Origin of the sequence: Marinobacterium aestuarii (assembly GCF_001651805.1) — a bacterium.
GTDB classification, from domain to species: domain Bacteria; phylum Pseudomonadota; class Gammaproteobacteria; order Pseudomonadales; family Balneatricaceae; genus Marinobacterium_A; species Marinobacterium_A aestuarii.
In genome coordinates this window covers 3,397,611-3,510,261 of record NZ_CP015839.1, presented here as the reverse complement: position 1 = coordinate 3,510,261, position 112,651 = coordinate 3,397,611, and the positions used below count along the sequence as shown (strand labels likewise).

Genomic DNA, 112,651 nt, shown 5'->3' with positions numbered 1-112,651 from the left:
GAACCTCGGCCCGCACCTGGGGGTTGTCCTGGTTGCCAACGCGAATCCACTGACCATCGGGCAGCACCAGATCCAGATGGCCGAACTCCATGCGTGCCAGCCAGCGTGCCAGAATGCGCACGCACAGCCGATTGAACCAGCCGGTCTTGACGGAATCGGCCAGGTGGGGCAGTTCAGTCGCAAGGCGAAACTCAGTGGGTTTCATGGGCGTTTTCTCCCTCATTACGCTTTTTTAAGCTTAAGGCTGTGGTCTGTGCCGCGGCGCTGTCCGGCACCCAGGCCCGCGTCAGGCTATGGGTGGGGGGCGCCGGTTTGGGCTGAATGCGCAGGCCCTTGCACCACAGGCGTAGGGCTTCCCAGTGGATGCCTGCTACAACTTTCAGCGTCATCAGCGGATAGCGCAGGCAGGCCTGCAGCAGGGTGCGGTCGCTCAGGGGACGGCGTGCACCGCTGAAGCTGGCGCGAAACGTCAGTGCATCGGCATGACGTTGTTCGATATGTACACCGATGCGCGTGTCGGGCGGCTGCATCCTGAAGCGGTAGCGACAGTCCTGCGGCATGAACGGCGATACATAGAAGCACTTGTCGACCTCGTGCATAAGCTGGGCGCTGTTGCTGACTGGCAGCAGATAGCTGTGGCGTTCGCCAAAGGTATTGCTGACCTCGTACAGAATGGCCTTGAGCTTGGCCTGGGCGTCGTAGCAGTAATAGACACTCAGCGGGTTGAACACGAAGCCCAGAATGCGGGGGTAGCACAGCAGCAGGATTTTACCGCCGCCCAGATGAATGTCCTGGTGTGCGAGCAGCTGCTGTATCTGCGTTTTCAGGCCCGTGGCTGTGCCGTCGCCGTGATCGCGGTCGTAAAAGGCGTAGAGGTTAAAACGGTTGTGGGAGAACAGGCGCAAACGCAGGTGCAGTACGTCAAGCTGGTCCAGATCCAGCAGCAGCGCCATCACGCCATAGCGAAACCGGTGCACACGCGGCAGCAGGCGGTGATGCAAGACATGGCCGAAATAGAGTGCCGACAGGCTCATGCAGGCATGCCCTGACGGGCTTTTCGGTTCACGTGGATACGGTGATTGGGCGTATCCAGTGTCCAGGGGCGCGGACGCCCGCCCAGCTCTTCCGCCACGGCAAGACCGGCCTGCAGGCCGTCTTCATGGAAGCCGTAACCAAAGTAGGCGCCGCAAAACCAGGTGTTTTGCTGGCCCTGCAGATCCCACAGCTGTTTTTGTGCGTCCAGGGCGGCCAGCGAGAAGGTGGGATGATCGTACAGGAAGCTGCGGTGCACGGTGCCGGGCTCGGGTTCGCGCAGCGGATTCAGCGTCACGTACAGCGGCAAGGTATCCGGCAGATGCTGCAGCCGGTTCATCCAGTAGCTTACGGAGACTTCCCGCTGGCCGCTGTGCTGCTGTGCCGCCAGGTAATTCCAGCTGGCCCAGGCGGCCTTGCTGCGGGGCATCAGGCTGGAGTCTGAATGCAGCACGGCGCGGTTGCGCTGATAGCTGAATGCACCCAGCAGTTTCTGCTCCAGGGTGCTGGGGGCGTGCAGTAGTTGCAGTGCCTGATTGGCATGGCAGGCCAGGACGACATGGTCGAAGGTTTCCCGTTCACCGTGCAGGAATTCCAGTACGATTTTACCTTCACTGCGCACAATACGGCGGATATGGCTGTTGAGGCGCACCTCGCCGCGTCGGCGCAGGCCGGCTTCGATCTTGCTTACATAGCTGCGGCTGCCGCCCTTGACGGTGCGCCACTGGGGGCGGTCGTTGAGCTGAACCAGGCCATGGTTCTGACAAAAGCGCAGGAAGGCCAGTGCCGGGTATTGCAGCATCAGGTCCACCGGCGTTGACCAGATAGCGGCACCCATGGGCAGCAAGTGATCCTGGATAAAGGCAGTGCCATAGCGCTCGCGTTGCAGCAGTTCGCCCAGGGTCAGGCTGGCGGTGTCCGGGTCGTCGCAGTAGTGGGGCGCTTCGCGGTAAAAGCGTGACAGGTCCAGCAGCATGGACCAGAAACGGGGGCGCGCCAGGTTGCGTTTTTGCGCCAGCAACCCAGGCAGACCGGTGCCGCTGTATTCGAGCCGGCCTTCATCCAGCGAGACTCCGAAGGACATTTCGGTTTCGCGGCTTTGAACACCCAGGGTGTCGAAAAAACGCACCAGGTTGGGGTAGTTGACCGGGTTGTAGACGATAAAGCCGGTATCCACGGCAACACTGCTGCTACCCTGGGTCACATCGATTGTATTGGAGTGACCGCCCAGGCGGTCATCCTTTTCGAACAGCGTGACCTGGTGTTGCTGGCTGAGCAGCCAGGCGCTGGACAGCCCCGAAATGCCCGAGCCTATGACTGCGATCCTGAGTGGGCGTATCGCCTGAATGTTCATGGCCTGTTCCTTTGCATCTTTGAGCTCCCTGTACGAAGATGGCCAGACATTCAGATCAGCGGCGGTTGGTTTTATCTGTCCTTTTTTGCACTGATCCATCCACACCGCATCTACGTATAGCAGGACAATGAACAATCAAAAACGTCCGGAGGCGATGTGGCTGCAGTCATCTCTTTATTCAAACAGGCTCCCCCTGTGAAAGAGGAGTGGAGTGCCTGCCTGGCGGCGCTCGGCCAGTCGCGGGACAAGGCCGAGTATGGCCGGCTGTTCGAGCACTTTGCTCCGCGGGTAAAAGCCTACATCATCCGTTTGGGCATGACGCCTGCGAATGCCGAGGAGCTGGCGCAGGAAGCCCTGCTGTCGGTGTGGCGCAAGGCCCACATGTTCGATCCGGCCAAGGCGAATGCCAGTACCTGGATTTTCAGGCTTGCGCGCAACCTGTGCATTGATCGCCTGCGCCGCGAGAAGATTCAGTTTTATGAGCTGGATGTGGACGAGCCCGACCCGGATGAGCAGCATGCCGGCGAGCATGCGGTGCTGGCAACGCGCATGGCCGAATCCATTCGCACCCTGCCGGAGGCCCAGGCCCAGGTGTTGTATCTGTCTTACTACGAGGGGCGCAGCCATTCGGAAATTGCCCAGGCCATAGGGATACCGCTGGGCAGCGTCAAGAGTCGGCTGCGCCTGGGATTCGAGAAACTCAAACAGGTATGGGGGGAGTCATCATGAACATTCGTCACCATCTCGATGATGCGACCCTGCTGGTGTATGCGGCGGGCTCGCTGTCTGAAGGCATGTCGCTGCTGGTTGCCAGTCATATTGATCGCTGTGCTCATTGCCAGGTGCGGGTACGCCAGGCGGAAGCGGTGGGCGGCGCCCTGCTTGAGGAGCTGACACCGGTTGCACTGGCGCCGGATGCGCTGGATCAGGTGCTGGCATTGCTGGAAACCGATGCCGGTGTACCGCAAGCGCGGACGCCGCGGCCCGCTGTGCTGGACGCAGACATACCGGCGCCGCTGGCGCAGTACCTGAAAAAACCGCTGGATGAACTGGACTGGCGTACCCTGGTACCGGGTGTGCGCCAGCTGGATTTGCGCCTCGGCGGCCCCGGTGCCACGCGCCTGCTGCGCATCGCGCCCGGCCTGTCGGTGCCGCACCATAGCCACCGTGGCAATGAACTGACCTTGATACTGCGCGGTTCTTACAGTGACGAACTGGGGCGCTTTCAGGCCGGCGATGTGGCCGATCTGGATGAGCAGATCTCACATCAGCCGATCAGTGACAGTGGCGAGGACTGCATCTGTCTGATCGCCACGGATGCGCCCCTGCGCTTCAGTGGGTTAATGGGCCGGCTGGTACAGCCGTTTATCGGGCTTTAAGAGTTTAAGAGGGATCAGGCATGAGTGACGTGGCAGTCGATACACAAGCGCAGCGCATTCCCATTGGCATTAGCGCCTGCCTGATGGGCGAGAAGGTGCGCTATAACGGCGGCCACAAGCGCTCGCTGTACTGCCTGGATGTGCTGTCTGATTGTTTCAGCTTCAAGCCCTTTTGCCCGGAGCTTGCCGTCGGCCTTGGGGTGCCCCGAGAACCCATTCGCCTGGTGGGCGATGCTGCGCGTCCACAAGCCCTGGGCACGAAGGATCCGTCGCTGGATGTAACAGCGGCGCTGGCCGAGCAAGGCCGCTCGGTCGCCGCGGCATTGCCGGACATGTGCGGTTATATCGTTATCAAGGGGTCGCCCAGCTGTGGCATGGAAAGGGTCAAGGTGTATCACCCCAACGGCATGCCCAATGGTGCCGGGCGCGGTATTTTTATCGATGCGCTGATGCGGGCCAACCCCTTGCTGCCGGTCGAGGAAGAGGGACGCCTGAATGACCCTGTGCTGCGGGAGAATTTCATTGCCCGGGTGTTCGCGCTGCACCGCTGGAAACAGCAGGTGGAAACAGAGCAAAGCTACCATGCGCTGCTGCAATTCCACAGCCAGAGCAAGTACCTGCTGATGGCGCACAGCTATGAAGGCTACCGCATTCTGGGGCGTTACCTGGCGCAAGCCCATAGCGAGCCCATCGAGGTCGCCATGAAGACCTATATCAACGGCTTTATGGAGCACATGAGTCACTGCGCCACACGCAACAGTCAGGTTAATGTGCTGATGCACGTGTTTGGCTACCTGAAAAAGGCCATAGACGCTGAGTGCAAGCAGGAGATCCTCGACAGCGTGGCCGAGTATCACCGTGGCGAGGTGCATCTGGTGGTGCCACTCACGCTGCTGCGCCATTATCTCAAGCGCTACGGCTCTGATTACATCAAGCAGCAATCCTACCTGGATCCCCACCCCTACAAGCTGGGGCTGCGTAACTACATATGAACCTGATCTGGTTTCGCAATGATCTGCGCCTGACGGACAATCAGGCGCTGCATGGGGCGGCGGCTCTGGGTCAGCCCCTGCTGGCGGTGGTGGTATTGACACCGGTGCAGTGGCAGCGCCACGGCGATGCGCCGCGCAAGATCGCTTTCTGGCGCGATGCGCTGCAATCCCTGGCCGATGATCTGGCGGCACGCAATATTGCGCTGCGGGTACTCAAGGTCGATGACTACGGCGACTGCCCCCAGGCCCTGCTCAAGCTGTGCCGCGAGGTACAGGCACAGGGGCTTTATTTCAATTACGAGTATCCGCTCAATGAGCGCCGCCGTGATCGCGAGGTCAAGCGTGTGCTGCGTGGTGCCGGGCTGCGCTGTGAAGGCTGCCATGGCGATCTGCTGCTGGAACCAGGCTCGGTGCAGAGCGCCAAGGCTGAGCCTTTCAAGGTGTTTACGCCCTTTAGCCGTGTCTGGCGCAGGGAGATGCTGCGGCGTGATCTGGCGTGCCTGCCGGCGCCTTTGCGCCAGCTGCCGCTGGATATTGTCAGTGATCCGATTCCGTTGCTGGGCGAACCTTATGACCGGCAACTCTGGCCCACGGGCGAGGAGCAGGCTGCGGCGCGCCTGTACCGGTTCGCTGAGACAGATCTGGGTCTCTATGGCGAGCAGCGTGATTTTCCGGCGCTGGCGGCGACCTCGTCACTGTCGGCCTATCTGAATACCGGTCAGCTGTCGGTGCGCCAGTGTCTGAACGTGGCGCAGCGGCGCCTGGGTGAAAGCTGGCTCGAAAGCCAGTGGGTGACTGAGCTGATCTGGCGCGAGTTTTATCGGCATCTGCTGGTGGCTTTCACCGACCTTAACCGTCTGGCGCCTTTCAGGCCCGAGGTGGAGGCGCGGATTCAGTGGCAGGCGCGGCCCGAACGCTTTGCCGCCTGGTGCCGCGGCGAGACCGGCTTTCCTATCGTCGATGCCGCCATGCGCCAGCTGCTGACCACCGGCTGGATGCATAATCGCCTGCGCATGGTGACAGCCTCCTTTCTCACCAAGTTGCTGGGGGTGGACTGGCGTCTGGGGGCTGAGTTTTTCATGCAGCAGCTGATTGACGGTGACTTTGCCTCTAACCTTGGCGGCTGGCAGTGGAGCGCGTCTGTGGGGGCGGATGCGGCGCCTTATTTTCGTATTTTCAGCCCGCTGCGCCAGGCGCAGCGTTTCGACCCGCAGGACGAGTTCGTCTGCCACTGGCTGCCGGAGCTTTCACCGCTGCCGGCGCGTCAGCGCCAGGATCCGGTGAGCAGCAGTGCCGCGCGGGGCTTAAAACCGATCATCGATTATCCGCAGGCACGCGCAGCCGCGCTTGCCAGTTACAAGGCGGCGGGTTGATCTTACGGGTTGAGGGAATCACCCGCCGTGGTGATATCCGGCGGCAGTGCGAAGTGGGTGATCCAGCGGCGGGAGATCAGCGTGCTCAGGTGCTGATTGATGTCCGGCACGGCGCGCCCTAACTGGTACAGGGTGTCACCACGCAGGATGCCGTTCAGCAGGCATGCCTGTGTATCGCTCAGAGGCTCCGCTCGAGGGCTGTCTAGCTGTCGATACACGCACAGCCATTGCGGATGATGATTCAAGTGCAGCTCGGTGCTGTTGCCGTGCTGATAGCTGTGCCAGATTTCCAGCACCGGCCAGCTGCAGCGTAGCAGCCGCAGTGCCTGGCTGGGTACCAGGCGCAGCCGGTACTGCTCGGACTCAGGTACATACACCAGGGAATCGAAATTCAGCGGCGGGTCATCGCCGGCGCACCAGGCAAGGTGCAGTGTCCATTCCAGTGTGGCGAGCTCCGGCAGAAACTGCAGATGTTGCAGGTTGTCCTGCCGTTGTGTGTACTGCTCCAGGCGCTGTGCAAAGCCGCTGCCGAAGTCCTCGTTGTTGTCACTGTTGGCCAGATGCTGGCCATATTGCTGGCTCAGGACAGCAAAGAGGTGCGGCCCCAGCAGGCGTGCGGTGACCGGGTAAAGTTGCTGCAGAGCCTGAGCACGAGCACGGGCCAGCAAGTCCCGATAGAGCTGCAGGCACTGCTCGGGCGCAAGGCTTGAACTGGTAACGAGCTGGCGCAATTCGGTATTGGGTGTGCCATCCATTTCAGCCCTCAGCGCCGCCTGCAGGTCGGCGAGCCGCATCAGTATTGCCTTCGAGCATGGATGCATTGCTGCATGATCTGCTGGGCGCGACTGACATCAGCCAGAATGACGGGCAACGATGGGATATCGTGCTCCCATTCAATCAGGGTCGGGGTGGCGGTAAAAAGCTGCTGGGCCTGTTCATACAGCGCCCAGACCGGCTCATGCACCGGGCTGTTGTGGCCATCCAGCAGATAGGTATCCCGGTCATCGAAGCCTGCCAGATGAATTTCACGTACCCGGCTGGCCGGCAGCCGCGCCAGGGTTTGCTGCGCATCAATCCCCAGGTTGTACTGGGTCACATAGCAGTTATTAATATCCAGCAGCAGGTAGCAGTCGGCCCGTTGCGCCATTTCGGCCAGAAACTCGCCTTCGCTGATGGTGGAATGGCTAAAGCTCAGGTAGCCGGCGGGATTTTCCAGCAGGATGCGCCGGCCGAGGAATTCCTGCACCTGACGGATGCGCGTGCAGATATGATCCAGTGCTTCCTCGGTGTAGGGCAGGGGCAGAAGTTCATGGCTGAAGCAGTGCCCCAGGGGGCCGAAGGAGACATGGTCGGATATCCAGCTGGCATCCAGGTGATTGGCCATCTGCTTGATGCGGCTGAGGTAGTGCATGTCCAGCGGCGCACAGGAGCCCAGGGCGAGGCCGGCGCCGTGCAGGGTTAGCGGGTAGTTGCAGCGCAGGCGTTCGAGGCTGTGCAGTGCCGCGCCACCCTTGACGAGGTGGTGGTCCAGCAGGATTTCAAGCCAGCGAATATCCTCGCCTGCGTTGATGATGTCATCAAGATGGCAGCTTTTCAGGCCTACTCCCGTGCCGGCAAGACTCCAGTGGATAGTCTCACGCATAGTGGTGTTGTCCCTGCGCTGTGGTGCCCGTCCCTGAGGAAGTAGCGGCTCCTGCTGACTGCTTTAGCGGGCTGCATTCGAACGCCGATCCTGAGCCGCGCGGCCCGCAAACCCGGTCTGTAACGGCCGTTATTCGTCCGGGGGACGGGTGAACGCCTGATTTATCTCAGGTTCAGCTGTTGGAAACTGCTGTTTGAATTAAGTTCCGTGCAAGGCTTTCGAATGTGTCGGCGGGCCACGCAGGACGCGCAGGCCTGGGCGCCGGGGTATACTCGATAGATGTGCCGCCGGCCGCGCTTGTATCCAGGCTTGGGGCCGCGGCGCTATCGGGGGAAGAAAGGAGCGGGGAACAGCGAACCATGGAATCTTTGGAGGCGTGCGTAATGACAATGCAATGGGACCGACTCTTGACCGCGCAGCGTTATGGTCATGAGCAGGTAAGCCCAGAGGAGATCGGGCGCAGTCACTTTCACAAGGACAATGACCGCATTGTTTTCTGCAGTGCCTTTCGTCGTCTGGGCCGCAAGACACAGGTGCATCCGCTGGCGCTGAACGACCATATTCATACTCGCCTGACGCACTCCATTGAAGTCGGCAGCGTGGGGCGCACTCTGGGAATTCGTGTTGGCGAGCTGATCGCGGATCAACTGCCGGCCTGGATCAGTCCCCATGATCTGGGCACCATAGTGCAGTCTGCCTGTCTGGCCCACGATATCGGTAATCCCCCCTTCGGGCACGCTGGCGAATATGCCATCCGGGACTGGTTCCGCAGTCAGACCAGCCGTGATCTGACCCAGTCGCTGGCCCCGGCCGAACGCGCCGATCTGGAAACCTTCGAGGGCAATGCCCAGGGCTTTCGAGTGGTTACGCGGATCGAGAATCACCTGCTGGATGGTGGCCTGCGCTTGACCTACCCGACCCTGGGGACACTGCTGAAATATCCCTGGACGGTGGAACGTGCCACGGCCAAGGGCAAGTTCAGCAGCTTTCAGAGCGAGCGGGTGATCCTCGACAAACTGGGGCAGTCGCTGGGGCTTATACCTCTGGGGGAACACTGGTGGAGTCGCCACCCGCTGACCTGGCTGATGGAGGCGGCGGATGATATCTGCTACGCCATTCTCGATCTGGAGGATGCTATCGAGCTGAACATTCTCAGTTTTGACGAGGTCAAGCCGATTCTGCTGCAACTGTGCGGGGAGCTTGAATACGACGATAGCCTGTTTGCGACCCAGGCATCGGCGCGGCGCAAGATCTCGGCGCTGCGCGGTACGGCGATGGAAAACATGATCGACTCGGCGTTGAGCGCCTTTAGTCGCAACTATGCCGCCATCATGGCCGGAGACTACCGCGGCGAGTTGCTGGCCGATGGCGATGCCGGCGTGCGCGAGGGTCTGCAGCGCGCCAAGCAGCTGGCGAAAACCCGGGTCTTTCCCGACACCCGCAAGACGGAACTTGAGGTGGGTGCCTACGGCAGCCTGGGTGTGCTGCTCGAAGCCTTCTGCCGGGCGGTGCATGATCAGCACTTAAAGGGTGCCAGTGGACTGGGCTATCGTAGCGAGAAGATCATCAGCCTGATGGGGATTCATGCGCCCTTGCCGCAGTTGCCGCTCTACGATGCCTACCGCCGTGCGCTCGATTTCATCGGCGGGATGACGGACAATTACGCCACTTATCTCGCCCGTCAGGTGGGCGGCCTGAATCCATAAAGGGGATCTGTTCATGGCTTCACTGCGCGACCAGCTTAGCGGACTGGTATATTCAACCGAACATGGCGATAGCTGCCCTGGCTGCCGCAAAGCGGTCGCTGACTGTATCTGCGCAGAGCTGGAAGACGCCCAGCGTCTGGCCGCCCTGGATGGCGTAGTGCGCATTCGCCGGGAAACCTCGGGCCGCAAGGGCAAGGGTGTGACCACGGTAACAGGCGTGCCGCTGGCCGAGGCTGAACTCCGGCAGCTGGGCAAAAAGCTGAAAAAGCTCTGCGGCACGGGCGGCGCCTGCAAGGACGGTGTTATCGAAATTCAGGGCGATCATCGCGAACGCCTCAAGCTGGCGCTGGAACAGGATGGCTTTAAGGTCAAGCTGGCCGGCGGCTAGGCGGCGGAGCCAACACCTAACGCCTGGAGGGTGAACTATGCAGGTTTACAGTAAAAGGCAGGCGGAGGTTAGGGCTGGTCTTATAGGCATGGCGCTGATGCTTGGGGCCCTGCTGTCGGCTGCGGTGCAGGCCGAAATCTACAAGTATGTGGATGAGCGCGGGCGCCAGGTCTTTGTCGACAGCCTTTCCAGGGTGCCGCAACAGTTTCGTGATCAGGTGGAAACACGTCGCCAGGCGGTGCCGAGTCCTGAGGAGGCGCCAGAGCAGTCCGCAGCCCGGGCCGAGCGGCAACGGGATGCGGATATTGGCCGTCAGCGCAGCACGCTGGAGAAGTTGCTGCGCGAGAGTGAAACACCGGTCAAGGTCGGCAGCAACCGTGTGGTGGTGCCGGTGACGGTGGTCTATGGCGGGCGCAAGGCCAAAACCGAGATGGTGCTGGATACCGGCGCTACCAATACGGTGTTTCACAAGAGTGCGCTGGCGGGGCTGAACTATGCCACCCAGCCCGGCGGTCAGGCGCGAGTGGCGGGCGGTGGCAGTATCAATACGGAACTGGTGAGCTTTGACCGCATTGAGATCGGCCCCTATAGGCCGACCAATGTGCGCGCCATGGTGATTGAGCACCAGGGCCCGGCGGTTGGGTCGGATGGCTTGCTGGGCATGGATTTTCTGATGAGTGTGCGCTATCGCATCGACTATGAGCGCCAGCTCATCCTGTGGGAACCTGAACGTTATCAGGAACTGCAGACGCTGCTGCAGCGGCTCGACAGCGAGGCCGCCGCCAGTAGCGCGACCCCGACGCCGCAGCAGTAACTTCTCAGAGCTGCTGTTCGGCCAGTTTCAGGTCCAGCGTGGCCTTCAGCAGCTTGAACAGACGGATGGACGCATCGATCTCGTCCTTGCGGTTGGTCAGGCTTTCGATGTTCAGCCCCAGCGGAATGCCAAGGTCCGCCACGGAGTCCAGAATCTGGTCCAGGTTACTGCGACACACCCGGATGGACTCGGCCAGGGGGTTGGTGGCATCCAGAATGCGCCAGCGGGTTGCATCGGGCACCGAAATGCCCAGCCATTGCATAAACTCCAGCGTCTTGGCGCTGCCGCAGGGCGTGAAGGTCAGGATAATGCGTTGCGGAGCCACACCGCGGCTGCGGCATTCGCGGGCATAGCTGCTGAGCAGGTCGATCGTCGCCTGGGCGTTGTAAACCGCCTGGGAGATAAAGAACTGGCAGCCCTGTTCAGTCTTGGCCAGCAGTCGCAGGTGTTCGTTGCCCTTGCTGGCGTGGCGCTCGGCGATGGTGACGCCGCCCAGGTGAAAGTCCAGCGGATGCTGTTGCAGCGCTTCATAGGCCTTGGGCAGGGACAGCTGAATGTCACCGTCCGATGAGGGGCTGCCAACCAGTACCATGTCCTGCACGTCGTACTGGTTGCGGGACTCTTCGAGCCAGCGCTCGAAATCGGCGCGATCGCGCTGGGCGACGCTCTTGTAGGTGATGATGGCGTGGTTGGAGCGCGTGCGCAGCAGGCTTGAGTATTCGCGCGGGTCCAGGGTCTGCATATAGGGGAACGGGCGCGGCTTGCTGGTGCGGCTGCTTTCATCCTGAATGTCATAGACAATCAGGCCGTCGTAATCGATCTGGCGCAGACGGGCGAGCAGCTTGTCGGCGATATCCGTCACTTTCTCAGGCTCCGTATTGTCCCGTGGCGGCGTGGTTCCGACGAAATAGACGCCTCGGCTGGGATCGGAGAACTTCTGTTGTAAGGATATGCTCATAGCGCGTTGGGCCGTATGTTCTGTCAATTAAGTGCGGATAAGTCTAACAGTGAGTGAATTTCATGTAATTAGGTTATAAGGTGAAATCTTTTACACTGATGTTGAATGATATTAATCTGCAGTCCTATTAGCCCTTTTTGTAGGCACTTTAAAACGCCGGGAGCCCCTGCCATGACTGGATTTGACCTCAATGAAGCCCATCGGGCGCTGCAGCAACAGGGTGACGGTATCGGTCCGCTGGAACGCTGGAATCCTGACTTCTGCGGCGACATCGACATGCGTATCGGCCGCGATGGCACCTGGTATTACATGGGTACCCCCATTGGTCGGGCGCCTATGGTGCGGCTGTTTTCCCGCGTACTCTGGCAGGAAGAAGGGCGTTATTTCCTGAAAACGCCAGTCGAAAAAGTGGGCATTCAGGTGGATGACCTGCCGTTCCAGTTCGTGAGTCTTGAGCAGGTTCATACCGACGCAGGCCCTGAACTTCACTTCACTAGCAAAACGGGAGATCAGATTGTGGCGGGCCCCGCTCACCCGTTGCGTGTGCTGTCGTGGCCCGGCAGCGATGAACCGGCGCCAGAGCTGGAAGTACGTTTTGGTATGTGGGGCCGCGTCGGACGTAATCTGTTTTATCAGCTGGTCGAGATGGCGGCGACAGAGTCCGCCGCCGATGGGGGTGAAGAGTTGGTGGTGTACAGCTGTGGTGAGCGTTTTTCCCTGGGCCGGCTGTAGCAGGAGGCTGCCAACCATCAAGCGCTGTCCAGTTCGCGTCTCAGTTGTTGCTCGAACGCCGGGATGGCTAGCAGCCAGTGGCGCACATGATGGGTTTCACAAAGAGCAATGAGGCCACGCTGATGCAGGGCTTCAATGGCCTCTTCGCTGTCGTCTTCGTCTCCGCCGAGCAGCATCACCAAATCGTCCTGATACAGTTTGCCGCCACAGAGCGCCGCCAGAGCACGAATTTCAAGGGTGCTGGCGGCAAAGGGGAGGTTAAAGCGGATGCGCTCAGCCATGCGATCGGAGATCAACGGCAGGCTGGAATGGGTGTTGTTGAACGGGCAGCGATAGGGAATGTTTACCCATTCGGCGCCGGGATGGGTATCCAGGGTGCGCAGAATAGTGGTGGCGGTGAGTCCGGAAGTTTTGCAGTCCATGTAAAGGCCCTGTCAACGAATTGAGTAAGTCGGAATACCCGGCGGTCTAGGGACGCGCGCAGTCCCGGTCGTGTTCGCATCGAACATCCTGTGTTTTTGATGTAACACTTTGAGAACGCTGTCGGCGCAAGTGCACCGGGCTAGAAGCAGCCGGGAAACTGCATTGGATAATCAGTTGCGTACTGGAGCGAAATGTCCCTGCCTAGCTGAGCAAAGTATAGACAATATCGGCACTGCTGCTTGGTGCGAAAAACGCCATGCAAAGGGCTGCAGGAAGAGCGCAATCCGTGGCTCAAAAGGATTATACTGGTGGCAACTTTACATGGGCCTGATCGGGAGCCTCGGACAGTATGCGCGCGAAGAAGTTTGAGACCTTGACGGCCATGGGCGTTGAAGACTTTCAGGATATCGAGCGTTACAGCACCCGCATAGAGGGTGATGTGGATATTCTGAAACTCTACTTCCACCGCCATCAGGGTGAGTGGTTTGCCAAGAGCAAGAAATTCAAATTCAAGCGTCTGCACAAGAACGTAAAGGTCAGCGACGGCCTGGTACCTTACCGTGCTACAACCGAATCCTCGCCCTACTACCTGCGCGCCGTTGCCGAGCTGGATCAGCTGGTGGCCCAGGAAAAGAGTTCACTGGACCGCAAGGAATTGCTGCTCGAAGAGCTGGATCACCTTGAAAAGGTTGTTGCCCGCAAGATTGAAGACCTGAAACGCCAGATCGACGAACTCTGATTTTTCGCGTTGCCCAGCAGGCCGTTGCCCGCCATCCGCCACTTGGGCGCGTGACGTCCTGCTGCTATCGGGCGAGGTGATCGAGTGAATAGGCCGTACGATCCACGGGCTGGCGCAGCACGAAATTCGAAATGATCGACCGCACACCGGCAATCGCAGTCAGTTCATTCAGCAGCAATTGCTGATAGTGATCCAGGTCCGGTACCACCACCTTGAGAACATAGTCCGCCGTGCTGCCGGTAATTAGGTAGCACTCCATCACTTCCGCCAGTTCGCTGACGGTGGCTTCAAAACTGCGCAGTTTTTCCTGTGTCTGGGCTTCCAGCGATATATGCACCAGCACCGTCATGGGCAGGCCAATTTTGGCCGGGTCCAGAATAACGACCTGACGCGCCACATAGCCGCTGTCTTCCAGGCGCTTGATGCGTCGGCTGCAGGGCGTCGCCGACAGGCCGACCTGCTCGGCAATGTCGGCCACCGACAGACGTGCATCCTGCTGCAGCAGTTCGAGAATTCTGCGATCGGTGCGATCCAACTTGTGTACTGACATGCTGTCTCCGGGGGCAGCGGTGCTGGGTCTCGCTGTCGTTGCTGACGCAAGGCGCGCTCGGTATTGAGTGTTGTGTGTCATTATAGAGTTGCGTGAGGGCAAAAGAGTGCAGCTTTTTCTAATTTAATGCACGTATTTATTATTAATATGCTTTTAATTGGTTTTTATTTGTTCTGGTCGCCAGCATCCGCACGCCGCAAGTGGGTGTAATAGGGTTCGAACAGCCTGGCCGCCTCAGGGCTGTGCAGCGGATGTTCGGTATAGAGGGTTAGTTGCTGCGCGGTGCAGGGGCCTGGCTGTTTTTCCAGCTGCAGTATCACCCGGTGCGGGCTGTCTCCCGTGCAGGAACTGACCCAGAGCCTGTGTCTTGGGTGGAGCTGCGTTGCAGGCAGTGCCGCTATCAGCAGCTCGCATTCGGGCAGGGGCAGCAGGAGCCAGGCGCGGCCATCCTTGCTCAGCAAGCCGTCGATGGCCTGTATCAGGTCGGCCAGTGGCAGAGCGTCATTGTGGCGAGCCTGGGCCAGGCGCTCACAACTGTTGCGGGTGGAGTCGCTGAAAAAGGGCGGATTGCAGAGGATGGCATCGTAGTCCTGGCTCGCGGGCAGGCTGCGGATGTCCGCTTCCCTCAGGTGCAGCCGATCGGACCAGGGGGAGGCTGCGAAGTTAACGCGTGCCTCCTGCGCGGCCGCGGGGTCCAGTTCGATGGCATGGATCTGTGCCTGGCAACGCTGGGCGGCGAAGAGGGCAAGCAGGCCGGTCCCTGTGCCAATATCCAGCAGCCGCCGCGCCCGTTCCAGCGGTGCCCAGGCGCCCAGCAGGCTGGCGTCTGTCGTGACCTTCATGGCGCAGTTGGCCTGTTCAATACGAAATTCACGGCACTGAAAATAGCTGTTGCGACGGCGGGCCATGGGTGTCCTGTGGGGGTTCTGCCGGGGGAGCGGGCATGATAATTCATTCGCGGGCTGCTGGGCAGGCGCTGGCTTGAATAGTGCCGACGATTTCACAACAATGGCAGCTGCCAATGAAAGGGGATGCTGTCTTGAGCGAGTCGTGCTGGTTTGTCTATATTCTGGCCTGTGCCGATGGCAGCCTCTATACAGGTGTAACCACGGATCCGCAGCGTCGTCTGCGTGAGCACAATGGCGATAATCGCCTCGGGGCGCGCTACACCCGTGCCCGTCGCCCGGTAGAACTGCTCTGGCATGAACAGCTTGAAGGGCGTGCCGAAGCGCAGCGCCGGGAGTGGCAGATCAAGCGCATGGCCCGCAAGCGCAAGCTGGAGCTGATTGCCGGCTGAGGTCGCCGGCTTTTATCCAAAGCGACGAGCGCTATCGCTGTGCGATGGTTGTCGGAATGTGCAGGCTCATTCCAGCCTACCCGGCCAAGCCCGACAGCCTCTTAGCTGCCTTTCGTGCCCGTAAAGCGTTGCTTTAGTCGCTCGATCAATGGGCGCAGCAGAGTGCGCAGACCCGGTTGCTGGTCCGGGGCAAAGGGCAATGGGCGCAGCGCTCGCATGGCGGCCAGCCCCAGTCTCGCCGAGAGTATGCCCGCGCCAAGGCCCTGACCTGCCCGGGCGCTGACAACGCCGGTCAGAGCGGCACCGCCCAGATCCCCCGATAGCTGATCAATGGTGATTTCGCTGGCGCCGACAAAACTGAGCTGCTGCAGCACCTGGCGCAGCAGTTTGAGTCGAGTGGGCAGGGAAGGCGCCACGCCGTATACCTGGGCGATGGCGTCAATCATGCTGATACTGCGCCACAGTGCCAGCAGCATATCGAGCGCAGCCCAGGGGCTGATCGCAACGGCGGCGCCGGTCTGGGCGCTGTAGCGCGAGACTATCTGCATGGCGCTCTGGTCGAGCTTTTGCACAAAGTGCTGATCCAGGTGCCTCAGGGCTTCGACGTCATCGCTGTAATCCGGCAGTGTTGTCAGAGCCTTGTCGAGCAGGGCGGCCTGGGGCTTGTTGCTGTAGAAGCCTTGCATCGACTGCAACAGCGCCTTGCTGCGGCCGTTACTGCGTCGCCCCGACAGCCGATCAGCCAGCTGGCGCAGGCCGTTGAGTCGATCCAGGCTCCTGCGTGCGCCCAGGAAGGAGAACAGCGAACGCAGTGCCAGCAGTCCCACGCCAGCCATCAGTGCGCCCAGTGCGGTGGCGATGAGCCAGTGGGCCTCACGCGCAGCACTGAACAGCTGTATCAGTTCGGCGCCGGCGATGACCAGTACCAGTGCCAGCAGGCCGAGCCCCAGGGCACGCAGGCCGCGTACCGGTATGCGCTCGAGCTGCAGTTGCGCAAAATCAGGCGCGCCGTCGCGGGTTTCGGTTGCGGTAATGGCGCTGGGAACGGCGTCGAGCTGGGCCTCTGCCTCGGGGACGAACTGCCGCGCGCGGCGCGGCGGCGCTTCGGGCTCAGCTGAGGGGTTCTCTGGCTGAAACTGTCGGGCCGCGCGGGCCTCTGGGCTATCGGAGTTGCGGTTCACAGGCATTTGTCTCCCAATAACAGATTAAGCACGGTATCCAGGCGTATATGGGGAATGGCATCGCCGTTACGTGCAGACAGGCCGACCGGGGGCTGCAGTGCAGGAATGCGCCAGTCCATCAGTTGCTGCCAGTGCTCGGGCTCAGGCAGGCGGCTCGGAAAGCGCGGATGTACATAGCCGATGGGCTGGCCCTGCGCATTCAGACCCGAAATGGCGCGATCGCCGCCGGCATCCACTTCACGGGAACAGCGCACCGCCGAGGTGGCCTCGCAGGATGGCGCTATGCCGTCGTATTCGGCGTGGCGATAGGCGTCGCTGACCAGACTTGCCAGAAAGCTGCGCACCGCCTCGTGATCATCCGAGATGACCTGGTCAATCTTGGTCGCGGCATAGAGTACGCGGTCGATGCGGGGGCGAAAGAGTTGCAGCAGGCGGCTCTGCTGGCCGTAATGAAAGCTGTCGGTGATGCGGGTCAGGGCGGCGCGCATGTCATCGATGTGGGCCGGCCCGCCATTGAGCGCCTGCACCACGTCGACCAGCACCAGCTGGCGGTCGATGCGGCTGAAAAAGTGCTTGTAGAAGGGCTCGACCAGTTCACTGACATAGCGTTGATAGCCTTTTCGCAGCATGGCGTACCAGCTCGTTTTGCTCGCGCCTTTGAGTTGCTCGTCACTCAGGTCTGTCAGGTTGAGCGCGGGCACAAATGCCAGCAGCTGCGGGTCATCATCGCGCCCTGGCAACAGAAAACGCCCCGGTTGCAGCTGGCTTAGCCCCTGTTCCTTGCAGGCGCCGAGAAAGGCGCAAAAATCCCGTTGCAACTTTTCCAGCTGTGCCGGGATCATATCGGCCAGCGGATCCAGTTTTGCCAGTGCGGCGAGCAGCTGTGGCGCCAGAGACGCACGGGGTTCCTGTGCATATAAGTGGGCGCATTCCAGGCTCCAGTCGCGAAAGCTGAGTTCGCGCAGGGGCAGGTCCAGCAGCCACTCGCCGGGATAGTCGCGTATTTCGAGCCAGAGGGAAAAATGATCCCGGGCGAAGGGATTCAGGCGTCCGGCCTTTTGTTTCAGGCGCAGTTCCAGCAGGCAGCCACTGGTGTCGCGGGTGGGCTCGGGCCAGGCCGGGGGCTGGCTGCAGAGCCGATCCCAGCCGCCCTGATACGGGAAGGTGGCCAGGCCTTCTGTTTCGAGCGGATGCAGGCGCACATCTATCAGCTGGCCGCTCAGTACCGGTGAAAACCCCGGTAAACTGGCGTTTTTGTGCTGCAGCAGCTGATTGGCCAGGCTGGTGATAAAGGTGGACTTGCCACTGCGACTCAGGCCGGTAACGCCAATACACAGGCGCCGATCGCGCAGGCGGTCCAGCTGGATGCCGGCCTGGCGGCTGAGCTGCTCGCTGCGCGCGCGAGTGCGGCGGATAAAGGCGTTCGACATGGTGGCGGAAGCTTCCTGCAAGGCGCGGTTGGAGTGGAGTCTGTCAGGGCCTAATACTGCCACCGGCGGCGTCTGGGGTACAGGCGTATGCCGGCTAGATTATTGTTTTGTTATATCGTAACATTTGTCGAAATTTAACACCGGTTTGCCGTGGCGACCGGAGACGGGCTGGAATCGGATATACAGATGAACAGGAAAAACGGGATACGGACAAGGCTGGGGTTTGTCATGGCGGCGGCTGTTGCGGGACTTGTGCCGAGCATGGCTGTGAGCGCGGCAGACGGCACGAGTGTGAGTCATGCGGCGGGGTTTGAACAGCAGTACGACGGTCATGCCCATGGCGCTGCGCAGCTGGACCTGGTGCTGGATGGGGCCGCGCTTATGTTGCAATTGTACTCACCGGCCATGAACCTGGTGGGCTTTGAGCACCGCGCCCGCAGCGCTCCTGAGCGTCTGGCGGTGGAAACAGCGCTCGAAGGTCTGCACCAGGCAGAGCAGATGATCAAGCTTGACGCGGCAGCGGGTTGCACGCTCAGACATGCCGAGGTAAAGCAGGCGCTACTGGATATAGGAGGGCGGTCCGAAGCTGCGGAGCATGATCACGCAGAGGAACATGTCCGCGAAGATGAGCACGGCCACGACGACACACACGCACATGAGCCCGAAGGGCAGGGTGAAGCTGGGCGAGCGCACACCGATTTTGAGGTCAGCTACGCGTTTCACTGCACGGCGCCGGAAAAACTGACGAGCATCAGCCTCGCATTTTTTGCCCGCTTTCCCGGCCTTGAAACCCTGGATGTCCGCATGATTACAGCGGATGGCCAGCGGGCGCTGACACTGGATTCCCACAATACCGACATCGGACTGCGCTAGTGCAATCACCCGCGATTGAAATTGACCGCCTTGGCTTTGCCTGGCGCCAGGGCACGGATGTGCTCGATATTGCCGAGCTTACCGTGCAGCGCGGCGAGAGGCTGTTCGTGCAGGGGCGCTCCGGCAGTGGCAAGAGTACGCTGCTGAGCCTGATGGGGGGCATTGTGGTGCCAAACCGGGGGCAGATCCGGCTGCTGGGCCAGTCGATGCAGGAGCTGGGGGCTGCGGCCCGTGATCGCTTTCGCGCCGATCATCTGGGCGTGATCTTTCAGCTGTTTAATCTGCTGCCCTATCTGTCGGTGCTGGAAAATGTGCTGCTGCCCTGTCATTTCTCCAGCGTGCGCCGGCAGCGGGTACTGGCGCGGGCGCCATCGCTGGAGGACGAAGCGGTGCGGCTGCTGCAGCGCCTGCAACTGACGCAACCGGAGCTCTGGGGCCGCCAGGTATCGCAGTTGTCTATCGGGCAGCAACAGCGGGTGGCTGCGGCGCGGGCGCTCATGGGTGGGCCTGAAATCATCATCGCCGATGAGCCGACCTCGGCACTGGATGCCCACAGCCGGGATGCCTTTGTCGACCTGCTGTTGCAGGAGTGCGCCGGGCAGGGCACCACGCTGCTCTTTGTCAGTCACGATGCGGCCCTGGCGCCGCGTTTTGATCGCACCCTGGTGCTGGAAACAGTGCACCCGCGGGAGGCCCTCTGATGGCGATGTTGTCCCTGGCGCTGAAAAGCCTCAGAAACCGTGCTGGCAGTGCGGCCCTGACGGTGCTGACGATCGCCATCAGCGTGATGTTGCTGATCGGCGTAGAGCAGATTCGCACCGAGACGCGCACCAGTTTTGCCAATACCCTGTCCGGAACCGACCTGATTGTGGGGGCGCGCACCGGGCAGACGCAGCTGCTGCTCTATTCGGTGTTTCATATCGGCAATGCCAGCAACAATGTCGGCTGGGACAGCTACCGCAGCATAGCGGCACATCCGCAGGTGGAATGGACCATTCCGCTGCTGCTGGGCGATTCGCACCGCGGCTTTCGCGTACTCGGGACCAACGGCGATTACTTTCGTCATTACCGCTACGCCCGTGACCGTAGCCTTGCCTTCAGTGCCGGTCAGTCGTTTGACGACCTGTTCGAGGTCGTGCTCGGGGCCCAGGTGGCGCGTGAACTGGGCTATCAGCTGGGCCAGGAAGTCGTGATCGCCCATGGCATGGGCAATACCAGCTTCGTGAAACATGACGACAAGCCGTTTCGCGTTGTCGGTATTCTGGCGCCCACCGCAACCCCCATAGACCGTACCCTGATGGTCAGCCCGCAGGCGATCCAGGCGATTCATCTGGACTGGCAGGCGGGTGTCAAACTGCCGGGGCAGACGGTGTCCGCCGAGGACGCCCGTGAGCAGGACCTGACACCCACCGAGCTCACGGCCTTTATGGTGGGGCTCAAGTCCAGAATGTCGACCTTCGCGCTGCAGCGCTCGATCAATAATTACCGCAAGGAGCCGCTGCAGGCGATCCTGCCCGGGGTGGCGCTGGCCGAACTCTGGAGTCTGATGGGTGTGGCCGAGCAGGCGCTGTTGGTGATTTCCGTGGCCGTGGTGTTCAGCGGCCTGGCCGGCCTGCTGACGGTACTGCTGGGGAGCCTGAATGAGCGTCGGCGCGAGATCGCCATTTTGCGATCCCTGGGGGCGCGCCCCTGGCAGCTGTTGTCGCTGCTGACCTTCGAGGCGACCTTGCTGACGCTGCTGGGATCGGTGCTGGGCATGGCGCTGCTGTATCTGGGTATTGCGCTGAGCCAGCCGCTGTTTGCCCAGTGGCTCGGGCTGCAGCTGGACCTGTCGCTGCCCAGCGCCCGGCAATGGATTTTCCTCGCACTGGTGCAGGCAGCCGGTATACTCACGGGCCTGATTCCGGGCTGGCGGGCATACCGCTATTCGCTGGCCGATGGCATGACTATTCGTATATGAAAGGCGTTCTATGAAAATCGTTGTTACGGCGTTTGTGGCGTTGTTGCTGACCCTGAGCCCGCCGCTCTGGGCGCTGGAAACCCTCAATGGCCAGGAGGTCGAGGCGCTGGAGTGGGACGCGCTTATGCCGCCGGATTTCACCTTCGAGCAGGTGTACGGCAATCAGGACTTTGGTGATCTGGAAGATTTCGATCCCCGGGCGCAGCAGAAGCTCGACGACATGATGCAGGCATTGCAGTCGGCACCGGTGGTGCCGGAACTCGATGGCAAAATGGTGCGCATTCCTGGCTTTGTGGTTCCGCTGGACGGGGTAGGGCAGAAGGTCACCGAGTTTTTCCTGGTGCCCTATTTTGGTGCCTGTATCCACACCCCGCCACCGCCTTCCAATCAGATCATCCTGACCCGCTTTGAACCCGGTACCAATGTGAGAAACCTGTTCGATGCGGTCTGGATTACCGGCACCCTCAAGGTGGAGAGCTTCGCCCACGAGGTCGCAGCGTCGGGCTACAGCATAGAGGCTTATCGCATAGAGCCGTACACCGAGTAAACCACCAGTGGCGTTGGTCCCGCGAGCGGGCAGCATGATCAGGGGCTAAGCATGGATTCAATAGTCAGCGTCATTATGCAGGCCGGTCGTACCGGTATCGAGCTTGCACTCTATGTTCTGCTGCCCATCATGGTGGTGATGCTGGCGCTGATGAAACTGCTGGAAGCCCGCGGCGTACTGGCCTGGGTGGCCAATGCGTTGGCGCCGGTGCTGCGTATTTTCGGTCTGCCGGGGCTGGGCATCTTTGCCATGGTCAAATTGCTGCTGGTGAGCTTTTCGGCCCCGGTGGCGACACTGGCGTTGATGGACCGCAATGGCACCTCGTCGCGCCATATCGCGGCCACCCTGGCCATGGTGCTGACCATGTCCCAGGCCAATGTGGTGTTTCCGATGCTGTCGGTCGGGCTGAACCTGCCGGTGATCATGGCGACCTCAGTGATTGGCGGTCTTTTCGCCGCCAGTGTGACCTACTATCTGCTGGCGCGGGCCTCAGCTTCTGAGCCTGCGGTGGAAGTACCGGTGATAGTGCCCGGTGAGCGGCGCGGCACCATTGAAATTCTGGCCGAAGGTGGCCAGGAGGGCATGAAGATTGCGCTGGCCTCACTGCCGATACTGATTCTGGCACTGTGCTTTGTGTATACACTCCAGGCCAGTGGCGCCATTACGCTGATCAGCGCGGTGCTGGCGCCGCTGCTGGCCTTGCTGGGGTTGCCGGAGGCCGCGGTTCTGCCCATCGTCACCAAGTTCATCGCCGGCGGCACGGCCTTTATGGGGGTCGTGCTGGATCTGATGAATCAGGGCCTGATCAGTGCTGCCGACCTTAACCGCATGGCGGGCTTTGTCACCAACCCGCTGGATCTGGCCGGCGTGGCTATCATGACGGCGGCGGGAAAGCGTGTCGGGCGCGTGGCACGGGCGGCGGTCTGGGGTGCGCTGGCGGGTATGCTGTTGCGCGGCATGCTGCATCTGCTGATTTTCTGATGTGCTGATTGATTGAGTAGCGACGCAGGCTGAAGGTTGGTCTTGTCGGTGACGCTGGTCGCTGTCGGGGCGGCTAAGGTACACTTCGCTGCAATTTCCGTCGCCACAAGAGCCTGAACAATGCGGTATCCCGAGACCAAACTGCCGAAGGTCGGAACAACCATCTTCACCGAGATGTCCCAGCTGGCCAATGCCACCGGCGCCATCAATCTGTCCCAGGGCTTTCCCGATTTTGATGCCCCCGCTGCCCTGCGTGAACGGGTCACCCACCATATCAACAGCGGCGCCAATCAGTATGCGCCCATGACCGGCGTGCCGGCGTTACGCGAGGCCATCGCCCTCAAGTGCGAACGCCTCTACGGTCACAGGCCCTGCATGGACACCGAAGTGACCGTGACCTCCGGCGCCACCGAGGCCCTGTTCGCGGCCATCAGCGCCGTGGTGCGGCGCGACGATGAAGTCATCCTGTTCGATCCCTGTTACGACAGCTATGAACCTGCCATCGAACTCAATGGTGGCAAGGCGGTGCATCTGCCACTGGATGAGCAGGATTTCAGTATCGACTGGAACCGCCTGGCGGATGCGATCAACCCCCGTACCCGCATGATCGTGATCAATACGCCGCACAACCCCACCGGCAGTGTGTTCGGTAGCGAAGACCTTGAGCGCCTTGCCGCGCTGGTGCGCGATACCGATATTCTGCTGATTGGCGATGAGGTCTACGAGCACATTGTATTTGACGGTGCTGCCCATCAAAGTCTGCTGTGTCATCGGGAGCTGGCGCAGCGCAGTTTTGTGGTGTCCTCGTTCGGCAAGACTTACCATGCCACCGGCTGGAAACTGGGCTACTGCATTGCGCCTGCGCCCCTGAGTGCGGAGTTTCGCAAGGTGCACCAGTACCTGACGTTCAGCACCATGACGCCGGCGCAACTTGGGCTGGCGGATTTTATGCTGGATGCGCCCGAGCATTATCTTGAGCTGCCGGCCTTCTACCAGGCCAAGCGCGACCTGTTCAGCGAATTGATGGCACCGAGTCGTTTCGGCTTGAGCCTGGCACTAGGCACCTATTTTCAGCTGGCGGATTACAGCGCCATCAGCGATCTGCCCGATACCGAATTTGCCAAATGGCTGACGCGCGAAGCCGGTGTCGCGAGCATTCCGGTCTCGGTTTTCTGCCAGCAGCCGATGCAGCGCAGGCTGGTACGCTTCTGTTTTGCCAAGGGCGAGGACACTCTGCGGGAGGCGGCGACGCGGCTATGCAAAATCTAAGCACTACGCACGGTGTGAACCCAGTGCAGGACCTTCGGATCAGCCTGGTGCAAACCGAACTGCACTGGCAGGACCCCGCCGCTAACTGGCAGCTGTTCGAGACGCTGCTGGCGCCCCTGGCCGGCACGACCGACCTGGTGGTGCTGCCGGAAATGTTTACCACCGGTTTTACCATGGCACCCGAAGGCCTGGCCGAACCCGAGCAGGGGCCGACTCTGAACTGGATGCGCCAGCAGGCGGCGTTGCTGGGTGCGGCTCTGTGCGGCTCTGTGGTGACGCAAAGGGCCCAGGGGTATGTGAATCGGCTGCTGTTTGTCACCCCCGAAGGCCAGGTGCATCAGTACGACAAGCGGCACCTGTTTCGCATGGCCAACGAGCATCAGCACTATGAAGCCGGTGCCTGCCGGGCACTGATCGAATACCGCGGCTGGCGGATTCTGCCCTCGGTCTGCTATGACCTGCGCTTCCCGGTGTTTCTGCGCAACCGCAATGACTATGACCTGTTGCTCTGCGTGGCCAACTGGCCGGCGGCACGACGCCATCCCTGGCGCGTGCTGCTGCAGGCGCGTGCCATCGAAAACCTCTGTTACGTGGCCGGCGTCAACCGGGTGGGTCAGGATGGCAAGGGTTATGACTACAGCGGCGACTCCATGCTGGTGGACTTCAAGGGCCAGGCGGTGCTGGATAAGCCCGCCGGTGAGTCTTTCGTTGCCACTACAACGCTGAGTGCTGCGGCGCTAACGGCATTTCGCGAGGCCTTTCCGGCCTGGGAAGACGCCGATGCTTTCGAGCTTGCGGACCTGTAGCGAAAAAAGGCTGACGGTGTGGGGTTTGAGGTACTTGGCGGAGTGCTGTGGGGCGATTAAAACGCCTGCTTGAAAAGGTTTCACGAACGGCGCTGAGGGTGGCGCTATACTGGAACCATGTCTGTGGCGCCTGTACGAATTTTGATCGTTAATAGGGCGACTTCACAAGGCAGGTGTACCAAACACCAATTGCCCTTTTATGGGCCTTTTGCCGGCATTGTTCCGGCTTGAAGGGGTAGGCCGAGCGCCTGCCCCTTTCCTTGCCTGCTGCCGAAAAGCGATCTGCGTTGCTCTGCGCAGACGTCTTGTGATCTGTTCCTCCGCCGATTTATATCCTTGCTGAGGCGGTGCCTTATTCAGGCTTCGTTCCATCGTTCAAATCCCTTACACTAGCGGGCCTGTCAGGCGGGGCGCTGCAGCCTGTGCGCTGGTGCGTGCTATCCCGCTGTGTTCAATCCCTAATCACAGGCCCGCAATGAGCAATAGTCACCCCCAGAGTATCATTGATGCCGGTCGCTGGATCGACGCCCAGGGCTGGTGCCCGGCCACCGGCGGCAACTTTTCACTGCGCGATGGCGCCGGCGAGGTGCTGATCACCGCCTCGGGGCGGCACAAGGGACATCTGTGCGAGGCCGATCTGCTGCGTGTAGATCTGGCCGGTGCCGCACTGGATTCGACCCTCAAGCCTTCTGCCGAAACCCTGCTGCATACCCAGCTGTATCAGCTCGACTCGAAGATAGGTGCCGTGCTGCACACCCATTCGGTCAGCGCGACTGTACTGTCGCTGACAAGCCCTGGCGACTGGCTGGGTATTGAACAGCTTGAAATGCAGAAGTCCCTCAGCGGCAATCAGACCCATGATGCCGCCATTCGTATCGCCATCTTCGATAACACCCAGGACATGCAGGCACTGGCGCAGACAGTGGCGCAGCGCTGGCAGCAGGGCGCGCTGTCCTGGGGGCTGCTGGTGCGGGGTCACGGGCTCTATGCCTGGGGACGTGATATGGCGGAGGCGCGGCGTCACCTGGAAGGGCTTGAATTTCTGTTTGCCTGCCAGCTTGAACTGAAGCGTCTGGGAGTCGCACCATGACCATCAAAGCCATACTGACCGACATTGAAGGCACCACCACCGATATCGCCTTCGTGCATCGGGTACTGTTTCCCTACGCCTATGAACGTCTGGCGGATTACCTGCGTGCCCACGCCGATGAGAGCGCGGTACAGGCCATTCTGGAGCAGGCGCGCGGCGAACTGAAAGATCCTGCAGCCGATCTGGAAAGCCTGATCGGCGCCTTTCGTCACTGGATTGAGCAGGACCTCAAGGTGACGCCGCTCAAGGCATTGCAGGGGCTGATCTGGGTGCAGGGCTATCAGCAGGGGGATTTCCGGGGCCACCTGTATGAGGATGCTCACCGCCTGTTGCAGCAGTGGCACGGCCAGGGAATCGAGCTCTATGTATTCTCCTCTGGCTCGATCAAGGCCCAGCAGCTGATTTTCGGCTACAGCGACTACGGCGATCTGACACCACTGTTCAGTGGCTACTTCGATACCACCACGGGCCCCAAGCGCGAAGCCCAGTCCTACAGTGCCATCGTTTCCCGTATTGGCTGTGCTGCGGATGAAATCCTGTTTCTGTCCGATATCGAACAGGAGCTGGATGCCGCGCGCGCGGCCGGCATGCACACACGGCTGGTGGCCCGCGCCGAGCGACCTGTGGCACCGGGCCACGAGTGGGTCTCCAATTTCGACGATATTTCCCTGTAAACTTTATCTGCAAACCTCTCTCTGCAAACAGCGGTAAGGAAAACACCATGAGTGCCATAACGGTCTATGCCGACGACAATCCGCAGCAGGTGCTGTTGCACAGTGTTCAGGGCGAGCGCATCAGCGAGATACTGGCGGGTATTGGCGTCAATTTCGAGCGCTGGCAGGCGGCCTGCGAAGTCACTCCGCAGATGAGCGGTGACGAGATTATCGCTGCCTATAGTCGCCAGATCGATGACCTCAAGCGCAGTGGCGGCTATGTCACCGTGGATGTGGTCAATATGTCAGCCGATCATCCGCAAAAGGATGAGTTCCGCCAGAAATTCCTGGCCGAACATACGCACAGCGAAGACGAAGTACGCTTCTTCGTCGCCGGTGAGGGCATGTTCTATCTGCATGTCGATGCCAAGGTCTACCAGGTGCTGTGCTGCAAGGATGATTTGATTTCAGTGCCGGCCAATAGCACCCACTGGTTCGATATGGGGCCTGAACCACGCTTTTCCGCCATTCGCCTGTTCAATGATCCGGCCGGCTGGGTGGCGAACTTTACCGGTTCGAGCATCGCCGAACAGTTCCCCAAGTTTGACTGAGCATCTGGCTGTCTGAATAGCCGGCAGCCACCGGTAGCATCTGCGGATGCCGCCGGTGGCTTTGCCCGGCGCTGTGCGTCTTCCCCTGGCTGAAAATATCCCTGGCGTTGCCGCTTGTGCAGCCCTGTGACTACACTGTGGGCTGTCCGTGAATGCGGACCCGCAGAACAGTAGTCATTCAAGGATGTTCATATGCACCTCCCCATCAGATTAAGAAATTCAATGTCCGTCATTCAGGGCCGTGTCGCCCTGGCTTCATTGCTGCTCGGAGCCTCGGTGTGCCTGTTGCCGACCGCCGCCGTTCAGGCCGCAGCCATTCTGGAGGGCGATCGCAGTGTGCCGGTCGATGCCCGCAACGGCATGGTGGTGACGAGCCATTACCTGGCCACAGACGAAGCCCTGAAAGTACTCGAAAACGGCGGCAACGCCATTGATGCCGCCGTTACGGCGGCCTTTGCGCTGGCGGTCACACAGCCGCGCTCGGGCAATATCGGCGGTGGCGGCTTTATGCTGGTGTCCTCTGAAACGGCTGGCGAGGTTGTGGCGATCGATTACCGCGAAAAGGCGCCCGCGGGCGCCACGCGCGACATGTTTCTGGACAAGGACGGCAATGCCGACAGTGAGCTGAGCCGTTACTCCCACAAGGCGGCCGGTGTGCCGGGCACAGTGGCGGGTCTGGCGCTGGCGCTGGAAAAATACGGCACTTTGTCACTGGCTGATGCGTTGGCACCGGCGATCCGGCTGGCCGAGGACGGCTTTATAATACCGTCGCGATTCAGCGACGGTATCGGCGAGCGGGCCGACAAGCTGCGTCAGTTCGAGTCCAGCGCCAAGGTGTTCTTCAAGTCGGATGGCAGCTTGTATAAAGCCGGTGAGCGGTTTGTGCAGAAGGATCTGGCGGCCACGCTCAAGCGCATTGCGGCCCAGGGTGTAAAAGGTTTTTATGAAGGTGAAACCGCCGATCTTATAGTGGCGCAGATGCAAGCTGGCGGTGGTCTGATCAGCCTTGATGATCTGAAAAACTATGCCCCGGCGATTCGCAAGCCAGTGCACGGTAACTACCGTGGCTATGATGTCTACTCCATGAGCCCGCCGAGCTCCGGCGGTACCCATGTGGTGCAGATTCTTAACATGCTGGAAGCCTACCCCATCGCAGAAACGGGGCATAACTCGGCGGCGACTATTCATCTGATGGCCGAATCCATGAAGCGCGCCTACGCCGATCGCTCCGAATACCTGGGCGATACGGACTTCGTCAAGGTGCCGGTGGCGGGACTGACGTCTAAGGATTATGCCGCCGAGCTGCGGGCCACCATTGACCCGCAAAAAGCCACTGACAGCGCCAGCCTCAAGCCCGGCAATCCGGTGCCCTACGAGAGCAACGAGACCACGCATTTTTCGGTGGTCGACAAATTTGGCAATGCGGTGTCCAACACCTACACCATCAACTTCAGCTACGGCTCGCACATAGTGGTGGATGGCGCCGGCTTTTTGCTGAACAACGAGATGGATGACTTCAGTGCCAAGCCCGGTGTACCCAATGCCTATGGGCTGCTGGGGGGTGAGGCAAACAAGGTTGAACCTGGCAAGCGCATGCTCAGCTCCATGTCACCTACCATAGTGCAAAAGGATGGCAAGAACTTCTTGGTGACCGGCAGCCCCGGCGGGTCGCGCATCATTACCACCACGCTGCAGGTGCTGATGAATGTGATCGACCACAACCTCAATATTCAGGCGGCGGTGAACGCGCCGCGGGTGCACCACCAGTGGCTGCCGGATGAAATCCGGGTGGAGGAGGGCATCAGTCCCGATACGGTGAAGCTGCTCGAGGGTATGGGGCACAAAGTGTCGCAACAGGCCGCCATGGGGGCAATTCAGAGCATTATGGTAGCTGAGGATGGCACCTTCTATGGTGGTGCTGACCCCAGGCGCAGTACCTCGTCGGCGCGGGGATTCTAATCTTTCGCGCAGGCTGTGCTGATAAATATTAGGGTTTTACGCGGCGCCCGTGACGCCGCTAGCTCCTGGCTGGTCTATGCTTGAGACAGACTTTTTTACAGGGGGATACGGTGATGTCCCGCGGACAGGAGAGGTATCATGAGCGGCAGCACGGGCTGTCGGTCTTTGGCAAGGATCTGGTGCGACGCTGTGGCGCTCATTGCGAGTTGTGTGACCGCCAGGGCGTCAGGCTCAAGGTATTCGAAGTGCCTCCGATGGAGGCGCAGGCCAATTTCGAACACTGCGTCATGCTGTGTGAAGCTTGCATGCACCAGATTATTCACCCCAAAAAACGCGACCCGCATCACTGGCGCTGTCTCACCACGGCCGTGTGGAGTCAGACGCCGGCGGCCCGTGTGCTGGCCATTGCGCTGCTGGATACCTTTATCGGCCGCGAAGACTGGGCCATGAAGCTGTATGAACAGTTGTATCTGGATCCCGAAGAGCAACTCTGGGTGGATTCAATCGACTTTTAGCGGGCCATCGCATCAAGTTCATCCCCCGATTCTGTTCAGCTTCAAGCGCATAATCGCCGCCTGTCACACAGGCGTGTCGGGGCTCTGGCGCCTTGCCGGGGCGGCTGCGATTTTGCTAGCAGGCTAGCTTTGGGCCCGGGGCGTAACGCCAAACTCGAAGGGCGACAGATAGCCGTCCTGATTGGCGTCAAGGGAGCTGAAATAGGTTTTCAGATCCGCATAGGTGATGGATTCCTGCCAGCTGAGCTTGCCATCCTTGTCCGCATCCAGATCATTAAACAGCTCTTGCACCGGGTCTGCATGGATAGTGCTGGATGCTGCAATCAGGACCGCTGTGAAGGTCATGGCTAGGCTGTGTGTGGCCAGACGGTGCATGGACATCTCCTTTCCTTTTGATAAGTCTCCCATGTCTTTGGCGATATCCGTGCCAGAAAAATAAATACTTTATATAACAGTGGTTTAAGTAAAGCCTCTAGCTGCGGTGGCCCTGGTTGTTAGCGTATTGCGAGGAATGCTTCAGTTAACTGTTGCCGATTGGAGACGGGTAGCTCGTCTGGTTTCGTTAAACTTATATAATTCAGTGACTTGCGGTGTTTGCTATTGGCGACAGGCGAGCTGGGGCGCGATAGAGGCTCAACACGCGGGGGAGACTGACCGGCAGGGACTAGACAGTAGGGGAGCAGCTAGTTGGGGGATACGCAGTGGGAGACGAAGCCGGTATGTTCGAGCGAATAATCAGCTGCAAGTCTGACCGGCCGCAGGGGCGGTCAGACTTGGGGTATAGGTATCTGTCTAGAGGCGGCTGAGGGCGCCGGCCTCAACCTGCTGTGGCGACAGTACCTCTGTATCCAGAATCCAGCCGGTGACCAGTTTGGCCGGCGTCACATCAAAGGCCGGGTTGTATACCTGGGCGTCTTGCGGGCTCCAGCGCACCTTGCCAAAGCTGCCGCTGACGCCCTGAACTTCCGCTGCAGGGCGCTGCTCAATGGGAATCTGGCTGCCGTCCGGGCACTGCGGGTCAACAGTGGTATAGGGCGCGACCACGTAAAACGGCACCCGGTGATACTGGGCATTGACCGCCAGCGAGTAGGTGCCCACCTTGTTGGCAAAGTCGCCGTTGGCGGCAATACGGTCGGAGCCCACCAGAATGCAGTCAATCTTGCCCTGTGCCATGAGCATGGCGGCCATGCTGTCGCAGATCAGCGTATAGGGCACCTGTAGCTGACGCATTTCCCAGCAGGTCAGCCGGCCACCCTGCAGCAGCGGCCGGGTTTCATCCACGTAGACATGAATGCCCTTGCCCTGGCGGTGAGCTTCACCGATGACGCCAATGGCAGTCCCGACGCCGGCGGTGGCCAGGCTGCCGGTGTTGCAGTGGGTCAGGATGCGGGCGCCCGGTGCAATCAGGGCGGCGCCATTGCGGGCCATGTTCAGGCACAGCTGTATATCTTCCTCGAAGATGCCCTCGGCGCAGCCGGTCAGTGCGCTAACGCCGTGCTGTGCCAGCGCAGCCAGCATGCGGTCCATGCAGTTCATCAGGTTTACCGCCGTGGGGCGGGCGTCGCGCAGGGTGGCTGCGGCCTGCTCAAGCGCGGGTGTATCGCAGCCTTGTTCGGCCAGATGAGCCAGCAGCAGGCTGGCGCCAATACCGATCAGGGGGGCGCCGCGAATCTGCAGCTTGCGGATCATGTCCACCATGGCCTCCACCGAGGTGCATTCCAGCCAGTTTTCCTGGTCCGGCAGCTGGTGCTGATCCAGTACCCAGAGCTGCCCCTGCTGGTATTTCAAACTGGTGGAAATAAGGTCTTTCATGGCGAGTCACAACTGGCTGTCTTGAGGAGTGCGATACGATAGCAAAGTGGCTGCGATGAAAATAGATGAAATTGCTGTAAGCAAATCGCCGGCGTTTTTGCCAGAATAGGCGCTTTTACACTGTATTTGACGGGCAGAGACCATGACCGACTGCAAGTTTTCCAGCGACGCCGAAGTAATTGCCTTTGCGCGGGACAATTCCGGCGTGTTTCAGGCCGGAGCTACGCTGGGCGTCGAAGAGATCGGCGACGGCAATATCAATTTTGTGTACCGCGTTTATTCCGACGACGGTACCAGTGTGATCATCAAGCAGGCACTGCATTATATCCGCATCATCGGCGAGGGCTGGCCGCTGTCCCAGGACCGTATCCGCATCGAAGCCGAAGCACTGCAGCAGGAAGCCGCGTTCTGTCCCGACCTGGTACCCCGGCTGTATCATTTCGATGCCGAGCGTTTTGCCATAGTGATGGAAGACATAGGCGCCCATGAAAACCTGCGCCATGCGCTGATCGCTCGAACCCGCTTGCCGCTGCTGGCCGAACAGCTGGGACGCTTTACGGCGGATACCCTGTTCCACACCTCGGATCTGTACCTGGATGCGCACCGCAAGAAAGAGTTGGTGGGGCGCTTTATCAATCCGGATTTGTGCAAGATTACCGAAGATCTGTTCTTCTGGGATCCGTACTGCGATCACGAGCGCAACAATATCAACCCGTTGCTGTGGGACGAGGCCGAAGCCCTGTGGCAGGATACGCCCCTGAAGCTGGAAGTGGCGCGGCTTAAATACCGCTTTTTGACCTGCGCCGAAGCCCTGCTGCACGGCGACCTGCATTCCGGATCCGTGTTTGCCTGTGCCGAGGGCACCAAGGTGATAGATCCGGAGTTTGCCTACTTTGGCCCTGTCGGCTTTGATGTCGGTAGCCTGCTGGGCAACCTGTTGCTGAATTATGCCGGTCAGGCACAGCTGCCGGGTTCAGCTGCCGAGCGCAGCGCCTATCAGGACTGGCTGCTGGAGACCATTGCCGGCTTCTGGAATACCTTTTCCGGTCGTTTTGACTCCCTGATGACAGAGAAGACACAGGATCCGTCGCTCAATCTGCCACTCTATCGCGAGTCCTACCTGGCGGATCTGCTGGCCGACAGTATTGGCTATGCGGGTACCGAGATGATTCGTCGTACTCTGGGGCTGGCCCATGTGGCCGATCTGGAGTCCATTGAGGATCCGCAGCAGCGCGCCCTGGCCGAGAGTCAGGTGCTCAAACTCGGCCGCGCCATGATCATGCAGCGGGGCCAGTTTGGCACCATTGATGCGTTGATTGCGTTTGTGCGCGCCAACTGAGACTTAGCGGCGGGAACAGCGGTGGTCCAAGGGCTGCCGCTGTCACAATACGGCTGTGATGCGGATAGTTTCGAGGAACTCCTTAGCGGCCCTCAGACATGAAATGATGATAGATCTGCACCAGCTCGTCTTCGGTGAAGGTCACCACCACCAGTTGCTGGCCCGGATGTATCAGGTCGGGATTCAGCCCGACTAAACCCTGCTCATAGTTGTAGATATAGGTTTCGCGGACCTTGTTATCCAGCACCTTGCCCAGAAAGGAGCTGCGCCTGTCCTGCAGCCGTTCGTCGGCATCCTGGGGAATGGCGACCTGGATTGAGCCGCCCGCCCGGGGCAGTTCCAACCCTTGCGCAAAGGAATTGATCAGGCCGCTGTTAAGGATTCCCCAGAGTCCTTCCTTGTCGAATTCGTTCACTGAGTGGATGTAAAAAATCTTGCCATTGGCCAGTTCCGGATTGCTGAGCAACTCCTGCAGCGTCACCTGTCCTGCGAGCTGGGGCAGGGTGCCGCTGGAAAGTGCCTGCTGCTGGCTACCGGCATCATCGCGCTTGATGGACGGACGCACGTCTACGGCATAGGCCGTCGCTGCGGCGGCATCAATCAGGTCTGCATTGAGTTCCATTTCCAGTTCTATGTTGTCCGACAGCACCTGGTTTTCAGGTAGCAGCAATAGCTGGTTGGCGCTGACAAAGCTGCTGGCGCGGCCTATCTCTATCGGCTGGTCGGCATTGGCGGTGAGCTGCTCTATATGGGATTGGGCCTGCTGGCGCTCCTGATCGCTGATAACGACCTCGGTGGGCTCGGTGGATTCCTGGGGTGCAAGAAACAGCCAGGCGGCGGTAATGGCCAGCGCTACAGTCACAATCAGTAGCAGTCGTTGCATCGGTGGGGTTCCCCTCTTTGCTGACAGACAGGGTTACTGGCAGACAAGGTTACTGAACAAATAAGGGCGCAGTACGCCGCGACCACTGTAGAACAGATCAGGGTGGGGGGAAAGTATCGCAGCAAGGCTGATAATCCGGCTGCGCTCGCAGCCTGTCGGACTTGGCCGGTCGTAGCGAGGGAAAGACCGATTTGTTCAGCACATCCCTGTGCTTCACCCCTTCGGGGTTTGCACGTTCAATCGCTCCCGGCGATTGAATGAGACAGTTTTGGAGTTCTTTTGAGGCGACAAATCGGCAGGGTAGCCGATTTGCACAGCGTTAGCTGCCCGCAGGGCAAGCTACAGGGATGTAGATTGTGCATAGTGGTTCTATTTAACACTTGGAACACAGATTACAGAACCGCTTTAGCGGGGTCGCAGACCGAGGAACCTGCGACGAGTCAAAAAGAGCTCGAAAAATGCCCCCTCTTTAACGGAAATAATCGGCTTTTCCGCACGACTGCATGGATGCAGGAGGTAGAGCGAAGCAGGATGCCCGAGCCGAGTAGATCAGTGGTAAGTCCGACAGGCTGCTTGCCCCGGGCCCCGCTATACTTTTGAGTCCAGAGACTGGCTGTGGCAATAAGGTGGAGTAAGTCATGACGGAGAAGATCGAGGAGGTGCTGTTGTTCTGGTTCGGGCCGCTGCAAAACGGTGTTGCCTGTGAATCAAAACAGCGGCTCTGGTGGGAAGGGCGTGAAGAGGATGATCGCCAGCTGGATGAGCTCTTTGGTGCTCTGGTGCGCCGCGCCATGCGGGGCGAACTTGACGCCTGGAGCAGCAGCCCGCGGGGGCGACTGGGGCTGATACTGCTGCTCGATCAGTTCAGTCGCAGCATCTACCGGGGTACGCCCGATGCCTTTGGCGGTGATGCCCGGGCGCTGCAGAACTGTCGCCAGGGCATTACTCTGGGTCACGACCTTGCGCTGGAAACCGCTGAAAGGCTGTTTTTCTATATGCCGCTGGAGCATGCCGAGTCGCTGGAAGCGCAGGACCTGCATGTGGCTCAGCTGGAGTCCCTGCGCCAGAGTCTCAATGGCGCGCACCGCAGCCTGATTGATAATGCGCTGGATTTTGCCCATCAGCACCGTGACCTGATTCTGCGGTTTGGCCGCTTTCCCCACCGCAATATTGCCCTTGAACGGGTCTCGACGGAGCAGGAACTGGCCTATCTCAATCAGTCGCACCGGCGTTGGGGTCAGTAGAACGCTGCCGGGGGAGTGGCTCTGTACATTTCAATATGAATTTTATTCAATAAAATCAAAAAATACATCAATTTAACTAATTGTCATGCTTCGTCATAATGGCTGCCACTTCAACGGCTGCATTAAGGGATGAATTCAATGGCAACCACTCATACACTCGGTTTTCCCCGTATTGGCGCTCAGCGCGAGCTCAAGTTCGCCCTCGAATCCTACTGGAATGGCAGCAGCACGCGGGAGCAGTTGCTGCAGGTGGGCAGTCGCATTCGCCAGCAGAACTGGTCGCAGCAGCAGCAGGCGGGTCAGGCGCGGGTGACCGTGAATGACTTCTCACTCTATGACCAGGTGCTGGACCATTCCTGCCTGCTGGGTGTGATTCCGGCGCGTTTTCAGGATGGATCAAGCGATGGCTTTGATACGGCCTTTCGCATGGCCCGCGGCCGGGCGCCGTCGGGTACGGCGGTACGTGCCTGTGAAATGACCAAGTGGTTCGATACCAACTATCACTACCTGGTGCCGGAGCTCGAGGCGCAGCAGCGTTTTACTTTGTCGCCTGACACCTTGCTGGCGGAAATTGCCGAAGCCAGAGCCGGTGGCTTTGACGTCAAGCCGGTGCTGATCGGGCCTGTGACCTACCTCTGGCTGGCCAAATCCGCAGGCGAGAGCTTTGATCGTCTGCAGCTGCTGCCCGCATTGCTGCAGGCCTACGGCGAGCTGTTCACTATCCTGGCCCGCGAGGGCGTGGAGTGGCTGCAGATTGATGAACCCATCCTGGTGCAGGAGCTGGAGCCGGCCTGGCAGCAGGCGCTGGAAACGGCTTACCAGGCGCTGTCTGGGGCCGGGCCTAAACTGCTGCTGACCACCTATTTCGGCAACTTGGGGGATAACCTCAGCCTGGCGCTGTCACTGCCGGTGCAGGGGTTTCATCTGGACGCGGTGCGCGGCGGGCTTGAGTATCGCCGTGTGCTGGCCGAACTGGGTGATGACCAGGTGCTGTCGCTGGGTGTGGTGGATGGGCGCAATATCTGGAAAACCGATCTGTCGGCGCGGTTGAACGAGTTGCAGTCTGTATCAGAACAGCTGGGTGATCGTCTCTGGCTGGCGAGCTCCTGTTCGTTGCAGCATGTGCCTGTGGATCTGGCCCAGGAGACGGCCTTTGATGCACAGCTGCGCAACTGGATGGCCTATGCGGTGCAAAAGCTCGAAGAGCTGCAGCTGCTGGAAGCGTCACTCAATGGCGGCAATGTTGCGGCGGCGCTGGCGGACAATGCCCTGGCCCTGGCGGGGCGGCGCAGCTCTGACCGGGTACACCGCGAGAGTGTCAAACAGCGCTGTCAGCGTCTGTCGCTCAAGGATGGCGAGCGGGGTCTTGCATATGCGCAGCGGGCGCCACGCCAGCGCGAACGCCTGCAGCTGCCAGCCTTTCCCACCACGACCATAGGTTCTTTCCCGCAAACCCCGGCCATTCGCCAGACCCGGGCGGGCTTTCGCCGCGGCGAGCTGAGCGAGGCGGACTATGTTGCCCGCATGCAGGCTGAAATTGCCGACTGCATTCTGCGTCAGGAAACGTGCGGGCTGGACATGCTGGTGCACGGTGAAGCCGAGCGCAACGACATGGTCGAGTACTTCGGTGAATTGCTGCAGGGCTACGCCGTCAGCCAGAACGGCTGGGTGCAGTCCTACGGCTCACGCTGCGTCAAGCCGCCGGTCATCTACGGTGATGTCTACCGCGATGCCGCCATGACGGTGCAGTGGAGCCGCTATGCTCAGTCGCTGACTTCCAAACCGGTCAAGGGCATGCTGACCGGGCCTGTGACCATGCTGCAGTGGGCTTTTGTACGGGACGACCAGCCGCGGCAGCAAACCTGCCTGCAGGTGGCGCTGGCACTGCGAGACGAAGTCTGCGAGCTTGAATCCGCCGGTATCGCCGCCATTCAGATCGACGAGCCCGCCATTCGCGAGGGTCTGCCCCTCAAGCGCAGCGAGTGGGATCACTACCTCGACTGGGCGGTCTATGCGTTTCGTGTTTCGGCCTGTGGTGTGGCGCCTGAAACCCAGATCCACACCCATATGTGCTATTCGGAGTTCAACGGCATTATCGAGGCGATTGCGGCCATGGATGCGGACGTGATTACCATCGAAACCAGTCGCTCGAACATGACGCTGCTGGATGCCTTTATCGACTTCGAATACCCCAGCGAGATCGGGCCTGGTGTCTACGACATTCACAGCCCCAATGTGCCTGAGGTGGCGCAGATGGAAGCGCTGATGAAAAAGGCCGCCGAACGCATTCCAGCCGAGCGTTTGTGGGTCAACCCCGACTGCGGCCTCAAGACCCGTGGCTGGGAAGAGGTCGGGCCTAGCCTGGAGAACATGGTGGCGGCGGCAAAGCGTCTGCGCGCCGGTCTCTGAAGCCGATTTCTGACCACTGGCTGGCAGCGATGCGGGGGTAAAATCGGTACACTAGGGGACCCGCGCCAGGCGGCCAAAGACAGCCGGCGCTTCAGTCCCCTGTTTGCCGGAGCCCTTGATGTCCGAATTGCTGCAATCCCCGCCAGATGTCAGTGCCCGCGCGTGCTGGCGCCAACTGGTATGGCTGCAGGGTGAGGTACTCTGGGCGCAGCAACAGGTCGCTGCACTGCTGGCGGCCACAGAGGCGCAGCAGGTGCTGTGGATTGGCCAGGCGGCGCCCGCGCCATTCGAGGCAACAGCGCCACCCCAAGTGCAGCGCTGGCTCGGGCGCGAAACCGATGCCGTGGTGCTTGATGCTTACGCGGGCTTCAATCCCAATGCCTTTGGTCAGAGTGTCGGTACCCTGCGAGCAGGTGGAGTGCTGTTTTTGCTGACGCCTGCGGCCGCACACTGGTGCCGGTTTGATGACCCTGAACACCAGAATCTGGTGACCTTGCCCTATGAGTCCACTGACGTAGGGAACCGCTTTGTAACGCATCTGATTCGGGTGCTGCAGGCAGACGGCCAGGTCCTGTCTCTGCTACAAGATGCCCCCCAGGAACTGCCTGGGGGGCATTTTTCGTCTGTACATAGCCTGTCTGCCAGGCTGCTTGCCCTGCAGGCGAGCGCGTCCTCTGAAATGTCTTCTTTGAAGTACTCTGTAGCGCCTTTTCGCAGTCAGGATCAGCAACAGGCTGTGACCGAGATCCTGCAGGCGCTGAACGATGCCGTACCCCTGGTGCTGACAGCGGATCGCGGGCGTGGCAAGAGTGCGGCCCTGGGGCTGGCGGCAGCACACTGGCTGCAGCAACACGGCGGTGACATTCTGGTAACGGCCCCATCCTTGGCTGCGCTGGATGCACTTTTTGAACGCGTGCAGGCGCAATTGCCGGGGGGGGAGGTCAAGGCGGGCTGTTACAGTCATGTACGGGGTTCGGTGCGCTACCTGGCACCCGAGCGCCTGCTGCAGGCGGATGCCACGCTGTGCGCCCAGGCTGAGCTGCTGCTGGTGGATGAAGCCGCTGCTATTCCGGCGCCGGTGCTCAGCGGCTTGCTGGCGCGTTTTCGCCGCATTCTGTTCGCTTCCACGGTGCATGGATATGAAGGCACCGGGCGCGGCTTTGCGGTGCGCTTTAGGCGTGAACTTGAGCGTCGGGCGCCGGGCTGGCGGGCGCTGAGCATGACAGAACCCGTGCGCTGGGGGGCCAATGATCCGCTGGAGGCGCTGTCATTTCGCATGCTGCTGCTGGATGCGGAACCCGCCGAGGCTTCAGCGGTGCGCCATTTGACGACGGCACAGCTGGAATATCGGCGCCTGGATCGGGATCAGCTGCTGCAAAAACCAGCCTTGCTTGAGCAGCTGTTTGGCTTGCTGGTGCTGGCGCATTATCGTACCACGCCCGGCGACCTGCGCATCCTGCTGGACAGTCCGAACCTGTCGGTCTGGGTTGCCTGCGGGGAAGGGCAACTGGTGGGGGCCCTGCTGGTGGTTGAGGAAGGCGGCTTGCCGGCAGACCTTGCCGCAGCGATTCACGACGGCTACCGGCGCCCGGCAGGACATCTGATCCCCCAGGCACTGATCGGCCAGGAAGGCCTGCTGGCGGCGGCGCCGCTGCGTTGCTTAAGGGTGATGCGCATCGCGACCCATCCGGCGCTGGAGCGCCGCGGCATTGCCAGTGCCCTGCTGGGTGAGCTGGCGGCCTGGGCGCAGGTGCAAGGTGAAGATAGCGGGAGTGCCGTCGATTATCTGGGTACCTGCTTTGGCATCAGCCCGGATCTGCTGGGCTTCTGGCGTCACAATGGCTACGAGGCCATCCGTCTGGGTATCACCAGGGATTCGGTGGGCGGCACCTTCGCCGGCATTCTGGCGCAGCCGGTCAGCGAGGTTGGGGCTGCGCTGATTCGTACGGCACGTCAGCGTCTGCGTACCCGCCTGCTGCATCAATTGCCGGCACAGTTGAGGCAGCTGGAGGCGGATCTTGTGGTGGCTTTGTTGCCCGGTGTCGACGTTGAGCTGGCAGACTTCGAGCGTGCCGAGCTCAATGCTTTCGCTGTGCACAAGCGCGCCTTTGAAAGCTGTGAGCCTGCCCTGTGGACGCTGTGCAGTGCAGGTCCCGAGCACTGGCAGCGCGCGGGCCTAAGCCCGCAGGCGCAGCGCTTGCTGGTGCGCAAGCTGCTGCAGCGTCACAGCTGGGAGGCCATCGCCGCAGACAGTGGTGGCGGGCGCCGCCTGCTGGTACGGCAGCTGCGGGAGGTGACGGGGCTGTTGCTCTGTGCGCCACCGATGGGCATGATGAGGTAACTTGAATCCGGGCCTGTGCATTGCGGTGGCAGTCACGGGTATAACGGGAATCGGCAGGGCGGGCAATGCTTGCCTGTCAGGAGAGGTGGATGCGGCCAGGCGTGGTGCGGGGATTCTATCTGGTGGCCGGGATGCTGGCGTTGCTGCTCGGTGCCATCGGTGTTGTGTTGCCGCTGCTGCCGACCACGCCTTTTGTCATTCTGGCGGCATTCTGCTTTTCACGCAGTTCCGAGCGGCTGCACCAGTGGCTGCTGAATCAGCGCCTGTTCGGGCCGCTGATTCGTGACTGGGAAACCCATGGCGTTATTCCGTTGCGCATCAAGTGCCTGTCCACGACCATGATGCTGGTGCTGGTCAGCTATCCCATGCTGTTTCGTGATTTTGACTGGCGCCTCAAGGCACTGGCCGGCCTGTCTATTCTGGGTGCGCTCTTGTACATCTGGAGCCGCCCGTCGGTGCCGGCCCCGAATGCGTCCCGTCAGAGTGCCTGATCAGGCGTCCACAGTTCCAATATTTCAACCTCCATGCCGACCTCCAGTACGGCTTCGTTCTGCGGTACCAGATTCTGCCCGAACAAGACCTGGCCCTTTTCGCCACGGCGGTATCTGGCCAGGGTACGCAGCGGTTGCTGCTGCGGGTTGGCAAGCGCGGTTTGGGTATCCAGGTTGACCATCACGCAACGGGAGCAGGGCTTGATGAACTCCAGCTCCAGGCTGCCAATGCGAATGCGCTTCCAGTGATCTTCGGCATAGGGCTCGCTGTCGGCGATGACCAGGTTGGGGCGAAACTGGCCCATGCTGAGGGGTGTCTCGCAGCGCCCGGCAAGATCCTGCAGTGAGCCCTGGCCAATCAGCAGCAGCGGATAACCGTCGGCAAAGGCAACAGGGGCGTCGGGCTTGAGTGCGGTCACCCGCCTGGATGCTGCGCCGAAGTAGAGCAGCTGGCACGGCAGACCGAGGTAGTCGCTGAACCAGCGATCCGCCGCCTCGCTGCACTGCTGGCCCTGCACCTCGTCGTCCCAGACCTGAACCGGCTGGTAGCGGGTCGGGAACTGCTTGTAGCTCAAGCGCAGATCCGGGCAGTCTGCGGCGCTCAGTATCAGGCCGTCGACCCAGGGAGTGGCGCGTACACGCAGCAGGGCGGGGTGCTTGCGGGCGGTGAGAAAGCGGCCGCCGGTGTCGGCCAGTACAAAGCGCCGATCGAAGGCGAGCCCTGCGCGTTCCACGAAAGCGCGCTCAAGGCGCAGACCTGCGGTCGATTTAATGGGATAGATATGCAGGTCGGACAGATAAGGCATCGGGCTTCCTTGGGCTGGCTTCAGTAGGGTAGCTTGCTGATGATGTGATCAAGACGGATACGCAGCGGCTCGCCGTGACTGGATCTAGCGATAAGATATTCCTCGCCCCTGGGGGATTCAAGGTCGACAAATTCGATGCGATCCTGCATGAGAGTGCCATCGGCATGGCGCCAGTGCACCTCGTAGCGCAGCCGGCGCATGCAGGCGAGCTCAAAACCGTCGTGCACTTCACAGTTGATGGGCTTATAGCTATGCATGGGGTGACCCTCCTGTGCCGACAGTATAGGCTGGCGCTGCCAGAACCAATATTGCCAGCACTGTTGCAGTACCGCTATCGTCAGCGCCGCTGATCCGGATGGCCCGTCACAGGCGTAAGACAGTATATGATCGCTCTGGTTGCGGGCTTTAAGGTACTGTCGACAGCAGATTTTGCCGTACGGCTATAATTGACTCTGATTTGCAGAGTCACAGGAATACTATGAATCTTGATCCGCAACAGTTGGTAAAGATTGCCAATATGAAGATGCCGTTTGGCAAATACAAGGGGCGGGTTCTGCTGGATCTGCCAGAACCCTATATGGTGTGGTTCGCCCGTCAGGGCTTTCCCGGCGGTGAGCTCGGCAATCTGCTGCGCATGCTGTACGAAATCAAACTCAATGGGCTGGAGGCGGTGGTCGAACCACTGCGCCGACAGCACCGAGGAGAAAAATCATGAAACTTCACTACCTGTTTATGCCGTTGCTGTGGCTGATGCTGGCGCTGCCGGCCCAGGCCGCATCGAGCCAGGAAATCGATGCCAAAGTGGCCGAAGCCATGCAGCGTTTCTATCAGCACAGCAGCGCCGGGCGTGAGCTGGCCGGGCGTGCCGCAGGGGTACTGATGTTCCCCGAGGTGTACAAGGCCGGGGTGGGTATCGGCGGTGAGTATGGTGAAGGTGCTCTCCTGGTGTCCGGCGCTACGGTCGATTATTACAGTACCGCCGCGGCCTCCATCGGTTTTCAGCTGGGTGCCCAGATCAAGAGTCAGGTGATTCTGTTTATGACGCAGGATGCGCTGAATCGTTTTCGCCAGGGTGAGGGTTGGGAGGCCGGCGTTGATGGCAGTGTTGCCATTGCGGATATCGGTGCCGGTGGCACTATCGATTCCAATACGCTGCAGTCGCCCATTATCGGATTTATCTTTTCCAACAAGGGGTTGATGTACAACCTTACGCTGGAAGGCTCAAAATTCACACGGATGAACAAATAATGCGAATCAAGTCAGTCGTGCCTGTCGCTCTTTTATTGACTGCGCTTTCCGTATCCTTCTCGGGCGCGGCACTGGCGCAAAAGCCGGAGTCGGAAGACGGCAAGCAATACGATAAAAAGCACGACAAAAAATACGACAACCAGGGTGATAAAAAATCGGATAAAGCGGCGGGTAACAAACACGGGCGCGCGGATGAAAAAAGGCTCGACGTACAGGGGGTCGGTGAAAGTGCTCACGACGGCGAGCGCCTGCATCTGTTGGCGCCTTTGGTGCGTGAGGATCGGGACCATATTCGCCAGTATCTGCGTACCGGCGATGCCGGCTTTTCGGGCCAGCCTGGGCAGGGCAAGCACAAGCCGCTGCCGCCTGGCTTGCAGCAAAAGCTTGATCGCGGTGGTGACTTGCCTCCCGGCTGGCAAAAGAAGGTCGCCCGGGGTGAGGTGCTGGAGCCCGATCTGCGTCGCCGTGCACAGCGGCTGCCCGCCGATCTGAATCGGGGCCTGCAGGGCTATGGTGCCGACACCGAGCTGCTGTTGCTCGAGGATCGCGTTCTGAGGGTGGCTACGGGGCAGGGTACGGTGCTGGATGTGATTGATATTGCTGATATATTGGTGCGCTAGCCACCTGTCCACCTGTAACGGAACGCGTCATGACACCGGCGATCAATGCGGCGAAAAAGGCCAAAGTCAGTTTTCAGATTCACGAGTATACTCACGACCCGGCGGCGCCGTCCTATGGGCTGGAGGCGGCGGATGCGCTGGGTCAGTCGCCCCTGCGAGTGTTCAAGACCTTACTGGTGGCGCTCAATGGTGACGGTCGTCGCCTGGCGGTTGCTGTCGTACCTGTATCCGGTCTGCTGGATCTAAAAGCGCTAGCCACGGCGCTGGGCTGTAAAAAAGTTACCATGGCCGAGGCACCGGATGCGGAGCGCACCACCGGTTACGTCGTGGGGGGAATAAGCCCGCTCGGGCAGAAAAAACGCTTGCCAACGGTGCTGGACGGCAGCGCCCTGGCATTTTCCAGTATCTACATGAGCGCAGGCCGACGCGGACTGGAAATCGAAATGGCGGCCACAGATCTGATTGCGCTGACCGGCGCGGTCACGGCGCCTATTGGCCGGGATTGATAGAGGCTGTGCGGTTTTTGCTGCACGCTTTCTCTGTTTTAAGGTTCAGTATTCTGAACCTGCTCCGCACACCAAAATTTATAATGTACTAGAGCACTTTCATCTTGCCTCGACCCACAGTCGGCCGCCTCGAAGTAAGGAAGTACTCAAAGCAACCTCGACAGATAAGTGTTTCGTGAAAATTCTTTAGCTGATTTTGCGAGTTGAAACCCGGGCGCTGTCGCGGCTCTCTGCCCGGTTGCTCATATCGCCAGGCTTGAAGTCACTGGCTTCCAGACTGTGGCGGTTAAGCAGCTTGTAAAAGTCGGTACGGTTGCGCTGTGCTATGCGTGCCGCGTGGGTCACATTGCCTTCAGTGATACGCAGAACTTTGATGAGGTAACGGCGTTCGAAATCGGCCCGGGCCTCGTTGAATGAGGGTACCACGCGCTCCTGGTTGGCCAGTGCCTGGGAGACCAGGCCTTCGGACACAATGGGGCTGTTGCTCAGTGCGACGACCTGTTCGAGCACGTTTTCCAGCTGCCGCACATTGCCGGGCCAGGCGGCCTGGGCCAGCAGATGAATGGCACCGGGTGAAATGCCGCGTACCTTGGGATTGTGGCGATCCGATGCCTTGCTTAGAAAGTGTCGTGCCAGCAGCGGAATATCTTCCGGGCGCTCGCGCAGCGCCGGCAAATCCAGATTGACCACGTTCAGGCGGTAATAGAGGTCTTCCCTGAACTCCTGCGCCTCTATGGCCTGCTCCAGATTGCGGTGCGTGGCCGAAATGATGCGCACATCAATAGGCACGCTTTCGGTCGAGCCCACGGCGCGAACGGTGCGCTCCTGCAGTGCCCGCAGCAGTTTTACCTGCAGCGGCTGGGGCATGTCGCCAATTTCATCCAGGAACAGGGTGCCGCCGTGGGCGGCCTGAAACAGGCCCCGGTGCTGGGTAATGGCGCCGGTAAAGGCGCCCTTGTTATGACCAAAGAGCTCGGATTCCAGCAGTTGTTCTGGCAGAGCGCCGCAGTTGATGGCGACGAAGGCTTTGTTGGCGCGGCGGCTGGCCTTGTGGATGGCCTTGGCAAAGCACTCTTTGCCACTGCCGCTGGCACCGGTAATCAGCAGGCTGACATCGGATTCGGCGACACGCTGGGCCTGCAGTAACAGGGATTCGATGGCCGGGCTGGCGCCAATGATGCCGGCACGCCATTCCTGATCCTGACGCCGTGCGCTGGACTTGAGCGCGGCGCGGACAGTGTCCAGCAGCTGGTCACGGTCAATGGGTTTGGTCAGAAACGCATAAACGCCACGCTGAGTCGCCGATACGGCTTCGGGAATCGAACCGTGGGCCGTCATGATGATGACTGGCAGATCCGGCCGTCGGCGCTGCACCTGCTCAAACAGTGCCATGCCGTCCATATGATCCATGCGCAGATCGGTGATGATCAAATCCACAGTATCACCGGACAACAGTTGCAGGGCTTCCTGACCGCTTTCGGCGGTGCTTATGCGGTAGTCCTGTGCCTGCAGGCGCATCTTGAGCAGCTTGAGCAATGCGCTGTCATCATCGACGAGCAGGAGGTGTGGGGTTCTGTTCATGATCATAAATCCTTGCGTTGTCGCGTGATCTCTTGTTCCAGATCCGTGAGCGCTTCTATCTTGCGTTTTAATTCCGAAATTTGGGCATTTTGCTGCTGTATCCGGGCACTCTGCTGCTGTATCAGGGTGAGCTGCTGCTGGCGTGGTTCCAGCTGGCTTTTCTGAATATCCAGGTAGCGGTCTGCGGTGCAGTCGGCACTGGGGTACAGCGGCAGGCTGGTCAACAGGCTGCGGCCCTGGTCGAACTGTTCGGCACTGGCCATGGGGCTGGTGAGCAGCAGTGCCTCAAGCGCCTTGTCGTTGCTCTTAATGACCTGTGCCAGTTGCTGCCTGCGGGCCTGGTCGCTCTGGTTCAGGTAGCGTTGCTGCTGCAGCAGCAGGCCGGCCAGGGCGTCATTGCTGACGTAGCAGGCAGGGCCCCGGTTGCTGGCTATTGGCTGCAGGGCGTCGGGTATCTGGCAGCCGAGCAGACTCAGCAGCAGGGGGGCGGCCAGCAGATTACGTGGCATGGCTGTCATTCACCGCGGGTAACATGATTCGGAACACCACTTTATGATCGGCATTATGGGCAAGGGAGAGTGTGGCACCCAGGGCGACGGCGGCGTCATGCGCGACGCTCAGGCCAATGCCAGAGCCCTTGAGGGGGCCCCGGCGCCGATTTTTGCCCTGGAAAAAGGGTTTGAAGATCTGATCGATTTCGGCAGCGGGAATCGTCGGACCTATATTGCCTATATCAATGTGCATCTGGCTGTCCTGTATCTGATAGCAGACACTGAGTTTGCCCTGTTCATCACCGTAGTAAATCGCATTTGAGATCAGATTGCTGAGAATTCGATGCAACATAGCCCGATCGGTGGACCATTTGGCGTCTTTTAGCGGTCGTTCCAGCCGAATCTGTTTTTGTTCCAGCAACAGCTTGTGCGGGTGCAGGGCTGCATTGAGGCAGCTGTCCAGACTGGTGCTGCGCACATCCAGTGGTCCGGGTTGCTGCAAACGGTTGTAGTCCAGCAACTGCTCAATCAGGGTTTGCAACTCAAAGCTGTTGCGTTGAATCAGTTCAACGATCTCGCGCTGGTTGTCGGTGAGCGGACCTGCGACTTCTTCCGCCATCAGGTCTGATCCTTCGCGCAGCGTGGACAATGGCGTTTTCAGTTCATGTGAAATATGGCGCAGAAAGCGCTGCTTTTCCTCTTCGAGCTCGTTCAGATGATCACCCAGCCAGTCGAGCTGGGCGTTCAGGTCAACCAGTTCGCGCGGCCCGCGCAGCGGTTTAGTGTTCTGTGGCTGGCCGTGACCGAGGGCGCGGATGCGGCCAATCAGCTGGCTGACCGGGCGACTGATGCGCAGGCTGAAGAACAGCATCAACAGCGCCGAGACTGCAATCAGAATCGCCGCCAGCAGCCAGAGTGCCTGCTGTGTGGCGCGGGCCTGGCGATCCAGTTCGGTGAGTCGCTGCTCCAGCTGGCGGTTGCTTTCGCTAATCAGCTCGCCGGTCAGCAACGCCAGCTGTTCCAGCAGTGGCAGGCCGATTTCACCGTTCTGCGCCTGTTCGATCAGGCTCAGCGTATCCTGCAGTGAAGGTATGACTGGATTGCCTCTGAGCAGGAAGCTCTGAATATCCAGCTGATTGCGGTAATGACCTATCTGCTCCTGCTGGCGCGTGCGGATGTCGCTGCGCTGCAAAATGGCGTATTGGCGCGCCGAGCGCAGTATGTCCTCCGCCAGCACGTCGAGCTGCAGGTTGCGTTGACTGATCTCCAGCGACAGACGCGCTTGCTCGCGGCCCTGGCGAGCCTGTTCGACAAGCTCGTTGCTGGCTTGCAGCAGGAGTACGCCCAGGGGCGTGACGACCAGCAAAAACGCTAGCAAGATCAATTGCCTCAGGGAACCGGCGCGCCAGCGATGTGTTGGGGTCATAAGGCGGTTCCCAAGACTGAACGAGAAGGCAGTATTATCTATCAAATGAAATCTGTCGTTAAGCGCAGACGCTGCTGCCAGAGCTATTGGCGACCCATCGCTAGAGGCGTACCTAGACGCGGACCGAGTCCAGCTCCTGCGGGCTCAGATAGCCATCCAGGTCCAGGTCCATGCGATAAAACGCCAGCCCGAGGGTTTTGTCCTGGCGGGCCTCGATAAAGCTGAGCTTGCCATCGGCATTGCGATCAAGCTGGTAGAACACCGGCATGGAAATACGCGGCAGACCCGCGGGCATCCTTTCGGTGGCTGCGGCGGGGTTTAGTGGTAGCCAGAGTGTCAGCAGTGTCAGGGCTCCGGCCCCAAGGGTGGTGGTGATTTTCATTCAGGCTTTCCCTGTCGGTGGCATGAGTCGGTGCGGCAATACAATATACATGCCGAAGATCAATAAATATAATAAAAACAATAAGTTGTGATTTCTCTTCGGATTTTTATCGCCATCCGGGGGCGATGCTGTCGATAGTTGCCTGGATTGATGTCTCCATATGCAGACCATTGCCTGCAGTAGAGGTTTAATTTATTAAATATCAATTACTTATGGTGTATCCTTGTGGCGACAGTGGGTGTCGATTGGCTCATGCCGGGCACTGTCGAACAGCGCTGAGCCGCCAGGGATAGGCGCTGCCACCTCAGGCAAGGTTGTGCGGAATCGGACTGGCTTCGCCGCGCTCGTCGATGGGAAAGGTACCCGGCGGCGGCAGAAGGATATGTGCCGTATCGTCGCCCAGGCGGAAAGGGGCGTCGCCCAGATAAGAAGGGGCTGACAGAGATTCGGCAGGCTGGTCGGGTAGCGGCGAGGCGGGAATTCGGGATTCAATATCCACCGGCTGAACCGGGCCCGGTTTCAGGGCCTCATTGGCGGCGCCCAGAGTCGCGGCGGCCACAATAATACCGCACAGCAGCAGGACAGATTTTTTCACGGTTGAACTCCTTGTCAGATAGGTCGGGGCTGGTGTTGCCCGCGTTTAACTATCTCCTATCAAGAGTCATGCCATCTTATTTTTTATGTTTAAAAACATAATCTTATGATTGTTTGTCGCGTGTTTTTCAGTGTGTCTGTATCGTTTGGGTTACTGTGGCGAACGAAACTGTCACTTTTTGGTGACGGTTTCGTTTTTAAATCCTAAAAATACAATAAAAACAGTAGATTAGTGGTCGCTTGGCGGCGACGGCAGGGGCTGGCGTTGAGCGCGGCAGGCAGGTGGAAATAGTGCCGCGCCGGGGATACCGGCACGGCTGTGTTACTGCGGTTGTTACGACAGGGGGGCGGGCAGTATCAGTCGAGTCGAAAACCGATTTTGACGACAACCTGGTAGTGCGCGACCTTGCCATCCTGGATGTGGCCGCGCATTTCCTTGACTTCGAACCAGTCCAGATTCTCCAGCGATGCAGCGGCCTTGGTGACCGCTTTCTGAATGGCATCGTCATAACCGACGGTGGATGAGCCCGCGACTTCTATCAGCTTGTAGACATGTTCCGACATGGGGGTTCCCTCGCTATTGGCGGCCGCACCAACCGGCGGCTGTCCTTAATTAATAGCAGCGGGTGTCCGGTTCTTCGATGATGGGGTTGCACAATTCGCCAATTCCTTCAATTTCTACCCGCACCCGGTCACCCGGCTTCATATAGCCCCGCGGCTTCATGGCGACGCCCACACCGGAGCTGGTGCCGGTGGCGATGATATCGCCTGGCTCCAGCGTGCAGACGGTGGAAAGGGTTGCGATGAGCTGATAACAGTTAAAAATCAGGTGGCGGGTATTGCTGTGCTGGCGTAGCTCGTCATTGACCCAGGTACGCAGCTCAAGGTTGTGCGGGTCAATCGAGTCGCTGGTTTCAATCCAGGGGCCAATGGGACCGTGGGTATCGAAGGATTTTCCCAGCGTCCAGGTGGGGGATTTGACCTGCCAGTCCCGCACAGAAACATCATTGGCAATGGTATAGCCGGCAATTACGCTGGCGGCCTTGTCCAGTGGTACGTGGCGGCAGCGCCGGCCGATGACGATGGCCAGTTCGCCTTCATAGTCGAGCTTGTCGGAGATGCGGGGCTTGTGAATCGCCTCGCCCGGCCCTATAACGCAGCTGGTTTGCTTGTTGAATATGGTGGGGAATTCCGGTGTGGCCAGGCCCGTCTCGCGAATGTGGTCGGCATAATTGAGGCCCACGCCGAGAAATTTGCCGGGGCGGGGCACCGGGGCCAGCAAGCGCACCTGATCCAGCGCGATGGCGGCGCGGGGATCTGTAGCAAGTTGTTGCAGGCGCTGCAGGGCGGGTGCTCCCGCCGTTAGCAGTGCAATCATGTTGCCGGGTAACTCTGGGTCCGCGGCGGCGTCGATAATGCGGTCATCAATAAGGGCGCCGACGGACTGACGGCCCTGGTGTTCAAAGGTGATCAAGCGCATGAGTGGGCTCCAAGCTGGACGGGTGACTTTGGCTAAATGGCTGTCGCCGGTACTTCGCTGTTCTCCACACCGGGCCTGGGTGATAAGAAAGCAAGCCGTAGAGGTCAGGCGTGGAGGGCGTCAGTGTGCGCAGTGGAGGCTGTAGATGCAATACTGGCGGGAGTACGGGCGGGGTTCAGTACCAGCAGCAGCTGATGGATAATGCCATCGTATACCCTGGGCTGAGGGCGTTTTTTGCTCATGACGCGCAGTCCCCAAATGCCGCTCATCAGAAACTGACTTAGAGTCGAGGCGCTGGTATCGGTACGCACCTCGCCGCTGTCGATGGCGCGCTGAAGGGTTGTTGCAAAGTGCTGTTCGATGCGGTTCAGGTGCGCACTGATGCGTTCGCGAATCTCGTCATCCTGGGAACCCATTTCCAGCAGGGTATTGACCATCAGGCAGCCGCGGCCGTCCCTGTCCTCGATCAGCTCCTGGCGCAGGCGGCTGAACAGGGCTTCAATGGCGGCCAGGGGCGAGGCTGCGGCCATGAGTTCTGCCTCAACCCGTGCCAGGCGATTGCCGGCGTAGGTATCGATAATTTCGAGAAAAAAATCGCGCTTGCTGTGAAAGGCGCCGTACAGAGAGCCGGGCTTGAGTTTGGTCGCCTGGACCAGGGTATGGATGGAGGTCGCGCCATAACCGGAGTGCCAGAATACGTTCATCGCGGATGAGATGACATCGGCGCGAACAAACTCAACCGGTCTGGCCATGGGTGTATTCTCCACATCAAATGCAGCTATTATCGGTAACCTCGTGGAACATTCAACCTAAAAGTAACATTTAATATGCGTATTTTACATGCAGGCGCGGTCTGCCTGCTGCCGGTGGTCGTTTTCGTTACAGGCTGTGCCTTGAAGCCGGAGCCCGCAGATAACGTCGAGCTGCAATTCTACCGCGGAGAGGTGTCTCCCAAGGGTGACACTTGGGTGATGAAGCCCTGTTATTCCCGTCGCAGCCGTATATTGAGCGACCCCCAGGGTGCGCTGGCGGCACGCTACGCTGAGCTGGCGGTATTACCGGGGCTGCCGCTCTATATGGAGCTCAGGGCCCGTGCAAACGGTGAGGTTAAGCAGCTGCTGCTGGTCGGTGGCGATAGCCGCGCCTGTGCCGCGGAGCTTGATGGCATTTCGCTGCGCGCGGCGGGAGTGGCGCCGGACTGGGCGGCGGACCTGTCGGGTGATCGGCTGGAAGTGCGGGATCAGAGCCGGCGCGTGCGCTTTCGCTTCACTGTGGAACAGGGCACAAGCTGGCGTGGTGATCGACTCTGGAGTGGCAGCCTCAAAACTCCGGATGGCAAGAGTCGCGATCTGGAACTGCGCCTGACGGAATTCCACGGCAATGATTCCGGCTGTCGGGATGAATCCGGTGTCTGGTATGGCCTGAGTGTGGACATGCGGCTGGACGGGCGGCGTTATCGGGGCTGTGGTCGCTACGGTGACCTGACCCGCGCGGCCCTGGCTGGGCGCTATTCCCAGGTGCTGGTGTCCGGTGGCGGGCTGCAGCGCAGCACCGCCCTTGAACTGAGCGCAGAGGGGGACGCCAGCCTGACGGAGGACATGCACGATGGCACGCCCGCTGTGCGTCGTGATGGCAGCTGGCGCTGGCTGTCTACGGGCAAGCTGATGCTGCATTTTATTCAGCGCGATAGCCTGGATGAGCAGCTGGTACGGCTGTTCAGTCGCCAGCCTGATGGCACCCTGGTGCTGGAAGGCCGAGTGCCCGAATATGGTCCTGTCGGGCTGCGGCTTTCGCCTGATTACGCATTGCCGGGCTCGCCTGAATCCACAGCTGAGGGCGCTACTGAATAGTCACCAGCGCCGTCGCCTGCATGGTGGCCTGTGTCTCACCTGATAAGCTTCGCCGCTCGCGGCGGATTGCTGCCACTCGAACGGAGGCTCCATGCAATTGACTGAAATCCTGCTCGATGCGGTTGAACAGATCGCCCGTGACGCCGCCTGCGCCATCCTTGAGGTCTATCAGCGCGACTTTGAGGTAGAGCACAAGACGGATAGCTCACCGCTGACCGAGGCTGACAGGGCGGCCCACGCGCTCATCGTCGCGCGGCTGGCGAATCTGACCCCCGCGCTGCCGATTCTGTCGGAGGAGGACACAGCGAGTTTTGCCGGCGCAGATGCGGCCGGGCGTTACTGGCTGGTGGACCCGCTGGACGGCACCCGTGAGTTCATCAAGCGTAATGGCGAGTTCACCGTCAATATTGCCCTGATCGAGCGGGGTCAGGCGGTGCTTGGCGTGGTGTGCATCCCGGTACAGAACCAGCTGTATCGGGCGGCCCGCGGGCTAGGTGCATTCAAGGTGGACGCCAGGGGCGCGTGTCGACGTATCAGAGTGGCGGAACATGCCCCGGGCGCGCCCTGGAAGGTGGTGGGAAGCCGCTCCCATTCAAATGCCGCCACCGAGCGCTGGATGGCGAGGCTTGGGCCCTGCGAGATTGAGGCCATTGGCAGTTCGCTCAAGCTGTGCCTGGTGGCGGAGGGGCGCGCCGATGTCTATCCGCGTCTGGGCCCTACCTGTCTGTGGGATACCGCTGCCGCCCAGGCCGTGGTAGAGCAGGCCGGCGGCGCGGTTATTCAGCTTGACGGTACACCGCTCAGCTATGCTGACACCTCTCATCTGCTCAATCCTTTCTTTGTCGTCCATGGCCGCAGCCAGATGCACTGGCCTGCATTGGCTGAATAGGCCCACCGCATTCTCAAAGAGCGGTTTGCGCTGTAGCAATCGACGGGTATCATTGGCGGCGCTGTTGCGGGCGCCAGCGATACAGTTGCGAATTGGCAGTTGAGGCCCGTGATAGTGAATCAGTGGTGATATAACAGGGAGCAGGCAAAGGTCTGTCTTGTCGCGTGCCGGGGGTGGCTTTTTCAGGCCCGCAGCCCTGGCGGCAACGGTTTATTAAATTACGGGTGCGCAGGCGTACCCCTGAGGAGTCATTGTTGAACAGTGATACTGCCTGGCAGGCGCTGGAAGCCCACGCCGCCGAACTGCAATCTCGTCATCTGAAAGACTTGCTGGCGGATTCCGGTCGTTTTGAATCCCTTAATTATGCCCACGAAGGCCTGTTGCTGGATCTGTCCCGTCAACGGTTGTTGCCACAAACGGTCGACCAGCTGATGGAGCTGGCCCACGCCTGTGATCTGCCGGGCTGGATCGAAGCGCTGTTCCAGGGCGAGGCGGTGAACAATACCGAGCAGCGTCCGGCGCTGCATACGGCATTGCGCCTGCCGGCCAGCGCGACTCTGCAGGTCGCCGGTGAAGATGTGGTGCCCAAGGTACATGCCAATCTTGCGCGCATGGCGCAGATGGTCGATCTGCTGCACAGCGGTCAGTGGCGCGGCTATACCGGTGAAGCCATCGATACGGTGGTGAATATCGGTGTGGGCGGCTCGGATCTGGGCCCGATGATGGCGTGCCGGGCACTGGATGAATTTGAGCCCGAGCAGGCCAAGAGCATCGAGGTGCATTTTGTATCCTCCATGGACGGCAGTCAGCTGGCGGCACTGCTTGAGCAATTGAACCCTGCCACGACTCTCTTTATCGTTTCGTCCAAGTCCTTCACGACCATGGATACGCTGGCTAATGCGGCCACGGCAAGGCGCTGGTTGCAGGAAGCCAGCGATCTGCGCGACGAGGTGCTGGTCAGCCGGCACTTTATCGCCGTCACAGCGTCGCCTGACAAGGCTCGCCAGTGGGGCATTCCGCTGGCCAGTCAGCTGCACTTCTGGGACTGGACCGGCGGGCGCTATTCCATGTGGTCAACGATTGGCCTGCCGATTGCATTAAAAATTGGTATCGAAAACTTTCAGCAGCTGCTGGCCGGCGCCCACTCCCTGGATGAGCATTTCCGCCATGCGCCGCTGCAGCAGAATTTGCCGGTATTGCTGGCGATGATAGGGATCTGGAATATCAACTTTCTGGATATTCATGCCCACGCGATTCTGCCCTATGACGGTCGTCTGGCACATTTGCCGGCCTATCTGGAACAGCTGGAAATGGAGAGCAACGGCAAAAGCGTGTGCCGTGACGGCTCCGCCAGTACGCACCGCACCTGTCCGGTGCTCTGGGGCGAAGTCGGCCCCAACGCGCAGCATGCGTTTTATCAGTTGCTGCATCAGGGTACAGAGCCTGTGATGTGTGACTTTGTGGTATCGGCGCGGCGTTATACCGGCCAGCGCGAAACCCTGCAGCGCCAGCATCAGCTGGCCCTGGCCAACTGTCTGGCCCAGGCGCGGGTACTGGCGCTGGGGGATGCGGCGCTGGGTGCTGACCAGGGCAGCTCCCAGCCCTGGCAACGCTATCGCGGCAATCAGCCGAGCACGGTGATCTTGCTGGACGAGCTGACACCGCGGGCGCTGGGGTCACTGATCGCACTGTATGAGCACAAGGTGTTTGTGCAGTCCGTCATCTGGGGGATCAATCCGTTTGACCAGTGGGGGGTGGAGCTGGGCAAGACCATGGCGACCCAGTTACTGCAGGTGCTGGATAGCGGCGATCATCCGCGGGCATCCTTTGATCAGGCTACGAACGGCTTGCTGGCCGCCATCGGTGCGCGCAGGAAGGATGCGGGTGCATCATCATGAGGCAGGCCAGCGTCATGCAGCAGAATCGACAGCTATGGAGCAGGGCAGTACAACGGATGGAAATGTATAAATGAAAATTGCAGTCTGGGGAGACGAACTCGCCGCCTGGGTTGCCGGGGCACAGCTGGCCGCTTTCGGCAATGATGTCTGTGTATCGTTGCCGCATACTGATGCGGCCGCTACCGATATTCGGCCCGGCCAGAGCAGCGTGCGGGCGGAGCCTGGCCTGATGGCGCTGCTTGATACTGCGATGGTACAGGGGAGTCTGAGTGCAGCGCCGGCATTGCAGAGTCTGGAGGCCAGCGTGTACTGGCTGGCCATGGCGCCGGATGAAGAAGACCAGGCCATAGCGCTGGTAACGCGTCTGGCGCAGCGCACCGATGCGCCGCTGCTGCTGATCAATCAGAGCAATTTTGGCATAGGTGCCAGCGACAGGCTCCAGGCGCTGCTGAATCACGGGGCAGGCCAAAACGTAATCTGCCTGCCCGACACCCTGCAACAGGGCAGCGCCCTGAGTCAGTTTGGTCGCCCGCAGAGCCTGCTGGTGGGGTGTGAAGACGAGGCGGCACTGGCGCTGCTAAAGGCATTATTGCGGCCGTTTTCCGGCGGCGTGCAGAGTCTGCAGCTGATGACCCGGCGCGAGGCTGAATTTACCAAATTCGCCATTACCGGCATGCTCGCGCTGCGACTGGGCTATATCAACGAGCTGGCCAACCTGGCCGACCTGCTGAGTGTCGATATCGAAGTCGTGCGTCAGGGCATGGGGTCGGATGAGCGTATCGGGCGGCATTATCTGGCGCCGGGCTGCGGCTTTGGTGGCCAGCATTTTACCCAGTATATCGAGGGGCTGGCCGGGCTCTTTAGCGAGAAGCGCCGCTCGACCCTGCTGGACACAGTGCTGACCGAAAACCAGCGCCAGATGGAACTGCCGTTTCGCAAGCTCTGGCAGCACTACGAATGTGACCTGCAGGGCAAGACGGTGGCGCTCTGGGGGCTGGCCTTCAAGCCGGGGGTGGCGAGTATCGACAATGCACCGGCGCTGCGCATCATAGATGCGCTGCTGGCCCAGGGCGCCCGGGTGCGGCTGCATGACCCAGAAGCGTTGCCCGAGGTGCGTGAGCGCTACGGTGATAACGCAAGGCTGCAGTATTGCGCCGACAAGTACGACGCGGCGCAAGGGGCCGATGCCTTGCTGCTGCTGACCGAGTGGCCGGAATACTGGTCGCCGGACTTTGCCCGTCTGGCGCAGACGCTCAGCGCCCGGGTGATTGTGGATGGGCGCAATATCTATGATCCGGCGCTACTGCGGGCCCAGGGATTCGACTACTACGGTATTGGTCGTCTCTGATGCCGTTTTTGTCTGCCAGGCCCTGCGGGGGCGGCGGCGCTGATTTTTAAATTTTTGGACAATTGGCTGGGGTTTTAACGTGACAAAACTGACCTGTTTCAAGGCGTATGATATCCGCGGTCGCCTTGGCGATGAACTGAACGACGATGTGGTGTACCGCATCGGACGTGCCTTTGCGCAGCAGTTTGCGCCGCGCTCGGTGGTGGTGGGCGGCGATATCCGGGAAACCTCGGACGCGTTGAAAATGGCGCTGTCGCGCGGGTTGCAGGATGGCGGTGTCGATGTGGTTGATATCGGCATGGTGGGGACCGAGGAAATCTATTTTGCCACCGTGCATCTGGGGCTGGATGGGGGCGTGGAGGTTACCGCCTCGCACAACCCGATCGACTACAACGGTCTCAAACTGGTGCGCGAGGGCAGCCGGCCGATTTCCGGTGATACCGGTCTCAAGGAAATGCAGCTGATCGCAGAAGCGCAGCAGTGGCCGGCAGCGCCTGCAAAACGCGGCAGCTACAGCCAGCTGGATCTCAAGGATGCCTATGCGGCCAAGATGCTGTCCTACATAGACGTTAAGACACTGAAACCGCTGAAGCTGGTGGTCAATGCCGGTAACGGTGCGGCCGGTCCTGCGCTGGATGCCATCGAGCGTCAGTTGCAGGCACTGGGTGCACCGATCGAGTTCATCAAGGTGCACCATACACCCGATGCCAGCTTCCCCAATGGCATTCCCAACCCGATTCTGCAGGAAAACCGCGCCCAGACCGCCGATGTCGTCATCGCCGAGGGTGCCGACATGGGTATCGCCTGGGATGGCGATTTCGATCGCTGTTTCCTGTTCGATGAAAACGGTCAGTTTATCGAAGGTTATTACATCGTTGGCCTGCTGGCCGAAGCCTTTTTGCACAAGCAGTCCGGCGCCCGTGTGATCCATGATCCGCGCCTGACCTGGAATACCATCGATCTGGTAGAAGCTGCCGGTGGCGTACCTGTGCTGTCCAAGACAGGCCATGCCTTTATCAAGGAGCGCATGCGGCTGGAAGATGCGGTCTACGGCGGTGAAATGAGCGCCCATCACTATTTCCGTGACTTCGCTTACTGTGACAGTGGCATGATTCCCTGGCTGCTGGTGGCCGAACTGCTGAGCAACAAGGGACAGTCATTGTCGTCCCTGGTGGCGGAGCGCATTGCCGCCTTCCCAAGCTCCGGCGAGATCAACAGCAAGCTGACGGATCCGGCGGGCGCCATCGCCCGGGTGCGGGCGGCCTACGAGCCGAAAGCCCTGTCGGTGGACGAAACCGATGGTATTAGCATCGAGTTCGCACAGTGGCGCTTTAATCTGCGCAGCTCCAATACGGAGCCGGTGGTACGGCTGAATGTCGAAAGCCGGGCTGATCAGGCGCTGATGCAGGAAAAAACCGCAGAAATCCTGGCGCTACTGCTGCGCTGAGGAGGTATTAAGGCGCCTGCGCGAGCGGGGCCGCCTGTTCAGGCGGAAATATCAGCTGAGCAGGCGGTCCTTGGCTTCGTTGATGCGTGCGGCCAGATAGTTACTGCCACCCCGGTCGGGGTGCAGCTTTTGAATCAGGCGGCGGTGGGCACTGATAATGTCGCTTTCGCTGGCGCCGGGTTCGAGACCGAGAATATCGAAGGCTTCATTCTCACTCAGGGGCCCTGCCTGATTGGTGTGGCTGTCTTTGCCGGCGCCGGGGTCATCTTGGCGCCAGCTGTCACCAAAGCGCTTGTCGAGATAGGCTTCCAGCAGCTGGGTCGATTCCTGATCATGATCGCGGCAGTACTGCAACAGTTCAATAAACTGCTTTTCACTCAGGCCACCCAGCGTTTGTCCGGTTAGGGGGCCCTGCAGTACGGTGCCATGCATGGCGCCAGTATCGTGATCAAGGCTCATTTCCAGAATGGCGCTCTGCACGCGCGAGCGGTTATTGCTGCTGCCCGGTGTCTGTTGGCGGCGCTTGTAGAGCTGGTGCAGGAAAGGCAGATAACGCAACAGCGGGATAAGCCTGCGGCTGAAGGGCAGCATCACCGCCACCAGAGCTCCGAGCCAGTGCAGGCGCCCGGTGACGCTCAAGTAAAGCAGGAACAGGGCGCACAGGATGATGATGAGCTGCCACTTGGCGCGCTCGCGCAACTGCGGCGGCCGCGACTGGATCCACAATATGCCCGCCAGGGCAACCGCACTCAAAATGATCAGGCCAAAAGGATTCAACGCTTACCTCGTTCGTGTCTGGTTTGATTTCAGCTTCGCAGCTGCCGGGTGAGGCGCAACAGTGCCGCACTTTTGCCCTGGCTGAAGTGCTCCAGCGCCCTGTGGCCCCCGGATGCATAGACCGCGACGGCCCCCAGCAGTTCGCGCATCAACTGTGGACTCTGTTGATCGAACTGGCAACAGGCACCACCTGATAGCTGGCTGATCTGCTTGAAGGCCCGTGCAGCGGTGCTTTCCTGGCCTTCGTGGAAGATGAACACGGGGACCTGCAACAGGCCCAGTTCACCGGCCAGTGCGCAGAGATCATCCACGGATTCTTCGACGCAGTCGCCGATAAAGATGACCGCCTGGACCTTCTTGAGCCGGGTTTCCTGGCGGACATGGGTCAGCAGCCTGGCAATCTGGGTGTGGCCGCCGAGACAGCGCACGGCGTTCATCTGTTGCATCAGACGATCGGTATTGCACAGCCAGTCGGTGGCGTGGAACTCGCGGTAGCCGCGGTAGTAGCACAGCTGGACGGAGAGTCCGCCGAGGTTGCGGGTCTGCTCGAACATTTCGCTCTGCAGCTGGCAGGCATGATCCCAGGTGGGCTCCCGGCTGGCAGTGGCATCCAGCGCGAACACCAGCCGACCGCCGCCGCTGGCCGGTGTTTTCGCCAGCTGCTGCAGGAACTGGTCAATTTCCCGATGGCTGGAGCGTTGGCTGAGAGATTTGTGTTCGTCACCCATGGTGCACTCCTTTTCCGCTCAGTATAGGAGAATACAGCGTTGGAGTGCGCGGGCCAGAAAAAGTTGACGCCGGCGTGCCTGATTGCTTCAGGCGGCGCCGGGTTGGGGCAGGGTTGGCACCTGGGATGGGGCGGCTGACAGGCCCAGATAACGTTCGCGCTTGCGCGGCTTGAGGTAGTCCAGATCCACCAGAACCAGGCCGTCAACACAGTAGTTGAAGGCGGCATCGACGCCAAAGTCGAGAAAGCGCACGCCACCGTCTTCACAGACGTCGCTGTACTGTTTGTACAGCGTTGGCACGGATACGCCGATGAATTCCAGCTGCTCCTTCAGGATGCGAAAGTCGCTGCTATAGTCGCTGCCACTGAATAATTGGCTCAGGTGCTCCTTGCTCGCGGCATCAATGGTGAAGGGGCTCAGGGAGCGGCCCAGGTTGTCATTGTCCGGGAAATAGTGGCTGTAGAACCAGACGATGAGGTCTCGGGCAGCCTTGGGGTAGCTGTTGCTCAGGCTGACCGGGCCAAACAGGTAGCGGATCTCGGGGTGGCGGCGCAGGTATGCACCTATGCCGTACCAGAGGTAGTCCAGGCTTCGCCGTCCCCAGTAGCGTGGCTGCACAAAGCTGCGGCCCAGCTCGATGCCGCGGGCAAACACCGGCGCCATGGCATCGTTGTAGCGAAACAGACTGGCGCTGTAGAGCGCATTGTCGCCCATGCCGCCCAGAGCAAGACCCGCGGTTTCGGCCAGCCGGTAGGCGCCGGCAATTTCCAGATCCTCCTCGTCCCACAGAATCAGGTGGCGGTAGCTGCGGTCATAGCGATCCAGATCGCGCTTTTCACCGGTACCCTCGCCAACGCTGCGAAAGGCAATTTCGCGCAGACGCCCGACTTCGCGCATGACGGCGGAGTCAGGGCGGTAGTCGAACAGATAGATTTTCTTGCCATCGCCGGTTTCGCCCAGCAGTTCGGAGGCCTTGAGTTCCTTTTTCAGGCTGCCGCGGTCCTGCGGGTGATCGATGGTCTTCTCGGTAATGAACAGTGGCGACTTGTTGCGGGCGATGCGGTACAGGTGCTTTTTCAGAATGCGGGCTTTTTCGCGGGTCGACAGTGGTAGCGCGTCTATCTGGCTGAAGGCAATGGGCTCGCCCACCCGCACCTCAATGGTGACCGAGCGCTTGTTGAACATCTCCCGTGCCAGTAGCAGGGTCGACAGCGAACGGTTCAGTGCGGACACGCTGTAAAACAGTGACGAGTTCTTGCCACCCACAAAGACCGGCAGTATGGGGGCGTTGGCCTTGCGGGCAAAGTGCAGAAAACCGCTGTTCCATTTGCCGTCGCGGATGCCGGTGAGTCCTGCGCGGGACACTTCGCCGGCGGGGAAAACAATGACCGCCTGGTCATCCTGCAGGGCCTGGGTAATGCGGGCTATATCCTGCTTGCGGGTGGCCTTGCCGAGATTGTCCACGGGCAGAAGCAGAGGCTCTAGCGGGTCAAAGCTGGAGAGCACATCATTGGCGACGATACGCACATCACGCCTTATTTCCCCCACCAGCTTCAGCAGCGCAAGGCCATCCAGCGCTCCCAGCGGATGATTGGCGACGATCAGCACACGTCCGGTGGCCGGGATGTTCATGCGATGCTGATGGCTCAGGGCATAGCTGAAGTTGAAGTAGTCCAGTACCCGGTCAATAAATTCGAAGCCGGTGCTGGCACTGTGTTCGGCCAGGAAATGGTTGATTTCCCGCTCCCTCACCAGATGGCGCAGGCAGAACAGGGTTGAGCGTTTTACCGGCGCGGGTTTGGCAATAAAGGCGGGGAATTTCTGGGTGACGACCTGTTCGACATTCAGCTGCATCAGGGGTGTCCTCTATCGGAGGACTCACACTTTATGGCTGCAGTGTGACCGGGGCTTGAATGCAGCGTGACAACAGTGTGACAGTCAGGCGCAGGACAACCAGGCCAGGAGCTGCGAAGGACTGAGGCGGTATTTATTCGGGCGGGGAGCCTGAAGAAGCTCCCGGGAAGGTTTTCAGGCGGGTTCAGACGTTGCCTTTGCTCCAGGGATCCTGATCCGGCTCGCGGCGGCCGCGGTTCTTGCGCCGGTCCGGCTTGCCAGGTTCGAACCTCACTTCGTCACGGCGGTCGTTTTTCTTGCGTCTATCGGTACCTGAGCGCTGTTCATTTCCATTCCAGTTGTTTTTATCTTCATCCGTCATTGTAGGCTCCGTGACCGGGATGCTTTATGAGTATTCGGGTTAAGATTAGCAGTCAGACGCGATATTGCATTGGGCTTTGTCTCAAGGCGTTTCCTCGGGGTATTTCCTTTGGGGAGGGCATCAGGGCAATAACGACAGGCCTTCGCAGCGAACTATGCGCACAGCGCTATGGACAGAGAATTCAACGTGGATCGAAAAATCATTCATTGCGACTGTGACTGTTTCTATGCCGCGGTCGAAATGCGCGACAATCCGGCCTTGCGCGGTATTCCGCTGGCCGTGGGTGGTCGGGCCGACCAGCGTGGCGTGGTGGCCACCTGTAACTATGAGGCGCGGGCTTTTGGTGTGCATTCGGCCATGTCCACGGCCAGAGCCCTGGCGCTCTGCCCAGACCTTGTAGTGGTGTCTGGCAGTATGGAGAAATACCGTGAGGTGTCGGCCCGTATCATGGCGATCTATGCCGACTACACCCGGGTAATAGAACCCCTGTCGCTGGATGAGGCTTATCTGGATGTGACCGGTACAGAACGCTGTCAGGGCAGTGCCACGCGCATGGCCGAGGAAATCCGCCGGCGAGTGTTCGACGAGGTGGGCATCCGGGTGTCGGCCGGTGTTGCGCCCAACAAGTTTCTGGCCAAGATCGCCAGTGACTGGAACAAACCCGATGGTCTTTTTGTGCTGCGACCGGAGCAGGTGGAAGCCTTTGTACAGGCGCTGGCGGTGAAAAAGCTGCATGGCGTGGGGGCCAAAACGGCCGAGAAACTGGAACACATGGGGGTGCACAACTGTGCGGATCTGCGGGAGCAGGGGGCTGCTGTGCTGATCAGTCGCTTTGGGCGCTTCGGTCAGCGTCTGTGGGAGCTGGCCTGGGGGCAGGATGATCGCCCGGTACGCACCAGCCGGGAACGCAAATCGGTCAGCGTTGAGCACACCTATTCCCAGGATTTGCCCGACCTTGAGGCCTGCCTCGAGCAGTTGCCGTCACTGCTTGAGTCCCTGGCGGGGCGCTATGGCAGACTGTCGCGCCCGGCGGATATCGCGGGGGCTGTGGTCAAACTCAAGTTCCACGATTTCAGCCAGACAACGGTGGAACAGGCGACCCGGGTTCAGGCTGCGCTGGCACCGGATATAGTGCTGTACGAACGGCTGGTGCGCGAAGCCTTCGGGCGAGGCTGCCGGCCGGTGCGGCTGCTGGGTGTTGGCTATCGCCTGAACGAGCACAGCGACAGTGCACAGCCTGATCAGCTGGCACTGTTCTGAGTCGCGTTATTTGGCCTGGTGGCGCCCGAGTCGGTGCCGCATCAGCCCTTGGGCGTCAGCTTTTTCGAGTCAGGGCCTCGGCATCGAAGACCACGCCGTCCCAGCCGGTCGCCATAAATGCACGAATGTTGCCGTGGTCGGTGCCCTGGGGTGCATTCAGCACATCGCGGTAAAAACTTCCGAAACAGGCCAGTGCCTGGGCTTCGCTCAGACCATTGAGTTTGGCGAAGGCGAAAATCTTGCAGCTGCCTTCATTCTGGCCGGCTTCGTTACGCACCTTGCCATTGGTGAAGCCGCTGGGCTGATAATCATAGTGGGCCTGAATCACCTCCATGCTGTGTTTGAAATCCAGGCTGTCGTCCTGTCCGATAGCGGCGATAAAAGAATCCAGATCCATTGTTGTAACTCCAAAGATAGGCAAACAGGCTTTCTAACATCTGTCATGCCGGGGGTAAAGCCTAGCAGCCTGCGGGCTTGCGGGAATCAAGTGTGGGAAAGGGAGCGGTTAAGAGAAACCGGTGAGCTGAGCGCCCGTTAAATGCGCTGTGATCCAGGCATGTAACGGGCGGGCTTGTGCGGCTTAGTGTTGCGTATCTGACTCAGGAGCAGCTGGGAGCCTTCGTCATGTTGAAGGTTATCGACTCTAGGCTCCCAAGAGTTAAATTCTTAACTCAGTGTTGCAGGATCTGGCTCAGGAGCAGCTGGGTGTGTTCGTCCTGTTGGAGGTTATCGAGTCTAGGCTCCCAAGAGTTAAATTCTTAACTCAGTGCTGCAGGATCTGGCTCAGGAGCAGCTGGGTGTGTTCGTCCTGTTGGAGGTTATCGACTCTAGGCTCCCAAGAGTTAAATTCTTAACTCAGTGCTGCAGGATCTGGCTCAGGAACAACTGAGTGCGCTCATGCTGCGGGTTATCGAAGAACTCATGAGGATTGTTCTCCTCGATAATCTGCCCGGCATCCATGAAGATGACGCGGTTGGCCACGGTTTTGGCAAAGCCCATTTCGTGGGTTACGCACAGCATGGTCATGCCTTCCTGGGCCAGCTCGATCATGACATCGAGTACTTCCTTGATCATCTCCGGGTCCAGTGCCGAGGTGGGTTCATCGAACAGCATCACATCGGGGTTCATGCACAGGCTGCGGGCAATGGCCACGCGCTGCTGCTGGCCACCTGAAAGCTGCCCGGGGAATTTCTTCGCCTGCTCGGGGATGCGTACGCGCTCCAGGTATTTCATGGCGTTGGCTTCGGCCTCCTTGCGCGATTCCTTGTTGACCCAGATGGGGGCCAGGGCGCAGTTTTCCAGTACCGTCAGGTGCGGGAACAGATTGAAGTGCTGAAATACCATGCCGACATTGCGGCGGATATTCTCGATCTTTTTCAGATCCTCGGTCAGCTGTATGCCGTTGACAATGATGTCACCCTGCTGATGCTCCTCGAGCCGGTTAATGCAGCGGATCATGGTGGACTTGCCGGAGCCGGACGGACCGCAAATAACGATACGCTCGCCCTTTTGCACCTCCAGGTTGATATTTTTCAGGACATGGAAATCGCCGTACCATTTATTCAGGTTACGCAGTTCGACGGCCAGGCCGGCTTGCTTGATTTGTGGTTCAGTCATGGTATTTCGTCTCCAAGCGCATTAGTTGCGGCCGCCGTGACCGGTATGCAGCAGATTTTCGAGGTGCTGGCTGTAGCGGGACATGCCAAAGCAGAAAATCCAGAACATCAGGGCGATAAAGATATAGCCTTCGGTGGCGTAGCCTATCCAGTCCGGGTCGTTGCTCGCCGCCTGGACAATGGCCAGCAGATCGAACAGACCGATAATCACCACCAGACTGGTGTCCTTGAACAGGGCGATAAAGGTGTTAACGATGCCCGGGATCATCAGCTTCAGCGCCTGGGGCAGAATGATCAGGATCATCTTTTTCCAGTAGCTCAGACCCAGCGCGTCGGCGGCTTCATACTGACCCTTGGGGATGGCCTGGAGCCCGCCGCGTACCACTTCGGCCATATAGGCTGACTGGAACAGGATGATGCCGATCATGGCCCGCAGCAGCTTGTCGAAGTTGATGTCTTCGGGGAAGAACAGCGGCAGCATGACTGATGCCATGAACAGCACTGTGATCAGCGGCACACCGCGCCAGATCTCGATATAGACCACCGACAGCGAGCGCACGATCGGCATCTCGGAGCGCCGGCCCAGCGCCAGCAAGATGCCGAACGGCATAGCGGCGACTATGCCGACAACGGCCAGTACCAGGTTCAGACTGAAGCCGCCCCACAGGTGGGTGTCCACCGAGGGCATGCCAAAGGCGCCGCCGGTCAGCAGGTAAAAGGCAATGATCGGATAGATCACCAGGGTGATGAAGGACACCCAGCCCTTGAAGGGCAGGTTGGGGATCATCAGCCAGGCGATCAGAACCGCCATCATCCCAAAGGCCAGATTCAGCCGCCAGTATTCATCTGATGGATAGAACCCATACAGAAACTGATCCATGCGGGTGGAAATGAATACCCAGCAGGCGCCGCCGCTGGTGCAGGCTTCACGGCTCTCGCCTATCCAGTCGGCATCAATGAACATCCACTGCAGCACTGGCGTCAGCCAGTAGATGGCCAGAAATCCGATGACCAGAGTGGCCACTGAGTTGATCGGGCCGTTGAACAGATTGCGCCGCATCCAGCCAATGACACCGACCATATTGGGCGGTGGTGGCAGGGCGGCTTCGATAGCATATTTCATAAAGGGGTGCTCTCCGGCAATTGGCTAGCGTTCAACCAGCGCCATGCGCTTGTTGTACCAGTTCATGAACAGCGAGGTGAGCAGGCTCAGCGTCAGGTAGACCGCCATGGTCATGGATATAACCTCGATAGCCTGGCCGGTCTGGTTCAGCGTGGTGCCGGCAAAGACGGATACCAGATCGGGGTAGCCGATGGCGGTCGCCAGTGACGAGTTCTTGGTCAGGTTCAGGTACTGGCTGGTCAGCGGTGGAATGATGACGCGCATGGCCTGGGGAATCACGATCAGGCGCAGGGTGCGTGTCTTGGCCAGGCCCAGTGCCGAGGAGGCTTCGAGCTGCCCCTTGGGCACGGCCAGAATACCGCCGCGAACCGTTTCGGCGATAAAGGCCGAGGTGTAGATGGTCAGTGCGAGCCAGAGGGCAACCAGTTCAGGTATCAGTGTCATGCCGCCGACGAAGTTAAAACCCTTGAGTTCCGGCGCGTCAAAGGACAGGGGTGCGCCCATGGCCAGGAAGGTCAGCAGTGGCAAACCAATGATCAAGCCGGTGTTGGCCCAGCCGCTGGGAAAGATTTTCCCGGTAGCGTCCTGGCGCCGGTGGGCCCAGCGCACCAGTATCAAGCTCAGCACTATGGCGACAACAAAGGCCCAGAACACCATGCCCAGACCCTCTTCCGCCACCGGGCGTGGTACGGACAAGCCGCGTACGTTCAGAAAGCTGCCAAGGAACTCGATGCTCTGACGCGGCGAGGGCAGTGCGCGCAGTACCGCGAAGTACCAGAAGAACATCTGCAGTAGCAGCGGTATGTTGCGAAAGGTCTCGATATAGATGGTCGAAAGTTTGGCGATCATCCAGTTGTTGGACAGGCGTGCCACCCCGAGTACGAATCCCAGCAGTGTGGCGGCGATGATGCCCATTACTGACACCAGCACGGTGTTGAGCAAGCCGACGAAAAAGGTGCGGCCGTAGCTGTCGGCGGCGGTGTAATCGATCAGGGAGAGGGGAATGCTGAAGCCGGCTTCTTCGGTCAGAAAGCCAAAGCCGGTAGTGATGCCGCGGGTTTCAAGGTTGTTGAGGGTGTTGCTGACGACGGAAAAGAGGAAGAAGCCAATAATGCCGAGCAGTAAAGCCTGAAAGATCAGCGCGCGCTTGGCGGGGTCATTCCAGAAGCTGGTCCCGCTGGCAGGTGCGCGCTTGTGGCCCGGCTTGTCGGCCTTGGGTGTGTCATCGGACATAGTGTCCTCCGTGGGAGCCCGGCCGGCATTGTGCTGTAACGCAATACCGATGGGCTCAGGGACCGATAGGTGTTAATCGCCGGCTAGGCCGGTGACCTTCAGTGCCGGGCCCGAGGACCCGGCGTGTCTGCGGCTTGATTAACGCATCGGTGGCGCGTACTGGAAGCCTCCCTGGTTCCAGAGTGCGTTGATGCCGCGGTCGATTTTCAGCGGGGAGTCTTTGCCGACGTTGCGGTCAAAGGATTCAGCGTAGTTACCCACCTGCTTGATGATCTGGTAAGACCAGTCATCAGCGATGTCCAGACCCTTGCCCTTGGGACCATCAACACCCAGCAGGCGCTTGATGTTGGGGTTTTCACTGGACTTCATTTCATCGACGTTGGCTGAGTTCACACCCAGTTCTTCGGCGTTGAGCATGGCGTAGAGCGACCACTTGACGACGTTGAACCACTGGTCGTCACCCTGGCGTACCACTGGGCCCAGGGGCTCCTTGGAAATGACTTCCGGCAGTGCCACCACGGCATCCGGATCGCTCATGCGGGTGCGCAGGCCATAGGCCTGGGACAGGTCGGTTGTGAAGGAGTCGCAACGGCCGGTATCAAAGCTGGTGGCCGCCTGTTCATTGGTATCGAATACTACCGGGGTGAAGGTCAGACCGTTGGCTCGGAAGTAGTCGGACAGGTTGAGCTCGGTGGTGGTACCTGACTGAACACAGACGGTGGCGCCATCCAGTTCCTTGACGCTGGTCAGACCCAGTTCTTTCTTGACCAGGAAACCCTGGCCATCGTAGTAGGTCACGCCGGTGAAGTTTAGGCCCAGCTGAGTATCGCGGGTCTGGGTCCAGGTGGTTACACGGGAGAGTACGTCGATTTCGCCGGACTGCAGCGCAGTGAAGCGCTCCTTGGCGGTAAGAGGAATATATTTAACCTTGCTGGCATCACCCAGAGTCGCGGCTGCGATACTGCGGCATACATCAACATCCAGGCCTTTCCAGTTACCCTGCTCATCCGGTACGGAAAAGCCGGGCACTCCGCTGGTAACACCACACTGCAATACGCCGCGCGCCTTGACGGCTTCGAGCGTACCTTCCGCCGCAGCCAGTCCCGAGATAGCGGTAGACATGACTATGGCTGTTGCGAGAGTTTTCTTCATCATGGAATGATCCTCCTGAGATCAGGCATGTAATTCTTATTGTCTTCTGTGGATTGCTGGACGCCATCTTCAATGATAGCGCTATACTTCCAAGGTTAAGCAACAGGCGTGCCACAATATGCCTGTATAACCCCTCGAATTTGTGCCGCGACCCTCCAAGCGTCGCTGGATTTATATACTGAATCGTTCTAACGATAGACCATGCGTTTTGGCCTGTACATCGACTTACAGTAAAGAATTAAGGTCAGGGGTACAATTATTTGTTGATCGGTTAGTCAATAAAAAAGCGGGTGATACTGACGTGCCAGGGGCGCGTAAATTGGTTACCTAAACCGTGGTATTTCTGCCAGCAGCCTGCCGGGCCTAACACTGTTCTACTTATTCGTCGCGGGGCGTGCCTACTATCGTTAGATTTGGCAACGGGGGCAGTCCGTGGCCCCGGTGTGGCTTTGGTCGGTTGGCAATGAGCGCAGCGAATTCCGACAACCAGCGCGCAGCGGTGGGCTTGTGGAGAGCACAGCAAGGGGCAAGGGTTATACAATGCCCCGGAATTCGCAGACACGTCCTCGAAATTCGCCTGAGGCTCATTTCCCGGAATTCGCTGCGCTCATTCAGGCTACGGACTGCGAAGCTTTTGAGGGCAATGGCAAGGTTCTCCGGGGCAGCAGCCATTCGTCGCGAATTTTGCGTGCATACGCCGGATGGATTGGCTGAAAGCCTTATGAGGTGGGATGCGCGTGGTGATGCCGGATAGGGTTTTGAGGCGGCAACAGGCTGCGCAGGAAAGCGGGATTCAGCAGAAGGTAGCAGGCGGCAGGCCCTGCAATTTTTGAAACTTGCAGGGCCTGTGGGTAGAAGCTACTTAATGCGCATGCCGGGCTGGGCGCCTTGGTGGGGCTCCAGAATCCACAGATCCTGCCCGCCGGGTCCTGCGGCCAGTACCATGCCCTCGGAGACGCCGAACTTCATCTTGCGCGGTGCCAGGTTGGCCACCATGACGGTCAGCTTGCCTTCGAGCTGTTCGGGCGTATAGGCGGATTTGATCCCGGCGAAGACATTGCGGGTTTCACCGCCCAGATCCAGGGTCAGGCGCAGCAGCTTGTCGGCGCCCTCCACATGCTCGGCCTTGGCGATCTTGACGATGCGCAGGTCAACCTTGGCAAAGTCCGGAAACTCGATGGTATCCGCGACAGGTTCAGCCGCCAGGGGGCTTTTCACGGCCGGTGCTGTCGGAGCCGCGGGTGCCGGCATGGACTGTTTCGAGTCTTCCACCATCTTGTCGATGGCCTCAGGCTCAACGCGCTGCATCAGCGGCTTGAACTTGTTGATGCGGTGGTTCAGCAGCGGCGTCTGGATGTCATCCCAGGCGAAACCGTCAATGTTGAGGAAGTGCGCAGCTTCGTCGGCCACCTGAGGCAGAATCGGTGCCAGGTAGCTGAGAATAACGCGGAACAGGTTAATGCCTAAGGTGCAGCTGTCCTGTACGTCCTGCGCCCGCTCTGGCTGCTTGGCCAGCACCCAGGGTTCGGCAGCATCAATGTACTGGTTGGCCCTGTCGGCGATATGCATGATTTCACGCATGGCGCGGGCATATTCACGCTGCTCGTAGGCCTGGGCGATGGTCTCGCCCATCTTGACGGCATCCTTGTAGAGTTCGGGCTGAACCAGGCTGGCGCCAAGCTGGCCGTCAAATTTCTTGGCGATAAAACCCGCGCAGCGGGAGGCGATATTCACCACCTTGTTGACCAGGTCGGCGTTCACGCGCATGCGGAAATCATCCAGGCTCAGGTCGATATCGTCGATGCCCGAACCCAGCTTGGCGGCAAAGTAGTAGCGCAGGTATTCGGGGCGCAGGTGCTTGAGGTAGCTCTCGGCCATAATAAAGGTGCCGCGGGATTTGGACATTTTCTGACCGTTGACGGTCAGGAAACCATGACAAAATACCTTTGTCGGCGTGCGGAAGCCCGCACCCTTGAGCATCGCCGGCCAGAACAGGGTGTGGAAGTAAGCGATATCCTTGCCGATAAAGTGGTACAGCTCGGCCTCGGAGGATTCACCCCAGTAGTCGTCAAACTCGACGTCGTTGCTGTCGCACCAGTTCTTGAAGCTGGCCATGTAGCCGATGGGGGCATCCAGCCAGACATAGAAATACTTGCCCGGCGCATCCGGAATTTCAAAGCCCCAGTAGGGGGCATCGCGGGAGATATCCCACTGCTGCAGGCCCGACTCGAACCATTCGTTGAGCTTGTGGATCATGTGCTCCTGTACATGATCGTCCGTATTAACCCAGGTACGCAGGAACTGTTCGAAATCGCCGAGCTTGAAGAAGAAATGCTCGGAATCCTTCTCGATCGGCTTGGCACCGGAGACGGCGGAGTAGGCATTCTTTAGCTCGACCGGGCTGTAGGTCGCGCCACAGGCTTCGCAGGAGTCGCCATACTGATCGGCAGCGCCGCATTTGGGGCACTCACCTTTGACGAAGCGATCCGGCAGGAACATCTGTTTTTCGGGGTCGTAGGCCTGGGTAATGGTGCGGCGGGCAATATGGCCACCGTCATTCAGGCGCTTGTAGATCAGCGCAGCGAAGTCGCGGTTCTCGTCCGAATGGGTGGAGTAGTAGTTGTCAAAATCCACCATGAAGCCCGCGAAGTCGCGCTGATGCTCGGTGCTGACCTTGGCGATCAGTTCCTGCGGGCTGATGCCCAGCTGGTCGGCCTTGAGCATGATAGGGGTGCCGTGGGCATCGTCGGCACAGACGTAGGTGCACTGATGGCCGCGCTGCTTTTGAAAACGCACCCAGATATCGGTCTGGATGTATTCCACCAGGTGGCCCAGGTGAATGGGGCCGTTGGCGTAGGGCAGGGCACTGGTAACGAGGATCTTGCGCGGATTCTGGGTCATAAGTCGGCTAATGGAACCTGGTAGACTGAAACGAAGTTGTCGGATTCTACGCTTTTTGGCGCTGCATATGAACCGACCGCCGGTCGACAAAGCACGTTTTTGCGACTAAAAAGAGTGGATCACCGTGCATCCAGAGGGACGTTGAATGAGCGCGGCAGCGGGCAGCAGTCAAATCTGCAGGATTCTGTTCTGCGACTCCAAGCTCAGTCATCGCGGCGCGGCCCACGAAGTGGGCAGTCATCCAGGCTGGGATGTCATGTGCCTGGATGACGAGGGTGAAGTTCAGTCGCGGCTGAAATACTACGACTCCCAGGTTCTGATCGTGGTGGCCTATCAGCAGCCCTACAAGGCGCTGGAGTTGCTGAAAAAGATTGCGGAGGAGCGTCCTGGCATCGTACGTATCCTGATCAGCGGCCACCTGACACCGGCGAGTTCCGCCAGAGCCCTGGAAGTGGCTCACCAGACCCTGCCCGACAGCAGTAATGGCGCCCAGATTATCGCGGCAGTCGAGTATGCACTCAGAATAGAAGGCCTGGTTAACAAGTCGGCCATTCGTGACTACATCAGCGGTCTGGGGCGGCTGCCCACTCTGCCCACCGTCTACCGTGCGCTGAATGAGGCGCTGAACTCCGATGTGTCCGACGCCAAGAGCATTGCCAAAATTATTGAGCAGGATCCGGCGATTGCCGCCAAGCTCATGCAGCTGGTTAACTCGGCGCTCTTTGGTCTGAGGCGCCAGATCAGTCGCATTGATGAGGCGGTGACCATTATTGGTGTGCGCATGATCCGCGACCTGATGCTGGCGACACACCTGTTCAGCCGTTATCGTCAGCGTGATACCTGGACCGCCTTTTCATTCTCCAAACTGCATCAGCGCTCCATGCTGGTGGCGCGCCTGGCACAGCAGATTGGTGCTGATGCCGGGCTGGATCGCAACCAGCAGGGGCAGGCGTTTTTGGCCGGCCTGCTGCATGATTTCGGCATTTCGGTACTGGCCAACAAGAATCCTGAGGCCTATCAGGCCCTGATGGATGAGTCCGTGCGCATGGGGCAGCCCATGTATGCCATGGAAAAAATGCGCCTGGGCCTGACCCACGCCGAGGCTGCCGCTTATTTACTGGGGTTGTGGAACCTGCCCTTCAGCGTGGTCGAGGCTGTGCTGCTGCATCATTTTCCGAGCGCATCCCCCAGCATCCGCTTTGAACCCCTGAGCGCGCTGCATCTGGCCGATGCGCTCCTGCCGGCGCTGGCCAATGCGCCTGGCGCCGATCTGTCATGCAAGCTGTCGGAATCCTATCTGGAGCGTCTGGGGGTGATGAAAAACCTGCCGCGCTGGAGGATGATGGCCAACGAATACCGCCTCAAGCTTGAGCCTGGTCAGGTGCCGCACTAAACCGGCTGTAGCGCCGGTGTAGCCGAAGGGCGTCGGTGCTTTGATGGCGACGGCGGGGCTGTTAGAATGCCGCGCTTTCCCGACAGATCCCGGATAGCACTTTCATGGCCATACCCAACGTTGACCCGACCCTCTACGAGGCGCTGCTGCGCGAAAAGTGCGCGTCTGTGCGTGACGACTTCGTCGACTTTGCGCTGCCCGAGGTTGAAGTCTTTGCGTCGCCGCCGGAGCACTATCGCATGCGGGCGGAGTTCCGGGTCTGGCATGATGGCGATGATCTGTACTACGTGATGTTCGAGCCCGGCGACAAGAAGATTCCGGTGCGTCTGGACACCTGCCCCATGGTGTCGCGCCGCATTCATGATGTCATGTTCGCCATGCTGGACGTGATCAAGGCCGACCCTGCGTTGCGCTTTCGCCTGTTCCAGATCGATTTTCTCAGCACCCTGTCGGGTGAGCTGCTGGTGACGCTGCTGTATCACCGCCCCATTGAAAATGAGTGGGAAACGGCGGCCAGAGCGCTGGCCGAGCAGTTTGATATTGAAATTATTGGCCGTTCGCGCAAGAGCAAGAAAGAACTGGGGCGTGATCATGTGATTGAACGGCTGGATATTAATGGCCGCGAGTATCGCTACAAGCAGGTGGAAAACTGCTTTACCCAGCCTAACGCCGAAGTCTGTCGCTCCATGATTGGCTGGGCGCTGGATGTGACCAAAGGCGCCGGTGGCGATCTGGTCGAGCTGTACTGCGGCAATGGCAATTTCACGTTGCCGCTGGCACAGAATTTTGGCCGCGTGGTGGCCACAGAAATTGCCAAGGTGTCGGTGCGCGCCGCTGAATTCAATATCGCCGAGAACGGTATCGACAATATTGATGTAGTGCGCATGGCATCGGAGGATTTTTCCCAGGTGCTCAAGGGTGAGCGCACAGCGCGGCGTACCGCGCATCTGGATCTGGCCAGCTGCAACTTCACCACAGTACTGGTGGATCCGCCGCGCTCAGGGCTGGATGCCGATACAGTGGTGCAGGTCAGCGAGTATCAGCATATCGTTTATATTTCGTGCAATCCCGAGTCGCTGAAAGCCAATCTGGCGGACTTGACCCAGACCCACCAGATCGAGCGCTTCGCGATTTTTGATCAGTTCCCCTATACCCATCACCTGGAATGTGGCGTCTATCTCACCCGCAGATAACCAGCCCTGACTCGCTTACCGGTACGGCGGTACCGCCGTACCGGTAAGCGAGTCATTGCCAGCCGAACCCTGCTTCATTTCACCGAGACATCAGAGCGGCTCTTGTTCCCCCTTATGAGTGCCGGCGAGCACTGGCGTCAGTGTGCGATCAGGCCCGCAGGGGCGAGACAGGGACTGTCGATCCGCAGATTCGATAAAAAGACGTGCCAACTCCTTACCTTGAAGGCCGGCGCCCGAAAGATCGTCCGAGAGCGCAGCGAAAAGGTTTCATCGGGGCGTATTCTTCAAGGTAAAAGGCCTTGCATACTTTCTTTGCACGAGCAAAGAAAGTATGTCGCCCACAGGCGAAATACAGACTGTCAAACACCCTCGAAGTACCCGCCAGCACTGCAGATCCAGGTTCCAAGACATACTGGTTTTCAGCAAAGTGTTACCCATGCGATTGAACTGTGTTGTGACGTTCTATTTAACGCAAAGCAGCACGCAAACCGGCCCCTCTCATTGTTAAAGAGTCAGGTGGTTCGCAGTAGTTTGCGAGTCTCCTAGGGGCTGCATCAGAGCAGTCCCTGTATCAGCACCAGCACAGCCCCGAGCAGCGAAATCGACAGCAGCAGCGGCTTGGCGCTCTGCTTGTCGACGTAGCGGTCGATGCGTCGAGCGACAAAGACGCCGGCCACCAGGCCTGGAGCCATCTTCAGCGTTAGCAGCAGTGACTCCATCGGCAGGCTGCCGGTGATCGCCAGCATGATAAGTGTGATGGGCAGACCTGCCAGAAAAAAGGCTGCCAGCTCGCTGCGGGCCGTGAGTACATTGGATTCCTGATACACCAGTGCCATGGGTGGGCCGCCCACGGAGGTCGCGGTGCCGATAAGGCCGGAGAAAAAGCCGGCGATGGAGAGCGAACGTGTCGACATGGTGATGTTGAAGGTATTGCGCCAGCTAAGTGCGACGGACAGCAGCAGTGTGCTGCCCAGAATCAGGCTCAGGATGGCAGGGGATACCGAGGCCAGTAGCAGTGCTCCCAGCCAGGAGCCCGGCACCCGGGCGATCAGCGCCGGCATCAGGCGGCGCCAGGACAGATGATGCCGCCCCTTGGCGACCATGTATCCGGACAGCAGAGCACCCAGAATAATCAGTGATACCGGGATATAGAGCGGGTCTATCAGAAACAGCAGCGGCGCTGCGACCAGGCCAAAGCCAATGCCGACAACGCCCTGCAGAGCAATGCCGACGGTTACGATAAGCAGGGCCAGCAGGTCCCAAAGGCTATAGATCATTGCAGGTCCTGTGTACCGAAAGTCATGAACGCGACGCTGCGGGTCAGCGGGACCCGCAGCAAGGGGCGACATTATAGTCCAGCGCACGCCTCTGCGCGCCTGCCAGTTCTCGGTTCTGCATGGTCCAGGTCGCGAGTTTGCTTAGCGCCCGCCTGCGCCCTGGCGCGAGGCTTCGGTATTTTCGACCAGCACCTTTTCGCCGAGCTGGTTAAAGGTCTGCCACAGGGCTTCGCTGATCTCGATGCCGCTCTCCAGAGTGGCCAGACCGGTGGCGGCGAAGGTGGCGGGCTCCACGCTGCGACAGCTCACCCGGTCATTCGGGCTGGACATCAGCTGCGCCGCTATATTGACCCGGTCGCTGCAGATCAGCGTCATGGTCTGTTTTTCCAGCGGGCTGCAGTCGGCCTTCAGCACCGCTTCGCTGTAGCGCGGATACTGCTCGCCGGCGCTGATGCTGGCAACGTGTTCGGTGGCCGGCTGAGTGCCGTTCTGCCAGTAGGCCATCATGCTGATGCCGCGCCGGCCACAGTCGGCCAGCAGCTTGAGAATGAACTTGCGGTTGTGACAGTGTTGCACCTTGAGTGTGGCGATGCCGGCCTTGAGCGCTTTGGCGTGGGCCAGATCCAGCACCAGTGCCAGGCTGTTCAGTGCGCTGCGGCCGTGACAGTCGACGATGGCGGAGCTGGCGTCTTCGAACAGCAGTTCCACCGGTGCCTTGTCCTCATCGTTGACGTAGGCCAGGGCGCGTTCGAGTTCACCGAAACCCTGTTCACCGTGCATTTCAAGCCAGCTGACCATCTGGGCGGCATCTTCATAGGTGCCGACGAAATAGTTCATGCCCTCGAAGGAACGCTTGAGGGTCGCATTCAGTTCGTTCAGTGAAATACGCATCAGCGGGCGTCCTCGGTGTCGATGGCCGGAGTCAGGGGCAGGAACCAGTCGTCGTCAAATGGCTGGCCTATATCATCCAGCAGCGGTGCGCCCTGGAACATGGTGTTGCGCACCCACAGGCGGGAGCGGGGATCGAACTTGCTGACCCCGAAGAACGCCAGCTTGCAGCGCAGCAGGTGCATGGGCAGCACATCCTGATCCAGCAGGTTGGCCTGAATATCGCCATAGAGGCTGTGGCGCAGACTCTGGATACGGCGCACTATGCCGCGGTATTCCGGCTTCAGAAACAGGAAATAGGCGCAGCTGTGTTCGGGGTGCTGCGCGGCATAATCGCACAGGCCCTGGTAGCACTGCACAACGCGCAGACCAATGCCCAGGGGCATCTGTTTGGCGCGGCCGCAATCGAGTTCGCTGCCGCCCAGGCGCGGCTCCTGTTTTTCCTGCGAACGGTACCAGAAGGTTTCGGTGGCGCTTGGGGCGCTGAAGTCGATATCCAGCGCCCAGCGATAGCGCTCTTCAATCAGCGCTTTCAGTTCCGATACCGACATGCCGGGCGCCAGATCCTGATGCTCACCGACGCAGGTGTAGTCTTCCAGTTCGTCCACCAGATCCGGGTAGACCTCAAGCAGGATGGAGTTGACCATCTCCTGGCCCTGCAGGCTGCAGTGCTGCTCGGCCCAGGCGATCAGGCTGTTCCAGTCACGCAGCGGCTGTTTAGCCAGGTGGCTTTGTAGCGCTGCCAGATCCTCAATCACCTGCTGGTTCTTGCCGGTCTGCCAGGCATCTTCAGTGACGATTTCCAGGGTGTGCTGGTGTGCTCGGGCGGCCAGGGTCTTGAAGCGCGCCAGGCGCTCGGTGCCGGGCACGCCAAAGGCGCGGATGCGGGCCAGGGCCAGTTCGCGCATCTCGATCCAGCGGCTGATCAGTAGCGGATGATTGATGAGGTAGGGTGCCATGCCAAGGCCCGTAGAGTTGCCGATGCCGAAATAGCGCTTGATCTGTGGCTGCATGGCCACGGCCTGCTCGGGCGCACGGGCTCTGGCAATGTGCTCGACCTGGGTCAGGCTGAAGTTGCGCAACATGAAACAGGTAAACATTTCCGCCGCAAAGGGACGGGCGAAGTCACTGTGGCGCGCTGCAACCTTTTGCCAGTCGGCCATGCCCAGCTTGCCGCTGCCATAGACAGCCGTGGTGCGATACAGATAACCGACCTGGGTAATGCGCTTTAGGTCCGGCTGTTCACCTTTGGCGAGCTGATCGACCACATAGTCGAAGTTGCGGGCGCTGCGGTTGGCTCTGGACAGAACAAAGACGCGGGCATCGACGCGACCGGCCTCCTGTTTGGGTACGTTCTGGCGCAGCTGCTCAACGTAGGCCTCATCGACGTCGCCCTCGCACAGCGCCATGGTCAGATCCCACTGGGTGGCGATTACGCGGTCGTTGCGATCTTCAGGCGCCAGGTAGCTGGAAAACAGCACAAAGCTGTAGAGACAGGTGGGAGTCTGAATACGATAGACCACGGTGCCGTAACCGTCGTTGTCCAGCTCCAGCCGCACGGCCTCGATCTTCCAGCGCTCGCGCATGATGCGTCGCACCAGGGTACGCATAAAGCTCAACCGGCTCTGATGCAGGCTGCCCAGACGCTCCAGATCCATGACCTGGCTGGCGGGTCTGAGGGCGAGTGCGCCGGGGCCCTTGAGTTCGGCCTGGATGACAGCAGGATTGATCATTGTTGTTATCCTCGTACAGCTGAAAATGGTGCCCCGGCAATCCCGCTAATATGCGGTTATAGGCCTGTGCGCAGAAACAGATGCCCGCCAGGCTGGGTGGCGGCAATATCCGTTTGATGGTGAGTGAATACTCATCCGTTTCAGCTATCCGTACAAATCAGTTCGTTCAATCATTTGATAAGATTTTCAAATAACGTCCGCTAAAATGACGAATAACACTTATTCGTTCCTTTCGCTTTTTCTTGCCCCTCGTACCTTTCTCCTTGCAGCTGCCTTTATTACTGCGCCAGCCGCCCCTCGCTATCAAGGATAAAATCCACCAGGGCCTGGGCCGGCGGTGTCAGGGACCGGTCGGCCTGGCTGAGGATGCCGATCTGGCGTATCACCTCTGGATCGGCCAGCGGAATGAATTTCAGATTCGGGTTGTCCTGGGGAAAGGCGAACCAGGGCAGGGTGGTGATCCCCATGCCGGCATCCAGCATGGCAATCAGCGAGATCATGTTGGAGATGTAGAACTGGGCGCTGTCGATCAGCTCCTCGGCGGCGCTGTTGGCCAGCAGCCGAGTGGTGCCGTTGCTGATCTGGCGGTGGCCACGCAGCTGCTTCCAGTTCAGGCGGGTTTCATTGGCCAGCGGATGGTCACAGTGACAGACAACGCCGATGCGATCTTCCCACACGGGTATAAAGGTCTTGTCGCTTTGAGTCTCCCACAGGCTGGCAATGCCAAAATCCACCTGCCGGTTCTCCACCATTTCCAGCACCGTATCGGAGTTGGCGTCAAAGATGCTCAGGTGCAGCTCCGGCGTATTGGCCATGAAGCGCTGCAGAATGTCGGGCAGCATGCGGCTGGCGATTGAGGGCACCGCAGCGAGGCGCAGATGTCCGGTCTTGTGCTGTACCAGCAGCGCCATGTCCTGGGCGATACGGTCATGGTGGGCAATCAGTTCCTTGGCCTGGGGCAGGAAGTGTTGCCCGAAGGGCGTGAGCTCCGCCTTGGCGGTCTTGGCGTTGCGTTTCTCGAACAGGCCTTCCCCCAGCTTATTCTCCAGGTCCCGTATCGACAGTGAAATGGCCGGCTGGGTGCGATGGGCCTTTTCGGCGGCGGCGTGAAAGCCTTTCAGCTCGGCCACCCAGACAAAATGGCGTAGCTGCGCAATCTTCAGTTCGGCCAGCATGGTAAGTTTTCCTTATCTAATGATATTTACTATTAATTTTTATTATTAATCTACCCGGTCTAGTATGCAAGCAACGAATAGGAGGTGCATATGTCTGACGCAATTTACGGTAACTACATCGATGGCAACTGGGTTGAGGGTAGCTCAAGCGTTGCCAATATCAGCCCGTCCGATATCAGTGATCTGGTTGGGCACTATGCGCAGGCCGATGCCGCTCAGACTGAGCTGGCGATTGAAGCCGCCGTGCGTGGCCAGGAAGCCTGGGAGCAGAGCGGTCTGGAACAGCGTTATACGGTACTGATGGCCGTTGGCGACGAGCTGATTGCCCGCAAGGATGAGCTGGGCCGCCTGCTGGCCCGCGAAGAAGGCAAGACCCTGGCCGAAGGCGCGGGTGAAGTCTACCGCTCCGGTCAGTTCTTCCACTATTACGCCGCCGAAGTGCTGCGCCAGATGGGCGAAACCGCTGATTCTGTGCGCCCCGGCGTAGAAATCGAAACCCGCCGCGAACCTGTTGGCGTGATCGGTATCATTACCCCCTGGAACTTCCCGATGGCCACCGGTGCCTGGAAAATTGCACCGGCGCTGGCCTTTGGTAACGCCGTTGTCTTCAAGCCGGCCAACCAGGTTCCGGCCAGCGCCTGGGCGCTGACCGAAATTATCTCCCGCCAGGGCCTGCCCGCAGGCACCTTTAACCTGGTCATGGGTCCGGGCTCTGCGGTGGGCGATACACTGATTCACTCCAGGCGTATCAACGCCCTGACCTTTACCGGTTCGCTGGAAACCGGCCGCAAGGTCGCCGCCGCCACCGCGGTGAACCTGGTCAAGTGCCAGCTGGAAATGGGCTCCAAGAACGCCCTGGTGGTACTGGATGATGCGGATCTTGAGCAGGCGGTCGAATGTGCCGTCAGCGGCGCCTTCTTCGGTACCGGGCAGAAGTGCACCGCGTCCTCGCGCCTGATCGTGACCGAAGGCATTCATGACCGTTTCGTGGACGCTGTGATCGAGCGTCTGAAGCTGATTCGCGTCGGCAACCCGCTGGAAGAGGGCGTGCATATAGGTGCTGTGGCCGATGCCCGTCAGCTGGAGCAGAACCTGCGTTACGTTGAGCTGGCCAAGCAGGAAGGTGCCCGTCTGGTGTTTGGTGGCGAGCGTATCCAGGCGTCCACCGAAGGTTACTACATGCAGCCGGCGCTCTTCGTCGACAGCACCAACGCCATGACAGTTAACCGCGAAGAGGCCTTCGCGCCCCTGGCCTGCGTGATCAAGGTGAAGGATTTCGAGGAAGCTCTGGCGACCCTGAATGACACTGAGTTCGGCCTGACCGGCGGCATCATGACCCAGTCACTGAAATACGCCAGCGAATTCAAGCGCCGCGCCAAGACCGGTTGCGTGATGGTGAACCTGCCAACCGCTGGCACCGATTACCACGTGCCCTTCGGCGGTCGCAAGAATTCCAGCTTTGGTCCGCGGGAGCAGGGCAGCTATGCCCGCGAGTTCTACACCGTCGTCAAGACCACCTATATCCGCGCCTGATCAGGCGGTGAAGGCGTGCTCACTGCGGCTCCGGCCGGGGTGAGTATCGCCCCTAATTAGCTGTTTTTTACCTTTTTGCGGGGGCCATCCGATGCATAACGAACTGATAGTGATCGACGGTCTGCAGTATTCCCACTGGGATCGCGGCATTTTCGAACAACTGCGTGAAGGCGGAGTGACGGCGGTACACGTGACTATCGTCTACCACGAAAACGCCCGTGAAACTCTGACCCGTCTGGGAGAGTGGAACCTGCGTTTCGAGCAGCACGGCGATCTGATCATGCCGGTGCGCAATGCCGGTGATATCAGACGCGCCAAGGCGCTGGGCAAGGTCGGCATTATATTCGGCGCCCAGAACTGCTCCCCGATCGAGGACGAAATTGCCCTGATTGAAGTGTTCCGCGAACTGAATCTCATGATCATGCAGCTGACCTATAACAACCAGAGCCTGCTGGCGACCGGTTGCTATGAGTCCGACGACAGCGGTTTGACCCGCTTCGGCAAGCAGGTGGTCGGCGAGATGAACCGCGTCGGCATGATTGTGGACATGTCCCACAGCGCCGAGCGCAGCACGCTGGAGGCTATCGAGTATTCGCAGCGCCCGATCGTGATCTCCCACGCCAACCCGGATTTCTTCCACGAAGCCAAGCGCAACAAGTCCGACAAGGTGCTGCAGGCGCTGGGCGAATCAGGCGGACTGCTGGGCTTCAGCCTGTATCCGTTCCATCTGAAGAACGGCTCGGACTGCAGCCTGGATGATTTCTGCGACATGGTCGCACGCACCGCCGACATCATGGGCATCGAGCAGATCGGTATAGGTACCGACCTGTGTCAGGACCAGCCGCTGTCGGTGCTGGAATGGATGCGCAATGGTCGCTGGTCCAAGGTCATGGACTACGGCGAAGGCTCCGCGGCCAATTCGCAGTGGCCGCAGCCGCTGTCCTGGTTCCGTGACAGTCGCGACTTCCCCAATATCACCGCAGGGCTGCTCAAACGCGGTTTCAGCGCCGAGGATGTGGCGCGGATCATGGGGCTTAACTGGCTCAACTTTCTTGATCAGGGGTTGCAGCCCCAGGGCTGAATTCGACTGATCAGGTGATTCTTTCCCATATGGGAATATCTCAGGAGGCTAGCATGAATAACAACAATCCGGCCCCGGCAGCGCACGCCACTGCGTCGCTCCCCAAGCAAAAACTGCTGGCAGATGTGGATCTGCCGGTGTTCTGCCTCAGCGGCGGCGCTTTGCTGCTGTTCGTGGTTTTCGCGCTCTATGACATCGATCTGATGTCAGCCTGGGTCAACAGTGCCTTTGCGGCCTCGACCAAGCTGTTCGGCGCCTATTGGCAGGTGCTGTTGCTGCTGACCTTCGTGGTTGGCCTGTGCCTGGCGATTGGGCGTACCGGTGCCGTGGTACTGGGCGGCATCAAGGTGCCGGAGATATCCACCTTCAAGTGGATCTGCATCATCATGTGCACCCTGCTGGCAGGCGGTGGTGTCTTCTGGGCCGCGGCTGAGCCCATGGCGCACTTTACCTCGCCGCCACCGCTGTTTGTCGGTGCCGGCAATGAGACAGGTACTGCGCAGGCGGCCTATAACGCCCTGGCCCAGAGCTTCATGCACTGGGGTTTTCTGGCCTGGGCTATCCTCGGCAGCCTGACCGGCATCGTTTACATGTACCTGCACTATGAGAAGGGGCTGCCGCTCAAGCCGCGTACCCTGCTGTATCCGGTGTTCGGTGACCGTGTCATGACAGGTCCCTTCGGCACCCTGGTGGATTCCTGCTGTGTGCTGGCGGTGGTGGCCGGCACCGTGGGACCGATCGGCTTTCTCGGTCTGCAGGTCAGCTTCGGGCTGGAAAAACTCTTTGGCATTCCGGATACCTACAGCACCCAGGTCGCTATCCTGGTGGGTCTGATGGCGATCTATACGCTGTCCGCTGTCAGTGGTGTGACCAAGGGTATTCAGTTGCTCAGTCGCGCCAACGTTATTCTGGCGGTCATTTTGATGGCCTTCATCCTGTTCTTCGGACCCACGGCCTTTATCATCGACGGCTTCCTGCAGGGTTTTGGCCTCTACCTGGACAAGTTCATTCCCATGGCGACCTTCCGTGCAAGCCCCGGCTGGCTTGACTGGTGGACGGTGTTTTTCTGGGGCTGGTTCCTGGGCTATGGTCCGCTGATGGCGATGTTCGTTGCACGCATCTCCCGCGGCCGTACCATCCGCGAGTTGGTGCTGCTGATCTCGGTGGTGGCGCCGGTGATTACCTGCTTCTGGTTCACCATTGTCGGTGGCAGCGGCCTGGCATTTGAGCTGGCCAACCCCGGCGTCATCTCCGAACCCTTTACAGGATTCAACCTGCCGGCGGCCTTGCTGGCGATCACCGAACAGCTGCCCATGGGCTTCGTTATCTCGGTGCTCTTCCTGATTCTGACCACCATCTTCGTGGCCACCACCGGCGACTCCATGACCTATGCGGTGTCCATGGTCATGACCGGCACCGATCATCCGCAAAGTGCGGTGCGGGTCTTCTGGGGCATCATGATGGGTGTAGTGGCGGCGCTGCTGATCTCCATCGGCTCCGGCGGTATCTCGGCGCTGCAGTCCTTTATCGTGGTGACCGCTGTGCCGGTTTCCCTGGTGCTGCTGCCGTCCTTGTGGACGGCACCCAAGATTGCCCTGCAGATGGCGCGTGAACAAAAGCTGATTGATTAAAAGCAGGGGAGTGGGGGCGGCTGTTGCTGGCCCCGCATCCCTGTGTGTGTACTTTAAAATACGACTCGGGAGCCCCAGGGCCTATGAAACAGATTGTCAAAACCGACCTGTATGCCTCCAAGGCGCCGCTGGAATGGGCGGTGATCGGTAACGGAACTCTCTACACAGCGCAGATTCCCATCGACACGGCCGGCCAGGTTGTCGAGGGTGGTATTGAAGCCCAGAGCCGCCAGACGATGGATAACCTGAAGCACACCATCGAGGCTGCCGGCCTTGGCATGCAGGATGTAACCCAGGTGTTGATCTATGTGACGGATCGAGCCTTTCTGCCGGTATTCAATCAGGTCTACGGGCAGTATTTCAATGCACCTTATCCTAACCGGGCAGCCATGGTTATTGCAGGTCTTGCCCGGGAGGAAATGCTGGTCGAAGTGGTGGCCTATGCGGCCGTTCCCAGCGTCTGATCAGTAGCGTTAAATGGTTGGCGATATTGTGATCATTTTTGCGTACCGCCGCTCCCCTGGGGAGCGGCGGTTTTTTCGTTCTGGAGTTGAGTGTGCTGCTTAGCGCCGGCCATTGCCCGAGTTATGCCCCGAGCCGGTTTTGGGCTTGGGTTTGGGCTTTTGGGCTGCCTTGCGGGCGATTTCATTCATCAGGCCACTGATATCCAGACCCTGGCTGGCCGCCAGCTGATCGACACTTGCGTACAGGTTGGTGGGCAGTGGCCGGACACCTGGGGTGGTTTTGGCGCGCTCTTTCGCTTCCTGCTCCTGACGTTCCTGGTGCTCCTTGTCCAGGCGCATTTGTTCCAGGCGTGCCTGTTCAAGGCGTTCTTGTTCTGCGGCTTTTTCCTGCGCCATTGTCTTTATTTTCGCCTTGAGTTTGTAATCAAGGTCGAGAAGTTCTTCCATGCTGAGTGACATGAGCCACTCGGTTATATTGTCATTGCTCATCAATGTCCGGTTTTTTTGCGTAGCAGCGAGGGGCGAAAATGCCTGTCGCCTATTATGGAAGGGTTGGGCAAAAAATACAGGCTTTTAGCGCCTAAAATCAAGCGCGGATTTATCAGGGTCCCAGCATTGGGTCGTCCTTCGCCATGACGGGTGATTTCGAGGGGTGCCGGTTTTTTTGCGGGTCTGTGTTTACTTCCTGAACACTGTTTAGTAATCTCGCCTTTATTCCTGAACACTGTTTATTAAACAATTGATCTGCGGAGGCAGTCATGGCCCGACGCCGAGAACATTCCCGTGAAGCGCTCACCGAGCTCGCGCTCTGTGCCGCCGAGCGCCTGCTGGACGAGCAGGGCATAGCGGTACTGAGCACCCGTCGCATCGCGGCGGAGATTGGCTATTCGGCCGCAACCCTCTATTCGGTATTCAGCAGTCTTGATGATTTGTGCTGGCAGCTGAATGCCCGCACCCTTAAACAGCTGCTGGATGAACTTGATGCGCTGGGCGAGCTGGCGCCGCGCGAGGCACTCAAGGCCTATGCGCTCTGTTATGTCGCCTTTGCGGCCCGCTGGCCCGAGCGCTGGAGTCTGCTGTTTGAGCATCGAACACCCGAAACGCTGCAGGTGCCGGCCTGGCTGAATGAGTCTATTGGGCGGCTGTTTTCGCAGTTGGAGCTTTGCCTTGGCGAGCTGGCGCCAGAGGTCTCTGCAGAGGAATTGGCACTGACCGCCCGTACGCTCTGGAGTGGCGTTCATGGTGTGGCGGTTCTGCAGCTGCGGGACAAGCTGTTTTTGCCGCCCCAGGGCAAGCAGGAGCAGATGCTGGTAACCCTGGTGGATTACCACCTGGATGGCTGGAGATTGAACAGGGAGAGCCGGACATGAGTGAACTTTTCAAGCTGCGCGGGTTTCTGGCCTTTGTGTCGGTGGCCTTTATCAATGCCTTTGTGGATCTGGGTCACAAGATCATTATCCAGAATACCCTGTTCAAGACCTTTGACGGCCAGCAACAGATACTGCTGACCGCCGTCGTCAATGGTCTGATCCTGCTGCCTTTCATCATGCTGTTCACGCCTGCGGGCTTTATCTCGGACAAGTACCCCAAGCACCGGGTGATGCGCTTTTCTGCCTGGGCCGGGGTGCTGGTGACACTGCTTATTACCCTGTGTTATTACCAGGGCTGGTTTGTTGCGGCCTTCGGCCTGACCTTTGTGCTGGCGTTGCAGAGTGCGTTTTACTCGCCGTCCAAGTACGGCTATATCCGCGAACTGGTGGGAACCAGTCGTCTCAGTGAGGGTAACGGCTGGATTCAGGCGGCTACCATGGTGGCGATACTGTCGGGCATAGTCGTGTTCTCGCTATTGTTTGAGATGCGCCTTGAAGGGCTGCTGCAGTTGCCGCAGGACCCCGCCGAAGTGGTGCAGAAAATTGCGCCGCTGGGCTGGTTCCTGGTGGCGGGTGCGGTGCTCGAAACCGTGCTGGCGCATCGCTTGCCGGCGCTGACGCAGACCGATAACAGTCTGCAGTTTGACTGGCCGGCGTACAGACGTGGCCGTACCCTTGCGAACAACCTGTCCCATATCGCCGGTATCAGGCCTATCTGGCTGTCGATCATTGGCCTGGCGACCTTCTGGTCCATCAGCCAGGTCATGCTGGCGGTGTTTCCGGCCTTTGCCAAGGAAACCCTGGGCGAGCAGAACACCTTTGTGATTCAGGGCACCATGGCGCTGGCGGGCATCGGCATCATGGCAGGCTCCATGCTGGCCGGGCGCATGTCGCGCCACCATATCAATACCGGCCTGATTCCGCTGGGTGCCGGCGGGGTGGCGCTGGGGCTGGTGCTGTTGCCCCATGCCGCGTCCCTGGGCTTCTCGGCGCTGCTGTTTCTGATGATCGGTCTGTTCGGTGCCCTGATGATCATTCCGCTCAATGCCCTGATTCAGTTCAATGCCGATCGTCACGATAGCGGGCGCATTCTGGCGGGCAACAACTTTATCCAGAATGTGGCCATGCTGAGCTTCCTCGGCCTGACCGTGCTCTGTGCCTATGCCGGCATTTCCGGACTCTGGCTACTCTACGGTCTGGCGCTGCTGGCCGTGGCCGGTGCCGTGTTCGCCATCATTACCCTGCCTGAGGCGCTGATTCGCCTGATAATGGCGGCAGTACTCAAGCGCAAGTATCGCCTGCAGGTGCTGGGGTTCGAGCATATCCCCGAGGATGGGCGCGGCACCCTGCTGCTGGGCAATCATATCAGCTGGCTCGACTGGGCCATGGTGCAGATGGCCTGTCCGCGGCATGTGCACTTTGTAATGGAACGCAGTATTTACGAGCGCTGGTACCTGCGCGGCTTTCTCGATCTGTTTGGCGTTATACCGATCTCCGGTGGCAACAGCCGTGCGGCGCTGGCGCGGGTCAGCGAGTTGCTGCAGGCGGGCAAGGTTGTGTGCCTGTTTCCCGAGGGTTCCATCAGCCATACCGGCCAGCTGGGGACCTTCAAGAAGGGTTTTGAGCGCGCCTGCGAAAGCATTGCCGCAGATGCAGGGGCGGTGATAGTACCCTTTTATCTACGCGGTCTTTGGGGCAGCCGCTTCTCGCGCTCAAGCAGTCGCTTGCAGGCGAGCCGCCGCAACGGCCTGAAACGGGATCTGATTGTTGCTTTTGGCGCGCCGGCACCGCTGCACAGCACCGCCGAGCAGGTGAAAAAGCGCGTGTTCGAACTGTCGATCCATGCCTGGAACTGCTACACCGATACCCTGGAAACCCTGCCCAAGGCGTTTATCCGCACCGCGCGCCAGGCGCCGGCCGAGTGGGCTATCAGCGATGTGCGCGGCACGCCCATGGGTTATGGGCGTCTGCTCTGTGCCTGTGCGCTCTTTAGTCGGCGCTTCAAGCGCACAGCGGGAACCAATATCGGCTTGTTGCTGCCGACCTCCAGCGCCGGTGCCATTGCCAATATGGCGGCCCTGATGGCCGGCAAGGCGCTGGTGAATCTGAACTTTACCGCCTCGCCCCAGGCGCTGCTGGCTGCGGCTGACCAGGCGGGGCTTGAAACTATCGTCACGGCACGGCAGTTTCTGGTGCGCCTCGAAGCACGGGGCATCGATACCCAGGCGTTGTTTGCCGGGCGTACGGTGCTCTATATGGAAGACCTGAAGGAGTCCTTCGGCAAGTGTGAGTCGCTGGCCATGCTGGCGGCGGTGCAGCTAATGCCCGTAACGCTGCTGCAGGCCTGGTTGTGCCGGCGCGCCAGGGTCGATGATACCGCGGCGATTCTGTTTTCCTCCGGCAGTGAGGGCGCGCCCAAGGGGGTGATGCTGAGTCACCGCAATATTCTGTCCAACATCAAGCAAATTGGGGACGTGCTCAATGTGCGTGATGATGACTGCTGGATGGCGACGCTGCCGCTGTTTCATGCCTTCGGCCTGACGGTCACCTGTCTGCTGCCGCTGATCGAGGGGATTCCGGTGGTGTGTCATCCGGACCCCACGGATGCGGTGAATATCGGCAAGGGAGTGGCGCGTTTCAGGGCGACCCTGATGTGCGGCACCTCGACCTTCATGCGTCTGTATGCCCGCAATCGCAAGCTGCATCCGCTGATGTTCCAGTCTCTGCGGCTGATGGTGGCCGGCGCCGAACGGCTGGATCCTGCGGTGCGTGATGCCTTTGAGGCGCGCTTTCATGTGCCGGTGCTGGAGGGTTATGGCTGTACTGAAACCACACCTGTGGCCACGGTGAATCTGCCGGACCATCTGGATACCCGCTGGTGGACGGTGCAACACGGCAGCCGCGATGGCACTGTGGGGCTGGCATTGCCGGGGTCCACCGTGCGTATTGTGGATCCGCAAACCCTGGCGGAGCTGCCCACCGGTGAGGCAGGCCTGGTGCTGATCGGTGGCACCCAGATCATGCGGGGCTATTTGAATGATCCTGAGCGCACGGCGGCGGCTATTATCGAGCGCGACGGGCTGCGCTGGTACAACACCGGCGACAAGGGCCGGCTGGATGAGGAAGGCTTTCTCAATATCCTGGATCGCTACGCCCGCTTTGCCAAGATCGGCGGTGAGATGGTCAGCCTGCAGGGAGTGGAAGATGCCGTAGCCGCGAGCCTCGATACCCAGGACTGTGCCCTGCTGGCCGTGGCGCTGCCCGATGCCCGCAAGGGCGAGCGTCTGGTGCTGTTGATGGCGGCTTCGGAGCTGGAGCCCGAGCAGGTGCGCAGTCAGTTAATGCAGACAGTGATGCCGCTGATGCAGCCATCCGAAATCTATGCCGTGGACGAGATCCCGCTGCTCGGCAGTGGCAAGCGTGACTTTGGTGCTGCGCGAGCGCAGGCGCAGCAGCTGAGTGAGGCGGCCGGCAATGCAGTAGCGGCAGTCGGTTAGGCGCGGTTGTGGCCCTGTGGTAATTGGGCATTGGTTCCATGGCTGCACTGGACGGCAGCGTTTAAAACGTGAATAATTCCCGAGCAAAAGAGTAGGGTATAGCATTGTGTTTGATAAATTATTTGGTCGCCGTCAGGCGACAGGAGCGGAGTCCCCCATGCAGCAAACCCGCGCACGCATTGAAGCAGTCCTGAGTCAGCATCAGGATCCCTACCTGGGCACGGATCTGGCCAGTGCCGGCGCCCTCAGTGGCGTACGCGAAGAGGGCGAGCGTATCGTCGTTAGCCTCACGCTGGGCTACCCCTGCACCGATATCCGCGCGGCTCTGAGCACCGAGCTTGAACTGCGCATCAAGACAGAAACGGGCCTCGATGCCAAGGTCGAAATCCAGCAGGATATTAAGCCGCACCAGGCGCAGCGCAATCTGCGCAACCTGGATGGCGTGCGCAACATTATCGCCGTGGCTTCCGGCAAGGGTGGGGTGGGCAAATCCACCACCACGGTGAATCTGGCGCTGGCGATGGTTCAGGCCGGTGCACGGGTGGGCATTCTTGACGCCGACATCTACGGTCCGAGTCTGGGACTGATGGTGGGCGTGGCGCCTGGCGTGCACCCTGATTCCGATGATGAAAAATACTTCAAGCCGATTCAGGCGCTGGGTATGCAGACCATGTCCATGGCCTACCTGATCGATGAAAACACGCCCATGGTATGGCGCGGCCCCATGGTCAGTGGTGCCCTGCAACAGCTGCTGACGCAGACGCTGTGGGATGATCTGGATTACCTGTTTATCGACATGCCCCCCGGCACCGGTGACATTCAGCTGACCCTGTCGCAGAAGGTGCCGGTTACCGGTTCCGTGGTGGTCACCACGCCGCAGGATATTGCCCTGCTGGATGCCAAGAAAGGTATCGAAATGTTCCGCAAGGTCGATATTGCGGTGCTGGGTGTGGTGGAAAACATGAGCACCCATGTGTGCAGCAACTGCGGTCATGAAGAGCATATCTTCGGTGCCGGTGGTGGCGCCCGCATCGCCAGCCAGTACCATACCGAACTGCTCGGCGCTCTGCCGTTGTCACTGCAGATTCGTGAGCAGACCGATGCCGGCAAGCCGACGGTTATGGCTGATCCGCAGGGACAGGCCACCCAGACTTATCTGAAGATCGCGCGGCGCGTGGCCGGCAAGATAGCGCAGCGCAATGCAACCCAGGGCAGCGCCTTTCCGAATATATCGGTGCAGAACGACTGATTCGCAGCCGGTAAAACCGGGGCGGCGGCGGGTTACAGCGACAGCGAACCCGCGGTGCTGCTCCTACTGGCCTGTTCAGCCGGCTCGCAAACCGGTAGAATACCGCGCCATTCAGATTTCACGACATACGGACAACCTATGGGAATCAAATCCGATCGCTGGATTCGCCGTCAGGCGCAAGAGTGCGAGATGATTACACCGTTCGAGCCAGGTCAGGTGCGTCATACCGACCGCGGACCGATCGTCTCCTATGGCACCTCGAGCTATGGCTACGACGTGCGCTGCGCCGATGAATTCAAGATCTTTACCAACATCAACTCCACCATCGTTGACCCCAAGGACTTCGATGCCGGCAGTTTTGTTGATGTAAAATCTGATGTTTGCATTATTCCGCCCAACTCCTTTGCGCTGGCGCGCACGGTTGAGTATTTTCGCATTCCCCGCGACGTGCTGACGATTTGCCTGGGCAAGAGCACCTATGCCCGCTGTGGCATCATCGTCAATGTCACGCCGCTGGAACCTGAATGGGAAGGGCATGTGACCCTGGAGTTTTCCAATACCACGCCGCTGCCCGCCAAAATTTACGCCAATGAAGGCGTGGCGCAGATGCTGTTTCTGGGTGCCGACGAAGTGTGCGAAACCTCCTACAAGGATCGCAACGGCAAGTACCAGGGGCAGACCGGCGTAGTAGTACCTCGAACATGAATACCGGCAGTGCGGTCGATCCGACTCAAATCATGAAGCACAATCGCGAACAGATTAATGACTTCTGGCAGCAGGTTGAACAGACGATCGACCTGCTGCTGCACAGTCAGCAGGAAAGCCATTTCGAAGCCGATATGCTGCTGAATCAGTACAGCGATATCCTGCGCGAGATTGATTCGAACCTGACCTTTCACTTCGAGCGTGATGAAGATGAAGGTCCGGTGGAAATGATTTTCGGCTGTGATGGTTATCCCGAATCCATCGGCATGGTGCTGAGCCTGGTGGGCGCGGCACCCAAGCTCAGTGGCATTCAGTTCAAGGCATTCAATCACCGTTATGATCCGGTACCCGGGTTTATCAATGTCGGTGACGAGTACTGCGAGCTGACCGACTACTGGTTTGCCCTGCGTCTGGTGGATGCCAAGCTGCGCCTTGAAGTTTACATGGATGACGTGCCCAAGGAGCTGGATCTGGATCCGCGGGTTGAAGCGGTGATGATCTTCCTGGATGCGCTGATCGGCGAATATGAGCTCATGACCCGCATCTGGAGTCTCGACTGGCTCGAGCGCCCGGCTGATCCGCGCGATTATGGCCTGCGCCCGCTGAGTGAGTTGCGTGAAGTCTTTGATCGGAACAAGACCGCTGTGGCACCTATCGGCATGACCATGCACTAAGTCTGTTTGCCTTGGTGCCAGTGCGGTGCCGGGTTCTGCGAATAACATAAAGGCGCTGTACCTTTCGGGCAGCGCCTTTATTGTGTCTGCTCTACTGTGAGCATGGGGGTATTTCTATGTGCGCATATTTATACCGTTATCTAAATACTGGCTAGCGCTAAACCCCGCTCATCACCAGGTTCTGATCCTGAATTGACGTGACCCCGCAAAAGTGGACACATGCTTAGACCACCTGCTCGAACGTCGCAGACATTGCACTGTTTCCCTAAACTCGCAGGCATAGCCTCGAAATTCGCCTGGGGCTCATTTCCCGGAATTCGCTTCGCTCATTTCAGGCTGCGGCCGTGCTGGTTGGCGCCAATCACTGGTCTTCAGCATGCTCTGATCACGAATCACGAATCACGAATCACGAATCACGAATCACGAATCACGAATCACGAATCACGAATCACGAATCACGAATCACGAATCACGAGTCACGAATCACGCCTTGCTTCTTGTCCCGCGAGTTCCGCAGCCCCAGCCTGACTTAATGCAGCTGGGGCTGTGTCTGGTTTTCATCCGGCAGGATAAGGTGGCCGCTGCTGTCCCGGGCCAGGGCGCCGCGTTCAGACGCCAGCTCCAGCAGTTGCTGCAGCAGCATGTGAGTCAGATGGCTGCTGATAATGATGCCCGCCGGTGGGTCGCCGTCGAACAGGTCGGCATCCACCATATCGTCGGGCCTGAGACCCAGCAGGAGCGGATTCTCGGCGACCAGCGGTGCTATGTCGTCGGGTGCAAACACAGAAAATTCCGATGAGGTCTTCAGGGCCAGCTGGTAGGCGTCGTGGACTTCGTTTTCAAGCAGTCGGCTGTATTCGGCTTCCGCCGCCTGGAACAGCTGTGTCAGGCTACTGACACCGGGCTTTCCGGCGTTTTCCAGTGCTCTTGGCGAGCGGCTGTAGTCGACCACCGGTGTCTGGGCGCTCTGCTGACCGAGTTCATCGTCATCCACCAGGATGTTGCCGCTATCGTCGACATTCAGCCAGTCGTTTTCCACCGCTACTGTCAGCAGCCCATCGAGGGCCGCAGCCATGATATTGCAGCAGATAATGACGCCCACGGCGGGGTTGTCGCGCTCGCCGGGATCCTGCACCAGATCGCTGGCTCGGGCGGCCAGCAGGGTGGGGTCCTCATCGATAATGCGCGCCAGGGCATCGCCATCAATATGCAGTTTTTCGTGACACAGGCGCTCGGCAGTGAGGTACGGCTGCTGGCAGCCGTTGTCCTTCATTTCCTGCACATAGGCTACCCGTACTTTTTCCAGAATTCGGGTTAGCAGGTTGCTCATGTCGCTTCTCCGGTGGCTGGATTGCGTAATCCAGCGGTTGCGCTAATGTTTTAGTACGCGTGGTCGATTGCCTTCAGTATGCACTTCGCCTGTGCTGAGTGCGATATATAGCAGGAAGGGGCTTAACATGAAAACAATAGAGGGCCCAGCGCCCGATGATGACGGAGACGGCAGTGTTTATGTGCTGTCTGAAAACTGATTAGCTGCATGATACCGAAAAACCGGCGCCCAGGCGCCGGTTTTACGTTCAGTCTCTGGCTCAGCCCTTGGGGGCTTCGAGCCAGGCATCCAGGGTGTTCAGGTCGTCCGGGCTCAGGGTGCCGAGCTGCTGCTTGAGGCTGAACAGGTTGGAGATGAAGTCCAGGCGGGCATTGGCGTAGTCGCGCTGGGAAGAATAGAGAGTGCGCTCGGCGTTCAGCACATCGACCACGTTACGGGTGCCGACATTGAAGCCTTCCTGTGTGGCCTGCAGTGCGGTTTCGCTGGAGCGGATGCTCTGTGCCCGCGCCTTGACGCTCTGGACGTTGGTGCTCAGGTTGCGCAGCAGGCTGCGGGTTTGCTGAGTGACGGCCAGCAGGGTGTCCTGGCGGTCCTGCATGGCCTTGTTGAGCAGGGCTTCGGCTTCGCGGGACTGGGAGCTGGTCAGGCCGCCCTGAAAAATGGGCACCCGCAATGCCAGCCCGATGGTACGGGTGTCACCGGTATCAAAGCCCGACACACTGCTGGTGTCGCTGTCGTAGCTGGCGTTGAGGTCCAGCGTTGGGTAATGACCGGCGCGGGCGGATTGTGCCGAACGCCTCGCTACTTCAATGCTGTTGTCGGCGATCATCAGCCCCAGGTTGTTCTGCCAGGCTTTTTCCAGCCAGGGCTGGGGATCGGCCGGTGTCGGGTTTTCCACCGGGTAATCGGGCTTGAGGGCATCGACGCTGCGAAACGGCGAGCCCGCCAGACGATCGAGGGCTTCGTAGCTGTTGTCCAGCTCGCCTTCGGCTTCGATCTGGCGCACCACGGAGTTGTCGTAGCTGGCCTGGGCTTCCTGCACGTCGGTGATGGCGATCAGACCGACTTCGAACTGCGCATTCACCTGGTCGAGCTGGCGCTGAATGGCGCGCACTTCGGCCTGGGCGCTGTCGAGGTTGTTGATGGCGCGCAACACCGCAAGATAGGCGCTTACGCTGCGCAGCACCAGGGTCTGCTGGTCCTGATCGAATACCAGCCCCGCCTGCTCAGACAGCACTTCACCGCGGCGCAGGTTATACCAGCGTGCCGCCGAGAACACTGACTGGCTCAGGGTCAGGGTAACGCCGGTGCTGTCGTTGCTGCCGGCCTTTTCAGTGTGAACCCAGTTGGCGTCTGCCCCGGCAATCACTTCAGGCAGCAGGGCGGCACGGGCCTGGGGCAGGGCTTCCTGGCCGGCCTGCAGGGAGGCGGCGGCCGATTTCAGTTGCGGGTCGTTTTCCAGTGCCCGCTGGTACAGATTGGCAAGGCTGCCGGCCTGTGCCTGGGCGCTGATCAGGCCCAGAGCCAGTGTCAGAAGCAGCGGGCGACTTGAGTTTGAGAGCGATTTCACAGAAAGCATCCTTTGTTACAAATGAGACAGCGGGGCAAGGTCCTTGAAGGTGCGCTTGCCGAGAAAACTGTAGACAGTGGGAATGACGAACAGCGTTAGCAGAGTGCCGAAGGTCATGCCGCCGACGATAACCCAGCCGATCTGCTGGCGTGATTCGGCGCCGGCACCAAAGGCGATGGCCAGCGGCAGTGCCCCCAGCACAGTGGCGCCGGTGGTCATCAGAATGGGGCGCAGGCGCAGACTGGCGGCCTTGAGAATGGCGTCGCGCAGGGTCATGCCCTGATCCTGCAGCTGGTTGGCAAACTCGACGATCAGAATGCCGTGCTTGGTGACGAGTCCAACCAGGGTGATAAGGCCGATCTGGCTGTACACGCTGAGGGAGCCGCCACTGTAGTAGAGCGCCAGCAGGGCGCCGCCGAGGGCCGGCGGCACCGACAGCAGTATGATCAGCGGGTTCTTGAAGCTTTCGAACTGGGCGGCCAGCACCAGGAAGATAAAGCACAGCGCCAGCGCAAAGGTGACCTGCAGGCTGCTGCTGGATTCCTTGAATTCCCGCGACGGGCCTGTGTAGTCGAAGCTCGCCTCGGGGGCTATTTCGGCCAGGTTCTGTTGCAGGAACTGCAGTGCTTCGCCCAGGCTGTAACCCGGTGCCAGCAGGGATTGCAGTTTAACCGCGCGCACCTTGTCGAAGTGGTTGAGCTCCTTGGGGGCCACGGTTTCGCTCAGCTCCACCAGGTTGGCCAGCTGTATCATGTCGCCTGCGGGACTGCGTACATAAATATTGGTCAGGTCGTCCGGGGTGCGTCTGTTGGCATCCTCGATCTGGACAATAACGTCGTACTGTTCGCCGTCGCGCTTGAAGCGGGTGACGTTGCGCCCGGCCATGTAGGTTTCCAGTGAGCGACCGATGCTGTCGACCTCCAGGCCTATGTCCGACACCTTGTCACGATTGACCACCAGTTGCAGTTCTGGCTTGTTGAGCTTGAGGTCACTGTCGGCCTGGACAAAGCCCGGGTTCTGCCGTACCCGGTTGAGCAGTTCGTCGCTGATGCGCTTGAGCTCGCTGTAGTCGGCCTGGGACTTGATCACGAACTCCACCGGGCGGGAAATAATGCTCTGTCCCAGGGAGGGCAGGTTCATGGCAAAGGACAGGGTACCCGGCACGCCGCCATAGAGTTGCGGCGTGAGAGATTCGACGATCGTCTGCTGTGTGCGCGTGCGTTCTTCCCAGCGGCTCAGGCCGATAAAGGTAAGGGTGTTGGTTTCGGTGGGGAAGCCCACCACCGTGAAGAAACGGTTCTGCTCCGGCACGCCGCTGATGATGCCCTCGATCTGGCGTGCATAACGATCGACGTAATCCGGTGTGGAGCCCTCGGGGGCGATGGAGAATGACATTATGGTGCCCCGATCCTCGTAGGGTGCCAGTTCCTCCGGTAGCTGCAGGTAAAAGAAGCTGCCGGCGCCGATGCTCGCCAGCATGATGAGCAGTGTCAGCAGACGGGAGTGCAGGGTGCGATCCAGCAGGGTCTGGTAACCCGTCGTCAGCGCGTGCAGCCAGCCTTCGATCAGGTTGAACAGCGCCGAGTGGCGGGTCTCGTGGTGCAGCATGCGTGAGGCCATCATGGGCGACAGGGTCAGGGCCACAAAGGTGGATACCACCACGGCACCGGCGAGTGTCAGGGCGAACTCGGTAAACAGCCGGCCGGTACGCCCTTCGGTGAAGGCGACCGGCGCAAACACGGCCACCAGGGTGAGGGTAGTGGCAATAACGGCAAAGGCGATTTCCTTGCTGCCCTTGAATGCCGCCTGGATCGGGTCCAGACCATCCTCTACATGGCGGTAGATGTTCTCCAGCATAACGATGGCGTCATCCACCACCAGGCCGATGGCCAATACCAGGGCCAGCAGCGTCAGGGTGTTAATGCTGAAACCCATCAGGTACATCATGGCAAAGGCGCCCACCAGGGACAGCGGAATGGTGACAACCGGAATCAGGGTGGCGCGCAGGTTGCGCAGGAAGAAGAAGATGACCAGCACCACCAGGGCGCCGGCCTGCAGCAGGGTCTGGTACACCGACTTGATGGATTCGGCGATAAACACCGAGGAGTCGTAGGCGACCTCGACCCGCATGCCGTCGGGCAGGCTGCTTGCCAGTTGCTCGAGCTCATCGCGGATACCCTGGGATACATCCAGCGGATTGGCGGTGGCCTGCTTGACGACGCCCAGTGCTACGGCGCTTTCACCGCGAAAGCGGGTGATGATGCGCTCGTTCTGCGGCGCGATCTCCACTCGCGCCACATCGCGAATGCGCACCGGATAGTCGTCTATATTGCGGATGATAATGCGCTCGAACTCATCCACCTCGTTGGTATCGGTACGGGTCAGGATAGTGAACTCACGGTCCTGGCTTTCGATGCGCCCGGCCGGAATCTCGATATTCTGTTGGCGCAGTGCCGCTTCAATATCCTGCGGAATCAGGTTGTAGGCCGCCATGCGGTAGGGATCCAGCCAGATGCGCATGGAATAGCGCCGTTCACCGAAGATGAGCACATTGGCCACCCCGGCGACGGTCTGCAGGCGATCTTTCACCTGCTGATCGGCGATGCGGGTAATTTCCATCGGGTTGTGGTGGTCGGAGGCGAAGGACAAATAAATGATGGGCTGGGCATCGGCCTCGGTTTTGGATACCACGGGTTCGTCGATATCCTCCGGCAACTGGGCCCGGACGCGGCCTACGCGATCGCGCACGTCATTGGCTGCCTGGTCGGGATCACGTTCGATCTTGAACGTAATGGTGATCTGGCTCTTTTCGGTGCGGCTGATCGAGTTCATGAAATCGACCCCTTCGATGCCGGACAGCGAATCCTCGATGATCTGGGTCACCTGGGACTCGATGATGGAAGCACTGGCGCCGGGGTAGGTGGTTTCAACGGTGACCACCGGCAGGTCGATCTTGGGGTATTCGCGCACCGTCAGGCGGTCATAGCTGATAAAGCCGATCAGCAGAATCAGCAGGCTCATGACCGTCGCCAGGACCGGACGTCGGATACTGAGGTCGGGCAGGATCACTGTGCGGCTTCCTGCGGGCGGGCGGCATCACTGGAGCCATCGACGAACACGGGTGTGACTGGCATGCCGGGGAAGAGCTTGAGGTGCCCGGCGGTCACAATGGTATCGCCGGCGGAGGCGCCGGAGAGGATCTGTACCTTGCCAGGGCGTCGTTGGCCCAGGGTGACGGGCACGATTTCAACCATGCTTTCACTGTTGACCCGCATCAGACTGAAAGCACCCTCCTGCAGCATGACGGCCTGCTCGGGAACCAGCAGGGCCTGATCGTCGGCATTGCCGTGCAGTTCAATGCGGGCAAAGAGGCCGGGGCGCAGCATGTCGTCGCTGTTGTCGATGCGGGCGCGCAGTTCCAGGTTATGGGCCCTGGCATCGCTGCTGGGGGCAAGGGCGTAGATCTCGCCACTGAAAATGTGTCCGGGGAAGGCATCGACGGCGACGCGAACCGCCTGGCCAGGTGCAACGGCGGGCAGGTAAATCTCCGGAATGCGAAAGTCCAGTTTCAGGCTGCTGGTATCGATCAGCTCCACCAGGTCCTGGCCGGTGCTGACATAGTCGCCCGGGCTGACCTGGCGCAGGCCGGTGATGCCGGCGAAGGGCGCCCGCAGATTCATCTTGTCGATGCGGGTCTGCGCCAGGGAGACTTCGGCTTCATCGACGCGCAGCTGTGCCAGAGCTGCATCACGGTCATTCTGTGAACCGACCTTGCGCTGCAGCAGGCTCTGCGCACGCTGGTACTCCTGCTGGCTCAGACTGACCCGGGCCTTCGACTGGGTCAGGGCGGCGTCGTAGAGCGCCGTATCGAGCTGAAACATCAGCTCGCCGGCCTTGATGGCCTGGCCTTCGAGAAAGAGTATTTTGCGAATCTGACCGCTTTGCTCCGGGCGTATGATGACGCTTTCGTTGGCCTGCAGATTGCCCACGGCCTGAATAACCGGTGTCAGTGGCTGGGTCTTCAGTAGCACCACTTCGGCGGGCAGGCCGCGGGGCTGTTGTTGCTCTTCTTCGCTGGCCCAGGCGGAGCCGGGTAATGCCAGCAGCAGCGGCAGGATCAGATCGCGTGTTTTCATGGTGTTGGCTTCGCATCCTTGTCGGGGCTTGGCTGGGGTGGCAGCACCCGCTCCCACAACAGTTGTACCATGCTGCTGAGGGGGGCGGTGGATTCCTCCACCTGCACGCGCAGCAGTGCGCCCTGCCAGCAGTTCCAGATCAGTTCGGCCAGCGCTCTGGCGTCCAGATCCGTGCGTACCGAGCCTTCCTGCTGACATTGCAGCATATCCTGCTCGAGGGCATCAAGGATGCGATGCGTGGCGCCGAGAATGGCGTTGCGAAATGCATCCGAAGCTGCGCCTATTTCGCCGGACAAATTGGCCAAAAGGCTGCCCATGCGAAAGCAGTGCGCCTGGCTGGTTTGAATCTCGGTTTCAATCTTGTGCCGCAGGCGGGCCGCGTGACAGCCCGGTGGCTGGTCGGCCTGCAGGTTCCAGCAGTCAAAGGCTCTGGCCTGGAAATGACGGATAATTTCGATGGCAAAGTCTTCCTTGCTGCCAAAAAAATTGTAGAAGGATCCCTTGGAAACCTGACAGGCATCGAGAATTTCTTTCAGGCCGGTACCGTGATAGCCATTGCGATCAAACAGTTCCATGCCCATTTCCAGAATGCTGTCGCGGCAGTGTTCGGGTTTGCGTCCGCGGTTCATTTTAACTAGACCGGTCAGGCTAAAAATAAGCTGGCATTCTAGCGCGCTGCGATCCGTATTAAAACCGTAATTGATTGCGCCAGGGTTGCAGGGGCCTAAGGAGCGAGGAAAAAGGGGACAGGTGCGAGGGAAAAGGAACAAGTGAAAGTAAAAGGGAGTGAAAGGAGCAGGGCTGGGGGATGCGAAAACGGGCCCCGCAGGGCCCGTATGTTGTGCAGTAGTGATTCTGCGATCAGCGTGCCAGAGCCTTGCTGATGCGGCTGATGGCATCCTGCAGGGTTGCAAGGCTGGTGGCGAATGACAGGCGCATGTTACCCGGTGCGCCGAAGGCGGAGCCCGGCACCAGGGCAACGCCGGCTTCGTTCAGCAGGAACTCGGCCAGATCCAGATCGTTCTCGAAGCGCGGATCGGCGTCTATTACGCCCTGGAAGCTCGGGAAGGCGTAGAAGGTACCATCCGCTGCAATGCATTCCACGCCGTCGATGGCGTTGAGGGCTTCGAGCACATAGTCGTGACGCTGGCGGAACGCCTTGACCATCTCGGCGACGCATCCCTGATCACCTTCAAGTGCGGCCTGGGCTGCAACCTGGGCGATGGAGGTCGGGTTCGAGGTGCTCTGGGACTGTACCTTCTTCATGGCGCCGATCAGCTTGGCCGGGCCTGCAGCATAACCGATACGCCAGCCCGTCATGGAGTAGGCCTTGGAGACGCCGTTGAGCACGATGGTGCGGTCGTAGAGTTCCGGACAGGCGTTGAGAATGTTGCAGAACGACTGGTCGCCGAGCAGGATGTGCTCGTACATGTCATCCGTGGCAATCAGTACATTGGGGTACTTTTTCAGTACCTCGCCCAGTGCCTTGAGTTCTTCCAGGCTGTAGGCCACGCCGGTCGGGTTGGACGGGCTGTTCAGCACCACCAGGCGGGTACGCTCTGTCATGGCGGCGTCCAGCTGGGCGGCCGTCATCTTGAAGCGTTGTTCCTGGGTGGTGGTCACGATCACCGGCGTGCCATCGGCGACCAGTACCATGTCCGGGTAGGAGACCCAGTAGGGCGCCGGAATCACCACCTCGTCGCCGGCATTCAGCAGCGCCAGGGACAGGTTGAAGAAGCTCTGCTTGCCGCCACAGGACACCAGAATCTGGTTGGCTGCGTACTCCAGACCGTTATCCTGCTTGAACTTGTTAATAATGGCTTTTTTCAGACCCGGGGTGCCATCGACGGCGGTGTACTTGGTGAAGCCTTCGTTCAGGGCGCGGATGGCGGCCTGCTTGATATGATCCGGGGTGTCGAAATCGGGTTCGCCGGCGCCCAGACCAATAATGTTCTTGCCGGCCGCACGCAGTTCGGCTGCACGGTTGGTAACCGCAAGCGTCGGGGACGGTTTGATACTGTTTACACGGTCTGAAAGTTGAACGTCCAAGCCACAATCCTCTATTAGTCGGTACTGGATTTGCTGCTTTTTCAAGCCGATCAATGATAGCGGAATCCCTTGCCAGTCTGAATCCTTGTACCGAAAAAATGCAGTTTTTGACGCAGAAAATCCGCAGCTTCGCGACTTTTGCGCGCAGGACCCGCGCCTCAGGTGAACATTGGGGGCGGCCGAGCAGCGGATTGGCCGTTGAATGCCTTGCCTAGTAGGGCTTGGCGGTCAGGTAGGTTAGTATATGCGGTCGCGTTGTCAGGCAGGTGGGTTAATGAAACAGCGATTTAAACTTCAGTCCAGCTTTAAGCCCTCGGGAGATCAGCCGAGCGCTATTGCCACCCTGATCGATGGCATTGAATCGGGCCTGGTGGCCCAGACTTTGCTGGGTGTTACCGGATCGGGCAAAACCTTTACCATTGCCAATGTGATTGCGCAGATTCAGCGGCCCACCATCATTCTGGCCCACAACAAGACGCTGGCGGCGCAGTTGTATGGTGAGTTCCGCGAGTTCTTCCCCGACAACGCCGTCGAATACTTCGTGTCCTATTACGACTACTACCAGCCTGAAGCCTATGTGCCGTCCTCCGATACCTTTATCGAGAAGGACGCCTCGATCAACGATCATATCGAGCAGATGCGTCTGTCGGCCACCAAGGCGCTGCTGGAGCGGGACGATGCCATTATAGTGGCCACGGTCTCGGCCATTTACGGTCTGGGCGATCCGAAGTCCTACCTGTCGATGATGCTGCACCTGGATCGGGGCGAAGAAATCGACCAGCGTGACATTCTGCGCCGCCTGGCGGAGCTGCAGTACAAACGCAACGATGTCGAGCTGCACCGTGGCAACTACCGGGTGCGCGGCGACGTCATCGATGTGTTCCCGGCGGAATCCGAAACCGAGGCCGTGCGCATCGAGCTGTTCGACAGCGAAGTGGAGCAGATCAGCTTCTTCGATCCCCTGACTGGCGCGGTGCTGCGCCGCGTGCCCCGGGTCACGATTTACCCCAAGACGCATTATGTGACTCCCCGCGAGGTGCTGCTGGGGGCCGTCGACAAGATCAAGGATGAGCTGCACCCCAGGCTCAAGCAGCTGCGCGATCATGGCAAGCTGGTGGAAGCACAGCGGCTGGAGCAGCGCACCCTGTATGACATGGAAATGATCATGGAGCTGGGGTACTGCTCCGGCATCGAGAACTATTCACGCTACCTGTCCGGCCGCGAGCCGGGCGCGGCGCCGCCGACGCTGTTCGATTATCTGCCGGACAACGCCCTGGTGGTGATCGACGAATCCCATGTCACAGTGCCGCAGCTGGGCGCCATGTACAAGGGCGACCGCTCACGCAAGGAAACCCTGGTGGAGTACGGCTTTCGCCTGCCGTCGGCGCTGGACAACCGGCCGCTGCGCTTCGAGGAGTGGGAGGCGCTGGCGCCACAGATGATCTTTGTCTCCGCCACGCCGAGCAAGTATGAAGCGGCCAATGCCGGACAGATCGCCGAGCAGCTGGTGCGGCCCACGGGGCTGATTGATCCTCAGGTGGAGGTGCGTCCGGCCCGGACTCAGGTGGATGATCTGCTGTCCGAGATTGGCAAGGTCACGGCCAACGAGGAACGCGTTATCGTCACTGTGCTGACCAAGCGCATGGCCGAAGACCTGACCGACTATCTGGCCGAGCATGGCGTACGGGTGCGCTACCTGCACTCGGATATCGACACTGTGGAGCGGGTCGAAATCATCCGCGATCTGCGTATTGGCCAGTTCGATGTGCTGGTGGGCATCAACCTGCTGCGCGAGGGCATCGACATGCCGGAGGTGGCGCTGGTGGCCATTCTTGATGCCGACAAGGAAGGTTTTCTGCGCTCCGAAACCTCGATGATCCAGACCATAGGCCGGGCAGCCCGTAACGTTAACGGTCGCGCCATTCTCTATGGCGATCGTATTACCGGTTCTATGCAGCGTGCCATCACCGAGACTGAACGACGGCGGGAAAAACAGGTCGCTTATAACCTGGAGCACGGCATAGTGCCGCGGGGTATCTACAAGTCGGTAGCCGATATAATGGAAGGCGCCAGTACCATTCCGGGCCGCAAGGCTACGCGCGGTGCCAAGAAGGTGGCGGCCCAGGCCAGCGATACCCAGTTCGATCCGGCCACCATGACTGCCAAGCAGCTCGCCAAGGCCATGAGTCAGCTGGAAGACAAGATGTACGAAGCGTCTAAAAACCTGGAATTTGAACTGGCGGGTCATTACCGTGACGAGTTGCAGCGCCTTAAACACTCAGCTTGAGCATTCTTCTTGCCCCTTGCTTTGCCAGGCCCGCCGGGGGCGGTTTCACTGGCTGCTGCTGGGGAAGCGGTGTGCGTAGCGCGCAATCCACTCGATGGCGGCTTCTTCACTGCTGTAGTTGCGGCCTGTGTCCCGGCAGGCCCGCTGCCGGTAGCTCTCTATATGGCAGACCTGCTCCACCATGCGCACCGCAAAGGCGGTTTCTTCGTCACTAAAGCAAATACCCAGTAGCGCATCCTCCAGCGCATGGTAATGACACCAGCGTACCCGGCCGGAGGCACTGAACTGTGGCATCAGCAGCGGAATGCGAATAATGATATCGGTATTATCGGGCAGGCAGTGGCGGGTGTGGACACAGATCCCGCCCAGGCTGATGTTCGACATCTTGTGCTCATGGGGCTGGCCCGCCAGCACAATCTGAATGGGGATCTCCGAGGGGTGGCGGATATAGTGGCGTGACATGGGCGAGTCCTTTTTCCACGGCGGCACTGTGGCCTGCAGTATAGACGCTGTACCGATGTTACCGCCCTAATCGGGCACTCAAAACCAGGGCCAGGTCCCGGCGCCTGTTAAATCTCCCCGGTGCGTATTTTCTCGGCCCGGGCCCGCAGATATTCAATGGTCAGCAGCATTAATGCCGACAGTACGACCAGCAACACCGCCACGGCGAGAATAGTGGGGTTGATCTGCTCACGCAGCCCCGAGAACATCTGCCGCGGGATAGTGCGCTGCTCCGGGCCCGCCAAGAACAGGATAACTACCACTTCATCGAAGGAGGTCACAAAAGCGAAGAGGGCGCCTGAGATGACGCCTGGGCGAATCAGCGGCATGATGACGTTGAAAAAGGTGTAACCGGGCGTCGCACCCAGACCCAGAGACGCACGCATCAGGGAATAGTCAAACCCCGACAGTGCCGCATTGACGGTGATAATCACAAAGGGTGTGCCGAGGGCGGCATGGGCGATGATCACACCCAGGTAGCTGCCGGACAGCCCCAGCTGGGTGTAGAAGAAGTACATGCCGGCGGCGGTGATGATCAGCGGCACTATCATCGGCGACAGCAGCATTGCCATGATCAGGCGCTGAAAGGGCATTACCGGGTTTGACAGCCCTATGGCCGCGAGGGTGCCGAGCACCGTGGCGATAGCCGTTGCACAGAGGCCGATAATAAAGCTGTTCTTGATGGCCAGCATCCACTTGTCATCGTTCAGGATCTCGGCGTACCACTTCAGCGAGTAGGCATCGGCATCCAGCGACAGCATGCCGGCGGTAAAGGTGAAGTAGGGTTCGGCGTTAAACGACAGCGGCACTATGACCAGGATCGGAATCATCAGGAAGGCCAGCACCGCCCAAGCGGTGAGGCGCAGACTGTGCATGCCGACCTTCTGCCAGAAGGTGAAATACTTTGGAAACTGCATGCTGTTATTCCCCGTACTGCCTGGCTGAAAGAATCCGGGATGGCTTCATGGTGTTATCCCAGCTTGATGTTGCTGACGCCGACCAGACGGTCGTATATCCAGTACAGCAGCAATATCAGCCCCAGCAGCAGTGATCCCAGGGCCGCGGCCAGTTCCCAGTTGTTCGATGACTGCATGTGAAAGGCAATGATGTTGCTGATCATCTGGCCATCGGTGCCGCCCACCAGTGCCGGAGTAATGTAGTAGCCGATGGAGATAATAAACACCAGCAGGGCGCCTGCACTCAGCCCCGGCACTGTCATGGGCATGTAGATGCGAATAAAGGCCGGTATCGGCTTGGCCCCCAGTGACAGGGCGGCGCGCAGATAACTGGGGTCAATGCCTTTCATGACGCTGTACAGTGGCAGGATCATGAAGGGCAACAGAATATGGGTCATGGCAATGACGGTGGAGAACTGGGTATAGAGCAGTTCCAGTGGCTCGCCAATCGCATTAATGGACTGCAGAAAGCTGTTTATCACGCCGTTGGTTTGCAGCAGGGCAATCCAGGAGGTGGTGCGTACCAGCAGTGACGTCCAGAAGGGCAAGAGCACGAACACCATCAGGGTGTTGGCGGTGCGGGCTGGTGCCGTGGCCAGGTAGTAGGCCAGCGGATAGCTGATGATGCCGGTGAGTACAGTAATCAGCAGCGCGATCCACAGGCTCTTCATGTACAGCTTGACGTAAATCTGGGTATCCCGCGCCACTATGTCGCCCTGGGCATTGTGCATCAGGTCCAGCGCGGTGAGATAGAAATCATTGGTAAAGACGGCGCCCGCCAGTTTCATTTCCCGCCAGATTTCGACCTGTTGCCACTTCGGCTGCATGGCGAGCAGCTTGCTGGCACCCTCACGGGACAGTATCTCGCTATCGAGCTTTTTGATTTTTCGGGCTGTGGACTTGATCAGGCTGGAACTGCCGGGCAGGGCACGGTTGATCTCCTCGGCAAGCTTGCCTGAGTCGCGGTCGTCCGCGAGCTGTTGCAGCTCGACGGTAAAAATATTCAGGATACTGTCGCTGGGCCGGGTTGCGCTGGTTTCGTCCCAGCCGCTCAGCGCGACAAGCGTCTCGGGAATCAGCTGCGCCACGGTCGGATGATAGACGCTGCGATACAGCATGGTGCCGATGGGGGCCACGAAGGCAATCAGCACGAAAATAATGAGTGGGGCCACGAAGGCCAGGGTCAGTAGCTTGCGTCGGCGCAGAACCCTGCGACTTTGAGATTTTTCCGCCGCACTCAGCCCTGCGTGGGGTGGCAACCCGGAGGTTGCATCACCGCCAGGAGCCCCGGGAGAGGCGGCAGAAAGCTCGGCTTGATGCATGGATAAAACCCCTTCTTCAGACAGCGCCGGGACCGGCAGGCCCCGGACATCGGTTGGGCGGGTCGCCGGTGGCGGGTGTCGCCGCCGGCGTTCAGGTCAGCGGCTGTGGCTTACTTCAGCAACCACTCATTGAACTTTTCACCCAGGGATTCGCCGTAGTCGGCCCAGAATTCACCGGATGCCTGCAGGCCTTCGTCCAGGTGAGCCGAGGGCAGCTTGGGCAGTATGGCTTCGTCTACATAGGCGTAGGACGACTGGCGCGTGGGGCCGTAGGCGACTTCCTGCATGCCACTTTCAGGCTTGGAGCTGGTGGCGAAACGAATGAAGTCTTCGGCCAGTGCCTTGTTCTTGCTGCCCTTGACGATGGCCCAGACATCCAGGTCGAAGATATGGCCGTCCCAGACCATTTCAAACGGTTTCTTGTCGCTCTGAATGGCATCAAAGATACGACCGTTGGCTGACTGCACCATCACGGCACCGCCATCATTCAGCAGCTGCGGTGCCTGGGACCAGCTATCGAACCAGACCAGGTCGTCCTTGATGGTATCCAGCTTGGCGAAGGCGCGGGCCTGGCCTGCATCGGTAGCTAGCAACTCATAGACTTCCGCAGGCGGTACACCGTCTGCGATCAGGGCCCATTCCAGGTTTACCTGGGGACGTTTGCGCAGGGCGCGCTTGCCAGGATAGGTACTGGTATCGAACAGGTCGCCGATGGTGCTCGGCGTGCCGCCCTGAATGGTATCGCTGTTGTAGGCGTAGAGCACCGTCCAGACGATGTTGCCGACACCGCATTCATTGGCGAGCGCCTGGGGCGAAAAGTCTTCGCTGGCGGGAGTGCCGTCATCACCGGGGGGCAGAGTGTCGTGGGGGAAGACTTCGAGCAGACCTTCAGAGCAGGCGCGCTCAAGGTCGATGACCTCGATGTCCACCACGTCCCAAAGAATATTGCCGCTTTCTACCTGTGCCTTGAGTTCGGCGATGCCGCCGGAGTAGTTTTCAAACAGGATCTTGTGACCTGACTGCGCCATATAGGGGTCGAGCATGTGCTTTTGCTGGGCGGCACCGTAGGCGCCGCCGAACGAGACCGCGGTGAACTGGTCTGCCAACAGCGGGCTAGCCGCTGTGCAGAGTGCGAGTGCCACGCCTAGTCGCTTGAGAGTATGCATTGTTATTCTTCCTTCTACGCGTTGTGGTGTGTACTGCTGTGAATGCTTGAGTCAGACGGCCCGGTCCAGCGCCAGGCCGCCGGCCAGATCCCAGGTCAGGCGCGTCAGAGCGCCGGGCGCAAGGACCGGGGCCTGACTGTCGTTGAGTGCCTTGACCATGAGTTCTGCGCCGCTATTCATCTTGAAGAAGTAACGGATGGAGTCACCGACATACAGCCGGGTGGTGAAACTGGCCTCAATGCAGTTATCGCGCAGGGTGTCGCCGGCGATAAACAGGTTTTCAGGGCGAATGGTCAGCATGCAGGGCTCGCCCGGTTGCGGGCAGTTGGGGTTCAGCGTGGTGGCGCTGCTGCCATCGTCCAGGCTGATCTGGGCCCGCCCGCCTTCAATACGGGTGACGGTGCCGGGGATGCGGTTGTTCTCGCCGATAAAGTCGGCCACAAAGGAGTTGGCCGGGCGCTCGTACAGCTCTTCGGGGGCGGCGCACTGCTCGACGATACCGTCGTTGAATACGGCGATGCGATCGGACATGGTGAGGGCTTCGGTCTGATCATGGGTGACATAGATGGCGGTAAAGCCCAGATCTTCGTGCAGGCGTTTGATCTCGAATTGCATCTGTTCACGCAGGTTTTTGTCCAGCGCACCCAGGGGTTCGTCCATTAACACAATACTGGGTTCGAATATCAGCGAGCGGGCCAGGGCGACGCGCTGTTTCTGACCGCCCGACAGCTGGCCGGGGTAACGCTTGCCAAAATCCGCCAGTTCGACCAGCGCCAGGGATTCCTTGACGCGACGCTTGACCTCATCGGCGGATTTTTTGCGGACCTTTAGCGGGTAGGCGAGGTTTTCACTGATCGTCATGTGGGGGAAGAGAGCATAGTGCTGGAAGACCATGCCAATATTGCGGTGATAGGGCGCAATATTATTGACCGGCTCGCCGTTAATCAGAATGCTGCCACTGGTAACATCTTCGAACCCCGCCAGCATCATCAGACAGGTGGTTTTGCCTGAGCCGGACGGTCCCAAAAGGGTGACGAACTCGCCTTTGCGGGCATCCAGATTAAAGTCTTTGACTACCAGGTTGTGCTGGTCGTAGCTTTTCTTGACGTTGATAAAGCGGACATACTGATCATCGGAGGAAGAGGCCTGGCCGGTGGTCGTGGTATCTGTCATTGAATGCTTTACTCCAAGCCTGTTTTTAACGCAGTGCTGCCTGATGCCATGCCAGTTCAATACTGAAGCTGATTTATGCTGCACTGAGTGTAGATGCTAATGGCGGAATATGCCGCCATGGAATAAATCTTGTTAAGCCGACGGGTTAATAGATGAAGCCGGGAGGTTTCATTATTGAGCCGTCTTCGGAAACAGTGACCCAATGTGGATGCCAGCTTAATAAGCCGACGAAGGCGCTAGACGGCGGACCTGATAATACATGCATGCTGTCGTTTCCGTTTTTATTATTGTATCTGTGTTGTCGGTTTTATCCGCAAGCGGTGGCTTGTGACCTGACCCCGGGTCTTAATATAGATCAGTGTTCGCTCCGCCTATAGGTCCAGCAGCAGTGGGCGCTGGTTCCAGCCCTTTATGTTATAAACACATTTTTTATTAGAGCTTTTTATTCGGTCGTACTCAGCGAGCCGCAGGGGTGTTAGTTCGTGCCGTCATGACCCCGAATCGCAGGCGGCTGCCAGCGGTTCAGGGGGCTTCTGGAGTACTGCTGCTCGGTCGTGGCCTGTAAACGGCTATAGCCGCTCAGGCCACTTCAGCTCAGCTGGCGACGCAGCTGCGTACGCTGCTGTCGGTCGTTGTTGCTGCGGCTGGCGCCAGGCCTCTGGGGTCAACGACGCGAATCGTTGCGACCTTGCTCTGGGTAAAGAAGTCGATGGCATCCTTGCCCTGTACCTTGTTGTTGCCCACCAGAGAGCCCTTGATGCCGCCAAAGGGCAGATAGGGGTGGGGGGCGCAGATACCGACGTTGACACCGACCATGCCGACATCGGCCTCGTTGATGAATTTCTCGGTGTAGAAGCTGTTCTGGGTAAAGATGCAGGCGCCATTGCCCAGCGGGTGGTTGCGGATCATGCGCAGGGCGCCGTCGATGCAGCCCACCTTGATGATGTTGAGCACGGGGCCAAAGATCTCTTCCTGGGCGATGCGCATGCAGGGGGTTACATCGGTAAAGACAGTGGGGCCAACGAAATAACCGTCCCGGTTGGCTTCGGGCAGCTGCGGATTGCGCCCATCGAGTGCCAGGGTAGCGCCTTCTGCCAGGCCAATGTCGATATAGTCGTGAATGCGTTTCCTGGCGCTGGCGGAGATCACCGGGCCCATGAAAATATCAGGATCCATGGCATCGCCCAGGGTGATCTTGCGTGAGGCTTCCAGCAGCCGGGCGAGGAAGTCGTCGTAGATTTCCGGCACCACGGCAATATTGGATACCGCCAGGCAGCGCTGACCGGCCGAGCCGTAACCCGACATCAGGATGTTTTCGATCAGCAGATCCATGGGGGCGTCTTCCATGGCGGCGAGGAAGTTCTTGGCTCCGCCCAGCAGCATGGTTTTCTTGCCGCCGCGCCCGCAGCCCTCGCCGATGGCCTTGGCGGTGGGGGTGGAACCCACCAGGCAGACACCGGCGACATTGTCGTCTTCATACCAGGCTTCAACCACTTCGCGGTCACCGTGGACTATATTGACGACCCCGTCGGGCAGACCAGTATCACACAGCAGCTGCATCATTTTTTGCATGAACAGCGGCGATTCTGTGGAGGGCTTGTAGACAAAGGTATTGCCCGTGCCTATGGCAAAGGGAATGAACCAGCCAAACACCAGAGCGGGGAAATTGAAGGGCGCCACGCCGCAGAATACGCCCAATGGTGCCTTGATCAGGCGGCCGTTGATATTGTTGGCAATGGCCTGCACTGTGTCGCCCTGAATCAGCGCTGGAATGGTGCAGGCCATCTGCAATATCTCGATAACGCGGCCGACTTCGCCGCGGGCTTCGGCTATATGCTTGGCCTGGTCGATGGCGATGGACTGGGCCAGCATTTCCAGGTTGTCTTGCATGGCACGGTGCATCTTGAAAATGAAGTCCATGCGCTTGGGCAATGGCATTGCGCTCCAGCCAGGGTAGGCGGCCGCCGCCGCCGCTGTGGCCTCGCGGGAGGTGGCGGGGGACGATAGCGGTACTTCGCCGATTACGTGCCCGGTGGAAGGATTGCGCAGCGGCTCGTACTGTCCGTTGGATTCGTCCAGCCAGGCACCGTTAATATGATTTTTGATTTTGATGTATTCGGTGCTCATCGTCGAACTCCTGCTTGGGTTAAATAAAATCGCGTGGCGTTGCCTGTGGATTGATGGGGAAGTAATTCCCTGCCGCAGCAGTTAAGTGGCTGCGGCTGTCGTGTATTTATCAGTTTGTTTTTTGCTGATTTAGCTGTACGCCTTTAATCGGCGTCACACGCAAGGGGGTTCACAGGTTAATTGGATGCCGGTTTAAAGCTGCTACTGAAAGTGGGCTCTACAGGCTGTCTGGTTAAAGGCCCGGCGGGTTCAGCCCAGACCTTGAGACGGACTATAGGACAGTGCCGAGCGGGCACTGTAGACCCAACACTTATAGCGCTCTGGATCCAGCGTCAATGTTGGGTTTTCGAGTGTTTCCCTGGCAAATTCACCGCGATCCTGAAACCCAGGGGCAGTCTGCTAGCTGATAAGCCGGATCAGTTTGGCCACGCGCTCCAGTCCCGGGCGTATGCGCTCGGTGGCGATGGAGGAGTAGCCCAGGCGGAAAAAGTTTTTCGCCTCGGACTGATAGAAATATATGTCGCCGGATTCGAGTACCACCCCCTTTTCCAGTGCCAGACGCTTGAGTTCCCGCGCATCCAGAGTAGCGGGGCCTTTCACCCAGTAGGAGGAGCCGCCAAATACCGGCGGCTGGGTTGAGTCGGGCAAAAACTCGTGCAGCGCATCACCGACTTCCTTCCAGCGTTCCTCATATACCTGCACCAGTCGGCGGATAAGGGAATCGTGGTAGCCACGGGCTAGGAACAGGCCCACCGAGCGCTGATTATTCATCGGTGGGTGGCGCATCATCATGCGGCGATATTCCCGTACCTCCCGTATGAGTTCCCGCGGGCCGACCATATAGCCAATGCGCAGCCCCGGTGACAGGGTTTTGGACAGGCTGCCCAGATAAATCACCCGATCGTGCCGGTCCAGGCTCTTGAGTGCCGGGGAGGGGTGGCGGGCGAAGGTGGTTTCACACTCGTAATCATCCTCGATGATCAGGAAATTGTGTTTTGAGGCCTGTTCCAGCAGGGTGCGCCTGCGGGCCATAGGCATGGTCACGGTGGTGGGAAACTGATGGCTGGGCGTGGTGAACACAAGATCGCAGCCCTTTAGCTGTTCCCCGGTCACCAGGCCTTCGCCGTCGATCTGCAGCGGGCGGATCCGCGCGCCGGTACAGCCAGCGATACGGGTGAGATCCGGATAGCCGGGCTCCTCCAGACCGAAGGTGGAGCTGCTGTCCAGCAACAGGCGCAGCGTCATGTAGAGCGCATGCTGTGCCCCTACGGTAATAAGAATTTCCTCAGGGTCCGCCCAGACACCGCGCCGCGGCAGCACCCGGGTATGGATCTGTTCGATCAGCAGGGCATCGTCGTCATCGTAACGGTCCCCCGACCAGTCGCGGATGGACTGTACCGATACGGATTCGCGGCAGCACTCGCGCCAGTGATTGGTCGGGAACAGGGTTGGATCGAGCTGGCCGTAGATAAAGGGGTAGGGATAGTCCTGCCAGCGGTGCAGCTTGTTGAGCTTGTCGCGGGTCGGGGTGAATTTCAGACTCTGCGACCAGTCGGGACGGGTGCCTTGCACGGCGTCATGGTCGCCGTCTTTATTATTGTCGCTGTCATCCCGGGCGAGGCTCTTGAGGATGTCTGCGTTGACGTAAAAGCCTGCCCTTTCCCTGGAGATCAGGTAACCGTCATCGATCAGGTGTTCGTAGGCGATGATCACCGTATTGCGCGAGACCCCCAGGGTTTCCGACAGCTTGCGGGTCGAGGGTAGCGGCACATCGACCGGAATATGACCGTCGATAATGGCCTTGCTGATCTGCTCGCGAATCTGCTGCTGCAGGCTGGAATCGCTGTGCGGTGACAGCTGAAACAGGTGACTTAACATCGATACCTTCTAGTTTGATCCATCACAGGCGGGCTCCATTTGCCATGCCGTTTGTACGCCGGCTTCCCCAGTAGCGTCAAGTCGGGACTTTTTGCGCACAGGCGGCTGGTGGAGAAATCAGTACTAAAGATATAACGTGCGGGCTGGGCAGTTCAGGCCTGCGCCGCTATGCTGAGCCGGATCCATAAATGAGAGATCTGCATCAACAAAGGTTAGCAGCATGAAGCGCGAGCCGAATAACAGTGGCGCCCTGCAGCGTGATCCCGCCGGTTGCTGGTGGGGGCTGACAGTATTGGCAACGGCGATGTTGCTGGCCATGACCACCTGGTTTTCGGCCACCGCGGTGGTGCCGCAACTGGTGCAGCACTGGGGCCTGGTGGATGGCCAGGCCGCCTGGTTGACCATCGCCGTGCAGCTGGGCTTTGTGGTGGGTGCGCTGGGGTCGGCGCTGCTGAGCCTGGCCGATCGCATCGCGCCACGCCGGCTGATGCTGCTGGGTGCCGTGCTGGCGGCGCTGGCCAATGGCTTGCTGTTGCTGGCGCCTGGCCTCTGGAGCGCTATCCTGTTGCGGGTCATCACCGGTGCCTGCCTGGCGGCGGTGTATCCGCCGGCCATGAAGGCCATGGCGACCTGGTTTAGATTCAAGCGCGGTACGGCGCTGGGCATTATGGTAGGGGCACTGACTCTTGGCTCGGCGGCGCCCCATCTGGTGAACGGCCTGGGCGGGCTTGAGTGGCAGCGGGTGATCCTGGCCACCTCCTTGCTGACCCTGGCGGGCGGGCTTATTGCCGAGTTTTTAGGCAGTGATGGCCCTTTCCCGTTTCCCCGTGCGCCCTTTGATCCGCGTAAGGTCTGGCAGGTATTTACCGATCGCAAGGTACTGCTGGCCTCCCTGGGGTACTTCGGTCATATGTGGGAGCTGTACGCCATGTGGGCCTGGTTTTCTGTGTTCTTCGCCAGCACCCTGGCGCTGCACGGGGTGGAGCAGGCCGGCCGCTGGGCGGCCTTTGGCACTTTTGCCGTCATCGGTGCCGGCGCTGCGGGCTGCCTGGTCGGTGGCCTGCTGGGGGATCACTGGGGGCGCGCCAAAGCGACGGCCCTGGCCATGGCAATCTCCGGCGGCTGTGCGCTCATTATCGGTTTCATGCAGCAGGCGCCGGTCTTGCTGGTACTGCTGGTGGGGCTGGTGTGGGGCTTCTGGGTGGTGGCGGATTCGGCGCAGTTTTCCACCCTGGTGACCGAGGTGGCGGACCAGAGTTATGTCGGCACGGCGCTGACGCTGCAACTGGCGATCGGCTTTATCCTTACGGTGCCCACCATCTGGCTGATACCGGTTGTTCAGCAGGCTGCCGGCTGGGGCGTCGCCTTTGGACTGCTGGCACTGGGGCCTGTGGCCGGCATCATTGCCATGCGGGCGCTGGAGCGGGACAGTGCACAGGGGGTTGGCGCCCGCGGCTAGGAGGCTTTTAGTCGATCAGCAGGGTGCTTACCTTTAGCGGGCCTTCGAGGGTCTTGTGAACCGGGCAGCGGTTGGCGATTTCCAGTAGCCGCTGACGCTGCGCCTCGGTGAGGTTGCCCTTGAGGCTAATGCGCCGCTCCAGTATATCGATACGTTTTTCAGCATCGCTGCAACCCTCGCAGTCGGCGCCGTGCTGGCGGCTGTGGCTGAGGGTAACGCTGACGTCATCCAGCGGGATTTTCTTGTGGTTGGCGTACATGCGCACTGTCATGGAGGTGCAGGTGCCGAGCGCCGCGAGCAGGTGCTCGTAGGGGTCTGGGCCCAGATTATCACCCCCGGCCTTGAGCGGTTCATCGGCGAGCCACTCATGATGGTCACTGTTGACCAGGCGGGTAAAGCGGTGGTTATGCTCGCGGATATCCACTTCACCGTTGCGCGTGCCCGCGTCTACAGCGGCAATCAAGGGTGCCGGCGTCAGGTACTTTTCACTCCAGGCGCCAATGACGCTGGCGGCATAGGCGGTGTCTTCCTTGCTGCTGAGCAGATGGTCGGCCTTGTCGAGGCTTATAAAGCTCTTGGGATGTTTGGCGCGGCGGTAGATCTGCTCGGCCTGGCTGATGGACACGGTGCTATCCAGCGGCGAGTGCATCACCAGCAAGGGTATGCGCAGGCGCTCAATGTCATCATTGTCCTGCTTCAGGTCGTCCAGAAACTGTTTGCGAATGGTGAAGGTGCGCCCGCCAAGGCTGACTTCTGCCTCGCCGCTGCTCTCGATCGCATCCACATGGGCACCGAACTGCCTGATCACATGCTGTGCATCGGCCGGTGCGCCTATGGTCACCACGGCGGCGGTTTCCGGGATACGGTGTGCCGCCGAGAGTACGGCGCGCCCGCCCAGGCTGTGACCGATAAGCAGGCGCGGCGCTTCATAGTGGTCTCGCAGATAATCGGCCGCCGCCACCAGGTCGTCGACATTGGAGGAGAAGTTGCTGTTGGCAAAGTCGCCGTCGCTGTTGCCAAGGCCGGTGAAGTCGAACCGCAGCACGGCGAATCCGCGCCCGGTCAGCTCGCGGGCAATACCGGATGCCGCCGGAATATCCTTGCTGCAGGTAAAGCAGTGGGCAAAGAGGACAAAGCCCCGGCTGCCCTGGGGCGGGATTTCCAGCAGGCCGGACAGTTCCACGCCCTTGCTGGTAAAGCTGAGTCGGGTTCGCTGCGCTGCCATGCTGTATCTCCGTAGGAGCATTGGGTGTCTGAAACAGAGTCACTACACCATAGACAGTTTTCCGGGCTCTGGAGCTGGCAGGCCATTTCCCTCGCAGTTTTCGCCACTTGCGTTTATCACTATTTTCCTGTGACAGCTGGCTTCGTGCCCCGCGCTTCAGCCGTTGCTTTGCGCACGGTTCAGCCAGCAATGATTGATCAGCTGCATGACAATTACCCCCAGCAACAGCAGGCCTCCGTAGGCCAGCAGTATCTGACTCCAGTGG

104 protein-coding genes (2 of these 104 only partly in view) are annotated in these 112,651 nt (G+C 59.7%); 50 read left to right on the top strand and 54 right to left on the bottom strand.

Features of this window, described 5'->3' with window-relative positions:
• The 3 genes in view from A8C75_RS15345 to A8C75_RS15335 are tightly spaced (each overlapping or abutting the next) and all read right to left on the bottom strand, a layout consistent with a single transcriptional unit that may run on beyond the window.
• On the bottom strand, nt 1-205 hold the 5' end (the start) of the coding sequence (locus A8C75_RS15345) for an SAM-dependent methyltransferase (RefSeq protein WP_067384267.1). 1,064 nt of this gene lie to the left of the window's left edge; the window shows 205 of its 1,269 coding nt (coding positions 1-205); it begins with the start codon at nt 203-205; its stop codon lies off the left edge, out of view.
• Complete coding sequence (locus A8C75_RS15340) at nt 192-1,034, bottom strand: DUF1365 domain-containing protein (RefSeq protein WP_067384264.1); 843 nt, start codon at nt 1,032-1,034, stop codon at nt 192-194. Before A8C75_RS15340 ends, A8C75_RS15345 begins: the two co-directional genes overlap by 14 nt.
• Nucleotides 1,031-2,386 (bottom strand): NAD(P)/FAD-dependent oxidoreductase, encoded by a 1,356-nt coding sequence (locus A8C75_RS15335; RefSeq protein WP_067384261.1) that lies wholly within the window; start codon nt 2,384-2,386, stop codon nt 1,031-1,033. The genes A8C75_RS15340 and A8C75_RS15335 overlap by 4 nt, the downstream gene beginning before the upstream one ends.
• A gap of 195 nt (nt 2,387-2,581) precedes the next feature.
• On the opposite strand from A8C75_RS15335, the gene A8C75_RS15330 reads away from it, so the two are divergent.
• Genes A8C75_RS15330 through A8C75_RS15315 form a run of 4 tightly spaced genes read left to right on the top strand, consistent with a single transcriptional unit; the run spans nt 2,582 to nt 6,130 of the window.
• Entirely contained in the window at nt 2,582-3,115 is a 534-nt protein-coding gene (locus A8C75_RS15330; protein ID WP_084784101.1) for a sigma-70 family RNA polymerase sigma factor, read from the top strand.
• Nucleotides 3,112-3,765, top strand: coding sequence for a ChrR family anti-sigma-E factor (locus A8C75_RS15325; RefSeq protein ID WP_067384258.1), 654 nt, complete (start codon nt 3,112-3,114; stop codon nt 3,763-3,765). Before A8C75_RS15330 ends, A8C75_RS15325 begins: the two co-directional genes overlap by 4 nt.
• Nucleotides 3,766-3,785: 20 nt before the next feature.
• Nucleotides 3,786-4,757 carry a YbgA family protein gene (locus A8C75_RS15320; protein WP_067384255.1) on the top strand — a complete coding sequence of 324 codons (972 nt, stop codon included), beginning with the start codon at nt 3,786-3,788 and terminating at the stop codon, nt 4,755-4,757.
• Nucleotides 4,754-6,130: a cryptochrome/photolyase family protein gene (locus tag A8C75_RS15315; protein ID WP_067384252.1), complete on the top strand. Its 1,377-nt coding sequence runs from the start codon at nt 4,754-4,756 to the stop codon at nt 6,128-6,130. Before A8C75_RS15320 ends, A8C75_RS15315 begins: the two co-directional genes overlap by 4 nt.
• A gap of 2 nt (nt 6,131-6,132) precedes the next feature.
• On the opposite strand, the gene A8C75_RS15310 is transcribed toward A8C75_RS15315, so the two are convergent.
• Both A8C75_RS15310 and bufB read right to left on the bottom strand, forming a co-directional pair.
• Nucleotides 6,133-6,924 carry an HvfC/BufC family peptide modification chaperone gene (locus tag A8C75_RS15310; RefSeq protein WP_067384248.1) on the bottom strand — a complete coding sequence of 264 codons (792 nt, stop codon included), beginning with the start codon at nt 6,922-6,924 and terminating at the stop codon, nt 6,133-6,135.
• Complete coding sequence (gene bufB / locus A8C75_RS15305; protein WP_067384245.1) at nt 6,924-7,772, bottom strand: MNIO family bufferin maturase; 849 nt, start codon at nt 7,770-7,772, stop codon at nt 6,924-6,926. Before bufB ends, A8C75_RS15310 begins: the two co-directional genes overlap by 1 nt.
• 383 nt (nt 7,773-8,155) lie before the next feature.
• Here bufB and A8C75_RS15300 point away from each other — a divergent pair, with 383 nt between their 5' ends.
• The 3 genes from A8C75_RS15300 to A8C75_RS15290 all read left to right on the top strand — a co-directional run bounded on the left by A8C75_RS15300 (nt 8,156) and on the right by A8C75_RS15290 (nt 10,680).
• Nucleotides 8,156-9,478 carry a deoxyguanosinetriphosphate triphosphohydrolase gene (locus A8C75_RS15300; protein WP_067384242.1) on the top strand — a complete coding sequence of 441 codons (1,323 nt, stop codon included), beginning with the start codon at nt 8,156-8,158 and terminating at the stop codon, nt 9,476-9,478.
• Nucleotides 9,479-9,491: 13 nt separating this feature from the next.
• A complete protein-coding gene (locus A8C75_RS15295; protein ID WP_067384239.1) occupies nt 9,492-9,866 on the top strand; it encodes a translation initiation factor Sui1 in 375 nt (124 codons plus the stop codon).
• An 88-nt stretch (nt 9,867-9,954) separates the two neighbouring features.
• Nucleotides 9,955-10,680 carry an aspartyl protease family protein gene (locus A8C75_RS15290; protein ID WP_067384236.1) on the top strand — a complete coding sequence of 242 codons (726 nt, stop codon included), beginning with the start codon at nt 9,955-9,957 and terminating at the stop codon, nt 10,678-10,680.
• Between the two features lie 4 nt (nt 10,681-10,684).
• Here the strand turns inward: A8C75_RS15290 and A8C75_RS15285 are convergent, their stop codons facing one another.
• On the bottom strand, nt 10,685-11,638 hold the full coding sequence (locus A8C75_RS15285) for a methylenetetrahydrofolate reductase (RefSeq protein ID WP_067384233.1): 954 nt from the start codon (nt 11,636-11,638) through the stop codon (nt 10,685-10,687).
• 171 nt (nt 11,639-11,809) lie between these two features.
• On the opposite strand from A8C75_RS15285, the gene A8C75_RS15280 reads away from it, so the two are divergent.
• The gene (locus A8C75_RS15280; RefSeq protein ID WP_067384230.1) at nt 11,810-12,370 is read left to right on the top strand and encodes a DUF1285 domain-containing protein; all 561 of its coding nucleotides are present in this window, start codon (nt 11,810-11,812) and stop codon (nt 12,368-12,370) included.
• Nucleotides 12,371-12,387: 17 nt separating this feature from the next.
• On the opposite strand, the gene A8C75_RS15275 is transcribed toward A8C75_RS15280, so the two are convergent.
• The gene (locus A8C75_RS15275; RefSeq protein WP_067384227.1) at nt 12,388-12,792 is read right to left on the bottom strand and encodes a hypothetical protein; all 405 of its coding nucleotides are present in this window, start codon (nt 12,790-12,792) and stop codon (nt 12,388-12,390) included.
• Between the two features lie 350 nt (nt 12,793-13,142).
• On the opposite strand from A8C75_RS15275, the gene A8C75_RS15270 reads away from it, so the two are divergent.
• Nucleotides 13,143-13,532: a DUF3461 family protein gene (locus A8C75_RS15270; RefSeq protein WP_067384224.1), complete on the top strand. Its 390-nt coding sequence runs from the start codon at nt 13,143-13,145 to the stop codon at nt 13,530-13,532.
• A gap of 64 nt (nt 13,533-13,596) precedes the next feature.
• Here A8C75_RS15270 and A8C75_RS15265 read toward each other — a convergent pair whose 3' ends face one another.
• Both A8C75_RS15265 and A8C75_RS15260 read right to left on the bottom strand, forming a co-directional pair.
• Complete coding sequence (locus A8C75_RS15265) at nt 13,597-14,082, bottom strand: Lrp/AsnC family transcriptional regulator (RefSeq protein ID WP_067384221.1); 486 nt, start codon at nt 14,080-14,082, stop codon at nt 13,597-13,599.
• 164 nt (nt 14,083-14,246) lie between these two features.
• Nucleotides 14,247-14,990: a tRNA1(Val) (adenine(37)-N6)-methyltransferase gene (locus tag A8C75_RS15260; protein WP_067384218.1), complete on the bottom strand. Its 744-nt coding sequence runs from the start codon at nt 14,988-14,990 to the stop codon at nt 14,247-14,249.
• A gap of 131 nt (nt 14,991-15,121) precedes the next feature.
• On the opposite strand from A8C75_RS15260, the gene A8C75_RS15255 reads away from it, so the two are divergent.
• On the top strand, nt 15,122-15,379 hold the full coding sequence (locus tag A8C75_RS15255; protein ID WP_335623706.1) for a GIY-YIG nuclease family protein: 258 nt from the start codon (nt 15,122-15,124) through the stop codon (nt 15,377-15,379).
• Between the two features lie 101 nt (nt 15,380-15,480).
• Here A8C75_RS15255 and A8C75_RS15250 read toward each other — a convergent pair whose 3' ends face one another.
• Nucleotides 15,481-16,560 (bottom strand): YcjF family protein, encoded by a 1,080-nt coding sequence (locus A8C75_RS15250; protein WP_157890302.1) that lies wholly within the window; start codon nt 16,558-16,560, stop codon nt 15,481-15,483.
• The gene (locus tag A8C75_RS15245) at nt 16,557-18,053 is read right to left on the bottom strand and encodes a YcjX family protein (RefSeq protein ID WP_227819940.1); all 1,497 of its coding nucleotides are present in this window, start codon (nt 18,051-18,053) and stop codon (nt 16,557-16,559) included. The genes A8C75_RS15250 and A8C75_RS15245 overlap by 4 nt, the downstream gene beginning before the upstream one ends.
• 123 nt (nt 18,054-18,176) lie before the next feature.
• Between A8C75_RS15245 and A8C75_RS15240 the strand changes: the two genes are divergently transcribed.
• From A8C75_RS15240 to A8C75_RS15185, 12 genes are all read left to right on the top strand, one after another.
• Nucleotides 18,177-18,863 carry a DUF2796 domain-containing protein gene (locus A8C75_RS15240; RefSeq protein ID WP_084784096.1) on the top strand — a complete coding sequence of 229 codons (687 nt, stop codon included), beginning with the start codon at nt 18,177-18,179 and terminating at the stop codon, nt 18,861-18,863.
• Nucleotides 18,863-19,564 carry an ABC transporter ATP-binding protein gene (locus A8C75_RS15235; RefSeq protein ID WP_067384209.1) on the top strand — a complete coding sequence of 234 codons (702 nt, stop codon included), beginning with the start codon at nt 18,863-18,865 and terminating at the stop codon, nt 19,562-19,564. Before A8C75_RS15240 ends, A8C75_RS15235 begins: the two co-directional genes overlap by 1 nt.
• Nucleotides 19,564-20,823, top strand: coding sequence for an ABC transporter permease (locus tag A8C75_RS15230; protein ID WP_067384205.1), 1,260 nt, complete (start codon nt 19,564-19,566; stop codon nt 20,821-20,823). The genes A8C75_RS15235 and A8C75_RS15230 overlap by 1 nt, the downstream gene beginning before the upstream one ends.
• A gap of 10 nt (nt 20,824-20,833) precedes the next feature.
• Nucleotides 20,834-21,370, top strand: a complete 537-nt coding sequence (locus A8C75_RS15225; protein WP_067384201.1) for a DUF3299 domain-containing protein — start codon at nt 20,834-20,836, stop codon at nt 21,368-21,370.
• Nucleotides 21,371-21,421: 51 nt separating this feature from the next.
• The gene (locus A8C75_RS15220) at nt 21,422-22,351 is read left to right on the top strand and encodes a nucleoside recognition domain-containing protein (RefSeq protein WP_067384198.1); all 930 of its coding nucleotides are present in this window, start codon (nt 21,422-21,424) and stop codon (nt 22,349-22,351) included.
• 120 nt (nt 22,352-22,471) lie between these two features.
• A complete protein-coding gene (locus A8C75_RS15215) occupies nt 22,472-23,620 on the top strand; it encodes a pyridoxal phosphate-dependent aminotransferase (protein WP_067384195.1) in 1,149 nt (382 codons plus the stop codon).
• On the top strand, nt 23,608-24,426 hold the full coding sequence (locus A8C75_RS15210; RefSeq protein WP_067384192.1) for an amidohydrolase: 819 nt from the start codon (nt 23,608-23,610) through the stop codon (nt 24,424-24,426). Before A8C75_RS15215 ends, A8C75_RS15210 begins: the two co-directional genes overlap by 13 nt.
• A gap of 475 nt (nt 24,427-24,901) precedes the next feature.
• The gene (locus tag A8C75_RS15205) at nt 24,902-25,516 is read left to right on the top strand and encodes a methylthioribulose 1-phosphate dehydratase (protein ID WP_067384189.1); all 615 of its coding nucleotides are present in this window, start codon (nt 24,902-24,904) and stop codon (nt 25,514-25,516) included.
• Complete coding sequence (gene mtnC / locus A8C75_RS15200) at nt 25,513-26,190, top strand: acireductone synthase (RefSeq protein ID WP_067384186.1); 678 nt, start codon at nt 25,513-25,515, stop codon at nt 26,188-26,190. The genes A8C75_RS15205 and mtnC overlap by 4 nt, the downstream gene beginning before the upstream one ends.
• 47 nt (nt 26,191-26,237) lie before the next feature.
• On the top strand, nt 26,238-26,780 hold the full coding sequence (locus A8C75_RS15195) for a 1,2-dihydroxy-3-keto-5-methylthiopentene dioxygenase (protein ID WP_067384183.1): 543 nt from the start codon (nt 26,238-26,240) through the stop codon (nt 26,778-26,780).
• 222 nt (nt 26,781-27,002) lie between these two features.
• A complete protein-coding gene (gene ggt / locus A8C75_RS15190; protein WP_120785201.1) occupies nt 27,003-28,739 on the top strand; it encodes a gamma-glutamyltransferase in 1,737 nt (578 codons plus the stop codon).
• Between the two features lie 113 nt (nt 28,740-28,852).
• Nucleotides 28,853-29,254 (top strand): phnA protein, encoded by a 402-nt coding sequence (locus A8C75_RS15185; protein WP_067384180.1) that lies wholly within the window; start codon nt 28,853-28,855, stop codon nt 29,252-29,254.
• 123 nt (nt 29,255-29,377) lie between these two features.
• On the opposite strand, the gene A8C75_RS15180 is transcribed toward A8C75_RS15185, so the two are convergent.
• Together A8C75_RS15180 and mtnA are read right to left on the bottom strand one after the other, a co-directional pair.
• Nucleotides 29,378-29,629, bottom strand: a complete 252-nt coding sequence (locus A8C75_RS15180) for an EF-hand domain-containing protein (RefSeq protein WP_157890301.1) — start codon at nt 29,627-29,629, stop codon at nt 29,378-29,380.
• 417 nt (nt 29,630-30,046) lie between these two features.
• Nucleotides 30,047-31,066: an S-methyl-5-thioribose-1-phosphate isomerase gene (gene mtnA, locus A8C75_RS15175; RefSeq protein ID WP_067384174.1), complete on the bottom strand. Its 1,020-nt coding sequence runs from the start codon at nt 31,064-31,066 to the stop codon at nt 30,047-30,049.
• A 142-nt stretch (nt 31,067-31,208) separates the two neighbouring features.
• Between mtnA and mtnK the strand changes: the two genes are divergently transcribed.
• Nucleotides 31,209-32,405: an S-methyl-5-thioribose kinase gene (gene mtnK, locus A8C75_RS15170; RefSeq protein WP_067384171.1), complete on the top strand. Its 1,197-nt coding sequence runs from the start codon at nt 31,209-31,211 to the stop codon at nt 32,403-32,405.
• A gap of 82 nt (nt 32,406-32,487) precedes the next feature.
• Here the strand turns inward: mtnK and A8C75_RS15165 are convergent, their stop codons facing one another.
• The gene (locus tag A8C75_RS15165) at nt 32,488-33,288 is read right to left on the bottom strand and encodes a hypothetical protein (protein WP_067384168.1); all 801 of its coding nucleotides are present in this window, start codon (nt 33,286-33,288) and stop codon (nt 32,488-32,490) included.
• Nucleotides 33,289-33,926: 638 nt separating this feature from the next.
• On the opposite strand from A8C75_RS15165, the gene A8C75_RS15160 reads away from it, so the two are divergent.
• The 4 genes from A8C75_RS15160 (at nt 33,927) to A8C75_RS15145 (ending at nt 39,773) form a co-directional block, all read left to right on the top strand.
• Nucleotides 33,927-34,532, top strand: coding sequence for a DUF924 family protein (locus A8C75_RS15160; RefSeq protein WP_067384165.1), 606 nt, complete (start codon nt 33,927-33,929; stop codon nt 34,530-34,532).
• A 138-nt stretch (nt 34,533-34,670) separates the two neighbouring features.
• Nucleotides 34,671-36,941 (top strand): 5-methyltetrahydropteroyltriglutamate--homocysteine S-methyltransferase, encoded by a 2,271-nt coding sequence (gene metE, locus A8C75_RS15155; protein WP_067384162.1) that lies wholly within the window; start codon nt 34,671-34,673, stop codon nt 36,939-36,941.
• Between the two features lie 118 nt (nt 36,942-37,059).
• Complete coding sequence (locus A8C75_RS15150; RefSeq protein ID WP_067384159.1) at nt 37,060-39,282, top strand: tRNA(Met) cytidine acetyltransferase TmcA; 2,223 nt, start codon at nt 37,060-37,062, stop codon at nt 39,280-39,282.
• An 89-nt stretch (nt 39,283-39,371) separates the two neighbouring features.
• On the top strand, nt 39,372-39,773 hold the full coding sequence (locus tag A8C75_RS15145; RefSeq protein WP_067384156.1) for a YbaN family protein: 402 nt from the start codon (nt 39,372-39,374) through the stop codon (nt 39,771-39,773).
• Here A8C75_RS15145 and A8C75_RS15140 read toward each other — a convergent pair.
• Both A8C75_RS15140 and A8C75_RS15135 read right to left on the bottom strand, forming a co-directional pair.
• Nucleotides 39,761-40,579, bottom strand: a complete 819-nt coding sequence (locus A8C75_RS15140; RefSeq protein WP_067384153.1) for an MOSC domain-containing protein — start codon at nt 40,577-40,579, stop codon at nt 39,761-39,763. The genes A8C75_RS15145 and A8C75_RS15140 overlap by 13 nt on opposite strands.
• A 20-nt stretch (nt 40,580-40,599) precedes the next feature.
• Nucleotides 40,600-40,836 (bottom strand): Rho-binding antiterminator, encoded by a 237-nt coding sequence (locus A8C75_RS15135; RefSeq protein ID WP_067384150.1) that lies wholly within the window; start codon nt 40,834-40,836, stop codon nt 40,600-40,602.
• 221 nt (nt 40,837-41,057) lie between these two features.
• On the opposite strand from A8C75_RS15135, the gene A8C75_RS15130 reads away from it, so the two are divergent.
• Genes A8C75_RS15130 through ybaK form a run of 4 tightly spaced genes read left to right on the top strand, consistent with a single transcriptional unit; the run spans nt 41,058 to nt 42,953 of the window.
• Nucleotides 41,058-41,294: a DUF3820 family protein gene (locus A8C75_RS15130; RefSeq protein WP_067295735.1), complete on the top strand. Its 237-nt coding sequence runs from the start codon at nt 41,058-41,060 to the stop codon at nt 41,292-41,294.
• Nucleotides 41,291-41,827 carry a BPSL1445 family SYLF domain-containing lipoprotein gene (locus tag A8C75_RS15125; protein ID WP_120785200.1) on the top strand — a complete coding sequence of 179 codons (537 nt, stop codon included), beginning with the start codon at nt 41,291-41,293 and terminating at the stop codon, nt 41,825-41,827. The genes A8C75_RS15130 and A8C75_RS15125 overlap by 4 nt, the downstream gene beginning before the upstream one ends.
• A complete protein-coding gene (locus tag A8C75_RS15120; protein ID WP_067384147.1) occupies nt 41,827-42,447 on the top strand; it encodes a hypothetical protein in 621 nt (206 codons plus the stop codon). Before A8C75_RS15125 ends, A8C75_RS15120 begins: the two co-directional genes overlap by 1 nt.
• Nucleotides 42,448-42,476: 29 nt before the next feature.
• A complete protein-coding gene (gene ybaK, locus A8C75_RS15115) occupies nt 42,477-42,953 on the top strand; it encodes a Cys-tRNA(Pro) deacylase (protein WP_067384143.1) in 477 nt (158 codons plus the stop codon).
• A gap of 186 nt (nt 42,954-43,139) precedes the next feature.
• Here the strand turns inward: ybaK and A8C75_RS15110 are convergent, their stop codons facing one another.
• From A8C75_RS15110 to A8C75_RS15075, 8 genes are all read right to left on the bottom strand, one after another.
• Entirely contained in the window at nt 43,140-44,540 is a 1,401-nt protein-coding gene (locus A8C75_RS15110) for a sigma 54-interacting transcriptional regulator (protein WP_067384141.1), read from the bottom strand.
• Nucleotides 44,537-45,043, bottom strand: coding sequence for a hypothetical protein (locus A8C75_RS15105; RefSeq protein ID WP_067384138.1), 507 nt, complete (start codon nt 45,041-45,043; stop codon nt 44,537-44,539). Before A8C75_RS15105 ends, A8C75_RS15110 begins: the two co-directional genes overlap by 4 nt.
• Nucleotides 45,033-46,451, bottom strand: coding sequence for a sensor histidine kinase (locus A8C75_RS15100; protein ID WP_067384135.1), 1,419 nt, complete (start codon nt 46,449-46,451; stop codon nt 45,033-45,035). The genes A8C75_RS15105 and A8C75_RS15100 overlap by 11 nt, the downstream gene beginning before the upstream one ends.
• A 112-nt stretch (nt 46,452-46,563) precedes the next feature.
• A complete protein-coding gene (locus A8C75_RS15095) occupies nt 46,564-46,833 on the bottom strand; it encodes a hypothetical protein (protein ID WP_067384132.1) in 270 nt (89 codons plus the stop codon).
• Nucleotides 46,834-47,137: 304 nt separating this feature from the next.
• Nucleotides 47,138-47,428: a hypothetical protein gene (locus A8C75_RS15090; protein ID WP_067384129.1), complete on the bottom strand. Its 291-nt coding sequence runs from the start codon at nt 47,426-47,428 to the stop codon at nt 47,138-47,140.
• Nucleotides 47,429-47,784: 356 nt separating this feature from the next.
• Nucleotides 47,785-47,991, bottom strand: coding sequence for a dodecin (locus A8C75_RS15085; protein WP_067384126.1), 207 nt, complete (start codon nt 47,989-47,991; stop codon nt 47,785-47,787).
• A gap of 49 nt (nt 47,992-48,040) precedes the next feature.
• Nucleotides 48,041-48,907 carry a fumarylacetoacetate hydrolase family protein gene (locus tag A8C75_RS15080; RefSeq protein ID WP_067384123.1) on the bottom strand — a complete coding sequence of 289 codons (867 nt, stop codon included), beginning with the start codon at nt 48,905-48,907 and terminating at the stop codon, nt 48,041-48,043.
• 104 nt (nt 48,908-49,011) lie between these two features.
• Complete coding sequence (locus A8C75_RS15075; RefSeq protein ID WP_067384120.1) at nt 49,012-49,659, bottom strand: TetR/AcrR family transcriptional regulator; 648 nt, start codon at nt 49,657-49,659, stop codon at nt 49,012-49,014.
• Nucleotides 49,660-49,734: 75 nt separating this feature from the next.
• On the opposite strand from A8C75_RS15075, the gene A8C75_RS15070 reads away from it, so the two are divergent.
• The 5 genes from A8C75_RS15070 to A8C75_RS15050 all read left to right on the top strand — a co-directional run bounded on the left by A8C75_RS15070 (nt 49,735) and on the right by A8C75_RS15050 (nt 56,339).
• Nucleotides 49,735-50,757: a hypothetical protein gene (locus A8C75_RS15070; protein ID WP_067384117.1), complete on the top strand. Its 1,023-nt coding sequence runs from the start codon at nt 49,735-49,737 to the stop codon at nt 50,755-50,757.
• A 91-nt stretch (nt 50,758-50,848) separates the two neighbouring features.
• Nucleotides 50,849-51,646 carry a 3'(2'),5'-bisphosphate nucleotidase CysQ gene (gene cysQ / locus A8C75_RS15065; RefSeq protein ID WP_067384113.1) on the top strand — a complete coding sequence of 266 codons (798 nt, stop codon included), beginning with the start codon at nt 50,849-50,851 and terminating at the stop codon, nt 51,644-51,646.
• Between the two features lie 254 nt (nt 51,647-51,900).
• On the top strand, nt 51,901-53,544 hold the full coding sequence (gene pgi / locus A8C75_RS15060; protein WP_067384110.1) for a glucose-6-phosphate isomerase: 1,644 nt from the start codon (nt 51,901-51,903) through the stop codon (nt 53,542-53,544).
• Nucleotides 53,545-53,614: 70 nt separating this feature from the next.
• Nucleotides 53,615-54,892, top strand: coding sequence for a UDP binding domain-containing protein (locus tag A8C75_RS15055; protein WP_067384107.1), 1,278 nt, complete (start codon nt 53,615-53,617; stop codon nt 54,890-54,892).
• Between the two features lie 79 nt (nt 54,893-54,971).
• Nucleotides 54,972-56,339 carry a phosphohexomutase domain-containing protein gene (locus A8C75_RS15050; protein WP_067384104.1) on the top strand — a complete coding sequence of 456 codons (1,368 nt, stop codon included), beginning with the start codon at nt 54,972-54,974 and terminating at the stop codon, nt 56,337-56,339.
• Nucleotides 56,340-56,390: 51 nt separating this feature from the next.
• On the opposite strand, the gene A8C75_RS15045 is transcribed toward A8C75_RS15050, so the two are convergent.
• The 4 genes from A8C75_RS15045 to A8C75_RS23790 all read right to left on the bottom strand — a co-directional run bounded on the left by A8C75_RS15045 (nt 56,391) and on the right by A8C75_RS23790 (nt 60,059).
• A complete protein-coding gene (locus A8C75_RS15045) occupies nt 56,391-57,116 on the bottom strand; it encodes a DnaJ domain-containing protein (RefSeq protein ID WP_067384101.1) in 726 nt (241 codons plus the stop codon).
• Between the two features lie 29 nt (nt 57,117-57,145).
• Nucleotides 57,146-57,844: a hypothetical protein gene (locus A8C75_RS15040; protein ID WP_067384097.1), complete on the bottom strand. Its 699-nt coding sequence runs from the start codon at nt 57,842-57,844 to the stop codon at nt 57,146-57,148.
• 87 nt (nt 57,845-57,931) lie between these two features.
• Nucleotides 57,932-59,698, bottom strand: coding sequence for a bifunctional ornithine lipid synthase OlsF (gene olsF, locus A8C75_RS15035; protein WP_067384094.1), 1,767 nt, complete (start codon nt 59,696-59,698; stop codon nt 57,932-57,934).
• Nucleotides 59,699-59,882: 184 nt separating this feature from the next.
• Nucleotides 59,883-60,059, bottom strand: coding sequence for a hypothetical protein (locus A8C75_RS23790; protein ID WP_169822849.1), 177 nt, complete (start codon nt 60,057-60,059; stop codon nt 59,883-59,885).
• A gap of 168 nt (nt 60,060-60,227) precedes the next feature.
• Here A8C75_RS23790 and dinB point away from each other — a divergent pair, with 168 nt between their 5' ends.
• Entirely contained in the window at nt 60,228-61,319 is a 1,092-nt protein-coding gene (gene dinB, locus A8C75_RS15030) for a DNA polymerase IV (protein WP_067384091.1), read from the top strand.
• A 55-nt stretch (nt 61,320-61,374) separates the two neighbouring features.
• On the opposite strand, the gene A8C75_RS15025 is transcribed toward dinB, so the two are convergent.
• The 6 genes from A8C75_RS15025 to metG form a co-directional block, all read right to left on the bottom strand.
• Nucleotides 61,375-61,716 (bottom strand): HopJ type III effector protein, encoded by a 342-nt coding sequence (locus tag A8C75_RS15025; RefSeq protein WP_067384088.1) that lies wholly within the window; start codon nt 61,714-61,716, stop codon nt 61,375-61,377.
• Nucleotides 61,717-62,174: 458 nt separating this feature from the next.
• The gene (locus A8C75_RS15020; RefSeq protein ID WP_067384085.1) at nt 62,175-62,936 is read right to left on the bottom strand and encodes an amino acid ABC transporter ATP-binding protein; all 762 of its coding nucleotides are present in this window, start codon (nt 62,934-62,936) and stop codon (nt 62,175-62,177) included.
• Nucleotides 62,937-62,957: 21 nt separating this feature from the next.
• Nucleotides 62,958-64,058 (bottom strand): amino acid ABC transporter permease, encoded by a 1,101-nt coding sequence (locus tag A8C75_RS15015; RefSeq protein ID WP_067384082.1) that lies wholly within the window; start codon nt 64,056-64,058, stop codon nt 62,958-62,960.
• A gap of 24 nt (nt 64,059-64,082) precedes the next feature.
• On the bottom strand, nt 64,083-65,291 hold the full coding sequence (locus A8C75_RS15010; RefSeq protein ID WP_067384079.1) for an amino acid ABC transporter permease: 1,209 nt from the start codon (nt 65,289-65,291) through the stop codon (nt 64,083-64,085).
• A gap of 138 nt (nt 65,292-65,429) precedes the next feature.
• Nucleotides 65,430-66,443 (bottom strand): amino acid ABC transporter substrate-binding protein, encoded by a 1,014-nt coding sequence (locus A8C75_RS15005; RefSeq protein ID WP_227820022.1) that lies wholly within the window; start codon nt 66,441-66,443, stop codon nt 65,430-65,432.
• A gap of 858 nt (nt 66,444-67,301) precedes the next feature.
• The gene (gene metG, locus A8C75_RS15000) at nt 67,302-69,344 is read right to left on the bottom strand and encodes a methionine--tRNA ligase (RefSeq protein ID WP_067384074.1); all 2,043 of its coding nucleotides are present in this window, start codon (nt 69,342-69,344) and stop codon (nt 67,302-67,304) included.
• 145 nt (nt 69,345-69,489) lie between these two features.
• Here metG and A8C75_RS14995 point away from each other — a divergent pair, with 145 nt between their 5' ends.
• Complete coding sequence (locus A8C75_RS14995; RefSeq protein WP_067384071.1) at nt 69,490-70,737, top strand: HDOD domain-containing protein; 1,248 nt, start codon at nt 69,490-69,492, stop codon at nt 70,735-70,737.
• Between the two features lie 104 nt (nt 70,738-70,841).
• Nucleotides 70,842-71,930 (top strand): tRNA (uridine(54)-C5)-methyltransferase TrmA, encoded by a 1,089-nt coding sequence (trmA, locus tag A8C75_RS14990; RefSeq protein ID WP_067384067.1) that lies wholly within the window; start codon nt 70,842-70,844, stop codon nt 71,928-71,930.
• Between the two features lie 554 nt (nt 71,931-72,484).
• Here the strand turns inward: trmA and A8C75_RS14985 are convergent.
• The 4 genes from A8C75_RS14985 to A8C75_RS14970 all read right to left on the bottom strand — a co-directional run bounded on the left by A8C75_RS14985 (nt 72,485) and on the right by A8C75_RS14970 (nt 77,003).
• Nucleotides 72,485-73,207 (bottom strand): sulfite exporter TauE/SafE family protein, encoded by a 723-nt coding sequence (locus A8C75_RS14985; protein ID WP_067384064.1) that lies wholly within the window; start codon nt 73,205-73,207, stop codon nt 72,485-72,487.
• A gap of 141 nt (nt 73,208-73,348) precedes the next feature.
• A complete protein-coding gene (locus A8C75_RS14980; protein WP_067295934.1) occupies nt 73,349-74,098 on the bottom strand; it encodes a DUF3726 domain-containing protein in 750 nt (249 codons plus the stop codon).
• Nucleotides 74,098-75,828: a hypothetical protein gene (locus tag A8C75_RS14975; RefSeq protein WP_067384061.1), complete on the bottom strand. Its 1,731-nt coding sequence runs from the start codon at nt 75,826-75,828 to the stop codon at nt 74,098-74,100. Before A8C75_RS14975 ends, A8C75_RS14980 begins: the two co-directional genes overlap by 1 nt.
• 278 nt (nt 75,829-76,106) lie before the next feature.
• The gene (locus tag A8C75_RS14970; protein WP_067384058.1) at nt 76,107-77,003 is read right to left on the bottom strand and encodes a LysR family transcriptional regulator; all 897 of its coding nucleotides are present in this window, start codon (nt 77,001-77,003) and stop codon (nt 76,107-76,109) included.
• A 90-nt stretch (nt 77,004-77,093) separates the two neighbouring features.
• Between A8C75_RS14970 and A8C75_RS14965 the strand changes: the two genes are divergently transcribed.
• From A8C75_RS14965 to A8C75_RS14950, 4 genes are all read left to right on the top strand, one after another.
• Nucleotides 77,094-78,536, top strand: a complete 1,443-nt coding sequence (locus A8C75_RS14965) for an aldehyde dehydrogenase family protein (protein WP_067384055.1) — start codon at nt 77,094-77,096, stop codon at nt 78,534-78,536.
• A gap of 91 nt (nt 78,537-78,627) precedes the next feature.
• Nucleotides 78,628-79,617 (top strand): dipeptidase, encoded by a 990-nt coding sequence (locus A8C75_RS14960; protein ID WP_193788199.1) that lies wholly within the window; start codon nt 78,628-78,630, stop codon nt 79,615-79,617.
• Between the two features lie 53 nt (nt 79,618-79,670).
• Nucleotides 79,671-81,248 (top strand): BCCT family transporter, encoded by a 1,578-nt coding sequence (locus tag A8C75_RS14955; RefSeq protein WP_067384052.1) that lies wholly within the window; start codon nt 79,671-79,673, stop codon nt 81,246-81,248.
• Between the two features lie 83 nt (nt 81,249-81,331).
• Entirely contained in the window at nt 81,332-81,712 is a 381-nt protein-coding gene (locus A8C75_RS14950) for a RidA family protein (RefSeq protein WP_067384049.1), read from the top strand.
• 99 nt (nt 81,713-81,811) lie between these two features.
• On the opposite strand, the gene A8C75_RS14945 is transcribed toward A8C75_RS14950, so the two are convergent.
• Entirely contained in the window at nt 81,812-82,201 is a 390-nt protein-coding gene (locus tag A8C75_RS14945; protein WP_067384046.1) for a hypothetical protein, read from the bottom strand.
• Nucleotides 82,202-82,470: 269 nt separating this feature from the next.
• On the opposite strand from A8C75_RS14945, the gene A8C75_RS14940 reads away from it, so the two are divergent.
• The 5 genes from A8C75_RS14940 (at nt 82,471) to A8C75_RS14920 (ending at nt 89,207) form a co-directional block, all read left to right on the top strand.
• Entirely contained in the window at nt 82,471-83,082 is a 612-nt protein-coding gene (locus tag A8C75_RS14940) for a TetR/AcrR family transcriptional regulator (protein WP_067384043.1), read from the top strand.
• A complete protein-coding gene (locus A8C75_RS14935) occupies nt 83,079-86,579 on the top strand; it encodes an acyl-[ACP]--phospholipid O-acyltransferase (RefSeq protein ID WP_067384040.1) in 3,501 nt (1,166 codons plus the stop codon). The genes A8C75_RS14940 and A8C75_RS14935 overlap by 4 nt, the downstream gene beginning before the upstream one ends.
• 157 nt (nt 86,580-86,736) lie before the next feature.
• The gene (gene apbC, locus A8C75_RS14930) at nt 86,737-87,828 is read left to right on the top strand and encodes an iron-sulfur cluster carrier protein ApbC (RefSeq protein WP_067384037.1); all 1,092 of its coding nucleotides are present in this window, start codon (nt 86,737-86,739) and stop codon (nt 87,826-87,828) included.
• A 138-nt stretch (nt 87,829-87,966) separates the two neighbouring features.
• Nucleotides 87,967-88,533 (top strand): dCTP deaminase, encoded by a 567-nt coding sequence (dcd, locus tag A8C75_RS14925; RefSeq protein WP_067295970.1) that lies wholly within the window; start codon nt 87,967-87,969, stop codon nt 88,531-88,533.
• Complete coding sequence (locus A8C75_RS14920; protein WP_084784094.1) at nt 88,530-89,207, top strand: hypothetical protein; 678 nt, start codon at nt 88,530-88,532, stop codon at nt 89,205-89,207. The genes dcd and A8C75_RS14920 overlap by 4 nt, the downstream gene beginning before the upstream one ends.
• 529 nt (nt 89,208-89,736) lie before the next feature.
• Here A8C75_RS14920 and A8C75_RS14915 read toward each other — a convergent pair.
• The 6 genes from A8C75_RS14915 to A8C75_RS14890 all read right to left on the bottom strand — a co-directional run bounded on the left by A8C75_RS14915 (nt 89,737) and on the right by A8C75_RS14890 (nt 98,292).
• Nucleotides 89,737-90,537 carry a hypothetical protein gene (locus tag A8C75_RS14915; protein ID WP_067384034.1) on the bottom strand — a complete coding sequence of 267 codons (801 nt, stop codon included), beginning with the start codon at nt 90,535-90,537 and terminating at the stop codon, nt 89,737-89,739.
• 259 nt (nt 90,538-90,796) lie between these two features.
• A complete protein-coding gene (locus A8C75_RS14910) occupies nt 90,797-92,107 on the bottom strand; it encodes a TolC family outer membrane protein (protein WP_084784093.1) in 1,311 nt (436 codons plus the stop codon).
• A gap of 15 nt (nt 92,108-92,122) precedes the next feature.
• Nucleotides 92,123-95,176 (bottom strand): efflux RND transporter permease subunit, encoded by a 3,054-nt coding sequence (locus A8C75_RS14905; RefSeq protein ID WP_067384027.1) that lies wholly within the window; start codon nt 95,174-95,176, stop codon nt 92,123-92,125.
• On the bottom strand, nt 95,173-96,243 hold the full coding sequence (locus A8C75_RS14900; RefSeq protein ID WP_067384024.1) for an efflux RND transporter periplasmic adaptor subunit: 1,071 nt from the start codon (nt 96,241-96,243) through the stop codon (nt 95,173-95,175). The genes A8C75_RS14905 and A8C75_RS14900 overlap by 4 nt, the downstream gene beginning before the upstream one ends.
• Entirely contained in the window at nt 96,240-96,872 is a 633-nt protein-coding gene (locus A8C75_RS14895) for a TetR/AcrR family transcriptional regulator (protein ID WP_067384021.1), read from the bottom strand. Before A8C75_RS14895 ends, A8C75_RS14900 begins: the two co-directional genes overlap by 4 nt.
• A 232-nt stretch (nt 96,873-97,104) precedes the next feature.
• Entirely contained in the window at nt 97,105-98,292 is a 1,188-nt protein-coding gene (locus A8C75_RS14890) for a pyridoxal phosphate-dependent aminotransferase (RefSeq protein WP_067384018.1), read from the bottom strand.
• 274 nt (nt 98,293-98,566) lie between these two features.
• On the opposite strand from A8C75_RS14890, the gene uvrB reads away from it, so the two are divergent.
• A complete protein-coding gene (gene uvrB, locus A8C75_RS14885) occupies nt 98,567-100,579 on the top strand; it encodes an excinuclease ABC subunit UvrB (protein ID WP_067384015.1) in 2,013 nt (670 codons plus the stop codon).
• A 45-nt stretch (nt 100,580-100,624) separates the two neighbouring features.
• Here uvrB and A8C75_RS14880 read toward each other — a convergent pair whose 3' ends face one another.
• From A8C75_RS14880 to pdxR, 7 genes are all read right to left on the bottom strand, one after another.
• Complete coding sequence (locus tag A8C75_RS14880) at nt 100,625-101,041, bottom strand: PilZ domain-containing protein (RefSeq protein ID WP_067384012.1); 417 nt, start codon at nt 101,039-101,041, stop codon at nt 100,625-100,627.
• A 107-nt stretch (nt 101,042-101,148) separates the two neighbouring features.
• Nucleotides 101,149-101,997: an ABC transporter permease gene (locus A8C75_RS14875; protein ID WP_067384009.1), complete on the bottom strand. Its 849-nt coding sequence runs from the start codon at nt 101,995-101,997 to the stop codon at nt 101,149-101,151.
• 53 nt (nt 101,998-102,050) lie between these two features.
• On the bottom strand, nt 102,051-103,358 hold the full coding sequence (locus A8C75_RS14870) for an ABC transporter permease (RefSeq protein WP_084784092.1): 1,308 nt from the start codon (nt 103,356-103,358) through the stop codon (nt 102,051-102,053).
• A 110-nt stretch (nt 103,359-103,468) separates the two neighbouring features.
• Complete coding sequence (locus tag A8C75_RS14865) at nt 103,469-104,524, bottom strand: ABC transporter substrate-binding protein (protein ID WP_084784091.1); 1,056 nt, start codon at nt 104,522-104,524, stop codon at nt 103,469-103,471.
• Nucleotides 104,525-104,575: 51 nt separating this feature from the next.
• Nucleotides 104,576-105,697, bottom strand: coding sequence for an ABC transporter ATP-binding protein (locus A8C75_RS14860; RefSeq protein ID WP_067384003.1), 1,122 nt, complete (start codon nt 105,695-105,697; stop codon nt 104,576-104,578).
• Between the two features lie 594 nt (nt 105,698-106,291).
• On the bottom strand, nt 106,292-107,824 hold the full coding sequence (locus tag A8C75_RS14855; protein WP_067384000.1) for an aldehyde dehydrogenase family protein: 1,533 nt from the start codon (nt 107,822-107,824) through the stop codon (nt 106,292-106,294).
• Nucleotides 107,825-108,223: 399 nt separating this feature from the next.
• Complete coding sequence (gene pdxR / locus A8C75_RS14850; protein ID WP_067383997.1) at nt 108,224-109,702, bottom strand: MocR-like pyridoxine biosynthesis transcription factor PdxR; 1,479 nt, start codon at nt 109,700-109,702, stop codon at nt 108,224-108,226.
• Nucleotides 109,703-109,922: 220 nt separating this feature from the next.
• Between pdxR and A8C75_RS14845 the strand changes: the two genes are divergently transcribed.
• On the top strand, nt 109,923-111,161 hold the full coding sequence (locus A8C75_RS14845) for an MFS transporter (protein WP_067383994.1): 1,239 nt from the start codon (nt 109,923-109,925) through the stop codon (nt 111,159-111,161).
• Nucleotides 111,162-111,168: 7 nt separating this feature from the next.
• On the opposite strand, the gene A8C75_RS14840 is transcribed toward A8C75_RS14845, so the two are convergent.
• Together A8C75_RS14840 and A8C75_RS14835 are read right to left on the bottom strand one after the other, a co-directional pair.
• On the bottom strand, nt 111,169-112,386 hold the full coding sequence (locus tag A8C75_RS14840; protein ID WP_067383991.1) for a bifunctional alpha/beta hydrolase/OsmC family protein: 1,218 nt from the start codon (nt 112,384-112,386) through the stop codon (nt 111,169-111,171).
• A 156-nt stretch (nt 112,387-112,542) separates the two neighbouring features.
• Nucleotides 112,543-112,651, bottom strand: the final stretch of a protein-coding gene (locus A8C75_RS14835) for a hypothetical protein (RefSeq protein ID WP_067383988.1). Its footprint extends 482 nt past the window's final position; only the last 109 of its 591 coding nucleotides appear in the window; its start codon lies beyond the right edge, outside the window — the gene reads right to left on this strand; the stop codon is at nt 112,543-112,545.

What these genes read in the sequence shown, in the direction of transcription:
- A8C75_RS15340 (WP_067384264.1), bottom strand. Translation starts at nt 1,034, where the DNA reads ATGAGCCTGTCGGCACTCTATTTCGGCCATGTCTTGCATCACCGCCTG.
- A8C75_RS15335 (WP_067384261.1), bottom strand. Translation starts at nt 2,386, where the DNA reads ATGAACATTCAGGCGATACGCCCACTCAGGATCGCAGTCATAGGCTCG.
- A8C75_RS15325 (WP_067384258.1), top strand. Translation starts at nt 3,112, where the DNA reads ATGAACATTCGTCACCATCTCGATGATGCGACCCTGCTGGTGTATGCG.
- A8C75_RS15320 (WP_067384255.1), top strand. Translation starts at nt 3,786, where the DNA reads ATGAGTGACGTGGCAGTCGATACACAAGCGCAGCGCATTCCCATTGGC.
- A8C75_RS15315 (WP_067384252.1), top strand. Translation starts at nt 4,754, where the DNA reads ATGAACCTGATCTGGTTTCGCAATGATCTGCGCCTGACGGACAATCAG.
- A8C75_RS15310 (WP_067384248.1), bottom strand. Translation starts at nt 6,924, where the DNA reads ATGCGGCTCGCCGACCTGCAGGCGGCGCTGAGGGCTGAAATGGATGGC.
- bufB (WP_067384245.1), bottom strand. Translation starts at nt 7,772, where the DNA reads ATGCGTGAGACTATCCACTGGAGTCTTGCCGGCACGGGAGTAGGCCTG.
- A8C75_RS15300 (WP_067384242.1), top strand. Translation starts at nt 8,156, where the DNA reads ATGACAATGCAATGGGACCGACTCTTGACCGCGCAGCGTTATGGTCAT.
- A8C75_RS15295 (WP_067384239.1), top strand. Translation starts at nt 9,492, where the DNA reads ATGGCTTCACTGCGCGACCAGCTTAGCGGACTGGTATATTCAACCGAA.
- A8C75_RS15290 (WP_067384236.1), top strand. Translation starts at nt 9,955, where the DNA reads ATGGCGCTGATGCTTGGGGCCCTGCTGTCGGCTGCGGTGCAGGCCGAA.
- A8C75_RS15285 (WP_067384233.1), bottom strand. Translation starts at nt 11,638, where the DNA reads ATGAGCATATCCTTACAACAGAAGTTCTCCGATCCCAGCCGAGGCGTC.
- A8C75_RS15280 (WP_067384230.1), top strand. Translation starts at nt 11,810, where the DNA reads ATGACTGGATTTGACCTCAATGAAGCCCATCGGGCGCTGCAGCAACAG.
- A8C75_RS15275 (WP_067384227.1), bottom strand. Translation starts at nt 12,792, where the DNA reads ATGGACTGCAAAACTTCCGGACTCACCGCCACCACTATTCTGCGCACC.
- A8C75_RS15270 (WP_067384224.1), top strand. Translation starts at nt 13,143, where the DNA reads ATGCGCGCGAAGAAGTTTGAGACCTTGACGGCCATGGGCGTTGAAGAC.
- A8C75_RS15265 (WP_067384221.1), bottom strand. Translation starts at nt 14,082, where the DNA reads ATGTCAGTACACAAGTTGGATCGCACCGATCGCAGAATTCTCGAACTG.
- A8C75_RS15260 (WP_067384218.1), bottom strand. Translation starts at nt 14,990, where the DNA reads ATGGCCCGCCGTCGCAACAGCTATTTTCAGTGCCGTGAATTTCGTATT.
- A8C75_RS15240 (WP_084784096.1), top strand. Translation starts at nt 18,177, where the DNA reads ATGAACAGGAAAAACGGGATACGGACAAGGCTGGGGTTTGTCATGGCG.
- A8C75_RS15230 (WP_067384205.1), top strand. Translation starts at nt 19,564, where the DNA reads ATGGCGATGTTGTCCCTGGCGCTGAAAAGCCTCAGAAACCGTGCTGGC.
- A8C75_RS15225 (WP_067384201.1), top strand. Translation starts at nt 20,834, where the DNA reads ATGAAAATCGTTGTTACGGCGTTTGTGGCGTTGTTGCTGACCCTGAGC.
- A8C75_RS15220 (WP_067384198.1), top strand. Translation starts at nt 21,422, where the DNA reads ATGGATTCAATAGTCAGCGTCATTATGCAGGCCGGTCGTACCGGTATC.
- A8C75_RS15215 (WP_067384195.1), top strand. Translation starts at nt 22,472, where the DNA reads ATGCGGTATCCCGAGACCAAACTGCCGAAGGTCGGAACAACCATCTTC.
- A8C75_RS15210 (WP_067384192.1), top strand. Translation starts at nt 23,608, where the DNA reads ATGCAAAATCTAAGCACTACGCACGGTGTGAACCCAGTGCAGGACCTT.
- A8C75_RS15205 (WP_067384189.1), top strand. Translation starts at nt 24,902, where the DNA reads ATGAGCAATAGTCACCCCCAGAGTATCATTGATGCCGGTCGCTGGATC.
- mtnC (WP_067384186.1), top strand. Translation starts at nt 25,513, where the DNA reads ATGACCATCAAAGCCATACTGACCGACATTGAAGGCACCACCACCGAT.
- A8C75_RS15195 (WP_067384183.1), top strand. Translation starts at nt 26,238, where the DNA reads ATGAGTGCCATAACGGTCTATGCCGACGACAATCCGCAGCAGGTGCTG.
- ggt (WP_120785201.1), top strand. Translation starts at nt 27,003, where the DNA reads ATGTCCGTCATTCAGGGCCGTGTCGCCCTGGCTTCATTGCTGCTCGGA.
- A8C75_RS15185 (WP_067384180.1), top strand. Translation starts at nt 28,853, where the DNA reads ATGTCCCGCGGACAGGAGAGGTATCATGAGCGGCAGCACGGGCTGTCG.
- A8C75_RS15180 (WP_157890301.1), bottom strand. Translation starts at nt 29,629, where the DNA reads ATGCACCGTCTGGCCACACACAGCCTAGCCATGACCTTCACAGCGGTC.
- mtnA (WP_067384174.1), bottom strand. Translation starts at nt 31,066, where the DNA reads ATGAAAGACCTTATTTCCACCAGTTTGAAATACCAGCAGGGGCAGCTC.
- mtnK (WP_067384171.1), top strand. Translation starts at nt 31,209, where the DNA reads ATGACCGACTGCAAGTTTTCCAGCGACGCCGAAGTAATTGCCTTTGCG.
- A8C75_RS15165 (WP_067384168.1), bottom strand. Translation starts at nt 33,288, where the DNA reads ATGCAACGACTGCTACTGATTGTGACTGTAGCGCTGGCCATTACCGCC.
- A8C75_RS15160 (WP_067384165.1), top strand. Translation starts at nt 33,927, where the DNA reads ATGACGGAGAAGATCGAGGAGGTGCTGTTGTTCTGGTTCGGGCCGCTG.
- metE (WP_067384162.1), top strand. Translation starts at nt 34,671, where the DNA reads ATGGCAACCACTCATACACTCGGTTTTCCCCGTATTGGCGCTCAGCGC.
- A8C75_RS15150 (WP_067384159.1), top strand. Translation starts at nt 37,060, where the DNA reads ATGTCCGAATTGCTGCAATCCCCGCCAGATGTCAGTGCCCGCGCGTGC.
- A8C75_RS15145 (WP_067384156.1), top strand. Translation starts at nt 39,372, where the DNA reads ATGCGGCCAGGCGTGGTGCGGGGATTCTATCTGGTGGCCGGGATGCTG.
- A8C75_RS15140 (WP_067384153.1), bottom strand. Translation starts at nt 40,579, where the DNA reads ATGCCTTATCTGTCCGACCTGCATATCTATCCCATTAAATCGACCGCA.
- A8C75_RS15135 (WP_067384150.1), bottom strand. Translation starts at nt 40,836, where the DNA reads ATGCATAGCTATAAGCCCATCAACTGTGAAGTGCACGACGGTTTTGAG.
- A8C75_RS15130 (WP_067295735.1), top strand. Translation starts at nt 41,058, where the DNA reads ATGAATCTTGATCCGCAACAGTTGGTAAAGATTGCCAATATGAAGATG.
- A8C75_RS15125 (WP_120785200.1), top strand. Translation starts at nt 41,291, where the DNA reads ATGAAACTTCACTACCTGTTTATGCCGTTGCTGTGGCTGATGCTGGCG.
- A8C75_RS15120 (WP_067384147.1), top strand. Translation starts at nt 41,827, where the DNA reads ATGCGAATCAAGTCAGTCGTGCCTGTCGCTCTTTTATTGACTGCGCTT.
- ybaK (WP_067384143.1), top strand. Translation starts at nt 42,477, where the DNA reads ATGACACCGGCGATCAATGCGGCGAAAAAGGCCAAAGTCAGTTTTCAG.
- A8C75_RS15110 (WP_067384141.1), bottom strand. Translation starts at nt 44,540, where the DNA reads ATGATCATGAACAGAACCCCACACCTCCTGCTCGTCGATGATGACAGC.
- A8C75_RS15105 (WP_067384138.1), bottom strand. Translation starts at nt 45,043, where the DNA reads ATGCCACGTAATCTGCTGGCCGCCCCCCTGCTGCTGAGTCTGCTCGGC.
- A8C75_RS15100 (WP_067384135.1), bottom strand. Translation starts at nt 46,451, where the DNA reads ATGACCCCAACACATCGCTGGCGCGCCGGTTCCCTGAGGCAATTGATC.
- A8C75_RS15095 (WP_067384132.1), bottom strand. Translation starts at nt 46,833, where the DNA reads ATGAAAATCACCACCACCCTTGGGGCCGGAGCCCTGACACTGCTGACA.
- A8C75_RS15085 (WP_067384126.1), bottom strand. Translation starts at nt 47,991, where the DNA reads ATGTCGGAACATGTCTACAAGCTGATAGAAGTCGCGGGCTCATCCACC.
- A8C75_RS15080 (WP_067384123.1), bottom strand. Translation starts at nt 48,907, where the DNA reads ATGCGCTTGATCACCTTTGAACACCAGGGCCGTCAGTCCGTCGGCGCC.
- A8C75_RS15075 (WP_067384120.1), bottom strand. Translation starts at nt 49,659, where the DNA reads ATGGCCAGACCGGTTGAGTTTGTTCGCGCCGATGTCATCTCATCCGCG.
- A8C75_RS15070 (WP_067384117.1), top strand. Translation starts at nt 49,735, where the DNA reads ATGCGTATTTTACATGCAGGCGCGGTCTGCCTGCTGCCGGTGGTCGTT.
- cysQ (WP_067384113.1), top strand. Translation starts at nt 50,849, where the DNA reads ATGCAATTGACTGAAATCCTGCTCGATGCGGTTGAACAGATCGCCCGT.
- A8C75_RS15055 (WP_067384107.1), top strand. Translation starts at nt 53,615, where the DNA reads ATGAAAATTGCAGTCTGGGGAGACGAACTCGCCGCCTGGGTTGCCGGG.
- A8C75_RS15040 (WP_067384097.1), bottom strand. Translation starts at nt 57,844, where the DNA reads ATGGGTGACGAACACAAATCTCTCAGCCAACGCTCCAGCCATCGGGAA.
- olsF (WP_067384094.1), bottom strand. Translation starts at nt 59,698, where the DNA reads ATGCAGCTGAATGTCGAACAGGTCGTCACCCAGAAATTCCCCGCCTTT.
- A8C75_RS23790 (WP_169822849.1), bottom strand. Translation starts at nt 60,059, where the DNA reads ATGACGGATGAAGATAAAAACAACTGGAATGGAAATGAACAGCGCTCA.
- dinB (WP_067384091.1), top strand. Translation starts at nt 60,228, where the DNA reads ATGGACAGAGAATTCAACGTGGATCGAAAAATCATTCATTGCGACTGT.
- A8C75_RS15025 (WP_067384088.1), bottom strand. Translation starts at nt 61,716, where the DNA reads ATGGATCTGGATTCTTTTATCGCCGCTATCGGACAGGACGACAGCCTG.
- A8C75_RS15020 (WP_067384085.1), bottom strand. Translation starts at nt 62,936, where the DNA reads ATGACTGAACCACAAATCAAGCAAGCCGGCCTGGCCGTCGAACTGCGT.
- A8C75_RS15015 (WP_067384082.1), bottom strand. Translation starts at nt 64,058, where the DNA reads ATGAAATATGCTATCGAAGCCGCCCTGCCACCACCGCCCAATATGGTC.
- A8C75_RS15010 (WP_067384079.1), bottom strand. Translation starts at nt 65,291, where the DNA reads ATGTCCGATGACACACCCAAGGCCGACAAGCCGGGCCACAAGCGCGCA.
- A8C75_RS15005 (WP_227820022.1), bottom strand. Translation starts at nt 66,443, where the DNA reads ATGAAGAAAACTCTCGCAACAGCCATAGTCATGTCTACCGCTATCTCG.
- metG (WP_067384074.1), bottom strand. Translation starts at nt 69,344, where the DNA reads ATGACCCAGAATCCGCGCAAGATCCTCGTTACCAGTGCCCTGCCCTAC.
- A8C75_RS14995 (WP_067384071.1), top strand. Translation starts at nt 69,490, where the DNA reads ATGAGCGCGGCAGCGGGCAGCAGTCAAATCTGCAGGATTCTGTTCTGC.
- trmA (WP_067384067.1), top strand. Translation starts at nt 70,842, where the DNA reads ATGGCCATACCCAACGTTGACCCGACCCTCTACGAGGCGCTGCTGCGC.
- A8C75_RS14985 (WP_067384064.1), bottom strand. Translation starts at nt 73,207, where the DNA reads ATGATCTATAGCCTTTGGGACCTGCTGGCCCTGCTTATCGTAACCGTC.
- A8C75_RS14980 (WP_067295934.1), bottom strand. Translation starts at nt 74,098, where the DNA reads ATGCGTATTTCACTGAACGAACTGAATGCGACCCTCAAGCGTTCCTTC.
- A8C75_RS14975 (WP_067384061.1), bottom strand. Translation starts at nt 75,828, where the DNA reads ATGATCAATCCTGCTGTCATCCAGGCCGAACTCAAGGGCCCCGGCGCA.
- A8C75_RS14970 (WP_067384058.1), bottom strand. Translation starts at nt 77,003, where the DNA reads ATGCTGGCCGAACTGAAGATTGCGCAGCTACGCCATTTTGTCTGGGTG.
- A8C75_RS14965 (WP_067384055.1), top strand. Translation starts at nt 77,094, where the DNA reads ATGTCTGACGCAATTTACGGTAACTACATCGATGGCAACTGGGTTGAG.
- A8C75_RS14960 (WP_193788199.1), top strand. Translation starts at nt 78,628, where the DNA reads ATGCATAACGAACTGATAGTGATCGACGGTCTGCAGTATTCCCACTGG.
- A8C75_RS14955 (WP_067384052.1), top strand. Translation starts at nt 79,671, where the DNA reads ATGAATAACAACAATCCGGCCCCGGCAGCGCACGCCACTGCGTCGCTC.
- A8C75_RS14950 (WP_067384049.1), top strand. Translation starts at nt 81,332, where the DNA reads ATGAAACAGATTGTCAAAACCGACCTGTATGCCTCCAAGGCGCCGCTG.
- A8C75_RS14945 (WP_067384046.1), bottom strand. Translation starts at nt 82,201, where the DNA reads ATGAGCAATGACAATATAACCGAGTGGCTCATGTCACTCAGCATGGAA.
- A8C75_RS14940 (WP_067384043.1), top strand. Translation starts at nt 82,471, where the DNA reads ATGGCCCGACGCCGAGAACATTCCCGTGAAGCGCTCACCGAGCTCGCG.
- A8C75_RS14935 (WP_067384040.1), top strand. Translation starts at nt 83,079, where the DNA reads ATGAGTGAACTTTTCAAGCTGCGCGGGTTTCTGGCCTTTGTGTCGGTG.
- apbC (WP_067384037.1), top strand. Translation starts at nt 86,737, where the DNA reads ATGCAGCAAACCCGCGCACGCATTGAAGCAGTCCTGAGTCAGCATCAG.
- dcd (WP_067295970.1), top strand. Translation starts at nt 87,967, where the DNA reads ATGGGAATCAAATCCGATCGCTGGATTCGCCGTCAGGCGCAAGAGTGC.
- A8C75_RS14920 (WP_084784094.1), top strand. Translation starts at nt 88,530, where the DNA reads ATGAATACCGGCAGTGCGGTCGATCCGACTCAAATCATGAAGCACAAT.
- A8C75_RS14915 (WP_067384034.1), bottom strand. Translation starts at nt 90,537, where the DNA reads ATGAGCAACCTGCTAACCCGAATTCTGGAAAAAGTACGGGTAGCCTAT.
- A8C75_RS14900 (WP_067384024.1), bottom strand. Translation starts at nt 96,243, where the DNA reads ATGAAAACACGCGATCTGATCCTGCCGCTGCTGCTGGCATTACCCGGC.
- A8C75_RS14895 (WP_067384021.1), bottom strand. Translation starts at nt 96,872, where the DNA reads ATGAACCGCGGACGCAAACCCGAACACTGCCGCGACAGCATTCTGGAA.
- uvrB (WP_067384015.1), top strand. Translation starts at nt 98,567, where the DNA reads ATGAAACAGCGATTTAAACTTCAGTCCAGCTTTAAGCCCTCGGGAGAT.
- A8C75_RS14880 (WP_067384012.1), bottom strand. Translation starts at nt 101,041, where the DNA reads ATGTCACGCCACTATATCCGCCACCCCTCGGAGATCCCCATTCAGATT.
- A8C75_RS14875 (WP_067384009.1), bottom strand. Translation starts at nt 101,997, where the DNA reads ATGCAGTTTCCAAAGTATTTCACCTTCTGGCAGAAGGTCGGCATGCAC.
- A8C75_RS14870 (WP_084784092.1), bottom strand. Translation starts at nt 103,358, where the DNA reads ATGCATCAAGCCGAGCTTTCTGCCGCCTCTCCCGGGGCTCCTGGCGGT.
- A8C75_RS14865 (WP_084784091.1), bottom strand. Translation starts at nt 104,524, where the DNA reads ATGCATACTCTCAAGCGACTAGGCGTGGCACTCGCACTCTGCACAGCG.
- A8C75_RS14860 (WP_067384003.1), bottom strand. Translation starts at nt 105,697, where the DNA reads ATGACAGATACCACGACCACCGGCCAGGCCTCTTCCTCCGATGATCAG.
- A8C75_RS14855 (WP_067384000.1), bottom strand. Translation starts at nt 107,824, where the DNA reads ATGAGCACCGAATACATCAAAATCAAAAATCATATTAACGGTGCCTGG.
- pdxR (WP_067383997.1), bottom strand. Translation starts at nt 109,702, where the DNA reads ATGTTAAGTCACCTGTTTCAGCTGTCACCGCACAGCGATTCCAGCCTG.
- A8C75_RS14845 (WP_067383994.1), top strand. Translation starts at nt 109,923, where the DNA reads ATGAAGCGCGAGCCGAATAACAGTGGCGCCCTGCAGCGTGATCCCGCC.
- A8C75_RS14840 (WP_067383991.1), bottom strand. Translation starts at nt 112,386, where the DNA reads ATGGCAGCGCAGCGAACCCGACTCAGCTTTACCAGCAAGGGCGTGGAA.